Origin of the sequence: Paenibacillus yanchengensis, assembly GCF_042684845.1 — a bacterium.
In the GTDB taxonomy this organism is placed as follows: Bacteria; Bacillota; Bacilli; order Paenibacillales; family Paenibacillaceae; genus Pristimantibacillus; species Pristimantibacillus yanchengensis.
Genome location: NZ_JBHUMH010000020.1, coordinates 1 through 95,513 on the forward strand (window position 1 = coordinate 1; position 95,513 = coordinate 95,513).

The 95,513-nt window shown below is 39.3% G+C and carries 77 protein-coding genes and 1 pseudogene; 18 read left to right on the forward strand and 60 right to left on the reverse strand.

Going from position 1 to position 95,513, the window contains the following annotated elements; genetic code table 11:
• Nucleotides 1–153: 153 nt before the first annotated feature.
• Nucleotides 154–1,692 carry a glutamine-hydrolyzing GMP synthase gene (gene guaA, locus ACFSTH_RS09525; RefSeq protein WP_377770511.1) on the reverse strand — a complete coding sequence of 513 codons (1,539 nt, stop codon included), beginning with the start codon at nt 1,690–1,692 and terminating at the stop codon, nt 154–156.
• A 221-nt stretch (nt 1,693–1,913) separates the two neighbouring features.
• Here guaA and ACFSTH_RS09530 point away from each other — a divergent pair, with 221 nt between their 5' ends.
• Entirely contained in the window at nt 1,914–2,579 is a 666-nt protein-coding gene (locus ACFSTH_RS09530; protein WP_377770509.1) for an SGNH/GDSL hydrolase family protein, read from the forward strand.
• 31 nt (nt 2,580–2,610) lie between these two features.
• Here the strand turns inward: ACFSTH_RS09530 and ACFSTH_RS09535 are convergent, their stop codons facing one another.
• The 4 genes from ACFSTH_RS09535 to bcp all read right to left on the reverse strand — a co-directional run bounded on the left by ACFSTH_RS09535 (nt 2,611) and on the right by bcp (nt 8,314).
• Entirely contained in the window at nt 2,611–5,154 is a 2,544-nt protein-coding gene (locus ACFSTH_RS09535) for a transglutaminase domain-containing protein (protein ID WP_377770507.1), read from the reverse strand.
• Between the two features lie 21 nt (nt 5,155–5,175).
• On the reverse strand, nt 5,176–6,585 hold the full coding sequence (locus ACFSTH_RS09540; RefSeq protein WP_377770505.1) for a DUF58 domain-containing protein: 1,410 nt from the start codon (nt 6,583–6,585) through the stop codon (nt 5,176–5,178).
• Nucleotides 6,582–7,598: an AAA family ATPase gene (locus ACFSTH_RS09545; RefSeq protein ID WP_377770503.1), complete on the reverse strand. Its 1,017-nt coding sequence runs from the start codon at nt 7,596–7,598 to the stop codon at nt 6,582–6,584. The genes ACFSTH_RS09540 and ACFSTH_RS09545 overlap by 4 nt, the downstream gene beginning before the upstream one ends.
• Nucleotides 7,599–7,837: 239 nt before the next feature.
• Entirely contained in the window at nt 7,838–8,314 is a 477-nt protein-coding gene (bcp, locus tag ACFSTH_RS09550) for a thioredoxin-dependent thiol peroxidase (RefSeq protein WP_377770501.1), read from the reverse strand.
• A gap of 240 nt (nt 8,315–8,554) precedes the next feature.
• Here bcp and ACFSTH_RS09555 point away from each other — a divergent pair, with 240 nt between their 5' ends.
• Complete coding sequence (locus ACFSTH_RS09555) at nt 8,555–9,637, forward strand: LCP family protein (protein WP_377770499.1); 1,083 nt, start codon at nt 8,555–8,557, stop codon at nt 9,635–9,637.
• A 24-nt stretch (nt 9,638–9,661) separates the two neighbouring features.
• Nucleotides 9,662–10,978, forward strand: a complete 1,317-nt coding sequence (locus tag ACFSTH_RS09560; RefSeq protein WP_377770497.1) for a glutamate-1-semialdehyde 2,1-aminomutase — start codon at nt 9,662–9,664, stop codon at nt 10,976–10,978.
• Nucleotides 10,979–11,096: 118 nt separating this feature from the next.
• Here ACFSTH_RS09560 and rbsK read toward each other — a convergent pair whose 3' ends face one another.
• The 10 genes from rbsK to ACFSTH_RS09610 all read right to left on the reverse strand — a co-directional run bounded on the left by rbsK (nt 11,097) and on the right by ACFSTH_RS09610 (nt 26,050).
• Nucleotides 11,097–12,026, reverse strand: coding sequence for a ribokinase (gene rbsK, locus ACFSTH_RS09565; protein WP_377770495.1), 930 nt, complete (start codon nt 12,024–12,026; stop codon nt 11,097–11,099).
• A 40-nt stretch (nt 12,027–12,066) separates the two neighbouring features.
• Complete coding sequence (locus tag ACFSTH_RS09570) at nt 12,067–13,218, reverse strand: ROK family transcriptional regulator (protein WP_377770493.1); 1,152 nt, start codon at nt 13,216–13,218, stop codon at nt 12,067–12,069.
• A 166-nt stretch (nt 13,219–13,384) separates the two neighbouring features.
• Nucleotides 13,385–14,164, reverse strand: a complete 780-nt coding sequence (locus ACFSTH_RS09575) for a glucosamine-6-phosphate deaminase (protein ID WP_377770491.1) — start codon at nt 14,162–14,164, stop codon at nt 13,385–13,387.
• Nucleotides 14,165–14,481: 317 nt separating this feature from the next.
• On the reverse strand, nt 14,482–19,755 hold the full coding sequence (locus ACFSTH_RS09580) for an S-layer homology domain-containing protein (protein ID WP_377770489.1): 5,274 nt from the start codon (nt 19,753–19,755) through the stop codon (nt 14,482–14,484).
• 809 nt (nt 19,756–20,564) lie between these two features.
• Complete coding sequence (locus ACFSTH_RS09585; RefSeq protein WP_377770487.1) at nt 20,565–21,299, reverse strand: inositol monophosphatase family protein; 735 nt, start codon at nt 21,297–21,299, stop codon at nt 20,565–20,567.
• Between the two features lie 129 nt (nt 21,300–21,428).
• Nucleotides 21,429–22,277, reverse strand: coding sequence for an inositol monophosphatase family protein (locus ACFSTH_RS09590; protein WP_377770485.1), 849 nt, complete (start codon nt 22,275–22,277; stop codon nt 21,429–21,431).
• A gap of 105 nt (nt 22,278–22,382) precedes the next feature.
• Nucleotides 22,383–23,201, reverse strand: coding sequence for a sulfite exporter TauE/SafE family protein (locus tag ACFSTH_RS09595; RefSeq protein WP_377770483.1), 819 nt, complete (start codon nt 23,199–23,201; stop codon nt 22,383–22,385).
• A gap of 47 nt (nt 23,202–23,248) precedes the next feature.
• Nucleotides 23,249–23,578 carry a hypothetical protein gene (locus ACFSTH_RS09600; protein ID WP_377770481.1) on the reverse strand — a complete coding sequence of 110 codons (330 nt, stop codon included), beginning with the start codon at nt 23,576–23,578 and terminating at the stop codon, nt 23,249–23,251.
• Nucleotides 23,579–23,615: 37 nt separating this feature from the next.
• Nucleotides 23,616–24,761: a D-alanine--D-alanine ligase gene (locus ACFSTH_RS09605; RefSeq protein ID WP_377770479.1), complete on the reverse strand. Its 1,146-nt coding sequence runs from the start codon at nt 24,759–24,761 to the stop codon at nt 23,616–23,618.
• Between the two features lie 26 nt (nt 24,762–24,787).
• Entirely contained in the window at nt 24,788–26,050 is a 1,263-nt protein-coding gene (locus tag ACFSTH_RS09610) for an amidase domain-containing protein (RefSeq protein WP_377770477.1), read from the reverse strand.
• A gap of 343 nt (nt 26,051–26,393) precedes the next feature.
• On the opposite strand from ACFSTH_RS09610, the gene acnA reads away from it, so the two are divergent.
• Nucleotides 26,394–29,108, forward strand: coding sequence for an aconitate hydratase AcnA (acnA, locus tag ACFSTH_RS09615; RefSeq protein WP_377770475.1), 2,715 nt, complete (start codon nt 26,394–26,396; stop codon nt 29,106–29,108).
• A gap of 85 nt (nt 29,109–29,193) precedes the next feature.
• On the opposite strand, the gene ACFSTH_RS09620 is transcribed toward acnA, so the two are convergent.
• The 8 genes from ACFSTH_RS09620 to ACFSTH_RS09655 all read right to left on the reverse strand — a co-directional run bounded on the left by ACFSTH_RS09620 (nt 29,194) and on the right by ACFSTH_RS09655 (nt 34,934).
• Complete coding sequence (locus ACFSTH_RS09620; RefSeq protein WP_377770473.1) at nt 29,194–29,937, reverse strand: IclR family transcriptional regulator; 744 nt, start codon at nt 29,935–29,937, stop codon at nt 29,194–29,196.
• A gap of 262 nt (nt 29,938–30,199) precedes the next feature.
• A complete protein-coding gene (locus tag ACFSTH_RS09625; protein ID WP_377770471.1) occupies nt 30,200–30,691 on the reverse strand; it encodes an Imm26 family immunity protein in 492 nt (163 codons plus the stop codon).
• Between the two features lie 180 nt (nt 30,692–30,871).
• Nucleotides 30,872–31,465 (reverse strand): GTP cyclohydrolase I FolE, encoded by a 594-nt coding sequence (gene folE / locus ACFSTH_RS09630; protein WP_377770469.1) that lies wholly within the window; start codon nt 31,463–31,465, stop codon nt 30,872–30,874.
• A gap of 34 nt (nt 31,466–31,499) precedes the next feature.
• Nucleotides 31,500–31,721 carry a YneF family protein gene (locus tag ACFSTH_RS09635; RefSeq protein WP_377770467.1) on the reverse strand — a complete coding sequence of 74 codons (222 nt, stop codon included), beginning with the start codon at nt 31,719–31,721 and terminating at the stop codon, nt 31,500–31,502.
• 455 nt (nt 31,722–32,176) lie between these two features.
• Nucleotides 32,177–33,370 (reverse strand): tRNA epoxyqueuosine(34) reductase QueG, encoded by a 1,194-nt coding sequence (gene queG, locus ACFSTH_RS09640; RefSeq protein WP_377770465.1) that lies wholly within the window; start codon nt 33,368–33,370, stop codon nt 32,177–32,179.
• Between the two features lie 3 nt (nt 33,371–33,373).
• A complete protein-coding gene (gene rnhA / locus ACFSTH_RS09645) occupies nt 33,374–33,808 on the reverse strand; it encodes a ribonuclease HI (protein WP_377770463.1) in 435 nt (144 codons plus the stop codon).
• Between the two features lie 53 nt (nt 33,809–33,861).
• Nucleotides 33,862–34,407, reverse strand: coding sequence for a signal peptidase I (lepB, locus tag ACFSTH_RS09650; protein WP_377770461.1), 546 nt, complete (start codon nt 34,405–34,407; stop codon nt 33,862–33,864).
• Nucleotides 34,408–34,511: 104 nt separating this feature from the next.
• On the reverse strand, nt 34,512–34,934 hold the full coding sequence (locus ACFSTH_RS09655; protein ID WP_377770459.1) for a GNAT family N-acetyltransferase: 423 nt from the start codon (nt 34,932–34,934) through the stop codon (nt 34,512–34,514).
• Nucleotides 34,935–35,170: 236 nt separating this feature from the next.
• On the opposite strand from ACFSTH_RS09655, the gene ACFSTH_RS09660 reads away from it, so the two are divergent.
• Nucleotides 35,171–35,839, forward strand: coding sequence for a hypothetical protein (locus ACFSTH_RS09660; protein WP_377770457.1), 669 nt, complete (start codon nt 35,171–35,173; stop codon nt 35,837–35,839).
• Between the two features lie 614 nt (nt 35,840–36,453).
• On the opposite strand, the gene ACFSTH_RS09665 is transcribed toward ACFSTH_RS09660, so the two are convergent.
• From ACFSTH_RS09665 to galU, 4 genes are all read right to left on the reverse strand, one after another.
• Nucleotides 36,454–37,575 (reverse strand): S1C family serine protease, encoded by a 1,122-nt coding sequence (locus tag ACFSTH_RS09665; RefSeq protein ID WP_377770455.1) that lies wholly within the window; start codon nt 37,573–37,575, stop codon nt 36,454–36,456.
• A 12-nt stretch (nt 37,576–37,587) separates the two neighbouring features.
• Entirely contained in the window at nt 37,588–38,808 is a 1,221-nt protein-coding gene (locus tag ACFSTH_RS09670; protein ID WP_377770453.1) for an FxLYD domain-containing protein, read from the reverse strand.
• A gap of 303 nt (nt 38,809–39,111) precedes the next feature.
• Complete coding sequence (locus tag ACFSTH_RS09675; protein WP_377770451.1) at nt 39,112–39,618, reverse strand: GNAT family N-acetyltransferase; 507 nt, start codon at nt 39,616–39,618, stop codon at nt 39,112–39,114.
• A gap of 55 nt (nt 39,619–39,673) precedes the next feature.
• Complete coding sequence (gene galU, locus ACFSTH_RS09680; RefSeq protein WP_377770449.1) at nt 39,674–40,546, reverse strand: UTP--glucose-1-phosphate uridylyltransferase GalU; 873 nt, start codon at nt 40,544–40,546, stop codon at nt 39,674–39,676.
• Between the two features lie 156 nt (nt 40,547–40,702).
• Here galU and ACFSTH_RS09685 point away from each other — a divergent pair, with 156 nt between their 5' ends.
• A complete protein-coding gene (locus tag ACFSTH_RS09685; protein ID WP_377770447.1) occupies nt 40,703–42,115 on the forward strand; it encodes an MATE family efflux transporter in 1,413 nt (470 codons plus the stop codon).
• A gap of 57 nt (nt 42,116–42,172) precedes the next feature.
• On the opposite strand, the gene ACFSTH_RS09690 is transcribed toward ACFSTH_RS09685, so the two are convergent.
• Together ACFSTH_RS09690 and ACFSTH_RS09695 are read right to left on the reverse strand one after the other, a co-directional pair.
• Entirely contained in the window at nt 42,173–43,942 is a 1,770-nt protein-coding gene (locus ACFSTH_RS09690) for a stalk domain-containing protein (protein WP_377770445.1), read from the reverse strand.
• A gap of 58 nt (nt 43,943–44,000) precedes the next feature.
• Nucleotides 44,001–45,035 carry an LLM class flavin-dependent oxidoreductase gene (locus ACFSTH_RS09695; RefSeq protein ID WP_377770443.1) on the reverse strand — a complete coding sequence of 345 codons (1,035 nt, stop codon included), beginning with the start codon at nt 45,033–45,035 and terminating at the stop codon, nt 44,001–44,003.
• A 302-nt stretch (nt 45,036–45,337) separates the two neighbouring features.
• Between ACFSTH_RS09695 and ACFSTH_RS09700 the strand changes: the two genes are divergently transcribed.
• Entirely contained in the window at nt 45,338–45,769 is a 432-nt protein-coding gene (locus ACFSTH_RS09700) for a Dps family protein (RefSeq protein WP_377770441.1), read from the forward strand.
• A 127-nt stretch (nt 45,770–45,896) separates the two neighbouring features.
• Here ACFSTH_RS09700 and ACFSTH_RS09705 read toward each other — a convergent pair whose 3' ends face one another.
• From ACFSTH_RS09705 to ACFSTH_RS09715, 3 genes are all read right to left on the reverse strand, one after another.
• The gene (locus ACFSTH_RS09705) at nt 45,897–46,232 is read right to left on the reverse strand and encodes a type II toxin-antitoxin system PemK/MazF family toxin (protein WP_377770439.1); all 336 of its coding nucleotides are present in this window, start codon (nt 46,230–46,232) and stop codon (nt 45,897–45,899) included.
• On the reverse strand, nt 46,229–46,531 hold the full coding sequence (locus tag ACFSTH_RS09710; RefSeq protein ID WP_377770437.1) for an AbrB/MazE/SpoVT family DNA-binding domain-containing protein: 303 nt from the start codon (nt 46,529–46,531) through the stop codon (nt 46,229–46,231). The genes ACFSTH_RS09705 and ACFSTH_RS09710 overlap by 4 nt, the downstream gene beginning before the upstream one ends.
• A gap of 169 nt (nt 46,532–46,700) precedes the next feature.
• Nucleotides 46,701–47,456, reverse strand: coding sequence for a tyrosine-protein phosphatase (locus ACFSTH_RS09715; RefSeq protein ID WP_377770435.1), 756 nt, complete (start codon nt 47,454–47,456; stop codon nt 46,701–46,703).
• 659 nt (nt 47,457–48,115) lie between these two features.
• Between ACFSTH_RS09715 and ACFSTH_RS09720 the strand changes: the two genes are divergently transcribed.
• Nucleotides 48,116–48,781: a suppressor of fused domain protein gene (locus ACFSTH_RS09720; RefSeq protein ID WP_377770433.1), complete on the forward strand. Its 666-nt coding sequence runs from the start codon at nt 48,116–48,118 to the stop codon at nt 48,779–48,781.
• A gap of 143 nt (nt 48,782–48,924) precedes the next feature.
• Here ACFSTH_RS09720 and ACFSTH_RS09725 read toward each other — a convergent pair whose 3' ends face one another.
• Together ACFSTH_RS09725 and ACFSTH_RS09730 are read right to left on the reverse strand one after the other, a co-directional pair.
• Complete coding sequence (locus tag ACFSTH_RS09725) at nt 48,925–49,500, reverse strand: acetylglutamate kinase (RefSeq protein WP_377770431.1); 576 nt, start codon at nt 49,498–49,500, stop codon at nt 48,925–48,927.
• A 146-nt stretch (nt 49,501–49,646) separates the two neighbouring features.
• Nucleotides 49,647–50,636 carry a tRNA dihydrouridine synthase gene (locus ACFSTH_RS09730; RefSeq protein ID WP_377770429.1) on the reverse strand — a complete coding sequence of 330 codons (990 nt, stop codon included), beginning with the start codon at nt 50,634–50,636 and terminating at the stop codon, nt 49,647–49,649.
• A 306-nt stretch (nt 50,637–50,942) separates the two neighbouring features.
• Between ACFSTH_RS09730 and ACFSTH_RS09735 the strand changes: the two genes are divergently transcribed.
• Complete coding sequence (locus tag ACFSTH_RS09735) at nt 50,943–51,302, forward strand: nucleotide excision repair endonuclease (protein ID WP_377770427.1); 360 nt, start codon at nt 50,943–50,945, stop codon at nt 51,300–51,302.
• Nucleotides 51,303–51,373: 71 nt separating this feature from the next.
• Here ACFSTH_RS09735 and ACFSTH_RS09740 read toward each other — a convergent pair whose 3' ends face one another.
• The 6 genes and pseudogenes from ACFSTH_RS09740 to ACFSTH_RS09765 all read right to left on the reverse strand — a co-directional run bounded on the left by ACFSTH_RS09740 (nt 51,374) and on the right by ACFSTH_RS09765 (nt 59,610).
• Nucleotides 51,374–53,671: a helix-turn-helix domain-containing protein gene (locus tag ACFSTH_RS09740; RefSeq protein ID WP_377770425.1), complete on the reverse strand. Its 2,298-nt coding sequence runs from the start codon at nt 53,669–53,671 to the stop codon at nt 51,374–51,376.
• A 25-nt stretch (nt 53,672–53,696) separates the two neighbouring features.
• Nucleotides 53,697–55,265 carry an extracellular solute-binding protein gene (locus ACFSTH_RS09745; protein WP_377770422.1) on the reverse strand — a complete coding sequence of 523 codons (1,569 nt, stop codon included), beginning with the start codon at nt 55,263–55,265 and terminating at the stop codon, nt 53,697–53,699.
• A 306-nt stretch (nt 55,266–55,571) separates the two neighbouring features.
• Nucleotides 55,572–56,621 carry a Cfr family 23S rRNA (adenine(2503)-C(8))-methyltransferase gene (locus ACFSTH_RS09750; RefSeq protein ID WP_377770515.1) on the reverse strand — a complete coding sequence of 350 codons (1,050 nt, stop codon included), beginning with the start codon at nt 56,619–56,621 and terminating at the stop codon, nt 55,572–55,574.
• 441 nt (nt 56,622–57,062) lie between these two features.
• A pseudogene (locus ACFSTH_RS09755) lies at nt 57,063–58,684 on the reverse strand (ABC-F family ATP-binding cassette domain-containing protein); the annotation flags it as partial.
• Between the two features lie 294 nt (nt 58,685–58,978).
• The gene (locus tag ACFSTH_RS09760; protein WP_377770420.1) at nt 58,979–59,131 is read right to left on the reverse strand and encodes a hypothetical protein; all 153 of its coding nucleotides are present in this window, start codon (nt 59,129–59,131) and stop codon (nt 58,979–58,981) included.
• A gap of 311 nt (nt 59,132–59,442) precedes the next feature.
• Nucleotides 59,443–59,610: a hypothetical protein gene (locus ACFSTH_RS09765; RefSeq protein ID WP_377770418.1), complete on the reverse strand. Its 168-nt coding sequence runs from the start codon at nt 59,608–59,610 to the stop codon at nt 59,443–59,445.
• 317 nt (nt 59,611–59,927) lie between these two features.
• Between ACFSTH_RS09765 and ACFSTH_RS09770 the strand changes: the two genes are divergently transcribed.
• Complete coding sequence (locus ACFSTH_RS09770; protein ID WP_377770416.1) at nt 59,928–62,303, forward strand: glycoside hydrolase family 16 protein; 2,376 nt, start codon at nt 59,928–59,930, stop codon at nt 62,301–62,303.
• A gap of 139 nt (nt 62,304–62,442) precedes the next feature.
• Here the strand turns inward: ACFSTH_RS09770 and ACFSTH_RS09775 are convergent, their stop codons facing one another.
• Both ACFSTH_RS09775 and ACFSTH_RS09780 read right to left on the reverse strand, forming a co-directional pair.
• Nucleotides 62,443–64,191 carry a class I mannose-6-phosphate isomerase gene (locus ACFSTH_RS09775; protein WP_377770414.1) on the reverse strand — a complete coding sequence of 583 codons (1,749 nt, stop codon included), beginning with the start codon at nt 64,189–64,191 and terminating at the stop codon, nt 62,443–62,445.
• A gap of 3 nt (nt 64,192–64,194) precedes the next feature.
• Complete coding sequence (locus tag ACFSTH_RS09780; RefSeq protein WP_377770412.1) at nt 64,195–65,133, reverse strand: ROK family protein; 939 nt, start codon at nt 65,131–65,133, stop codon at nt 64,195–64,197.
• A 216-nt stretch (nt 65,134–65,349) separates the two neighbouring features.
• Between ACFSTH_RS09780 and ACFSTH_RS09785 the strand changes: the two genes are divergently transcribed.
• On the forward strand, nt 65,350–66,240 hold the full coding sequence (locus ACFSTH_RS09785) for an AraC family transcriptional regulator (RefSeq protein WP_377770410.1): 891 nt from the start codon (nt 65,350–65,352) through the stop codon (nt 66,238–66,240).
• 19 nt (nt 66,241–66,259) lie between these two features.
• Here the strand turns inward: ACFSTH_RS09785 and ACFSTH_RS09790 are convergent, their stop codons facing one another.
• The 9 genes from ACFSTH_RS09790 to ACFSTH_RS09830 form a co-directional block, all read right to left on the reverse strand.
• Nucleotides 66,260–66,577, reverse strand: a complete 318-nt coding sequence (locus tag ACFSTH_RS09790; protein ID WP_377770408.1) for a hypothetical protein — start codon at nt 66,575–66,577, stop codon at nt 66,260–66,262.
• Nucleotides 66,578–66,601: 24 nt separating this feature from the next.
• Nucleotides 66,602–68,563 (reverse strand): ABC-F family ATP-binding cassette domain-containing protein, encoded by a 1,962-nt coding sequence (locus ACFSTH_RS09795; RefSeq protein WP_377770406.1) that lies wholly within the window; start codon nt 68,561–68,563, stop codon nt 66,602–66,604.
• Nucleotides 68,564–68,680: 117 nt separating this feature from the next.
• On the reverse strand, nt 68,681–70,315 hold the full coding sequence (locus ACFSTH_RS09800) for a histidine kinase N-terminal 7TM domain-containing diguanylate cyclase (RefSeq protein ID WP_377770404.1): 1,635 nt from the start codon (nt 70,313–70,315) through the stop codon (nt 68,681–68,683).
• 44 nt (nt 70,316–70,359) lie between these two features.
• Complete coding sequence (cydC, locus tag ACFSTH_RS09805; protein WP_377770402.1) at nt 70,360–72,126, reverse strand: thiol reductant ABC exporter subunit CydC; 1,767 nt, start codon at nt 72,124–72,126, stop codon at nt 70,360–70,362.
• Entirely contained in the window at nt 72,119–73,924 is a 1,806-nt protein-coding gene (cydD, locus tag ACFSTH_RS09810; protein WP_377770400.1) for a thiol reductant ABC exporter subunit CydD, read from the reverse strand. Before cydD ends, cydC begins: the two co-directional genes overlap by 8 nt.
• 8 nt (nt 73,925–73,932) lie before the next feature.
• Nucleotides 73,933–74,946: a cytochrome d ubiquinol oxidase subunit II gene (cydB, locus tag ACFSTH_RS09815; protein ID WP_377770398.1), complete on the reverse strand. Its 1,014-nt coding sequence runs from the start codon at nt 74,944–74,946 to the stop codon at nt 73,933–73,935.
• Nucleotides 74,933–76,399 (reverse strand): cytochrome ubiquinol oxidase subunit I, encoded by a 1,467-nt coding sequence (locus ACFSTH_RS09820; protein WP_377770396.1) that lies wholly within the window; start codon nt 76,397–76,399, stop codon nt 74,933–74,935. The genes cydB and ACFSTH_RS09820 overlap by 14 nt, the downstream gene beginning before the upstream one ends.
• Nucleotides 76,400–77,283: 884 nt before the next feature.
• Nucleotides 77,284–78,672: a class II fumarate hydratase gene (fumC, locus tag ACFSTH_RS09825; RefSeq protein WP_377770394.1), complete on the reverse strand. Its 1,389-nt coding sequence runs from the start codon at nt 78,670–78,672 to the stop codon at nt 77,284–77,286.
• Between the two features lie 206 nt (nt 78,673–78,878).
• Nucleotides 78,879–79,547, reverse strand: a complete 669-nt coding sequence (locus ACFSTH_RS09830) for a bifunctional 2-keto-4-hydroxyglutarate aldolase/2-keto-3-deoxy-6-phosphogluconate aldolase (protein ID WP_377770392.1) — start codon at nt 79,545–79,547, stop codon at nt 78,879–78,881.
• Nucleotides 79,548–79,722: 175 nt separating this feature from the next.
• Between ACFSTH_RS09830 and ACFSTH_RS09835 the strand changes: the two genes are divergently transcribed.
• From ACFSTH_RS09835 to ACFSTH_RS09845, 3 genes are all read left to right on the forward strand, one after another.
• Nucleotides 79,723–80,667 carry a hypothetical protein gene (locus tag ACFSTH_RS09835; RefSeq protein ID WP_377770390.1) on the forward strand — a complete coding sequence of 315 codons (945 nt, stop codon included), beginning with the start codon at nt 79,723–79,725 and terminating at the stop codon, nt 80,665–80,667.
• 78 nt (nt 80,668–80,745) lie between these two features.
• Nucleotides 80,746–81,516 carry an exonuclease domain-containing protein gene (locus ACFSTH_RS09840; RefSeq protein WP_377770388.1) on the forward strand — a complete coding sequence of 257 codons (771 nt, stop codon included), beginning with the start codon at nt 80,746–80,748 and terminating at the stop codon, nt 81,514–81,516.
• 100 nt (nt 81,517–81,616) lie between these two features.
• A complete protein-coding gene (locus ACFSTH_RS09845; protein ID WP_377770386.1) occupies nt 81,617–82,186 on the forward strand; it encodes a hypothetical protein in 570 nt (189 codons plus the stop codon).
• A gap of 106 nt (nt 82,187–82,292) precedes the next feature.
• On the opposite strand, the gene ACFSTH_RS09850 is transcribed toward ACFSTH_RS09845, so the two are convergent.
• The 4 genes from ACFSTH_RS09850 to ACFSTH_RS09865 all read right to left on the reverse strand — a co-directional run bounded on the left by ACFSTH_RS09850 (nt 82,293) and on the right by ACFSTH_RS09865 (nt 86,269).
• On the reverse strand, nt 82,293–82,760 hold the full coding sequence (locus ACFSTH_RS09850; protein WP_377770384.1) for an OsmC family protein: 468 nt from the start codon (nt 82,758–82,760) through the stop codon (nt 82,293–82,295).
• Nucleotides 82,761–82,964: 204 nt separating this feature from the next.
• Nucleotides 82,965–84,491 (reverse strand): methyl-accepting chemotaxis protein, encoded by a 1,527-nt coding sequence (locus tag ACFSTH_RS09855; protein WP_377770382.1) that lies wholly within the window; start codon nt 84,489–84,491, stop codon nt 82,965–82,967.
• A 156-nt stretch (nt 84,492–84,647) separates the two neighbouring features.
• Nucleotides 84,648–85,733 carry an acyl-CoA dehydrogenase gene (locus ACFSTH_RS09860; protein ID WP_377770380.1) on the reverse strand — a complete coding sequence of 362 codons (1,086 nt, stop codon included), beginning with the start codon at nt 85,731–85,733 and terminating at the stop codon, nt 84,648–84,650.
• Nucleotides 85,734–85,738: 5 nt separating this feature from the next.
• The gene (locus tag ACFSTH_RS09865) at nt 85,739–86,269 is read right to left on the reverse strand and encodes a DUF4242 domain-containing protein (RefSeq protein ID WP_377770378.1); all 531 of its coding nucleotides are present in this window, start codon (nt 86,267–86,269) and stop codon (nt 85,739–85,741) included.
• A 95-nt stretch (nt 86,270–86,364) separates the two neighbouring features.
• On the opposite strand from ACFSTH_RS09865, the gene ACFSTH_RS09870 reads away from it, so the two are divergent.
• The gene (locus tag ACFSTH_RS09870) at nt 86,365–86,802 is read left to right on the forward strand and encodes a winged helix-turn-helix transcriptional regulator (protein ID WP_377770376.1); all 438 of its coding nucleotides are present in this window, start codon (nt 86,365–86,367) and stop codon (nt 86,800–86,802) included.
• Here the strand turns inward: ACFSTH_RS09870 and ACFSTH_RS09875 are convergent.
• The 3 genes from ACFSTH_RS09875 to ACFSTH_RS09885 are packed head-to-tail and all read right to left on the reverse strand — an operon-like array spanning nt 86,799 to nt 89,376.
• Nucleotides 86,799–87,569: an ABC transporter permease gene (locus ACFSTH_RS09875; RefSeq protein WP_377770374.1), complete on the reverse strand. Its 771-nt coding sequence runs from the start codon at nt 87,567–87,569 to the stop codon at nt 86,799–86,801. The two genes, ACFSTH_RS09870 and ACFSTH_RS09875, sit on opposite strands and share 4 nt — an antisense overlap.
• A gap of 3 nt (nt 87,570–87,572) precedes the next feature.
• Nucleotides 87,573–88,559, reverse strand: coding sequence for an ABC transporter substrate-binding protein (locus tag ACFSTH_RS09880; RefSeq protein ID WP_377770372.1), 987 nt, complete (start codon nt 88,557–88,559; stop codon nt 87,573–87,575).
• A 22-nt stretch (nt 88,560–88,581) separates the two neighbouring features.
• Nucleotides 88,582–89,376 carry an ABC transporter ATP-binding protein gene (locus tag ACFSTH_RS09885; RefSeq protein WP_377770370.1) on the reverse strand — a complete coding sequence of 265 codons (795 nt, stop codon included), beginning with the start codon at nt 89,374–89,376 and terminating at the stop codon, nt 88,582–88,584.
• A gap of 274 nt (nt 89,377–89,650) precedes the next feature.
• Here ACFSTH_RS09885 and ACFSTH_RS09890 point away from each other — a divergent pair, with 274 nt between their 5' ends.
• Complete coding sequence (locus ACFSTH_RS09890; RefSeq protein ID WP_377770368.1) at nt 89,651–90,865, forward strand: benzoate/H(+) symporter BenE family transporter; 1,215 nt, start codon at nt 89,651–89,653, stop codon at nt 90,863–90,865.
• A gap of 37 nt (nt 90,866–90,902) precedes the next feature.
• Here ACFSTH_RS09890 and ACFSTH_RS09895 read toward each other — a convergent pair whose 3' ends face one another.
• Nucleotides 90,903–91,448 (reverse strand): superoxide dismutase family protein, encoded by a 546-nt coding sequence (locus ACFSTH_RS09895; protein WP_377770366.1) that lies wholly within the window; start codon nt 91,446–91,448, stop codon nt 90,903–90,905.
• A 213-nt stretch (nt 91,449–91,661) separates the two neighbouring features.
• On the opposite strand from ACFSTH_RS09895, the gene ACFSTH_RS09900 reads away from it, so the two are divergent.
• Nucleotides 91,662–92,567, forward strand: a complete 906-nt coding sequence (locus tag ACFSTH_RS09900) for a DMT family transporter (RefSeq protein ID WP_377770364.1) — start codon at nt 91,662–91,664, stop codon at nt 92,565–92,567.
• Here the strand turns inward: ACFSTH_RS09900 and wsfD are convergent.
• The gene (gene wsfD, locus ACFSTH_RS09905; protein ID WP_377770362.1) at nt 92,509–93,957 is read right to left on the reverse strand and encodes a glycan biosynthesis hexose transferase WsfD; all 1,449 of its coding nucleotides are present in this window, start codon (nt 93,955–93,957) and stop codon (nt 92,509–92,511) included. The genes ACFSTH_RS09900 and wsfD overlap by 59 nt on opposite strands.
• Nucleotides 93,958–94,224: 267 nt before the next feature.
• Between wsfD and ACFSTH_RS09910 the strand changes: the two genes are divergently transcribed.
• Nucleotides 94,225–95,004, forward strand: coding sequence for an alpha/beta fold hydrolase (locus ACFSTH_RS09910; RefSeq protein ID WP_377770513.1), 780 nt, complete (start codon nt 94,225–94,227; stop codon nt 95,002–95,004).
• The last annotated feature ends 509 nt before the right edge of the window (nt 95,005–95,513 follow it).

The following is a 95,513-nucleotide window of genomic DNA, read 5'->3' on the forward strand; positions in this document are numbered from 1 at the left end:
TTCACCTAACGAATACCGAAGAGCTGCGTAACGAAAAGAACCTCAGCTCTGTTAAAACGAGCCGAGGTATCTAACCTAACTATTTTTGTTTTTTACACTGTCCACTTGACAGGGAGCACTTCATAAAACAAGGACTTAGGGTGTTTTTGTTTACTACTCCCACTCAATCGTTGCCGGTGGCTTCGATGTAATATCATAAATAACACGGTTCACGTTGTCCACTTCATTAACGATACGTACAGAGATTTTCTCCAATACGTCCCATGGGATACGTGCCCAATCGGCAGTCATGCCGTCGATGGATGTAACGGCACGGATACCTACGGTGTAGGAATACGTCCGAGTATCGCCCATGACGCCAACAGATTTCATGTTAGGTAATGCCGTGAAGTACTGCCATATTTCACGATCAAGACCGGCTTTTGCAATTTCATCACGCAAGATCGCATCGGATTCACGAACGATAAGTAGCTTGTCCTCTGTTACTTCGCCTAGTACGCGAATTGCAAGTCCTGGACCTGGGAATGGTTGACGCCATACGATTTCTCGTGGCAAACCACATTCTTCCCCTACTCTACGTACTTCATCTTTAAACAATGCTTTAAGTGGCTCGACTAGTTCAAAATTAATATCGTCTGGCAAACCACCGACGTTATGGTGCGATTTGATCGTTTGTGATGTAGCTGTTCCACTTTCCACGATGTCCGTATACAATGTACCTTGTGCCAAATATTGATAATCATCTAATTTGCTTGATTCTTCATCAAACACATAGATAAATTCATTTCCGATAATTTTACGTTTTTGCTCTGGATCGTCCACGCCAGCTAGTTTACCCAAGAAACGCTCTCTAGCATCTATTTTAATGACTTGCATATCGAATTTACCGACAAATGTTTCCATAACACTTTCTGCTTCACCTTTGCGAAGTAATCCGTGATCGATAAACATACAAGTAAGTTGTTCGCCAATTGCTTGGTGTAACAGGATAGCTACAACAGAGGAATCTACCCCGCCAGACAGTGCGCACAATACTTTTTTGTCTCCAACTTGTTGACGGATATCGGCAATTGCATCTTCAATAAAAGATTCTGTCGTCCATGATCCACTAGTTTGACATACTTCATATAAGAAATTACGTAAAATTTCATTTCCATGTACTGTATGCTGCACTTCTGGATGGAACTGTACAGCATAAATGTGACGCTCCACGTTACTCATTGCCGCAATTGGTGCATGCGATGTACTAGCATCAACGTTAAAACCAGCAGGCGCTTCGCTAACCAGATCACTATGACTCATCCAAACTGTTTGCTCTACTTCCAACCCTTTTGCCAATTTATCTGCTGCCGTAAAGGTTACTTGAGCTTTGCCATATTCACGTTTCCCTGCTTGCTCTACTTTACCACCGAGCTGTAAAGCAATCATTTGCATACCATAGCAAATACCTAGAATTGGAATATTAAGATCATATATAGCTGGATCTACTAATGGAGAATTAGCTTCATATGCACTATTAGGTCCACCAGAAAAAATAATTCCTTTAGGTTGCAATTCACGAATCCGCTCCACCGTTGTTGTGTGTGGCAAAAGTTCACTATATACTCCTAAATCACGAATACGACGTGCAATCAATTGATTGTACTGTCCGCCAAAATCTAATACGACGATCATTTCAGTTTGCTTTATCATTACCGAGCCTCCCACGATTAATGTAGTAATTATATAAAACGCCGTTCCATACCGTCAAGGTCAACAGTAAAAATGACACCTTTTCATCGTTCATTTCACATTTTTGCAATTGTAACATCGTTATTATTATGCTTAACTTAGGATGAGTGCACTTCATTAGTTAATATGTTCCATATTTCCGTTTTACATCATAATGAAAAACAGAGAGGGGATTTATTCACATGCTGTTAAGTAAAGGTCAACGATTACTTTTTATTGGTGATTCCATTACAGATTGCGGACGAGCAAGACCGATGGCTGAAGGAAATGATGCACTACTGGGCACAGGATATGTTTCATTGATTCAAGCGTTTCTGCGCAGTACTTATCCAGAGCTAGAGATTCATACTATAAATCAAGGCATCGGTGGTAATACTGTTCGTGATTTAAAAAACCGCTGGCAAGAAGATGTTATCGCTCATCGACCCGATTGGTTAGCAATCAGTATCGGTATAAATGATGTATGGCGTCAATTCGACTCACCAACGATGCCAGAAAAGCACGTATACGAAGAGGAATATGAGCAAACGTTACGACAGCTTATTGTTGACACAAAATCGAAAGTACAAGGGACCATTGTGCTATCTCCTTTTTACTTAGAAGTGAATAAGGAAGATCCGATGCGTGCCAAAATGGATACATATTCCGCTATAGCTCACCGAGTTGCCACTGAACAAAAAGTTCTATTCGTCGATGTACAAGCTGCTTTCGACCAAGTTTTGCAACATCTCTATTCTACTATACTTGCAGCTGATCGTGTTCATCCACATACTACAGGACACATAATTATTGCACGCGCATTTTTGCAAGCAATTGGATATGATTGGAATAAAGGAATAAGCCTATAAACTTGGTAAACGCTATTATCACGAGTAATCGCTACATTCGTTGATGCAGCGATTGCTCATGACTTATTTTGATGCCGGATTGATTGCGCAACAGATGTTGAATGAAAATATGTAACTCTCGCGGTTCAGGAGCCGACTGCCATCGCTTACCCTTTTCAATAGGAGCAAACTTCACTTCATCGTACCACAACATCAGCTGCTGCATTATTTGTTGTTGTTGCATGTCAAGCAATGGGGACAGCATCGTTCGCTTCTGCTGCCATGTTACTACCTCTTCTGCTCGTATCCTTCTACTTTCTTTTATGACATAGGTGTGATCGACTTGCTGCCACATATATTGTATCACTTTCATATAATGACGTTCTATTGTACGATTCAAGTTTGTCAGTTTCTGTTCTATCTTTGCTCGTTTCACCTGGGAATTGTTATTCTGAGAGTCTAACTTATGCCAGCGAGTCTGCCAAAAATTATATTGCTTGTAGCTGCGTGCGTATAACAATAACGCTAACGATACTGTCCATTTCGTTTTTATTTTCCGCCACACAGCTATTCCGACAAACAAAGTAACTAACACGATCATAACAATCAGTGTCATCCATAGCACTTTGTCATGGTTTGACTCTGAAGAAATCGCTGGATCAACTACTGTACTCGCAGCCATAGCTTCAGCTAACGCTAGCTCTTCTCCAGCTCCAAGTAAGGCTCCGTTATAACCAGGTGTAGGTTCAAAAGGCAGCCAGCCGACATTATCAAAATATACTTCTACCCATGCATGTGCATTAGCGTTATTCACTTCATACACCGCTTGTTCCGATAGTGAAGTTAACGTACCGGGAGTAAATCCCTTTACCCAACGAGCAGGAATATCGAGAGTCCGTAACATGACTACCATCGCACTTGAAAAATGCACACAATATCCACTTTGTTGTTCAAACAAAAAATGATCCACAAAATCAACTTCCGCTGGTGGCACTTCCGTTTCATCCCGTGTATAAGTATATTGCTGTTGTAAATAATGCTCAATCGCTTTTACTTGCTTATAACGTTCTTGTTCGCCTTCCTTGTCTACGTTACTTACGATATCAGCTGCAAGAGCTTGTACTCGCTGAGGAATATCTTTAGGCAACTGCACATAAGACGCTATATCAATCACTGGTTCGTTATTATGATGGATTTGCTGCTGCAACGCTGATAAAGGCGTTAGGTAGCTACGCGTTGTATATTGCTGTACTGGCGCATTTCTACTCGCCATATACATGGCACCACTTGTAGCATTAACGTAATAATTAGCACTTGCTAATGTAGTGTCATCTGTGCCAACATTGACTAATTGCGCTTGTTCACTAGCCGAAAACAAAGGCAGCCCTACTTGTGGTTGTACAAAAGTAATCGTCTGCTCGACCCATTGTCCAGTCATTCCATCTGCTTGTTCTGTATGCTCTCTCTGTTCTCCCAGCCCAAACGCTCCAATTTGCACAGCATCACGCTGCAACTCTTCTGGTGAAAACTGCCATCCGCGCCCATCATAGTAACTTTTCGTTTCCCCTCGCCAATACGTTTCTATAGCAGACTGCCCATAAAATAACGTTCGATTATCGTTTTGAAAGGGAGCGCCTAGTTCATTGTCATGAAAACTATAGCCGGAAACTACTTTAGTTGCTTGATTGTTCCCTGCCAAATTCACGGCTGCACTAGCCGGAATAGCTAATGGTTCCGATGGACGAAAACTTTTATCTATCAAAGAAAGCAGTTGTTCGTTCCAATTTTCCACAAACTGTGGTTGTTCCATCTGTTTATCCTGTTGCATCGTAATAAAAAGTGGTAATCCACCAATTACTACGATTATACTAACCACTTGTAGCCACCACTTGCTTCCTTTGGACATTAATACGGTATGCCGTTTTTGCATTGGAGCAGATCGATATGCTGGTGGTTGCGTAGATAGCGGTGCGTGAGCTGCTGAGAGTACGGATATGTTTTCCACATCTAACAGTCGTTGTATTCGTAAAATTGTCGTCATCGCTACTAATAACAATCCGATCACTATCGTTAACCACATGTAATAAAAGACAGATGTCCCAAACCACAATTGAATGACTAACAAATAGAAGCATGTCACCGCAAACAGCGAGTAGCTCCATTGTCTCCACCATATAAACTGCTGCAAAGCTGGTAATAGCATCGTCACACCGATCAATAGTAACAGTGTTTGCAATTCTGAGGAGATAACTAATAAATCTCCAGTAAAAATAGCGAAAATATCTCGTCCCCATGTTTCTACTAATACGTAGATCCAACTCCAAAGCGTTGCTTGATCGTTTTTGAAAAGAAGGGCTAAACAAATTCCAATGAGACTACTATAGACGATAGCTGCTACCATCAGCGGCATGCGCCATAAACTGAGCAACATTACGAGGAGAGGGTAAATAATAACGACTATTATAGTCTCCATCGATTGCCAGTGAGATGCTGTTAACCATGGTAGAGGCCATTGCAAGTACAAACCGTACATAAGCAAGCTAACGCAAATACGGTAACCGATATGATCGTTATTTGCGATCCACTGTTGATTCACTATTTTTTCCCCCTCTCCAAACTAATTCGAAACAAACAGCCATGAAACATCCATATTGCCACATACATCTTGCAACTTCGTCCAATGGTTCTCTACCGCATCTGTCCATTCATCCGATAACATCACGACATGAAGATGTAATTGAATATCGTCTACAGCTAATTGATCAGCAACTATTTTCCAGCGCGCTGTTACTGTTATTTCACTCGTGTATACATGTACGATTTGTACCAATTGATCAAAGTCATGATGTATCCACAAGGAATCATACAGTTTCAACCAACTAGTAGCACTTACTTGCTGACGCTCCAACTTCACTTTCGCCAACTGCTGCTGAATGTATGATGGTTCGTCTGAGCTGTCCAGTTCACCGAATATCTCGTTCGATGGAGATACCATCCATTGTCTTTCTGGCAAAATAACAATCGCTGTCTCTGCTTGCTGTACACTACTTCGAATATGTTGCAGCAACCACGCCATCTTTTGGTTCAGCAAACGGTCTGCGATAAGCAGCGCCTTATCCGACGCATGTTCCTTTTGCCTTTCATCATACAAATCCAGTATGTAACAGCGCTGCGTCTGTTCTAATTGCTCAGATTGCTTCGTATATAACCCTTGCCCTCTAGCGAGCATATGCATATTAATCGAAAATAAACGATCACCAGCGGTATAGGCTCGATACTCCGTTCCCCCACCACTTGACCTAGATGAAGTACTTTGCATGCTTTGCTGTCCTTGTAACGGTACTTTTTGTCGAGTTACTTGCAATGCTCGCTGCCAGCTCACAATCGATAATTGTTCTGACCATTCTGTCAGTGGGGCTGGCATAACGAGGAAGGTAGCGGCTGGATGCAATTGTCGTTTCCATACCGTTAATCCTAACCAATCACCAACATAAACAGTCAGCGGAGCAAACCTGTACTCTCCTCGGCTAAGCGCTGGCCAGTGCTGCGTTAGCTTCCATTGTTTTTCCATCTTTAACGGTAAAAACAACGTCTGCAAATGCTCTCTAAGCATAGGAGAGGTTGCACTTTCATTCGTTAATTTCTCTTCGATCATTAACCATAATCCACCTTGTTTGAACCGCTGTTTCATCGAAATAGTTGCTATACAAATTGCGGAAGAGGCAGTAGCATGATGATCATGTTGCTGCATCCCGTTTAATCCATGATCTGTATAGGTTATTTCAATTTCCCTTGTCGCCCGCAGCTGCATAGCAGCAATTGCTGGAAACAGGCCACTTACAACAACGAGAACGCTACAGGTAACAAATAATAACCAGGCTAACGCTAATTGTTGCTGCTTCACAATAACGTATAAACTTACACTCCAGATAACTATAATACCGCTCCATATTAGGTAGCGTGATCGTAATGGGCGCTTAGATGGGCGCATCTTATGAATGGGTAACCTTCGCTTTGTACGGCTCATCGCGCATTACCTTTTGGCCAATATACAGAAGCAAATTGCTCTTGTAGCAACTGTTTAATATAAGCGATTTTATCTGGTGCTGTAGAAGCTGCTGTCACACTAGCGTTTGATCTAGAAACACCGCTATGCATTTGTAAACGATGAGGCAACACATACGTTGCCGTCTCTACAATATCCTCTGGAATGACGTAAGCTCGTCCAGCAACGTAAGCATTCGCTTGCGCTACCTTCAACCAATCTCTAGAACCACGTGGACTAACGCCAAGTATCGTATCTTTATGATGACGGGTCTGGTGAACGACTTTCACCATTCGTTGGAGCAAACTATGCTCGACATATATTTGACTTACCGCTTGCTGCATGGCGGACCATGTCTCTATATTGGTAATTGACATGTTCTTACCATCGTCTTTAAAACTATACTTTTGATCGCCAGCTACTAGCTTTTGTAGCATCCGCTTTTCATCTTCCTCCGCCGGATAACCAATCGATAGCTTTGCCATAAACCGATCGAGCTGCGCTTCTGGCAAACGATTCGTCCCTTCCATATGAAGGGGATTTTGGGTAGCAATTAGCATAAATGGTTGGGGCAAGGCATACGTCCGCCCATCTACTGTTACTGTCCTTTCCTCCATTGCCTCTAACAAAGCAGATTGCGTTCTACTCATCGCTCGATTAATTTCATCCGCTAAGACGATATTCGCCATAATCGGTCCAGGGCGGAATCCTAGAGCATATCCTTCACCTGTTAGCGTTAATCCACCAGTAACATCCGTTGGCATCGTATCATTCGTAAACTGAATGCGTTTGAACTGTCCGCCAATTGCTTCAGCAAATGTATGGACGAGCATCGTTTTTCCTACACCGGGAATGTCTTCTAGCAGAAGATGTCCGCCAGCTAATAAAACGGTTATAAATTGATGAATCATAGCTTGTTTTCCTAGTAAATGCTCTTCTAATCTCGTAAACAACTGCTGTAATACTATTTGCTCTCCCTGCTTCGAAATACCCATCCCAAATCCCCTTCTTTCTTCCCTCATATATAAACGCACGTCCAACTACAACGAAATGGCTAGCCGAACTCTAGCACTTTTTAATAGTGTGACCATTCTTCTTCTTTTTAGTCATCCATTTGCTATATATGACCGTAAATACAAATAGAAACACAAAAAACCTAGCAATAGCCAATCGGGACTGCCCCATTTGACTTTTGCTAGGTTTTATCGCTAACACTTTGTTGATATAACATTTACTATGTAGTAACTAATGTTTTCGCTGCTTCCACTACTTCTTCCACATGACCATTCAAACGGACTTTTAGCCACTGCTGCGCCAATTTTCCTTCTGTGTCAATTAAAAAAGTAGAACGTACAAGCCCCATATACTCGCGTCCGTACAACTTTTTCAGTTGCCAAACACCATATTGTTCTGCAACCGAATGATCTTCATCTGCCAGTAGTAAAAACGGTAATTCATGCTTCTCAATAAATCGTTGATGCGAAGCAATCGGATCTGTACTTACGCCAAGCACAACGGTATTGTATGTAGCAAATTGACTGTTATAATCACGCATTTGGCATGCTTGTTTCGTACAGGTTGGTGTCATATTACGTGGATAGAAATAAAGTACAACTTGCTGTCCCACATAATCAGATAATTTTACTTGCTTTCCATTAGACGCTGTAAGTTGAAAATCCGGTGCTTTTTCACCAATCGTCAATATCGACATATCGATCAGCTCCCTTCTTTATCATTGCTTTGTTCGACATTTCCTGGGAAATAGTGCTATCTGCTGCGAAATTTGATATTCACTTGCAACAATAAGTAGTTACGACTTATAATTTTATGATACCATACATCTTCCTTGTCAGCTTATGACGATAATTGTAACAACTATAGCTGCTTGGAATATGAAAGTAAACAGTACACGTCGTTGTGCGTTTAGCTTGAAAGGAGAAACACGGAAGCAATGGATGAAAAGGATGGAACAGTCGGATCAAGAACTCGAAAAAAAACAAAGAATACCAAGCGTAAACCTATTTTAATAACCTTGGCTGTTATACTGGCTATTATAATTGGAGGAATTACTGTTTGGGCTGTTGGCATTTATAACGGTATTAATGATTTAAGTAAATCGGAATTCGAACCATTATTTCCTTCGTTAGAACCAGAAGAAGTTGTCGAAGTACCTGTCTGGGAAGGTAAAGAGCGAGTAAATATTTTGCTACTTGGTGTCGATGCACGTGATCAACAACCAGGAGAACTTGCTCGTTCAGATTCGATGCTCGTAGCGTCAATTGATCCTGTTACAAAAAAAGCACATCTATTTTCGATATTACGCGATACGTACTTGCCGATTGAAGGACATGGTAGAGGGCGGATTAATACGGCTATTACACTTGGTAGACCGGAATTAGCTATGAAAACTGCCGGGGATTTACTCGGTCTTGATATTCAATATTATGTTTATACCGATTTCGAAGGATTTAAAGCATTAATCGACACAATCGGCGGCATTTATTTTGAAGTGGAAAAAAATATGCGTTATACCGATAATGCGGATGGTAATCGCTATGATATTAATTTGGACAAAGGTTACCAACTATTAGATGGTGATAAAGCATTACAATATGTTCGCTTCCGTCATGATAAAATGAGTGATTTCACTCGTACAGAACGTCAACGTAATTTTTTGATGGCAGTAGCAAAAGAGCTAAAGTCCACTTGGAATATCGTCAAAATGAAAGAAATTTTAGATAGTATTAAACCATACGTGCATATGAACATTACGCCAGCAGATATATTAAAATTAGGACAACTAGGGCTTGATCTATCTATTGCTGGATCAGCACAAGTTCCGCCAATGCATTTGATAGCGGACGAGAAGATTAATGGTGTTGGCTCTGTTCTAGCTGTTACTAGCATTGAAAGAGTGCAACAATATGTACAGGAAATATTAGCGGCCGACGAATCTGCTCTGGAAGAAACCGACCCGAATTCGAATACAGCAACAGAGGATGCCAATTCGACAGGTACGTCACAAACTAACTAACTAAAAAGGAGATTTCCATACGCAATGAAACATAGACCAATTTCAGAGCAGTTGTACAGCGAAGCGCTTCAGCATATCGTCGGAGGTGTCAATAGTCCCTCTCGTTCTTATCGAGCAGTTGGTGGCGGAGCTCCCGTATTTATGAAACGAGCACAAGGAGCTTACTTCTGGGATGAAGATGGCCACCAGTATATTGACTATTTGGCTGCCTATGGACCGATTATTACTGGACATGCTCATCCACATATTACAGAAGCAATTATACGAGCAGCTCAAAATGGTACATTATACGGTACACCAACGGAGCTAGAAATTACACTTGCCAAAATGTTAAAAGATGCTATTCCTTCCATGGACAAAGTTCGATTTGTCAATTCTGGTACGGAAGCAGTTATGACAACGATTAGAGTAGCACGTGCTTATACGAAACGTAATAAAATTATTAAGTTTGCTGGTTGTTATCATGGTCATTCTGATCTTGTATTAGTAGCAGCAGGTTCTGGACCAGCTACACTTGGCATACCGGATAGTGCCGGTATACCTATCAGCATTGCACAAGAGGTCATTACCGTTCCTTTTAACGACCTACCTGCCCTTCAGACAGCACTGGAGCGGTATGGCGATGATATAGCTGCTGTAATGGTTGAACCCATTGTAGGCAACTTTGGCATGGTTATGCCGCATGAAGGGTATTTAGAAGGTGTCTGTAAGCTAGCCCGAGCTGTAGGAGCTCTCGTCGTCTACGATGAAGTAATTAGCGCCTTTCGTTTTCACTATGGTTCAGCTCAAACATTTAACGTCTTCCCTGACTTTCAAGCAATCGAACCTGATTTGACAGCACTAGGAAAAATCATTGGCGGTGGACTGCCGATCGGTGCATATGGGGGGCGCAAAGAAATAATGGAGCAAGTAGCTCCACTCGGACCAGCCTACCAAGCAGGTACGATGGCAGGTAATCCCGCTTCCATATCAGCAGGTATCGCTTGTCTGGAAGTATTGCAACAACCCGGCTTATATGAGCAAATGGATCGATTAACTAGCAAACTTGCCGTCGGTTTGCGTCAACTTGCGAAACAACATGACATCCCGTTAACCGTAAACCAAATTGTTGGCTCCTTATCGACTTATTTTTGCGATCATCCTGTTACTAACTATGATGAAGCACTTAGCTCAGACGGAGAACAATTTGCTCGCTTTTTCAAGCTGATGCTAGAGCAAGGTATTAATCTAGCTCCATCCAAATACGAAGCTTGGTTTATGACAATTGCTCATACCGATAATGATATTGATGCAACTTTGGAAGCAGCAGACTACGCCTTTGGCAAAATCAACAATAACTAAATAAGCTAGATGAAGAAAGGTAGCAATCATTGCAATTGCCTTTTTCCATCTAGCTTTTTTATTTCCTGCTTATACGTTCTTTAATAATCACGTTGTCATTATCTAGTGGACACTCCGTCTACTTGCGTAATGCTACACGTTGCTGTACTTCTTCCAGTGTTGGCATTCCAGCCTGTGCACCAAACTTCGTTACTGACAGTGATGCAGCTTCTACAGCAAATACTAGACAATCTTGCAATTCCCAATCGTTAGCTATCGCATAGGCAAGTGCACCGTTCAAACAATCTCCAGCCCCTGTCGTGTCCACAACTGCTACATTTTTAGGTGCATGCACCGTTACAATCTCATTATTAGCAACATAAGAAACGCCGTGCTTGCCTCTCGTTACAATTAATAGCTGTTGATCATATTTTTGTTGCCACCGTTTCATATGAAAAAACAATTCTTCCTCTGAAGTAATCGTAGACTGACAATAAAATTCAAACTCTGTTTCATTAGGAGTAAAGACATCAGCTAACGCTAACATTTCATCTGATAACGGTTTGGCTGGCGCTGGATTAACAATCGTTTTAACCTGATGCAAGCGGGCAAGCTCTAATGCTGTTTGCACCGATGATATCGGTATTTCCAATTGAACCAATAAAACATCACTCTGCTTCCAAACTGCATCCTGTGTCGTAATCCAAGTCGAAGTACAATGATCATTAGCTCCCGGCACTGCCACAATACAATTATCTTCCTTCGTATGCAGTATTGTAGCTGTACCGGTTTGTGCCTGCTTAGTTATCGCAATATAATCTGTAGTCATATGGTGATTGTTTAACTGGGTTAATATTTGCTCTCCGAATGCATCATGACCAAGCGCGCCGATCATCGACACATCCGCCCCTAGCTTTGCACAACTAATCGCTTGATTAGCACCTTTGCCACCAGGAATAATTTTCAAGCTTTCACCGGGTAACGTTTCCCCAATCTTAGGCATTCTATCTACCGTCACAACTAAATCCATATTTAAACTACCAACTACCGCTATGTTAGGTTTATTCATATGATTACTCCTATAAGTTTGTTAAATGGCATAATCGCCATCAATGTAATTCATGCGCTTGTTCATAATGATAAATAGCAAAAAGCGCTGCACCTTTTCCTAAGTTGCTCCTTGTCGTGTCGAATAAAACAGTCGCTGCTTTTCTTGTTACGGGTATGGCCTCAGCATGCATCACCGCTTGACAACTAGCCACAAAGGCAGAAGATCGATTATAAGAGCTATCTATGACAATGTAGGCGGGATTAATAAGATGAATAACCGACACCAACGCTTTGCCAACGTTAGTGCCCGCTTGACTCATCACTTGTTGCACACGTTCATTTTCTAATTGTTCTTGAGCAAATATTATCATTTCACTCTGTTCTATTACTGACTCATTAATAGCTAGCAATTGTTGTTTGATCGCCTGATGTTTTACTAACATTTCCAAACAGCCAATTTGTCCACAGCTACATTTTTCTTTCGTCGGATCAATAGCTAGATGACCAATTTCACCTGCGGTAAAGCTAGCCCCTTGAATTAGCTGCCCTTTAAATGTGAACGCCCCTCCTACCCCATGTCCAATTCGAATATAAAAAGCTGCTTCACTTTCCATAAACAATTGGCGATCCATGGCATCAAGTGCACCCATGTTAACACTGTTTTGTAAGTGAATTGGGATTGCAAAGCGCGCTAGTTTTTGAAAGGAAACGGTTGACCATTGCATCGAAATAGACGTAACAACTTGCAAGTTTTGGGCATCAACAATACCGGGAATAGCAATCCCAATTCCGATCAAACGATGATGTTTTTCTATTAATTGCGCAACGATTCGATCAACTTGATCTACGATTTGTTCGGCTTGATTACCTACCGTATCTACTCGCTGGGCCTCTAGTACATCACCATAATAATTAATGATTTGATACTGTATTTCAAAAGGAGTCACGTTAATACCGATTGCTCGGTAACCATCAGGATGCAGTGCTATCCGTATGCGCGGACGTCCTTTTTGCTGTTCTTCTTCGCCACCACGTTCTACGACAATACCATCTTTAATCAATTCTTCTACAATGAGCGATATCGTATTTTTACTAACATTCATCAACTTCACTAATTCTTGCCTACTCGTTTCACGTAATCTACGAATATGAGATATTAACGTACGTTTATTCCGTTCTCGCAGTATGGATGTCCCTTTCACTATTTCCATCAGTAGCTCCCTATCTCCCTTACTTCATCTTCCTTCAGTATACTACGATTTTATTATAATTTCTTTTAATGTACCAATCTAATATAGCACTTGCATGCATAAGCCGCCCGCCCAAAAGAACACCTCCTGAGCTGCTAAGTTTGCATGCCCAGTAAATTCGAACCCATTATTCCCCTGCTTCGAATATACGATTCGCCTCGACAAAAGCAGCTTTATCCACAAACAAATAAGCTTGTTCATGACGACGCATAACAGTCGCTGGGCACGCTACTGTAATCGGATCAAACAACGTATGACGAACAGCCATCGCTTTTGTCGGTCCGGGTACTGAACAGACCATCCGTTTGGCACGCATTAATGCCGGAATCGTCAAACTTAGAGCGTGAGTAGGCACTTCATCCAGCGTAGCAAAGCATCCATCATTAACTTGTTGCTGTCTACTGAACGGGTCTAATGCTACTTTTTTTATAAGATGTGGGTCATCAAAATCAGCAACGGGCGGATCATTAAACGCAATATGACCATTTTCACCTATACCGAGACATACGAGATCGATTGGCTTTTCGCCGAGCAACTTCGTGTAGTTTTCGATCATCGTCTCTGGATCAACCGTTCCATCTATAAAGTGAAATTGTTTCAATTGTACTTTCTGCAACAAATGCTTTTGCAAATAAATGTTGAACCATTGATCCGAATTAAGCGATAATCCGATATATTCATCCATATGAAAACCGACAACTCGCGACCAATCGATTCCTTCTTCCATTGTCAAATAATGCAGCGTTTCATTTTGTGATGGTGCACAAGCAAAAATAACTCTCGCTTCCTCCTGTTTAGCTAACACTGCTTTCAATTGCTGCGCTGCTATTAATGCTGCCTGCTTCCCCATTTCATCTCTAGTTTCATATACGTGACATTTCAGCCGATCCCGCACTACTTGTTTCATGTTCTATTCTCCTCTAATAATTGTTATAGTTTCTATACGACCATAGACCAATTACAAACATGATGACAAAAAACAAAATTACAGATGACCGATCTAAAGGTGCCATATACACACGTCTCTTCTTAATTAGTCATAATCTATGACCAATATGAACTTAGCACACTGGGTTAGTTATGTAAAGGCTTTCAAATAAGTATATTAACTACTGAAAAATTCAGCTAGTAGCGGTACTTTCTATGCCCAAATAGAAATAGGAGGCTGATTTAGTCTTGCTCAGCCTCCTACCATTCCATTATGAAATTATTCCTTTTTTTCTACTACTTCCCTAACAATTGTAACACTCTGTCTAACATTACAACTGCTTGAGCTCTTGTAGCTATTTCTGCTGGAGCAAATTTACCATTTGGATAACCAGTAATGATTTCCAAGTTACTTGCTTTCGTCACAGCGTCTACAGCCCATGCTGAAATAGTTTCCTTATCAACAAAAGTTACATCTTTCTTTTCACCATCTGTTAATTCAAAAGCACGCATAAGCATAACTGCCATTTGCTCTCTTGTCATTTGATCATTCGGTTTGAAACTGTTATTTGGATAACCTGTCACTATACCTAATGATGTGGCTTGAGCTATTGCATTTTCTGCATAATGACCTGCTAGATCTTTGTACGTATGTGATATTTTTTCTGTCAAATCTGGAGCAACTAATCTTACTAGCAATGCAGTAAACTCTGCACGAGTAATGGCACGTTCAGGCTTAAACGTCTGATCAGGATATCCCGTAACTGCGCCTAATTCTACTAAACGAGCAATCGATGCTTCTGCCCAGTGCTGAGTAGTATCTGTAAAGTTTGCCTTTGGTTCTGGTTTCGTGCTACCTTCCTCACCATCTGTCCCGCCATTACCATCAGGTTTTTCTTCTGGTACAAACGGTGGATACACAGCGCCACCACCAGGTGTAACCTCATCATCTTTCTTCCACTGCGCAAATAACGTCAGCGTACTATTTACTTTATTTACAGCAAAATCCCACTTATCTCCTCCTGTAGCTGCTGTATACCAACCTAGGAATGTGTGACCTGCTTTCTCTGGTTTTGCTGGCGCTGCAATAGTGGAACCTTTTTTTACATCTTTGATTGGTGCTACATCACTTCCACCATTACTATCAAAAGTAACTGTAAATATATCTTTTTCTACATCTGTTATACCAAATTCTTTTTTCAAATTCCAATTTTGTTTCCATTCCATGGCGATTTCTTTGTTGGCACTATCTAGATGCAATGGGAACCAAATATAACGTGAATCTGTCAATTTATCTGGATTCCAACGATCAGCCATAAAAATAAATTTATTAGGAATGATCTTCCCGGCATTATCTCTTACCGGTAACACAAATGTACTTTGACTATCGTGAGTTGTTCCTTTCTTATCATCTTTGAATGGGTTACCCTTTAACTCCCATGGACCAAATATATTTGGTGCAATATGATACTCTGCTGGATTAGGATTCCAACCTGTTAATCCTGACGTAATCGAATAATAAGTGCCGTCTTGCTTAAACATAGTTGGAGCTTCACGCCAAGCTGTATGCGCTTTTACCCAGTGCGTACCTTGAATGGATTTTTTATTCTCATCAGTAGCTGGTTTCGTATACGTCTTATCTAATTTCATAATAATGGTAGTAGCATTACCTTCGGAAGAATAAATCAAATATGCAGTCTTGTCTGTATCAACATATACTGTCATATCTCGCAGCATTCCATCATTCCGTGTTTCCCAATCATCATTAGGTAGACGTTTAATATCTAATACTTCAAAAGGGCCTGTAGGCGAGTCACTAATAGCTACTCCTCCTGCTGCTGTCCAATATTCACCAGCAATTGGACCGTCATGATGCCACCACATAATATATTTTCCGGTGTCTTCATTGTAAACTACTTTCGGTCGCTCCACTACTTTATCCCAATTGAACAAACGATAAAGGTTTTGCTTCTCCTCTAATGAATGATTTTTATACAATTCATTCAATGCTTTAATTCTATCTTTTGTATTATGCTTCTTTAATGTTTCTACAGGAGAACGCATATTGCCCGTCAAGTTTTCGAAATATGCTTCTGAATTATTAGGACGCTCACGTTCCCAATTATCTACATATTTTTTCTTTTCTTTCTGTCGTTCCGCATTAAACGGTACACCGGATGTTTTGTATAACTCATCATCTTCATGAATATACATAGGGATATCCGCTTCGTTTACTTTCTCACCATCATAACTCTCATCACCTAAGTTTGGGTTATTAAAGACTGGCAGAACAATACCTTCATTCTCCCAATTGTATAAGTCTGTAGACGAGTAAGCGTGAACTCCCGTCATTGGTACGTACCCAGCACCTAGATTAGATTCTGTTTTATCTTCCCCATACCAATAGTAACGTTTTTTATTCTCATCATAAATAATATTAGCACCGTGCGCTTGGATTGGTTCACCTTCTGTGTCATACCAAGTCTCGCCATTTTTAAATTCAGTTACATTGTATTTCTTTTCTTTATACTTTTCATACAATGATTCTAACTTATAGCCATAATGCTCAATAGCCTCTTTCGTTAACAATGATCTGTCGTTTTCTAGTTTAGCTTCATCAACATACTCATTAATTTTATGTTGTACATAAGCAGTTCTCTCATTATAAATCTTATCTAAATTTTCGATCGCTTGATCAACACGTGCTGTATTAAACTCATTCTCTGTACTCTTACTTACAGCAAGTTCACCTATCGATAACGTTGATCCGTCACCACCTGTTTTTAACACTTGAATAGCTACATATCTAGCTTTTTTTGGCGCAAATGTAATCGTTTGAGTAGATCCTTTGGTTACATCCATGCCCCCAAATCCGGCTATTTTAAAATGCTCAGCAAGTTGCTCTGAAGAACCATTCCACTCAATGGAGTTTAAGTCTTGATCACTAGTGAAAATTCTGTATTGTTTCATACGACCATTTTCCACTTCATGAGCTTCACCATTAAGGCGCGGTGAATACATAATTTGTCCCACATCTTCGTATGCTTTACCTAGATCTAGAACAATATAGTCTCCTGCTTCAAAGCTTTTATCTGACGATTCCCAATTACTTTCGTACATTGTCCATACGTTACCATCGACCATATGTTCAATTGGTGTGGAGTAATGCGCCTGCGGTGCATAGGCAATTTCCACTTTTATTTCATTAACTTTACTTAATACTAGTCGTATATCTGCTACCATTTGATCAATTGCTTCTTGTGTTGCAGTCGAAGATTGTCGTAACGCTTCTGCTATTGAAACAACTTCTCTCAAATTAGCATAATCTGTTTCACTCTCTGCTTGCTCTATTATCTTATTAGCTTCTTCTATAGCAGCTTGCAATTCACTTGTATTCACTACAAATGATGGGCTTCTATACACATTTATTTCGGCAGCGGAAGCATAGCTACCATCCTGCGAACCAGTGATTACCAATTTTAATTTAGTTGCATTTACAGCATTAAAAGTGACTATCTTTACATCTTTATTAGCTGCCCATTCTCCTTTTGCAACAAGTTTGTACTCGCCTGTGTCATCTGCCACATGAACTTCATAAGCAGTTGCTACACCATTGGATGAATTATCTTGTCTAGGTACATACTCTAGCTTATAGATACCGTCACGGTTCCAGTCGAAATCAAACTCCATCGTTGCAGGTAAGCTATCTTTTCCCCATGCAGTATGCCAGATGGAACTCGTCTTACCATCAATAGCATTCGCTGCTCCTTCATTGCTACCAGCAATTTCTTCACTACTTGCCAACACATTCATCGTAGATTGAGGTATTTTACCAGCCTTTAGCTCAAAAAATGCCTTCGAAACATTTTCTAACGTAGCGTATTGCTGTACTTCATCATTTGATTCTAATGCAGCAGTAATTTGTGCTGTAAAAAATGCAACATCTTCCCTTCCAGCACCTTCATAACCGGCTAGATCTGCTTGTAAAGCTTCTAACATTCCAGCACTAGTAGAAGTCTCACCCTCTTTGTATGCAGCACCTTCGATAACAAATGTCGTAATCGATTTACCTTCTACTTCTGCAAACAGTTGATTACCAATAACTGCTGTTTGTCCTTCTGCTAAGTTTTTATCCTCTGATGTTACGTAAGTTTTAACTGCTTTTCCTGGAGTAGCGAATTCAGACAGATCAAACGTCACTTGTGTTGCTTCGTCATCTGGATTTCTATAGACAATGACTGTTTCATTATCTTTCTCATTGTACGCAGTTAAAGTATATTGCTCATCCCAATCGTTATTTTGAAAAAACTTTGATCCTTGCGGAATGAATTTACTGAACTGCCCCATAGCGTAGTATTTTTTCGTATACCACCATTCTTCTGTATCAAAGTCGGCATGAATTAAGCCCCAGTTCATATTTTCTTTATCTTCACGCATGTTATGTTCTTCTTCCACTGCTTGCCACAACACCCAAGCTTCTGGCTCAAACCATCTGACGTCCGTCATAATTTGCCAAGCAAGGGAAAGACCTGGTTCCATATCTTCGTGATTATGCGGAACACCACCTGGTCCCAAATCTACTTCCGACATCCATAGTTTTTTATTTTCTCGTTTAGCTAGATCTCTTACTTCTTGTCGTTTACTTCCACCATAAGCATGAACATTAAACTGAGAGACGATATCTTTTGTATCTTGCCCATACTCCGCCCAATTCGTTAAAAATGTATCAATAATGGATTCATCCATGGCAGCTATCTTCACTTCGTCTTCGTCGGCTACTCCCTCGCCTGCTAATCCTTTAGCTACTAAAGCTTGATAAGCCTCATAGATAACCCAAGATTGTTGCCAAGGATCCCAGTGAGAACCTTCTTGTCTATTGTTAGCTGACCAATAGTCAGTATTTGGCTCGTTTACTACAGACAATGTATCGAATGTAATGCCATGCTCTTCTTTGTAGTGCTCTACTACGGTAGCTAAATATTCAGCAAAATCTGGGTAATGCTTCGGATCTAAATTACTTGTTCCTCCATCCCAATGACCTGCTGTACATCCACTAATTGTCATAAAGTACGGGGGAGAGTTAGAGAACGCTTCTGTTATAAAAGTCTCATCTCTCTGCTCCCAACGCTTTTTTGCCTCTTGCAGCCACCAACGCTGATTAGCATCTGCAGTAAAATCGAATGCTATTTTTCCGTCTTCACCAAAACCAGTGGCAAAACCCGGTACATCGCCACCTTTACGCATATGGGTATGTGTAGGATCATCCCCACCACCGATATTATAACGAGCGATATTATAGTTTAGTCCTTCTTCACTATATAAAGCATCTACTAGTTTATCTCTTTGTTCTGTTTTCCAACCACCTGTCGCATGACCAAACCAGACTAATGCTGTTCCCCAACCATCCCATGTTCTGTCCATAGTGCTCGGTTCCAGCTTTACCGTTTTCGTTTTCGTATAAGCAGCTACTTCGCTATTCGGCAGTCCGACAAACATAGATGTAATTAACGATAACATGATCGTAAATAGCATTGCCTTTTTAACTATGGGTTTTTTTGTAAGCGAATTCATTTTTTGAATAAACCTCCATACCGTTTCAATTGTAGTTTTAACTTTGATGCACATTTTCCTTCATTAAAACGTAGTAGACTATCCATCCCTCCCTCAATCATAATAAAGGTCTCTATTCAGCAACTTCCCTCCTATAAAATAGACATACCCAAATTTAGGTATATCATCTAATAATTCAACAAAATCCGACAAATTACTTAGTAACGCTTCCATATTAACACTGTTCATTTCAATTTTTTATTAATATCTTTATATCTTTTGGTAAATTTATCACATGATAGCATCAACTTTAAAATAAAGTTTAATATATTAGTAATTTTTTTTGAATTTAGTATTTTTAAAAGAAGTAAAGTTGGATGACTTTTATCGCATGAGGTCTTAAAATCTACTGTAAAAATTGTAATAGGGGACTATAATAAGAGTTTATACGAAAAAACATACAAACATTTAAATAAGTACTGGAGTAGAACAAGTTTATACGAAATATCATATAAAGAGACCCCGCTACTAGGTTGATTGTCCGGCGTTTATACGAAAAAACAAACAAACAACCACAATTTCGTTGATCGGAATACCACTTTGTAAGAAAAAACGTACAAGTTTACCACTCCACTAATTGCACTTGAACATGACATTAGTTACGACATGAAATAACCATTAATAATATAGTGCGCAGGCGAAGCAAAACCCGGCATTCCTTTCCATAAGGAAGCTAGTTTGTCGTAACGAGTGGCTACGTGTGAAAGTGCTTTTACTCCACTTAATTTTATCAATTCATAGCATACAATTATTTAGTCTTCAGACATGTTCTAGTATGTTCTAGAATGAGTAATGTGTAATTTATGCTTGCGAGTTGGATCAAGCCATTGGCCATTATATAGACTATCATCTACAAAAACATGACAGCCATGTTCTAGTGCCAGCATCATTCCCGGTAGTATATCCCAAATATACGCCCCTTTCGGGTGTATAAACTGCGCAAAGCTGCCTTTAATGACATAATACAAATTATAAACAGAGCAGCCACTCATCCGATATTGCCCTGGCTCCGCTAAGAGCTGAAGTAAACGTTCGTTTACTGCTACCGAAAGTGCCGTCATGCGAGACGAAACAGCTGCTTGTTGTAGCTTATCCCCTGTCATTAACCGCTCGCCTAGTTCCGGCATATACAGACAACTCCCTACATGCTGTCCGTTCTGCCATATACTAATTGCCATGCCCCACTCTTTTAACCCCATACAAAAGTTTTCCGTACCATCAATCGGATCAAATATAACAGCAATTCCCGTCTGCTCCGTCATCGCATGAAAGGTATACGTTTCCTCGCCTACAAACACTACCTCTCCTAGCTTTTGCCGTAAAAATTGATGTACTTGCTGTTCCAGCATAACATCCGCTGCCGTTACTAAACTACCGTCATCTTTGACTGTAATTTCATTCCTTTGTTGCTCGATTGCGGGCATCAATTGATCAATTAATTGACATACATCCAACAATAATTGCCGACAAGTGTCGTAGGTTAGTACAATATTTTGATTTGCCATAACGCATCCTCACTTTTCATCTATAGACTAACAACATAAAATAACAAAAAAAGGATACCTGTTGTTCATACTCCTGCAGGTTATCCTTTTATCTTCACTGATGCAATAATTCATCGCTTCTTATTTCTACTATTTATCTGCACTTTGCAGCTGCTGTTGTAATGCTACGTGAATGTTCCCATTGCTCGCTAATACATTACGAACACCCAAATGATAAGGCTCTCCAGAAACGTCAGTAACTGTTCCTCCAGATTCTTTCACTAGCAATACCCCTGCTGCCATATCCCAACTATTAAGCCCGATTTCCCAAAATCCACTCAAGCGACCAGCCGCAACGTAAGCCAAATGTAATGCTGCCGACCCAGCTACCCGAACATTGCGAACTTGTGGAATAAGATGCTGCAAACCTTTCATATTGCGTGGCAAAGCATGTGTTGTATCTGCTGGAAAACCAGTTGCTATTAAACTATTGTTCAAATCAGCTTCTTTAGACACCTGCATTAATTTGCCGTGCACATATGCGCCTTTACCTTTTTCCGCAACAAATAATTCATCTTTTATCGGATCGTAAACAACACCTACAATAACTTCCCCGTGATGTGCTAATGCAATAGATACACAGAAAAATGGAAATCCGTGGACAAAGTTAGTCGTTCCATCAATCGGATCTACAATCCAGACATATTCCTGATCCTTCACCGCATCTAACGCTTCAATTGCCGCAGCAGCACCCGCCGTTACTCCTTCTTCACCTAAAAAAGCATGTGTGGGAAAATGAGTTGCTATTAATTTACGAATTAAACGTTCCGAGCCTTTGTCCACTTCTGTTACCAAATCTTGCGAAGAAGACTTCTGTTCTAATTGTGCATAGTTACCGAGTTTAGTAGCAATCCACTCGCCCGCTTTAGCAGCACAGTTAATCGCCACCGCAGTAAAGCTTTTACTGCCGATAATAGAACTGCTATTTTGCTCTATCAAGTTGCCACACCTTCTCTCTTCTACTAATGCTAATATATCCATTTTATATGAAGTTCGATCTTTCGACAATCATTGACTGTCATTTATCCGAAACATAATGTTTGATTACAGCAAATTCATCCCATCAGCGATCATAACAAGTGCTAAGACAAGGATGGTTATTCGCAATAGCCACAAAAGACTTTTCCCACTCATTTTGGCAGCAATAGTTGCTCCTAGCTTTCCACCTATCCATGCCCCCGGTGCAAGTATTAGTACTAATAACCAGTTTACTTCCCCTAATACAATGTGCATACCACTACCTAACAGAGCAGATAGAAAGATGACAGACATCGATGTGGCGGTAGCGACATGCGGAGGAAAGCGGAACAACAACACCATTAAAGGTACGAACAATGAGCCACCGCCAATTCCAAATAAACCGGATATCGCTCCAACAGCAAATCCCATTCCTAGCAAGATTGGTACACTATAACTATAAGTATGTACTTGTCCCGTCCCATCTGTAATCGTCCGACTATGTTTGAATGAAACAGTTGTCGGCTTCATATACTCTCTAGAAATTAATAAAATCGCCATTGCTAGCATAAATATTCCAAAGCTCAACTGAAAATTATTCGACTCAAACTTTCCAGTTAATGCTGATCCTAACATCGATGCTGGACCACTAGTAACAAATAAAATAAGGGCACTTTTATAATCAATTAGCTTTCGCCGCCTATAGGTCATCGTAGACGCTAATGCGGTAAATACGAGCACACATAAAGAAACGCCAACTGCTACTGGATGCTCAATAGGAGCGCCAGTTAGCGCTCCCCCAAATAATAACAGCATAGGTACGATAATAATGCCGCCACCTAATCCGACGATACTGCCGAATGTGGCTGCTGCAATACCTAAAAAAACAAACAATACCCATTCCATAGGATGAAACCTCTATATTCTTATGATGTTATTTCACATGTTCGTTGTTATTTGCTATTGCTATTGTCTCGTCCAAAATACATTTCATCAGCAAGAGCCGTTTGGACGCGTGCTTCTTCTTCTGTTAATTTACGCACCAGCTCTAATTCCACACCTGTTACTTCGTCTCCTTGAAAATTAATTTCAGGTGTATAGGCTGATATACGAACGATTGCAACCGCATCATTATTTGGTGCATAGGCGATTACGTGCTGACCTGTCGGATAAACACGAAATCCACTTTTCACCATTTTACCACGACCATATTCCAATAGCTCATATAGTTCTTGTTCGGATTTAAATTTACATACTGAATTAAACTCTGTTTGAAATCCCATTGTAATCCCATCCTTTGTATCGATGTTATCGTGCGTCTTATTCTGTATACACTAGTCGTTGTTTTTCGGCATGTCTTTCTAATGCCAAATCTATCAATTTTTGCAACAACTCGCCGTACGAAAGGCCGCTTTCTTTCCACAATAGTGGATACATGCTGAATGGTGTAAATCCTGGCATCGTATTAATTTCATTAATATATATACGATTGTCTTCTTTCCCGACAAAGAAGTCAACTCGTGACAATCCCGATCCATCAATCGACTGGAACGCTCGTACAGCCATCTCTCGTATTTGTTCTGTAGTAGCTTCGTCTAATTCCGCTGGAATAATCATGGCAGATTTTCCATCAATATATTTTGCTTTATAGTCATAAAATTCATTATTGGGCACTATTTCACCTGGCACGGAAGCTTGTACCTCATCATTACCAAGTACACTTACTTCAATTTCACGAGCATCAACAAATTCTTCCACAATCACTTTGCGATCATAACGAAAAGCAAAATTAACAGCTTCGATTAGTTCTTCCCTATTATTCGCTTTCGATATACCGACGCTTGACCCCAAATTAGCTGGTTTTATAAAACAAGGATAGCCGAGCGACACTTCACATTCCATAATAAAAAATGGCGCATCTTTATCCCATTGGGTACGATTAAAATAACGAAATACACACTGTGGTAAGTCTTCTATTGCAAACACTTTTTTCATCATTACTTTGTCCATACCAACAGCCGAAGCAAGAACTCCTGCACCAACATAAGGTACGCCAGCCATCTCTAACATCCCTTGAACAGTACCATCTTCCCCATACGTTCCATGCAGCAATGGAAATATTACATCCAGCACTTTACGATCATCGGTAGTTTGAACACTCGATACGTAAGCTCTTTCCGTTGATGATTGTAATTCATTATTATTGCAACTTGCATCAGACTGAAATAACATAGCAATGCTACTGCTATCATTGTTAGCTGCCAATTTAATTTGCTCGATTGTGGCAGGTGGTTGATGAAGCGTAGCTCCACTGCGCCACTGCCCTTCCTTCGTAATATAGAACGGTATAATTTCATATTTGTCATAATTAAATTGTCCCATTACTGCTAGAGCTGTCTGCAAGGATACTTCATGTTCGCCAGACTTTCCCCCGTACAGTAAACCTACTCTTACCTTACTCCCCATATTGCAGTCCTCCGACGTATATATTGTCAATCTGAAACAATGTGAAAAAAGCGATACTTCGTATTTCGTGTCCACGCATAAGAATCGCTATAATCCCAGTAACGATGTCTACTAGCAACAGTATTAGCATTTACTAGCGGTTGACCAAAGGCATCAAATGCAGTAACAATGGTACTATGTTGGAATCTGCCATCGCCTGACCAATCATACGTAATAACATCACCAAGCATCAATTGATCCGCTCGATCCATCATAATAGCTCGTAATCCGGTATGACGTTTGCTACTCAAATAAATAGTGAGTGCATGTGATACTGCCCAGCTATAGCTCCATTTTTCCTGCTTGTTTACTCTTCCTGTGTACCACCAGCCATTTGATCTCTTACCAGTATAATTCATCGGAGCACCACCTGCAAAGAGACACTGCGAAACATAATGAGTACAATTCACATCAAACAATTCATATTTCGGATTTCCTTCGTTCCACCACCGATCCGCATAAGCTACCGCATGATCTCGCAAATATGCTGCACGGTGATAAAGAGGTAACGTTGCTGTAAATATAGCACCATTCAAATAAGGTACAGAACGAGCGAGAGGCTCTTCTATTTCTCCTACTTCTTCTAACCCATATTGCTGTACGTAATCTCCATATTTAGGTCTTCGTTCATATATAAGTGGTTCAACACGTAACAATTGAAAAACACCTTCTTGTTCTCCAAACCACAAACGTTCGAACTCATATCGTTCTTCTACATAATGCATATCTCTTTGGACTATTTTTTTCTTGATGTGTAATTTAAGAAGTACCGTCACTTCTTGATTTGCTTGGTGCACGCGTATTATTTCACCCTTTGTTTCACAGCCTTGTGACAACGCACCACGCAGTAATTCTCGTTCTTTTATACGATCAAGCCGTACAATCATCCGCTCCACATGCTGCTCATCATGCACTACATCATATAAATCGAATCGTTGCTCTGCTTCTGCTGCATTATAGACTTCTATATATCGCTGTAATGATTTACGCCAACTCGCTTGTTCTTTCGTTTTAGTTTCTTCCTTTTGTTGTTGATTATTAACAGATGAATTAGCTAGTAATGAAGATAATTTCACCTTATGTTCGTTTGCTTTTTTTATAACTTGCTTGTGACGATTACTTATCGTTTCTGTACTACTACTTATCATGCGTGGAGTCAGCGTATAAGACTCCGATACTCGTTTGCGAGTAATCGTTTGCTTCGCATCATTCTTCGTATAGACACTGTGCTTACGATTCGACTTCGACATGTTCGTTCCTCCTTCTAAAATTAACTAACATCATGAACAATATCGTTTATTATATTTAATTAGAATATTTTCAATTACGAATATAACTATTCGTCTAAACGGAACATAGGTATAACATTTCGATTTAATTACAGAACTGCTTAAGTATATGCACCGGTCTTGCAAATCATGAACAATACAGCCGAAACTACTACAACGAACACTTTTAATTTACAGGGCAAATACCCTTTACGTACCCCCCTATTTAAAGCTATACTATAGGTAGAGGTTTTTTTGAAATCGTGTTTCATGTTATGAAACACCATCTATACGTTTGTTGATTATGATGTAAAGGAGATTGAATATGTCTAAACAAAATCACTATTCTGTTCGTTCCACATTGCTGTCTGGTGACAAAACATATGCTTACTATCGTTTGGATGGTTTGCAGGAGCAAGGTATTGGCGATATTTCGAAATTGCCTTTTTCCATTAAAGTATTGCTAGAGGCTGCGGTTCGTCAATATGACGGTCGTGCAATTACAACAGAACACGTAAAACAATTGGCAAACTGGGCAAATGGCCGTGAAGACAAAGAAGTGCCTTTCATTCCTGCTCGTATCGTACTGCAAGACTTTACTGGGGTACCAGTAGTTGTCGATCTAGCTGCCATGCGTGATACAGTAAAAAAAGCTGGTGGAGATCCAAAACAGATTAATCCACTTGTACCTGTCGATCTCGTTATTGACCACTCGGTAATGGTTGATTCCTTCGGCAACAAAGATGCACTAGAATACAATACTCGAGTAGAATTCGAGCGTAATGAAGAGCGTTATCGTTTCTTACGTTGGGCACAAACAGCATTCGATAATTTCCGTGCAGTTCCTCCAGGAACAGGAATCGTTCACCAAGTTAACTTGGAGTACTTGGCTTCTGTAGCAGCTACTAGAAATATAGATGGGGAAGATGTCGTTTTCCCTGATTCACTTGTAGGTACGGACTCTCATACAACGATGATTAACGGGCTTGGCGTTGTTGGTTGGGGTGTTGGTGGTATTGAAGCAGAAGCTGGTATGCTTGGACAACCACTTTACTTTGTTATGCCAGAAGTAATTGGCTTCAAATTGACAGGTAGTTTAGCGGAAGGTTCTACAGCAACTGACCTTGCACTTACTGTTACACAAATGTTGCGTAAAAAAGGAGTCGTTGGCAAGTTCGTAGAATTCTATGGTCCTGGTCTATCCAACATCAGTCTAGCTGACCGTGCAACTGTTGCTAACATGGCGCCAGAGTACGGTGCTACAGTCGGCTTTTTCCCAGTAGATGATGAAACGCTTGATTTCATGCGTCAAACTGGTCGTGCAGATGAGCAAATTAAATTAACGGAAGATTACTATAAAGCACAAGGAATGTTCCGTACAAATGAGACAAGCGATCCTGTGTTCAGTGACGTTATTGAACTAGATCTATCTACTGTCGTACCATCATTGGCGGGACCAAAACGTCCACAAGATCGTGTGGAACTTACTGCTATGCAAAAAGCTTTCAATGAAATCATTCGTACGCCGATCGACAAAGGCGGATATGGATTAAGCGATGAAAAAATTGCTGAAGTAGTAACAGTGAACCATAAAAATGGTGAAACTACTAAAATGAGTACAGGCGCAGTTGTTATTGCAGCAATTACGAGCTGTACGAATACTTCCAACCCAAGTGTTATGCTCGGTGCTGGATTAGTAGCAAAAAAAGCAGTAGAGCGTGGTTTAGTAAAACCAGCCTACGTAAAAAGCTCACTTACACCAGGTTCGCTAGTTGTTACAGAATACTTGAAAAAAGCTAACCTAATGGAGCCGCTTGAAGCACTTGGTTTCCACCTTGCTGGTTACGGCTGTGCGACTTGTATCGGTAACTCTGGTCCACTTCCAGAAGAAGTTAGCGATGCTATTAACGAAAATGATATGACGGTAGCAGCTGTTTTATCTGGTAACCGTAACTTCGAAGGACGTATTCACGCTCAGGTAAAAGCAAACTATCTTGCTTCTCCACCACTAGTAGTTGCTTATGCACTTGCTGGTACAGTGAATATTGACCTAGTTAATGATCCAATCGGCTATGACCAACAGCAACAACCGGTTTACTTGAAAGATATTTGGCCAACTAACCAAGAAATCAAAGAAGCAATTGCTACAGCACTTAACCCAGAAATGTTCCGCAGCAAATACGAAAATGTATTTACGCAAAACGAACGTTGGAATACAATCAATATTCCGGAAGGTGAAAGCTACGAATGGGATGCGAATTCAACTTATATTCAAAATCCACCATTCTTCGAAAACCTTAGTCCTGACCTAAATGATATTCAAGATATTCATGCAGCTAACGTACTTGCACTAATGGGCGATTCTGTAACAACAGATCATATTTCTCCAGCAGGTAACATTACATTGCAAAGTCCAGCAGGTCAATATCTCGTTAATCATGGTGTAGAGCGTAAAGATTTCAACTCTTACGGATCTCGTCGTGGTAATCATGAAGTTATGATGCGTGGAACGTTTGCAAATATCCGTATTCGTAACCAGGTTGCTCCTGGTACAGAAGGTGGCGTAACGAAATACTTGCCAACCGATGAAGTAATGTCTATCTACGATGCTTCTATGAAATATCAAGCGGAGAACCGAAACTTGGTTGTTATCGCTGGTAAAGAATACGGTACGGGAAGCTCCCGTGACTGGGCAGCCAAAGGAACATTCCTACTTGGCGTCAAAGCAGTAATTGCCGAAAGCTTCGAGCGTATTCACCGCTCCAACCTAGTTGGAATGGGCGTTCTTCCGCTACAATTCCTAGAAGGACAAAGCTGGTCAACACTAAATATTACTGGTCGTGAAACATTCGACATTAAAGGCTTGTCTAATGAAATCGGACCAGGTGCTACAGTAACAGTAACAGGTACACGTGAAGATGGAACGACTTTTGACTTCAAAGCAATTGTTCGTCTTGACTCATTAGTAGATGTAGATTACTACCGTAACGGAGGAATACTGCAAACGGTACTTCGTCATATGATCGCTAATATGAAGTAAGTAACAGCCTGCATGTTCTCCCGTTTAAACAAATAGCCGTCTATACTGATAATTGGATCATTTCCATTTCAGTTAGACGGCTATTTTATTTCATCATCATACCCATTTGGCGAGTACTCTCTATCATGATAGCAGCGTATTGCTTCATTCGTGCCATCGTCAGTCGGCTTGCTGGGCCCGATACAGATAAGGCAGCTGCCAATTGTCCATAGCGATCGAATATAGGGGCAGAAATAGCAGCAACGCCGGATTCACGTTCTTCGACGCTTGTCGCATACCCTAATGCCAATAACTCTGACATCTGCTCTTGGTACAATGTAATATCTACATTTTGACGAAATGACTCATCATTTAATATCATATCCTGTATAGCCGGCTCCGCATAAGCAATTAATACTTTACTAGATGCTCCTGCATAGAGTGGTAGACGCGCTCCCACCGGAGCCACACGTCTAATCGGTTCATTGCTTTGTACTGCCTGAATGCGTACCCGCTCCATCCCATCACGTACATAAATACTGACGGTTTCTCCTAATTCATCGCGTAATCGAACAAGCTCTGGTAACCATATCGTTGCTTGATCTTCTGAGCGAGATAAATTAGCAGATAGTTCCCACACTTTAAGACCTAGATGGTAGCGCTCCGTCTGACGATCTCGTTCAATAAATCCTTTTTCTTCTAGTGTTGCTAGCATACGATGTACCGTACTTTTGTGTAAACCAACATGTTCCGCAATTTCCGTCATCGCCCAATCTGTGCGAATCGTAAAACAAAGCAATATATCGAGTGCCCGGTCTACTGCTCGCACCGTCATTTTACCTTCTTCCATACTTCCACCCCTTCGCACTTATTATTTATTTTATCTATATGAAATATAATGCTATTATAAACTTTCATCCGTTACATATATTATAACATGCCAGTTTCACCTTTTGAAACCCCATTTCAAAATCATTGATAATAATTATCAATTATAAACCGATAATTTTTCAGCGACAAGTACAAAAAAACACTATGCCGAGTAGAACCTCATCAGCTCTCTATATTAGAACAAATGAGTCTATACTACAGATATAGTGTTTTATTATTCTTTAATAATATTTTTTTCCATATAATAACTTGTGCATTTCGCGCCCAATCGAACGATAGCTTGATAAACCATTAAAATCAGCATATCGCGGTACGTGAGTAAGCCTTTCACCTTGCAAATTATAGTATACATTCCGTTTTTCAAAATCATCAAAAAAGCCAAAGTCAACACTTTTCTCAAGTGGAGTTACAGGAATATTGCCGATCGTCTCAAAGTAACCATTTTTCCATCCTGTTTCACTAACAACTGTCGGAGGTAGCAGTAATTTATTCGGATCAAGACTGTCTGGCATTTCTTTATGGTCTTGTGAATAATTATAAATATAAACCAAATTTTTTCCAGCGAAATTCAAATTTCGACTTTTAATATCCACTTGAATAACTTTTCCAACATAATTTACTCCTCGTTTTGGTTGGGTAACAAACACGTCACCACTCAGCAAAGGCTTCGTTGACTTCTTCAACTCTATTAACTCCGTAAATTCAGAAAACATAAAAACGCCTCCCCTACTCTTTATACTAGTTTACCGTTAGGAGCTACTTTAGGCTGTAGCAAATCTCATCTATTTAGTATAGATAGCGCTATCATCATTTAGAACTATGATGTAAAAAGCTATCCATCTCCTGTACTGCAACCATGATTTCATTAGCAGTAATGGATGAATAGCTTTATATTATGATCTAATTAACGATAGAAACTCCGTACGTAATGCAGCATCATTACGGAAATATCCACGTACACCTGAAGTAACGGTCACACTACCGGACTTCTTAATCCCTCGAGCACACATACACATATGCTCTCCTTCCACAACGACCATCACACCATGTGGATTTAATTCTTCATCTAAAATATCAGCAATTTGCGATGTTACCCGTTCTTGTACTTGTAATCGTCTTGTCACAGCATCCACCAGTCGTGCAAGCTTGCTCAATCCGACAATTTTCCCACTAGGAATGTAGCCGATGTGCACTTTTCCGTAGAATGGAGCCATATGATGTTCGCAATGACTATGGAATACAATATCTTTGACAATAACAAGCTCTTCATGCTGCTCATCAAAGGTAACGCCGAGAACTTCACGTGGATCTACAGAATAACCAGCGAATACTTCTTCATACATACGCGTTACTCGTGCAGGTGTCTCTAGCAGTCCTTCACGCTCAATATCTTCTCCCATTAAACGCAATATTTCTTTCACATGATGTTCGATTCGTTCTCGGTTTTCTGCTACATTGGAATTGACGTAGTCTTTCTTACCCGCCATTTTAAAAACCACTCCTTCTGGCTATAAGCCAAACCTATTTACGAGGGAACTTTTGATTTTTCATCATGTTTTGTGCTTTAGCCATTTGCTGTTTATTTAGATTATAGCCCATTTGTTTCGCCATTTTTTGCAGCATATCGGGATTTTTTTGCATATTTTCTAGTTGGCGACGCAAATAAAACACGCCGATAAAGAAGCCACCGACAAGTCCCACAATTAATGTAACAATAGGTATTACTATTTCATACCAAGCCATCCATGCTCACCTATACCTTTCAAAATAACTTCACATCCATGTATGATAGCATGTTCCCTCGTCTCCTGCAATTGACAAAACAATAAAAAAGTCACATACATTTCTCATTTCATATTTATACTACCATATTAATCAATATAGCAGTAAAAAACAACTAATAATCTCTTTTAATAGATTATAAATACTAAAATACGATTATTTTCCACATTTTTTATAGATTATCAAGTTGACATATTGTTACATAGTTTATGAGTATATTCATATCTTTTTTTGTTATACTTATTCCGCTTCTTTCATGCAGTAAATACTGATGCTGAGGTAACTAATAAAAATGAGGTAGAACTTTTAATTACTCAATTTTAATTAATTAGATTTATCTTCCTTTTTATGGAGTTTGTGATTAATAGAATAAAAAAAAGCAGAGTAGAAAATTTCATTTCCACTCTGCACTTCGTTTATAATTTATCATCTAATCTACGTTCTTCTGCTGTGTAATCTACTTTCTTTAATGATGATGCTATCGCTTGTAAAACTTCCTCATGCTCTTCCGTTTCTGCTGCTTGTCCCAGTGCATTTTTTGCTGCTTCGCCGCCAATTCTCCCCAGTGACCACGCTGCTGTTGCTCGTAGAACATGACGGGGATCTTCTAATAGAATCGTAATGAGATCTGGCACCGCCCCGGCTTCTTTAAAATTACCTAACCCAATAACGGCGTTACGCTGAATCGGATTTTTGCCACGCCATGCTGCTGCGGTATGACCAAACTGTTCTTTGAACTGACGATTACTCAGCTTTAGCAAAGGTAGTAATAGTGGTTTCGCCAACTCGGGGTCCGGTTCGAACTCTGGTTGATGCGTCCAATTTTTATGGCGATTTACAGGGCAAACGAGTTGACACGTGTCGCACCCATATAATCGATTACCCATTTTTCGCAAATACTGCTCAGGTACGACCCTTTTCGTTTGGGTCAAAAAGGAAATGCATTTCTGCGCATCTAGCTCCCCAGGACCAACCAATGCTCCTGTCGGACAAGCATCTAAACATTTCGTACATGTGCCACATTGATCGGTTAACGGTGTATCTGGAGGCAGAGGTAAATTCGTAATCATCTCTCCCAAAAAAATCCACGAACCAAGCTCTGGTGAAATAATCATACAATTTTTAGCGCTCCAACCTAGCCCCGCTCTTTCTGCAACGGCACGATCAGATAGCGCTCCGGTATCAACCATACTTTCTATTCGTAAAGCCGGCACCTTTTCTCGCAGCCAATCTTCTAGCTTTTGCAATCTATCTTTTAGCACATGATGATAATCCATCCCCCAAGCAGAACGAGCAATAAATCCGCGTCTTGCTCCTTCCACAGACCGTGGGGCATCCTCTAGCTTGGAAGTATAAGTAATAGCGATGGCAATAATCGACTGGGGCGCATCAAATAAAAGTGCTGGATTCGTTCGCTTATCCAAATCCGGTTCTTCAAACCCAGATTCACGTCCTAATTCACGATGACGAATAAGTTGTTGCTTTAACTCTGTGAACGGATCTGCCGAAGCCACACCAATTTGGTCAATGCCCAGCTCCTTCGCTTGTTGCTTCATCTCTTCTTTTAGTGCTGCCCAATTGTAATTGTTTAACTGCTCTATTTCCATCATACATCAAGCCCCTTTAATGCCTGCTCGGGCCAACTCATCACAACGATTATTCCACTTATTATCGCTATGACCTTTCACTTTGATATAGGTAACTTCGTGCATTTGCATAAGCTCCCATAGTTCCTTCCATAAGTCTTGATTTTCTACAGGAGCTTTTTTACTATTACGCCAACCATTTTTGAGCCAATTATGAATCCAGCCATTTTTAAAACAGTTAACGACATAAGCAGAATCACTATATATATTTACTTTGCATGGTTCTTTTAATGTAGACAACCCAGCGATGACCGCTTGAATTTCCATCCGATTATTAGTCGTCATCTTTTCTCCACCAGATATTTCTTTCTGATGATCACCGTAAAATAATATTGCACCATATCCACCAGGCCCAGGATTACCAGAGCACGCACCATCTGTATATAACTCCACTTCTTTCACAACATAACCCCCATCTAATCGTCACTATATCTATACTTTTACCTATTCTCCTATTATAACCCTTTGATTTGATTAAATGGCCACAATATAAACTGGGCTTTGCCAATAATCTTCTTCTTATCTACTCCGCCAAATGAACGACTATCTGAACTAGCAGCTAACGCGCGATTATCACCTAATACAAAATATTCATTTTGCTGTACTGTATATGATCCATAGTCGCTTCCCTCAATAAAGGAAGCTTCCTCAGGTAAGTATGTTTCCTCTACTTGCACACCGTTCCGATATAAATAATGATTAACAACTTGAATCGTATCACCTGGTAATCCAACCACTCGCTTAACTAGCAAGCGATTATCACCAATTCCATCATAATTATCTTCTTTCAAAATAACAATATCTCCTAATTTAGGATTTCCAATCAAATAATTCCATTTACCAACAAATAAAATTTGTTTTGCCGCTAATGTCGGCTCCATTGACTGCCCTTTAACAATCGTTAATTGAAAAACGAACAAGTTTAACAATATAGCGATGATTAAAGCAACACCAACCAGTTTGAGCCAGCTAAATATTTCTTTCCACCAATCCATTGTCATATAATCACTCCCATATAATAAGAAAAGCATATCTGGTTGCCAAATGCAATGGCAAATAGATACGCTTTTCTTCCATTTTGTAGATTGTAAGACAGTTATCGCTATTAACCAGCGATAATACTCAACTTTTGGAATGAGCGAAAAAGATCTCCAGCTACATATCCAAGTGATTCATAGAGTGGCAAAACAGGCTCATTGTGCTCATCAGCAGAAATCATAATTTTAGCAACTTTACGTGACTCGAACCGCTTTTTCAAACCTAATACCAACGACTTTCCGACACCTTGACGACGATAGCTACGCGAAATAGCAACACGGTAATAATACCCTTTGTTATTATCAATCGTACCAATAATAACGCCTGCCACTTCATTGTTAATTGTAGCTACTAATACAAGATCACTATCCCATGATAATTGGCGAGCAAAAGCTTCTATCGTCTGCTCATAGCATTCTGCGGATAATACTTCTTCCAGCAATGCCGTAATCGCCCGATAGTCGGACAATTGAAAAGAACGTACGTCCATCACTCTACACCTTCTATACCCTGTCATATATGCTTCAACTATATATAATACGACAAAAACTTCGATAATCCTCTTTTTATTTACAATTTATTTATTTATTTTGTCTGCTAAATGTTTCCTAATAGTTTTTAGCCTACTTTTACACCACCTTAGGCTCATGCGCATATATTGTGTAATAACTAACGATAGGCATTTACTTTGAAAAATTGATTTGATAAATAAAGGAGTTTTTTAGTATGACTGATTTTTATACATCTTCTTATGAAACATTTGACCGCGTTGGAGATAACTATTACTGCCAATATTGCGGCTGTCAGCATGATGCATCATTTGCGTTCGATCGAGCGCCAAGTCACGGAAGTCATCCCGGTGGCGGCGGACACGGCGGTGGTGGACAGCATGGCGGTGGACATGGTGGACACGGCGGTGGTGGACACGGCGGTGGTGGACAGCATGGCGGTGGACATGGTGGACACGGCGGAGGCGGGCAGCATGGTGGCGGACACGGTGGACATGGCGGTGGAGGACAGCATGGAGGCGGACATGGTGGACACGGTGGAGGCGGTATATTCGGTCCTTGGGGATTTCCGTTGCCATTACCCATCCCAATCCCTATTCCTGTTCCACAACCTTATCCTCAACAACAACCATATGTCACTGTCATTATAAATGGCAACAGGTACACTGTTCCTTATCGCCAAGGCATGTCTATTTATGACGCACTTGCTAGTACAGGAATAGTAGCTTTTACAAATAATTATCAAATTGCTGCTATTGCCGGAATTCCAATCGGTGGTACAATTACTTATCAGCTTTCATTAAATGGTCGCGTTATTCCAACCACAATGCTAAATTATCCGGTTAATGCCTACGATACTATTGAACTTAGACTTGTTAATTTATAACTAAACGTGTGCCTTCATTCAAAATTATATTAAGTATCACTTTATCGATTACGATTAACCCTGTAAAGAAAAATCGCTATCTAATAAAAAACTTGCTCCCGTACAACAACAGATATTTTTATTTCATCTGCCTATTTGTAGGGGAGCATATCAACACGGCGGACCAGTTTCGAGTCCGATTATACGATTTTTAAGTCAAAGTGCCGCACAGGGAATAGCTTTTGACCTCATTTATACGATTTTTAGGACAAACCACAGCATATCCTATCACTTTTGAACTCATTTATACGATATTTAGGACAAACCACCACACATCCTATCACTTTTGAACTCATTTATACGATATTTAGGACAAACCACCACACATCCTATCACTTTGAGACCGTTTATACGATTTTTAGGACAAACCACAGCACATTCAATCACTTTGATCACATTTAAGCCTGTTTTAGAAATAATAGTTGCATCAATTTCTTTTCCGTTTAAACAATAAACGTGCTTCCTTGCACAACAGCTGCTACACTTATTTATCACGATTATTTAGCTTAAAATAGGTTTAGTGTATAATTTTACCAAGTTCATCCAGTCATAAATAGATTCGATGCAAAAAAAATTTAATCAGCACCTGTAATTAACTTCCCTTTGCCAGTCAAAATTTTTAACTGATCATTTTCGTAACCAACTTTGTAGGTAACCTGGTATTTACTGAGTACATAGTCTCCGCTCTTGCGTTCATCTACTGACAAGACGGCGGTAACTACCGCTTCATCGCTTTCTTCCACCGACACATGAATATCATCGATCACAACATTACGGGTATCCAAATATCCACTGCGAAACTTATCATAGTTCGTACCTTCCCGCCATGTTCCGCCAAGAAGTGAATAAGCATATACATAATCGCTATTATTTAAACTGTCGTAAAAGTGCGTAACCAAATATTCCGCTAACGACGCGAGTGATGTCGCTTCTTGTTGTAATTCATCATCGGAGGCAATACTCAAATCTGGCAACATCTCCATCGGTGTTTCTGACCACTCTTCGACCATACTAATAACATTTGTAATCGGAATGCTGAATCCGAACGTTCCTTCTTCCGTTCCAGCAGAATTAATACCAATGACTTCCCCTGTTTTTTGATCAACCAGTGGTCCTCCGCTGTTCCCTTGCGCAATAGGAGCTGAAATTTGATACAAATCTGTATACTGATAGCGACCAATTTCAAAATTCCGACCAATCCCACTAATCATGCCCGTCGTTATCGTATTCTGAAAGCCAAGCGGGCTACCAACAGCCAGTACATTGTCGCCTACTTCCGCTTTAATATGCCGTACTAAAGAAAGTGGCTCCATTCCGACTAGTTCCGGTACACGGACAACCGCAATATCAGTCGTCGTACTGATTCCAATTACTTCACCTACTAATTCACGGGCATCTGCTGTTTTGACTGACACATTACGAGCACCACTAACAACGTGAGCATTTGTAATCAAATCTCCTTTGGAATTGTACAAAAAACCAGATCCTTGATTACCAGCTGCTGTTTCAATCATTACCACTTGCTTTTGCGTTTCAAAAATAATGTCTTTGAGCGACCTTGAATAATCTTTTAGAGCAAGCAACGGTTTTCCAGCTAATTGCGCCGGAACCTCAGCTCGAACGTAGAAAAAGGCTACACTACTTACACTCAAAATAATAACTAGTCCCATGATGGCGATCCACATATAATTTCTCAATTTTATCGTCTCCTATTCCAAGTACCATGTGGCATGATCGACGACAACTTTACATTCTTGCCAAAAAGCACCATATATAGTCGAAGTGAATACCATCTGTTCACCCGCTTCTACAAAGTCAGGCGTAACTTTAGCACTACCACTATCAAGTTCATTACCTTCCAAATCATATACGGTAAATTGTACTTCGATGGTATGAATAGGACGTGTCGCTTGATTGCGTAACAATCCTTCGATCGTCATATTGCCGAATTCATCAAACGTATGTTCAATATGAATCACTTCCACAGCCGCTGTTTGATTAATTAAATCTTCTTCAGCCGCTTTTTGCATCGCTTGCTCAATCCGTTGTTGTTCTGCTTGTTCATATTGACGCTGCGCGTCTACTACTTGTTTGCGTAGTAAATCTAACGCTTTATTTCCTTGAGTAAATTGTAAAGCAACATCAATCGTCTCCAACGCTTTGGAGTAGTTCTTTTTCTTCAATAAATTCGCTGCTTCAGATGATGAAAGTTCTACTAACTTCTCCAGCATACTTTCTTTCAAAACTGCTGCTTCATCACCACCAAGCGTACTTACAGTATGTAGTTGCTCGGTAATCCGCCCTATCGAATTAGTAAATTGCAATTCTCTACTTAGTTTCTGTACTTTTAGCCCAACAGTTAATTCGTCCAATTTGCTTCGCAGTTTAAAATAAAGCGGTTCTTTCCGCCCTGTTAATCTACTGCGCGCTTGGTCCAATTGCTGTTCTGCTTCTACTGTCGACCCCTCTTCAATACTCTGCTCTGCCCCTTGCAGTAATTCTTCTAGTTCGATGGCATGATAAAGTACTTCCTCATCTGCAAGCAAAGCAGCAAATTGAGGACGATGGTTAGATGCTTGATGTAATAAGATCAGTGCCTCATCATATTCGCCAGCTAACGCCTTCGTTCTTGCATCTTGTTGCAACTTTAGTACTCTATTGTTAACTTCAACTTCATGCTGATAATAATAAAATAATGCTGCTACCGCGACAAGCGTTACGGTTAGTAATAAGGATAGTATAATTCCAATTGCTAATTTATTTTTTCTCGGTGTAGTGGACGTTGTTTGTTCCACAATACGACGTTCTGCCGACTCACCACTTATCCATTGTGCTTGGCTAGCTGCATGTTCTTGCATGGAAAATTGCATTTCTGCAAGTGCATGCTGTTCGATGATAGCCGCTGCCTCTTGCTCATTTAATGGCTCCAACGGCTGTCCACAATGGCTGCAGTAGTTTGCATCAGCTGCGTAATATCTTTCGCAATGACGACAATGCACGAATTTCTAGCCTCCAGCCATAATAATCTCTCTTTTTTCCCTCTTCTTCTATTCTATTCTATAACATTGTACACAGAAGCGCCATTTCAATTTCGAAGGTACGTTTTACCTATCACTTATTTACAGTACAAAAAAAATGATCTCATCGTATGCACAGCATCCATTGATATAGAAGCGATCTATCTGTGCATTATGAGATCATAGCAATCATTTATAGTAGGTATCTATTGTTATTTATGTCTGTAGCGTATATGTAGGAAGCATCCCCCGATATACACCAGGCACTGAATCATCAATCACGATTGCGCCTAGTTGTTTCGCATAAAAATCTACTGGACCCGCTCCACCAATAATGGCGTAGCCATAACCTACATCGCGCATCGCGTGCATGCAAGCAATTAGCAAAGCTTTGCCAACACCTTGCCCTCTCGTTTCCTCAGCTACGCCAGTAGGTCCAAAAAAACCACGTAATGTACTGTCATAGCAAGCAAAACCAAGCAATTTACTACGCTCTGTATCCGTAGGTTCTGTCGTAGCGATAATACAAGAAACAGGAAGACGTGCGAATGCTACTTCTACTTCACTTTCCCAGTATTCACTGAAATGTTCTTTGGCCCAGCCGCACACTGCTTTCATCTCTGGACCTAATGCTGTACGAATAACAATGCCCTTCTGCTTCATTTCTTCTAACACTGGTGCAAGTGGAGGCAATTCATATAACTTGACTAACATATCTGGCATACTCATTTTCTCCTTAGCACATGTTTTTGTAAGCGTTTTATTCATATTACTTCCATCAGTGTAGCATATTTAATTTTTCTAGCATGTATCGTTTCACATCATCAGCCAAATCAGCACGCTCTAATGCAAAATCAATCGTTGCTTGTACAAAGCCCAGTTTATCTCCAACATCATGTCTTACACCGTCAAATCGATACGCTAATAGTCGATTAAGTTCATATAAACTATCCGTTAATTGAATTTCCCCTGCCTTACCCGGTGTTGCCTTTTCTAATATGTCAAAAATAGATGGATCGAGTACATACCGCCCGACTACCGCATAATTCGATGGTGCAGTTCCATGAGCTGGTTTTTCGATAATAGAATGTACGGTTTCTACTTGCTGATTACCTCTAATATCTACGATGCCATACCGATAAGCATGTTCAGGTGGTACCTCCATAACGGCTACGATTGATGTTTGTTGCTCCTTATATACTTCCATCATACTTTGTAAACAAGGCTGTTTTGCCGTTAATATATCGTCCCCTAATAGAACAGCAAATGGCTCATTACCAATAAAACGACGACCACATAATACAGCATGTCCAAGACCTAAAGGTTCTTTTTGCCTAACATAATAAATATCTGCCAAGTGCGAAATACTTTGAACTAGCTCTAACATTTCTTCATTACCACGCTGTTCAAGCTCCATTTCTAACTCTACCGATTTATCAAAATGATCTTCGATTGCTCGCTTATGGCGACCACTAATTATAACGATGCTTTCTATCCCTGAATTTACGGCTTCCTCCACAATATATTGAATTGCCGGCTTATCTATAATAGGTAGCATTTCTTTCGGTTGTGCTTTTGTAGCTGGCAAAAAACGCGTCCCTAAACCTCCAGCTGGAATAATCGCTTTGCGAATAATTGATTTTGACTGCATGTCCGTTCACCTCATCACTTAAATTCAATCCATTATATACCAAGATGTCGCATTTTTAAAACAAAAGATCTAAAATCACCCTATATATCGTCAATTGGTTATGTTACTATTGTTTATTGACTCCACTGCAAAGCATGATATTAAGGAAGTGAATATATGAGCATAGCTAAAAAAATTATACCTGCGCAGCAATCTTTAGGCCCACAGTTTAACTTATTTTTATTAACGTGGCCTATTTTTATTGAACTCTTTTTATTTATGTTTATGGGAATTGCGGATACGCTAATGATTAGCGCTATATCGGATAATGCCGTGTCTGGCATTGGTGCTGCCAATCAATTTATGGTCATCGCTATACTTATATTAGAAGTAGTCGGTAATGGAGCCTCGATTGTCGTTGCTCAATATATCGGTGCCCGTAACTACAAAAGTGCGAGCAAAATTGCAGCACTAGCCATTACTTTGAATCTGGTCATCGGCTTAATCATTAGTATAGCATTTGTTTTCTTTCATTCTTTTATGCTACAGGCTCTTAATTTACAAGGAGAAGTGCTAGCCTATGCCGAAAGCTACCTAGCTATCGTTGGTGGGATGATTTTTCTACAAGCCATTATCAATGCTTTATCTGCTATTATTCGAGTCTTTGGCTTTACAAAACAAGCGATGCTCGTTTCCCTTGGTATGAATATCGTTCATATTATCGGGAATTATGTGTTGATCTTTGGAAAATTCGGTTTCCCAGCATTAGCAGTCGAAGGAGCAGCCATCTCTTCCGTAGTTAGCCGCTTGCTTGCGGTTATCTTCTTCGTATGGTTACTATTTAAAATATTGCCTGTCAAAATAAAGTGGAAATACTTTTGGTCACTATCTGGAGAGTATGTCCGCAAAATATTAAAAATCGGCATACCGTCTGCCTTTGAACAAGTGATGTATAACGGCTGTCAGCTCATCTTTTTATACTTTATTACCTTTTTAGGAGATCAGGCACTAGCTGCCAAAAACTATGTAAGTAACATTGCAAGTATATCGATTAACGTCTCTATTGCCATTGGAATGGGAACATCGATTATCGTTGGACGATTAATTGGAGCAGGAGAGAAAACAGCTGCTTACTATCGTGTGTGGAAAAGTACTATTTTGTCCTTCGGTATCTCACTGCTAACGATTAGTTTATTAGCGATCTTCCGTTATCCGCTTATGGGCATATTTACCGATGATCCGGAGATTATTGCGCTTGGAGCACAAGTTATTTTACTAAGCTTCGTATTAGATACAGGGCGTGCGCTCAACATTGTATTAGTAAACAGTTTACGAGCTAGTGGCGATGCCAAATTCCCACTCTATATCGGATTTTTCACGATGGTTTGTATGAGCTTACCTTTAGGTTGGTATTTAGCCATTACGTTAGATTTAGGCTTAGCTGGTATATGGCTCGCTATAGCCGCTGATGAATGGTTACGAGCATTCATTATGTTTCTCCGCTGGCGTAGTCGAAAGTGGGAAAAACATGCCCTTGTGACTGCCCAAGATAAGCGTCCTAATTATACGTATGAAGAAGCAACTATGTAACAAAACGAGCCGCTTGCAGCTATCTAATATGATGCTACTGGCGGCACGTTTTTCAGCTTATTCTACTAAAAATGTTTGATACGTCTTCATCAAAGACTGATACTTATCATCTTCTTGTAATTTTCTCACGAATTTATCCCAATCTGTAAGTGACAATGCACCCATAATGACTTTAATTTTCGTCTGATTAATTTGTTCATCTAAGTCTAGTTTATCTTTTAGTTGCTCAACGTCCAAACGTTTTTCTAGTGCAAGGTCCAGTCTATTCTCTACTACTAATGATTGTCGTTGTTTCTCGACTGTGGCATAACGCTTTGCTGTACTTTGTTCGTAATGAGACATATTTACCTTTGTAGAGCCAACAATAGTTGTAGCCAACTCCCGCTTCTGCTTCGCTACCTTCTCATCTTTGGTCACTTGATGCAAATAGTCTAAAACTTGCAAACTAGCATTTGTTTCTCTAAAACCTGACCAATATGGTACAAAATATATTCCTTCATAAGAAAGTGAGCTAGCCGTTACTTCTTGTGCAAGTGGCTCTCGTTTTAACGAAACAAGGGGCAGTAGCTCATCAGTTTTTTTCTTTTCTCCTAACTCTTGCTCCAGCTGCGCAGCCTCATCAAAAGTAAGAGCAGCGACCGTCGCCGTACCATCAGCAAACCGCTGATGACTTGCTTCTGGCGTCAATACAGCGAACTCTGGATCGAGTAATCCTTCCTGATACAATGTTTGTAACCACTCCAACGCAGCTCGATTACTTGATGCCAACGTTAGGTCAGTCAACTTACCATTTTCCCACTTATACCGTGACGGTGTTTCGTTGAATATATGTTCTACAAACGACAACGATCCTAACTCATAAGGCGTAACAAATCCAGTTAATCCCACCTTATCTTTGGCACTATTATTTTTAAGAACGATGTATAATTCCTCCATTGTAGTAGGGACAGCAAAGTTATATGTATCTAACAATGTTTGTCGTAATACCGGAAACGGTCCATCCACTGCCGATGTTAATTTAGGCACTCCTAACAAATCGCCATAACTTAATTTCACATGCTCCATCACCTGTTTTGGTAATGTGCGTAACTGTTTATAATTGTTAATATACGGTGTTAACGTAGTAGTAAATACGTCTAAAGAAACGCCACTTATCGAGGATGTAAACAACTGGAGTGTGGACATATCTCCTGCCGCCATTTTAATAAACAACTTGTCCTTATAAGATTGTTGTGGCACTTCCTCTATCGTAGTGACGGTATTCGTCTGCATATTCATATCTTTTACTAGATCATTTAACACAGAGACATATTTGTGATCCTCACTTAATGTGCTAGTCGGAATCATTATTCTCAATGCAACAGCTTCCATAGTTATCAATTCAATTGTCTGTTGTTTAGACTGCCATATTACTTTGTTTCCATCTAACTTGGCAATATAGCGAAGCGGAATATACATTTTCCCTTGTTTAGTTGTTATTTTTGTTGGCATACTCATCGTTTTTCCATTAAAAATAATGTCACTACTATTTTCAGTAAATACAATCGTTTTATTCGTTTTTCTGGCCGTTATCCGTTGTTGAACATCATCTACTATTATCTGATAATCAAGTGCGCTGAGAAAACTGGACAGCTCCACCATAGTTACATTGCGCTGTATGTACATATCAGCTACTTTTTGTAATTTAGCTCCATTTAATGTTACAGTTAGCTGCTTACTCAAACTTGCTGCATCGACTTGTTGCGATGGTATAGAAGCTATACTAGCTGGAAATAACAATGCAATAATGACACTTAGCGTTATGATGATCCTATACTTTCCTTTCATATTACTCCCCCTCGACTTCTTCCTATTCATGACATCCATTGCTCAAACAAATCGTTCATTAACTATCTCGTTGCGGCAATTCAAACGCTTCTGCGAGCAATCGAAAAGAACGATGTCTACTATATTTATCTGTAATCATATTCAAAATCATAATTTCATCTACCATCGCTTGACTAGCAAGCTCCGTTAATTTCTTTTTGACCGTTTCTACACTACCAATAACAAATCGTTCTAAATTTTCAGCACGCACCATCTTTTCTTGTTGTGTATACACATGTGCATTCGCCTCATCTAACGTTGGTGGAGATGGCTTAAAGTTACCCGTTCCCCATCTTGTCCACTGCAATATGCCTGGTTCTGCAAGATAAGCAGCTTGTTCATCTGTATCGGCAGCAATGACAATAATCGCCAATATACTTTTAGGCTGTGGAAATGCAGCGGAAGGCTGGAATTGTTCTCGATATTGTCGCAGCATAGGTACAGCTAAATGTGGACTTATATGAGCAGCAAAAGCAAAACCTAAACCATATTCTGCTGCAAACTGCATACCACCATTACTCGAACCAAGCATATACATATCCGGTACAAGTGATGAATCTGGCGAAGCACTAATCGCTTGAAAAGGATGTTCTTGAGGAAAATTGCGATGAAAATAACCTAATAATTCCGCAAACTGCTCTGGAAAATCATATGTAGTCACTGCTTCTCTCGAACGTCGTAACGCTAAAGCAGTAACACCATCCGTACCAGGTGCTCGACCTATACCAAGATCAATTCGTCCTGGGTGTAACGCTTCCAACAATGAAAAATTTTCGGCAACTTTGAGTGGACTATGATTCGGTAACATAATCCCGCCAGAACCAATCCGAATATGTTTCGTCAATGCAGCGACATGCGCGCCTAACAAATCTGGAGATGTACTCATCTGATATTTGGCATTATGATGCTCAGCAAACCAATACCTCGTATATCCTAACCGATCCGCTAACTGCGCTAATTCCGTACTATTTTGCAACGTTTCTGTTGCCGACTCTTCATTAAACATCGTTGCCAAATCAAGAATGGATAATTGTAATGGTGCTACATTTGTCACTTACTTCGCCTCCTATTTAAAACAACATCTAAAATTGTAATGAATGATTATGTAATAGCTTACCATAATAAGGTTAGATAAAAAAACTTAACCAATATCCATGCTCATGACATCCAAAAATATTAAACAATATGTACAATAAAGTGAACATTTTGTAACATGGATTGACAAAACCCTTTTTATTTGTAATAATTATAAACAAGTAATAAATACAAATTGTTTGTTTTTCAGTAAACAACCTCATAGTTTTGTAACATCAGGTTATACTATTCAATAACAAGCATATAGGAAGGAAGATTGTAATGACACTACACAATGAACTGAACAAACAAATCGCAAATTGGAGCTTATTGTACATTAAACTACACAACTACCACTGGTACGTAAAAGGTTCTCAGTTCTTTACATTGCATGAAAAATTCCAACAACTATACGAAGAAGCTGCACTACATGTAGACGAAATCGCAGAACGATTGCTAGCTATTAATGGACAACCACTTGGCAGAATGAGTGATTACTTAGCACAATCCAGCATCAAAGAAGCGAGCAACGAAGAAAATGCATCTGAAATGGTTGATCAATTGATTGCCGACTTCACAACAGTGATCGGGGAACTAAAAGCTGCGATGGCTACTGCTAATGAAGCAGATGACGAAATAACAGCGGACATGTTACTAGCTATTCATACGTCACTTGAAAAACATGTATGGATGTTGCGTGCATTCAATTCATAAATAATTAAAATAAAGTTTAGAAGTGAGTTACTATAAAAACCATCCATTCCCAAATAATAGTTTGGAGATGGATGGTTTTTGTTTCATCTATAAGTGCGTGCGAATCATATTGTCTTTTATCTTTGAATCAAGCTAATATCGAGCGTACATTGTGAAGTATAGTAAACATAAACTCACTTTCTTCCATAACGTGCCCTACGATTTTAAGTTTCCTAGTTTTCACATCCAAACTTTTAAATTGATTTGTAAGGACAACACCCGTAAATGGCAGACCATCTGGAAGTGGAACTTCGAATGGATAGTCTTTCACTTGTTTGGTAATCGGACAAACAACTGCAAAGCCAGTTATACTATTAAAGTTAAAATCAGACAAAACAATAGCAGGACGATGCCCCATCTGCTCATTACCAGCTTGTGGATCAAAATCTAGCCAAACTAAACTTCCGCGACTTGGAATGCTCAAATGAGTTCGTCTCCTTCTATCCCCAAATCTACTTCCTCATGTCTTATATCTGGTTTTACTTGAGATAACAAGTGGTTTAAATGAGCTCGCAACTCTTTTTGAGTATCTGTTGATGGTGATAATGGTCGAAGTAACAGTTCATTTTCTGTTGTTACTATAATTTCAATTTCTGATCCCTCAGATAAATTGAGACGTTTAAGAATCTGATTGGGAATACGTATCGCATTGCTATTTCCCCATTTACTAAGCGTAGCTGTCGTCATCAACATCACTTCCTTATCGTTGTTCTGATGACTCAATTATACCTCATCCCTTCTAGTATGTATATCCTTAGTATATACATACCTACAAAATAATACTTACTAAATTTTTATTCTCATTCAAAAGAGTAATACTGACGATGCTTGACGCTTAAAGCTTTAGCACATTCACTTAAATATCACTTTTAATATACCTTTATACAATTAATTATTCCAAATAAAACTGTCGTATTTGTTCTAATTTTGCTTGTGTCAAACCAAACTCTTCTTCCAGAAATGCTGCCGTACTACAATACACTTCATCAATAACATTAAATATAGCGTTTAAATACATTGGTCTTAATCTGAGTACGTCCAGCAAATTTTCTATTTTTTCCTCTGGAAGTATCCCTTCTAATTGTTCTCTCCATTGTTCAAACATCGGTTCTAACGTGATATTCGAAATAAGATAATCTTCTATTATTGTTTCTCTACATACACCCAATGCTAGATAAATAAAAGCGGAACCAATTCCCGTTCTATCCCTACCAGCAGTGCAATGATGAAGAAGACCAGCATTATTGCCATCTGCAAATAACTCCATTAACTTTTTAAAAGATGGATTATTAAATGCCATCTCTACATACATTTCTGCAAATATTTCGGGAGTAATATTTTCAAATTCCCCTGATAAAATAAGTTCACCTAAATCCATGGATACTCCAGTCATAGCAGGTATGCGAATATTAGTTACCCCTGAAAAGCATGGATCAGGCTTGGAAGCTGCTTCATCATCACTCCGATAATCAAATATAGTTTTAATACCCAGCGTTTTAAATAATCGCCGATCTGCTATCGTCATACCCGTTAATTCAGCCGAACGATATAAACGTCCATACTTTACGGTGCGACAATCTTTTGTCTTATAACCACCCATGTCCCGAAAATTATACACGCCTTCAAAAGGTAAAATATTAACCGTCATCTCAACCCACACCTTTACTCTCTTTTTCTCAGAAACTGCCAACGCTCTTGTGAGCTTATTTCAAAAAACTAGCTAGTCCTATAAAAAATAATTAAAGCTATTAATCTCACAAAAACATCGAACATATGCTAATCTATGAAAAAATAAGAGATTTGGTTAACGTTTTATTGGAATTAATGCAAACGCCTCTCAAAAATATCTTTTAATTCTTGATCATATTTTAAACATTTCTGTGCAACATTAAAGTTCTGAATTTCATTATTTAGATAAGTAAGGAGTAGAGAGAGCTTGCTATACTCAAATATTACAGTATATAGAAACATTTCGTAGTTCATTTGAAAACTCCATTTATATTGTACTAATTTGTGTTGGCTTGTACCCTATCGTTCTTGCAGTTGAAAAAAAGTTGACTACTAAAAAATCTCAGAAATTAGATTCTCGTACGTCATTTATATAATATTTTCTTCAAAGTCTATTACATATTATGCAAAAATTTGTGTTACTTTAACTCATGAATCGTAATTATTAATTATTTAACGGCATCATGAAGGACACAACCATCAAGATCAAACGTATCAACAGACGTGATTTGAATGAACCATATTATTTAAAAAAGAAACCTTTGATTTTTCAATTTAGCAGTGAAGGAGAATAACCAAATGACTCAAATGAGTTTAGAAGAATTCAAACAAAGAATGCAAGATGAACAATTTAGCCCAGGCTGGGAAGCAATCGAAACAGAGTTTGTACGTATATACGGAGAGATACAACCAGCACATTACGGCACTAATATGCTATCACGTGCTATGTTTGGCGGCGATCAATATTTGGATGGTTATTCCATCTACACTTCCGAAAAGGGCTATAAGCATATCGTTACTTTTGGTATGACAGAATTATATGCGGACGAAAAAGCATTTGGTGGCGAGTGGAATCGCTGGGGATATGAAATGACTTTCAAATTAAAAGAAGAAGATAATGAAAACTGCATGTGGGTGCTAGATATGTTATCTAATCTTGCAAGATATACAAATACACAAGAAAGATATCTAGAACCTTTCCAGTATATTTCTGGCAACGGCACATCCATTCATACTGGCACAGAATCGAGCATTACAGCACTCTTTTGTATACGGGATACAGAAGCGAACACGCTAGACACCGTTTATGGAAGAACTGATTTCGTTCAACTCGTCGGCATTACGGAGCAAGAACTAAACGTGTTGATAGCAGATTCTAGCAAGGGAGCAGCACTTTTTGAATTAATAAAGCAAGATAATCCAGACTTAGTGACAGATATGAAGCGAACTAAATCTTATTTTTAATCTGTTTACAGGCAATTAGCTTGGTGTAAGAGGGTGGGGTTTTCTAACTACCCTCTCAAAGCTAAACACCATTACTAAACAGCGTATATATGCTATATGTACGCTGTTTTTACATACGTTTGCATCCCATTTACCATTAACAATCAAAATTGCATCGGGAACTGTTGTACGATTCCACTTGTCATAACATCTGCCATCCCCAACGCCTGCGCTTGAATTGGATCGGCTAACGCAACATTTCGTGTATAATCCTGTGCAATGCGACTGGTAACTTCCTCAGTAAGAAGTCCCAGATGCTCATATAACATATGTCGCCACTGTTCTACAGACCAATATGGATTTATTTTACTAAGAAAAACGGCAATCTGGTCAGCATTTGCATACCAACGTTTTGTAGCATTTTGAGCAGCTTGAGTGTTTCCAGCTTTTAAGTTAGTAACTAGCTCTGCGGCAATAGTAAGATGTTCTGTTAGCAATTTCGCAAATTCCGATGCTATAACCGGTCCATAAATAGGTGCTAGAGCAGCAGCAAAATCATCAGGATTGCGCAACAGTCGTTCTGTTGTTGGCTTTACATCTGCGAGACCGTCGACAATACTGTTTACTGTAAGCCTCGTCCAAAACACATGCTGTTCCCACAACGCTCTTAAGTTTCTATTTAGCTCGACACTCGCTGTAGTCCAATTTCTGTAATAATGATTTAGGGCAAAATTATACATACACACAACACTCCATTACAGTTTTAACCAGTATATTAATAAAGCTTCTTCTGTGTGCATTCGTCTACTTCGCTCGTCTAAAATTATATTTATTGTTGAACTAACTGCAAAAAACTTCTGATCTCAAATCCTCACACATTTTCTATTTAAGCATCTTTCTGCTCCATACTCATTGCTTCATTTAAGTCAAAGTGATTGAGCAATGCCCGCACTTCATTCGTTGACTTGGTGCTCATCAATTGATGTCGAAGCTCAGCTGCCCCGCGAAATCCTTTAACATATATTTTGAAAAAACGATGAAGCCCTGACATAGCACGTGGCAACTCTTCGATATATTGATCATGAAGATCAAGGTGTAATTTTAATAGCTCCATATATTCAATAGGACTGTGTTCTTTGGGTTCATTTTCAAAAGCAAACACATTATTAAATACGCCACGTCCAATCATAATACCATCTATACCGTATTGCTCTGCTAGTTTTAGACCTGTTGCTCGGTCAGGAATATCGCCATTAATAGTGAGTAGTGTGTCGGGTGCTATTTGATCACGCAATTGTTTAATTTCTGGAATTAACTCCCAATGTGCATCCACTCGACTCATTTCTTCTCTAGTACGTAAATGAATGGATAGGTTCGCAATATCCTGTTTCAATAGATGTGTTAGCCATTCTCGCCACTCATTAATTGCTGTATAACCCAGCCTTGTTTTTACACTTACCGGCAATCCGCCCGCTTTTGCTGCTTGAATAATTTCTGCTGCCACAGCAGGGTAAAGAATCAATCCACTCCCCTTCCCTCTCGATGCCACATTAGGAACAGGACAGCCCATATTAATATCTATACCTTTGAATCCCATCTCTTTCATACCTAAACTCGTTTGTCTAAAATATTCCGGTTTATCTCCCCATATATGTGCCACCATTGGCTGCTCATCTTCTGTAAACAGCAATCGTCCACGCACGCTTTTCAGCCCATCTGGATGACAATAGCTCTCCGTATTTGTAAACTCTGTAAAATAAACATCCGGCCTACCTGCTTGACTCACCACATGACGAAAAACAACATCCGTCACACCTTCCATCGGTGCCAGCACAAAAAATGGTTTGGGCAAATCACGCCAAAAATTATCTGTCAACTTTCACTCATACCCTCTCGTTATAAAATCTTACCTTCATTTTACCAATATTCTGTTTATCTATGTTCCCACAAAAAAATCCTTCATTTTGGTTGGCGGTACTAACCTATCCAAATTCATTACAAAGGATTATAGCATAAATAATATTACATGAAAAAAATTTCATAAGAGTACTTTTATAATAACTTATTAAAAAAGCAATAACTATGTCTGCATCATCTACGATCATTTCCGACTTTGTCCTTAACATTACAGCATAGTTATGATAAGCTTTAATCTTATATGAAAAGAGGACGTGAATAATCGATGATAAACATAACGATACCAGAACCTAATGTGACAATTACAAAAGAAAGTAATCCCGAAGAAAGCCATATTTATGGCTTTACAGCATTTCATTTGATTACAAGAGAAAAAGGCGGTTTCTTTGCTTTTTACAATGACAAAGATGAACTGCTTTTTGTAGGAAAAGCTCGTAAGCTTAGACCTCGAATAAAAAAACATTTTGAGGACTCCGTTTCTGTCATGAAAAACCATCGAAATGAAGTAAAAAAAATTGAAGTTTATGAAATTGAAGACCCTGTAGATCGTGAAATTTATGAAACGTATATGATTAATAAGTTCAAAGCGAAATATAATATTGAAAAAGTATTTTATAAATCTTAATCCAAAATAGAGAGCATGGCGATGGAGTTAACATCATCATGCTCTCTATACTTGCTACGATTAAAATTTGGTTATCCTTCGCTTCCCGAGGCTCCAGTTATAAACCGATTACGATATTCTGTAGGCGTGATGCCGACTTGTGCTTTGAATACCCGGATGAATGTAGACCGATTACCATAGCCTGTCGCCTCCGCTACCTCATGAATTTTTAGATGATGGTTGTCTAGCAATTCTTTCGCCTTTGTAATCCGTACGTTACTCAAATATTGCAAAAACGTTTTATTCGTTTCTTTTTTAATCATTTGCCCAAAGTAAGATGGATTCATATTAAACTGCTCTGCTACACTTTCCAAGCTTAAATGTTGTGCTGCATATTCAGTTTCCATATACGTAATAATGGCTTCCATAAATGCTGACTTCGTTTTTTGTTTTTGCGATGATAATGATTGAATGAGTTCTGCTGCACTAGTAAGTAGTAATTGTTCTAACTCCATCATCGTTAATGATTGGTTGGTCATACTTGTTGCATAAAACTCTTGAGCAATAATCGTTTCTCTGTTTAAATTCAAATCAAATATAATCGCCTCTAACTCCATAAAAACCGAGTAGTAATAATAGTAAATGCGATTCAAACACTCATCCAGATAGGCATGTTTACTAATCCATTCTCCAAAAAGGCGGATAGCAGCAGCTGCTTTTTGTTCATCATGCGCTCGAATATGTTGCACAATCGAATCCTTTAGACCAATCCATTCATCTTCCAACAAAGATAATTCGTTAAATAATTGCAATTCACTAAAACGGATTAAACTGCCATTACCACTCACGATGCGGTAATGTAACGCTGTCTGAGATTCCCGATAAGACGTTGCAATTTGCTGAAAGGTAGCATAACGATTACCGACACCAATGGTCCAATTATATTTCAAATATAGCTTCAACTGTTGCCGTAAAACGTCCATTAATTCATAAAAGCGGTTGGGCTCTGGATAGCCATAACTGCCACTAAATACGAGGGCGAACGATATTTCATTCACAAAAACCGATTCAAATTGATAGCCTTCATAAGCTACCGTCTCTTCTGCAATATTAACTGCTGCAAATACGAGTAGCCCCTTGTCATGCTCCGTTAACTCGTTTAGTTCATCACAGTGACAACTCACCACTTGAAATATTTCTGCTGTGAGATCAAGTCGAAGTTTTATATATTCTTGACTGACATACTTATTTCCTTTCACAATATCGAGCAAGCCTTTATTTTTAATAACAGCATAGTTTTCTTGCATAATTTTTCCGTACTGCTCCGTATATTCCATCATCCAACTAAACGCGTATTGCAATTGATCCCCTTGTGTATCTTGTTGTTGCTCTGTAGGCAGCTTTTCATTCAAACGTGCTAGCATAACATCGAATGGTCGATAAAAACGTTTCGTCAAATACATAGAAACAAAGATACCAAATAAAATCACAACAATCGTTAATAGCAACGTTACATTCGTAATAAACTGCATTGGTGCAAACAGCCATTTCCGCGGTACGATCACTCCATATTCCCACAGATTATAACGCGACTGTACTTTGGAAATAAAATAGTGCCGTTCTGGATGATCCTGTTCCAAATAAGTGTTAATATCCATGTCCTTCGCTTGTGTATAAATTAGTTGTTTTTGCTCATCAGCTATCGTAATAGCAAGCGGATATTCACTCTCCAAATTGTTAAACAAACTGCTCAATCGATCCAATCTAATATTAATAAGTAGCATCGCATCGTTCACATTTCCATCGTTGGTCAAATGGCGATAAAAACTAAACACTTCTTGTTCTGTCGGATAACCACTTATATAATGGGATTCTGTTAATCGTTTTCCTAGCCAACCACTACTCGGCAAATCACTTGCCATTATTTCCTCCACTAATTGTCTATCTTCATAATCGGCAAGTAATTTTGTAAATTTACTCATTACTACTTGCTGTGCATCTGGAATATATAACGACATCGTAATCAAATTACCGTGTATTTTTTCTTCACTAGCTAACTTGTCATACATTTTTTTCAGTGCCGTTTGATATTCTTCTTCGGATGCATAGAGATCGTTTTTCAGCAAAAATATAAATTGTTTTACTTCTTTATCTTCTAAAATTTTAATAGAAGAACGATCCATCTCTTTGAACATCGTATCCAATTGATTTTCAATTTGTGAAAGTAATGAAGCATTAATACCAACGAGCTGCATTCGCAAATTGTTAGAAAACGTAAAGTAAAGCGGTACGATAAGCAAAACAATAACAAGTAGAACGACAATAGCAAAATAAATTGGTAGTCTACTACGGATGAATCGTTGATAAAACCATTGTTGAAGAGTACCCATTTGTCTATTCCACCTTTGCACGACATTATTGATTAGCTCCAATCGCATCGCTCATCTCTTGCATGGCTTGTTCACCACCAGAACTTTTCCACTTTTCCAAAAATTCCGCAAATCCACTGTCTACCCCCAATTGCCCACGAATAATTTTGTTGAAATACTCATCGTATAACTGCTCCGAATTCGTTTTGAAAGCGATCCACTCTGGAGTAGTAATATGATAGGCAGCCGAATAGACTAAATGTTTTGTTAGCTGCTCCAAGTTTTCATTTACTTTTGCTGAAAAGTGGGGGATCGACTGATCTCTTAGTTGCAAATATGGCTCCTCCGTCATTCGTGACCAACTGACAATGCCCCAATTTAGTTCATGCGGAGCGCCTGCTGTAGCAGAATGAAACCCAATATCTTTGCCTCTTTCTTCTAAAATTAATTGTTTTTTCCCATCCACCTCTTTATAATGGACATCCGGAACACCGTACAACGTTAACTGCTCCCCTTCTTCTGACAACAAATAATTAAGTAATTCGGCAGCGGCACGAGGGTTCTTTGCTCGATCTGTAATAACGGTATATCCCCAATATCCGGAACCAACACTATAGCCACGCTTACCAGTCGGTCCGGCGGGAGCCGCCAAAATCGCCAGTTCCGCTTGTCGAATGCTGCGCTGTAACTGCTCCTCTTTTTTAATTAACTCTTCAAAATTAGGATTATCTATCATTACTCCCGTACGCCCTTCAATAAAGCGAGGTCTAATCTGTACATTAGAACTTGCCGACAACGTATCTGGATGAATTAACTTTTGATCGTATAACTTTTTCACATAAGCTAACGCTTCCTTCACTTCCGGTTGAATGGCCCAATATTCATAGTGATCGCCAACTTGCAAAAACCCCGTACTACGAGCATCTACCGGAATTCCCCACGCCCCCATTAGTTGTTTAACGATCGAGGTGAGTCCATTAGCAATAATCCCATACGAATCATGAAGCTGATTACCATCGGGATCGCCTTTTTTGAAAGCAATTAAAACCTGCTCTAGCTCCGCTAATGTTTCTGGATTATCTAAGTGAAGCGCTTTCAACCAATCTTGACGAATGATCAGCACATGTTGCCCTGGACTGTTCATTGGTAGTTCATCTTGTATCGGTAAACCATAAAAATTTCCGTTAATCTTCAAATCAGATAGTCTCTTATCCGCTAATACTTGCTGTAAATAAGGCAACCCTTTCGTCAGTTCTTCTGTAAGTGGGACAAGCTTTCCATCACGAATCCATTTGTTCATTCTACCATAATTATCACTATCTACAATGGTAATAACATCAGGATAATCGCCAGCTGCAATAAGCACATCTATTTGTGAATCATCCCAAACACCAGTATTAATTTCAATATCTAACTTAATTTGTTGCTCCATATATTGAAGCACTCGATCATCATGCAATTGATAATCTTGTCGGTCAAAGCTATATATACTTATCTTTTCTAGTTGTTCCTGATTGCTATACGTTTCTACAGAAGTACAAGCGGTTAGTGCTAATATTGCTAAACAATATAGTGCTAGTCTACGTGTAAATTCACTCATCCGTTTTCTAGTCATCAGCTATCCCCTTTAATTAGCACCTTCTCTTTTCTATATAGTACCACCAGAAATAGGAAAGTGCGATCAAGAAAATATTATTTTCTCAATCGCCACATTTCCAAATTCTATTTTTTCTTATAAAAAATAGCTTTTATTACTCACTTTAATCGTTTCAATACAAAGTTCACTAATCATCGGCGACTAGCGGACAATACCCCAGTTCAACTATTTTCATAAAAAGTTTAATCATTTTCTCAATGATGTTCCTCAATTTCATTAGGAATCCTTTGAAATTGAGAATCGCAACGTACTTCCTGTTTAATTTTACAAGTTCTTCTTCGTTTGATATTGACCGTACAATTGACCACAAGCCGCATCTATATCTATACCAAATTGACTTCTAATCGTGACATGAATGCCTGCCGATTGAAGTTCTTTATAAAACATTTGAACTTTTTCTTCATCCGTTTCCTCATAGTGCTCAGGAGCATCAACGGTTGGATTGTACCGTATAAGGTTTACATGATACAAGTGTCCCCATTGACCTCGATTTTGAAGTAATTTAGCTACGGCCATCGCATGATCAATAGAATCATTTACTCCACGTAACATAATATAAGCGATGTACACTTTTCTGCCTGTTACTTGAATATGCTCATCTAGCGTTGTCAATACTTCATCAAGAGGAAACTTATCATTTATAGGCATCAAGTTACTCCGTTGCTCATTAAACGGCGAATGTAAAGAGAAAGTGAGATTGACCTGTGGAAAATCGCTTGTCATTTTTTTGATATTAGGTATAATACCGACTGTAGAGACTGTGATTCTTCGGGGGCTTAAGCCGAACAAGCTAGAATCAGTGAGTATTTTTAATGCACCGAATACCTGTTGATTTGCAAGTGCTTCGCCCATCCCCATAAAAGCAATACTATCAAGTGAATGACCATTCAAGTAAAAATATAAAAGTTGGTCTGTTATCTCGTCAGCAGTAAGGTTTCGTTTTAGTCCAATTGCTCCAGTAGCACAAAACTGACAACCAAGTCCACATCCACATTGCGAGGAAATACAAAATGATTCCCATCCTGCTCGATATTTCATTCCTACTGATTCCACCCGATTATTACCAGATATTTCAAAAAGAACTTTTCTAACTTGTTGGGATGATTGTTCAAATACCGGCTTGATACTCAGGACATTTTCTCCAAATTCCTTTTTCAATTCGTCCCGTACATTTTTTGGTAATGCAGTCATTTGCTCAAATGCATTAATACGCTGCTTAAATATAGCATTTGTAATTTGTTTGAACCTATAGTTTGGTTGTCCTATATCTGTTAAAAATTGTTGTATCCTTTCGTATTTGGTCTTCTTATTCATAAACTTCATTTTTATTTTCCTCCAATTATTGGTCTACTAAGATCCCATGATTTCTAATTTTAGTAGCCTGATTTCAATGATGTTCTGGTCAAAAGTCTCACTTCAGAAAAGACATTTCCTTTTAAAAAAACAAAAAGGCACCGGATAAAACCGGTGCCTAGTACTTACAGAGTATTTGATTAAAATTCATATAACCATTTAGCGATTTATAAATTCTAAAAGGAGAATACCCAAAGCTTCCGGTAGCTATTTTCGATATGAAATTTACTTAAAAAAGGGCAGACTGGTCCCGTTACAAGCAAATCTCCAAGTAGCATATATGACTTTGTATCTTTTTCTAATTCTACGTTTACGAAAATAGCCTCCATCACTTTACCTCCGTTCTTACTTAATAGTTCATTACTTTACTCTCTACAAACTGCTTACTGTTTTTCTGCCTTTTTGTGACTTAGCCTCAATATAATCATCATAGTTACCGTTATATAAATTAGCTCCTGTTGGAGTGAGTTCTAACATTTTGTTAGCTAACTTATTAAGAAAATAACGGTCGTGAGAAATAAATAACAATGTACCCTCGTAATTCATGAGTGCTGATTCCAACATCTCTTTACTGAACAAATCTAAATGATTTGTCGGCTCATCTATAATGAGGACATTGGCTTCTTGTAACATGAGTTTGGATAGTGCAACACGTGCTTTTTCACCACCACTAAGGGAAGATATTTTCTTAAACACATCTTCGCCAGTAAACAAAAAGTTTCCTAGTATAGTACGAATTCTAGCCTCTTCAATATGAGGAAACATACTCCATACCTCATCTAATATTATGTTATTTGGATGTAAAGTAGATTGCTCTTGATCGTAGTAACCAATAGTAACCCCATTCCCCCAAGTTATTACGCCACTATCTGGTTTATAATCATCGATTAACGTCTTAAATAGTGTTGACTTTCCAACACCATTGGAACCAATTAATGCTACTTTCTCACCTCGTAGTAGTTGGAAACTAATATTCTTTAATAGAGGCTTTCGTTCAGATCTACTTCGACATAGATATCAATATCTCGAACTTGTAACACCTCTTTATGAGACATTTCTTCTATTGAAAACGACATCTTTTCACGTTTTAAGTCTTTGAGAGGTTTATCTATACGTTCGATTCTTTCAAGCTGCTTTCGTTTGTTTTTTGCACTTTTAGACGACGTTGCCATGGTAATGTTCCGTTGAATGTAATCTTCCATCTTAGCAATTTGTTCTTGCTGTATGGAATATTTCTTAGATAAAATTTCACGGTTTTTCTCTTTGTTCTCAACATATTTCGAATAGTTGCCTACATATCGTTGTGCTTCTGTTCGCTCAATTTCATAAATAATGGTTACAAGCGAGTCCAAAAAGTAACGATCATGTGAAACGACAAGGATAGTACCAGGATATGAGCGTAAATAACTTTCTAACCAAGCTAAAGTAGCAAGATCCAAATGATTTGTCGGCTCATCCAAGATAAGCAAATCTGGCTGTTGCAATAGTATTTTAGCTAAAGCAAGTCTTGTTTTTTGACCTCCACTTAACTTATGAATGGGTATATTATGGGAAATATTACCGAATCCAATCCCTTGAAGAACACCACGAATTTTTGCTTCAATTTCGTAACCGCCGTGTTCCATAAACCAGTCAGATTTTGTTGCGTAACGATTCATCGTTTTTACATATGTCTCGTTATCAGTCATTAAAGAAGGTTCACCCATTATCTTTTCTAACGCTCGAAGTTCTTTTTCTACCTGGAGAAGATCAACAAAGACACTCAACATTTCATTCCAAATTGTATTATCCATTTGTAGTCCACTGTTTTGACGCAAATAACCAATTTTTGATTCTTTTCCAATATAAATCTCGCCATTATCGTAAGGGATATCCCCAGCAATAATCTTTAATAAGGTTGATTTTCCAGCGCCGTTCACTCCAATAAGACCAATCCGGTCACCTGATTCAATTTTCATTGATATATTTGAAAGTACAAGTTCTCCTGCATAGCTTTTACTAATATCATTTAATTGCAATAACATGTCTGTCACCCTTTCTTAATAATTTTTTTATTCTCAATTTCTTAATATTTTTTTATTTCTAGCGTATTCCGTTAACCAGGAATCCACAAATAAATGTTCATCTCAACTTTCTCCTTTAAAACACAAAAAGACGCCGATTACATCGGCGCCTAAAGGTTACATAATAATCTATAAATATCTGAGATTATACTATACATTTTGTGTTAGAAAACAAAATGACGCCAAACAGAGCCGGCGCCTAGTAGTTACATAGTTCCTTAATCAAAGTTTATAAAATCATCTCAGTATACTTTGCTAAAATAAGGATGCAAAAAGCTTCCGATCACTGTTTCCCATATGAAGTTTTCCTGTAAAAGGACAGACTAGTCCCGTTACAAGCAACCCCCCAAGTAGCAAATATGATTTCACTTCTTGTTGTAACACTACATTTGAAAATACAGTTTCCATTACTTTTTGCCTCCTTTCATACTTCATAATAATACTAAGCAGTCTACTACATGTTTATAAAAAAAGCAACTTAGATCATATAATTGCCTGCGGGGGATATAGCTTCGCAACTTTTTTACAAACATCACGATTTTATTTTAAATATCGTATCTTTTCTATAAACATCGTGACTTTATTTTATGACTAATATGTATCACCCTTTATTTTTTTGACTTTTTACGTTTTAAGTCTTGATAACCCTAAGGAATCGATTCTATGAATCTACTGCTTTAGCAATACCATCATCGGATATTTATCTAACACCTTTACTTCTAGATTCCTTTGACAATCGAAAAATGTTTAAATGCAATAATGATGCCGTACATTGGCGCGTATATAAATACGAGATAAAACAAAATCATCGGAAAAATTAGCATATACAACTGATAATGCCGCTTCGAATCCCGAATAAGCTGTGTCCCTAATCGTTTGTTTCTCATCGTTAAATTCCGCTCCTTTCTCAGAATGACTTGAGCAATTAGTCGAAGCATAAACGAAAAAGGGGGACTAACGAAAGAAGCGTTACCCCGAAGTTGTCGCATATCTGTTGTTTTGAGTTATCATTTATATCGTTCTGTAGCAATTCTCTACATTGCCGTAAATTGTGTTGACTAGCTTCACAAGAGGGCTAGATAATGAGTTCAGAAAGTGCAAGTAGGCTACAAAAAATAACAAAAGAAAGGCTGGGATGCGCCACCATCTAAAATGTTCAAATGGAGACAGCTACGTAGAATCCAAACGAAAGAGGAGAATTGCTATGTCAATGAAAAAGTATGTTTACAAATTGCTATGTATCGTACTCATCTTTCCCTTCTTCCTTATACCTGGAACATTCCAAGCTGACGCAATTGAAACAACTGTATTTTTTGACGATTTTGATGGTAATAAACTCGACACTACGAAGTGGCTCACTGCTTTCAAGCAGTGGGGTGGGGATAATGCCAATGGCGGTGTACTTCCACAAAACGTATCGGTACAAGATGGAAAATTAATTATTGAAGCCTATGGTGATCAATATGACGGTGATATCAAGGGGATTAACCGCGACTACTCCCTCCGTGCAGATGGAAAACGAGTCGGTGGCGCTATTGCAACGATAAATGATTATGCTTCCGGAAAATATGAAGTTCGCATGAAAGTAGCACCAAAACTAGGCGTAGCCTCAGCTATTTGGACTTTCCATTATGAAGAATACAATTCTGATGATCCGCTGTACAAAAACAAACCGGTAGGCGGCGAAGATTACTATGCCGTTAACCACGAAATTGATATGGAATTTCCAGGCCGTCCTGGACCAGCTCATCAAGATTTTTCCTATAATAAAGGTTTGTTCAACACATGGGTAGGTGAAAATGAAGATGAATATACGACGGAATATGCTAGCTTAGGACAAGCCGTCAATGACGGGCAGTTCCATACGTATCGGTTTGATTGGCATACGGGAGACTCTGGTGAACAGAAACGAGTAGATTTTTATATCGATGATGTACTCCTTCATACAACGACAGAGCATATTCCGACGATTGGCAGTCGACTGTGGATTGGTGCATGGTTTCCGAATAATTGGGCAGGAACACCTGACTTCCATACCGAAACGTTAGAAGTCGATTGGGTGAAAATTACACCATTTGAACAAGTTGGTGATGATTGGTCGCCAGAAACATATCCGAATGACGGCTGGTCTTATTTGGACCCGACTATACCCGAAGATGGCTTTTTTGACGACTTTTCCACTCCGTCGCTAGATCCTGGTAATTGGATGATTGCTAAGAAAAACTGGGGTGGGCAGCTCAGCAAAACAACGAGCTTTAATGGCGGTGTCGTCCCACAAAATGTGAAATTGCGTAACAATAACCTTGTTCTCGAAGCGCATGGTAATTACTACAACGGACCTGTCATGGGAATGAACAAAAACGGTTCGCTTCGAACAGATGGCAAACGAGTCGGTGCAGCAATTGCAACAACCAATTATTACGCATCAGGCAAATACGAAGTACGCATGAAAATAGCACCTGATCCTGGAGTCGCTTCCGCCCTATGGACGTTCCATTATGAAGAATTGTATCCCGCTGACCCGGGCTTTATATGTAAGGAGGTCGGTTGTGAAGGTGACGATGGCTACTATGCCATTAATCATGAAATTGACATTGAATTTCCAGGACGACCAGGACCTGCCCATGAAGACTTCTCCTTTAGCAAAGCACTACTCAACACCTGGGTTGGAGAAAATGAAGACGAATACACAACCAACTATACATCTCTAGCTGCTCCACAAAATGACGGGCAATTCCATACGTACCGGTTTGACTGGCATACAGGCGACGCAGATGAAACTGCGCGCGTTGAATTTTATATCGATGATGAATTAGTGAATACGACCTATACGCACATTCCTACGCGAGCTAGCCGTTTCTGGATCGGAGCATGGTTTCCACGTAGCTGGGCTGGTAAAGCTAACTTTAATACTTCTCAACTAGAAGTGGACTGGGTAAAAATTACGCCATTCCATGAAGCAGGCGATGAATCTGTGATGGAAAGTATTTTCCCTGGCAGCTATGATTTTGCCGAGTATGCCGAATATCCAAAAGCTTTATCTACCGATCCAAATGTGCCAACACCGACACCAACGGTTGCGCCGACTTCTACACCGACAACCACACCAACAGCAACGCCGTCGGTTGAGCCAACAACGACACCGTCGCCTACACCGACAGCTACACCGTCACCAACCGAGTCTCCGCAGCTCAACTTGATACGAAACGGCAACTTTGTAAATGCACTACATTGGACAGATATTTCTACTGCTCCGGCACAAGCCCAAATCATTGCGGGTCAAATGAAGTTACAACCTGCTTCTACCTATAGCGCTGAAGCAGAACAACGTGTCACCGTTGTCCCTGCGAATACCTACACCATTCAAGCAAATATGAACAGCTCCGATGGACAAACTTTTGGGTATTTACGAGTCTACGATGGAGCCACTGTTTATGAAGTCGGTAACGCTAGCAGTAACGTGCAACAAAAACAGTTAATTTTTACCCCTTCCAGCAATGAAGTACGTGTCGTCTTGCATGCCTATAAAGGACAGACTGGCAGCTTCTATTTCGATAATATCGAACTGGTGAAGGATTAAGCGACGAGGGTAATGGTGAGGGCTGTTTATAACATTTGAATCATAAATAGCTAGGAGTCTGATGAACTCCTAGCTGTTTTTTCTTTATTTTCAACTTTATCATGCAAGTATTTAGTTATTAAAACTTTTCGCCAATGAATTATGTTCTTACATATGCTTTAATTGTTCCAATTTCTTTACCTATACTGTTTCCATGAGGTCGAATGGTATAACTGCCAATATGTGCAGGTATAATAAATGTCTCAGCATAATGAACAATGAATGGCTCAAAGGTATTAGTTGGACTTTCTACGATTGCTTCTTCACCCTCGATTAAGTTAAATACATGAACTGTATCATTCGTATGATGAAGAACAGGTTTCGAGAACCAATGTCTTCTCGTTTCTATAAACTGTCTGTCATGCAAACCTGTTTTCTCTTCGATCCAGCCGTCACCTTCGTCTACTTGTTCGACCTGATTAACGATATTATCACTGATCCATGTTTCATCTCTTTCCCACTGAATAGAATTGAAACCATGTTCAAGATGGACAGGTCTTGGCATTCCATCCATTCCAAGCCGTCCCCAATCCCATAATTTAAACGTGAAATAGTTAGGCGTTGCACTTATTTCTAGTACCAATGAATTAATTCCTTGCGAATGAATCGTACCTGATGGGATTAAAAAGTGATCATGCTTTTTCGCTTCATATTGATTAATATACTTTTCATCGTCAAAATGAATGCCTTCATCGTAGGAACGTTGTAGATCTTCCTTCATCGCTTCGCGGTCAATATCGTTTTTGACTCCCAAATAAACGTTAGCATTTTCTCCAGCATCCATAACATAGTAACTTTCCTCTTGCGTATAATGCACACCAAACGTTTGCTGCACATAGCTAACTGGCGGATGTACTTGCAAACTAAGGTTGCCACCTTCAAACGTATCTAGAAAGTTAAATCTAATTGGAAACTCTGCTCCAAATCGTCCATACACTTTGTCTCCCAAAAGTTCAAGCGGATGTCTTAACACCGCATTAAGAGCTGGAATTTCAACTCTTACATCGCCAAATCTTAAATACAAACTATTTTCTTCTGGTACTCCGTTAAAGCTCCAAGCATAGTTTTCTACGGATGGATCTAAACCTAATTTTTCTTTCATCCATTGCCCACCCCATACACCAGGTGCAAAATAAGGAACTACTCGGAATGGTTGGTTAACGGTTTGCTCTAAACCAGATAAGTAAGCACTGTTGGTTACCATTTTAGGATCATTGTTACTATTCGTATCTAATAAATAATCTACTTTATCGAATAACTTCCGTTTATGTCTATCCGCTACACGCCATTCAAAGAAATAGCCTCGTTTAATCTTCCTAACCGCATCTTCGTCACGATTGTCTGCTTTCCAGTTCGGAATGTCGTTGTTGTTAAATCTTGTTGTAATTTCCCATCTAGCCAAATCAGCATAAATAAGTAAATCTGGCTCGCAAACCAAGTTCGCACCAACACCATAAATAACAACAAGTCCATTATCGATACGATCGATTGCATTTCTAGCTTCTTCCAAACGGGCATTATCCAAAAAATCGCTAAAATTGTGGACCGACATTCTTCCGAATACTCGATCTGATGTCATATGAAATTGAATCATCTCGGTTACTTGCTCACTAGAGTAGTAAAGGTCGTCGACAAACAATGTATGGACAGACTGCAATTTCGAAACTAAACTAGTTTCTAGCTCTTCCATTCTTACACCAGGATAACAATCGATCATTACAATCGTTTTGTCCTTTCCTATACCAGTGATTGCTTTATTAAGCTCACCAACAATGTTGTCATAGTTTTGCCAAGCGAATTCGTCATATCCCTTTACGTTCGTCTCAGGATACATATTAAAATTAGACACGATTTATCCCATCCTTTTATTCGATTGTTGTAATAACCTTGCCACGCCTTTAAACGTACTTACAGAAGTTTCCGCGGAACATACGATACTTATCGTTTTGTTCTCAAGCGTTTCATATACTCCAGCAATAAACAAATCTTTACTCTTTGTAATTTGGCCGCCAAGTATGATAGCGTCTGGTTTAAATGTTGCAATGAACGGATTTAAAGCTGCACCAATGTTATTTCCAAACATTTGGAATAGCATTTTCGCTTTAACATCTTCATTTCTCGCCATAACAGCTAACGTCGCTACTTCTTGATCTGTCGTATGGAGATCTATTTCATCGGCCAGTTTCAATACACCTCGTTTAGAAATGTAATCGTCAATGATCGATTGTTTAAACGGTTGATTATAAATCCAGCCACTTTCCGGCACATCTTGTCGTTCTTTAATGAGCATACCATTTTCCATAAATGCCGATCCTGCTCCAGTACCAATCGTTAAAAATATTGCTTTGTTATATCCTTTAGCCTCGCCATAGGCATACTCGCCTAATGCAAATAAACTAGCGTCGTTATCAAAAACAATTTGAAATTCACTGCTCATTTTGGAATAGAAGGAGCTCTCTTGTTTCAACCGATTCATTACTAATTCTCGAAGATTCAAACCATATATCTCTTCAAATTTATCGATTCCTTTTATATAACTTATCCCTTCTTCATAATCAAATGGACCTGGAAATGCATAACCAACACCAGTTATTTCAAAATTCCTATCCAAAATACCATTGGTTTGCTGCTTAATAATGAACACCAAATGCTCGATAATGCCTTCCTTCGTTTCTTTTGATTTCGAGGGAAAGATCGCATACGAGTCAGGAACTATTTCACCTTCGCTATCCAAAACAGCCGACTTAATAAACAAACCTCCAACGTCAAAAGCAATTGAATACTTATTCATTGCAATTTTCCACTTCCTATTTCGGCCAATGCCGTTAAATTGAGAACCTGCTACACATACATTAAGTATAAGACACAAGCATAGTTTAATCTTTTTGAAAACCAGACCTTTTTTTATAAAATTCAGCCATACATTTCATGTATACATCGTTATATGCTACTATAAACACAGTATCATTCTTACCATTCAATATTATTCGAGAAGGAGATTACAGCCATGGAGTGGAGAAATTCGTTGCTAGAAGGGGCCATTATACTAAATCGGAAATCATTACAAGTGAATGGGGCGGATGCTTCCATCCTTATTCACTATTGGGGCGCACAACCGGAACATTATAATAATCAGCCTCATCAACATTCCTTTTTTGAGCTCTGTTATATTATTAACGGGGAAGGCGAATATATCGATGACGGTCGTACATCCCATTTAACCAAAGGATCACTGTTTCTTTCTCGTCCGTTTATTGAACATCAAATATTAAGTACAACCGGACTAGAAATTATATACGTTGCATTTGAACTCCATAAAAAAAGATCTACAACGGCGATAATAGACCTGTTTGCTCAGTTAGAAAAAACCAGTACGTTCATCTTTCATGACGCTGACGAATCCACTGTTGTAAAGTTGTGGTCTTCGATCCTTTTAATGTCTTGTGATTTGTCGCAATTTTTCAATGATAGTTTTTCAGGATTATGTTCTTCTTTTTATGCCAGTGTTGTTACATTATTTAATAATCAACATATCAAACATTCACAACATGATGATCAGCATGTTTATTCATCGTTAGTGTATCAAGCGAAGCTATTTATTCATGACAATCTATCTCACACTTTAAAAATAAACGATGTAGCCAATTACATTCATATTTCCGAGCGACATTTATCGCGTATATTTCAAAAAGAGCTCGGACAATCATTTTCGCAATATATTAAAAAAGAGCGCTTGCGAAAAGCAAGCACCCTGTTATCCAACACCGATCTTAGTCTAAAAGAAATTTCAGAAGCATCTGGTTTCAAAACTGTGCACTACTTCACTACTGTTTTTTCAGCAGAAATGGGGATGGCTCCCGGAGAGTTTAGAAACATGCTCAAGCAACAAACACTATAAATAAAACCAAAGGACGTTATTAGTTCCACGGGCTATTGACGATGCCCAATTTTTGACCAATAATTTTCATGATACTTTGCTTCTGTGGCTGCAAATATTCCGTAGTACACGCTGATTCTGGTTTGTATTTTTTCCCTTCTAACCACTCCAGCGTTACCTCCGAAATATTGTTCGTTTTTTCTGCTTGTTCGAAGCAGGCTGGTGCAATATACGTTTCATGCGTATACTCTACAATCATCCGCGTATCTTTCGGTGGCTTACTTGTAATTGGAATATAAACCATGGCGATAAGGACAAGTAATACAATGGTAATGCCAATCAAATAGGATCTTCTCACTGTTCGCACCTCCACTTTTTTCATTCAATCATTAGCTTCACTATTTTGCGTTGCGATTTGTTCCGCTAGTTCGTTAAGTTCTGTCCAGCGTTCCATCAATTGCTCTAGTTTTTCTTCTTGTTGTTGTTTTTCTGCCAACAATTGTTGCAGCAACATCGCATCGCTGCTCGCCGCTGCCATCTGCTCATCAAGAGCAGTTAAACCTGCTTCCGCATCAGCAATCCACTCATCGATCTGCTCAAAATCTCGCTGTTCATTATACGACATTTTCAGCTTTTTCTTCGATGCTATTGTTTCAGCTTTTGGAGTGGTAGTAGAAGACTTATTGTTGGTTAGTGATTGTCCTTGTTGCTGCTGCCCTCGCAGCCCTTGCTGTTGCGTTGCTACTCTTTTTTCTCTCGCTCCTACAAAATCCGTATAGTTCCCTTCATACTGTTCAATTACGCCATTTTCTTCGAAGGAAAATATGGTATCGACTGTACGATCAAGAAAATAACGATCATGTGATACGATAAATACAACACCCGCAAACTCATCCAAATATTGTTCCAAAATCGTCAGTGTCGTAATGTCCAAATCATTCGTCGGTTCATCCAACAGTAGGACGTTCGGAGCTGCTATAAGTACACGCAGTAGTTGTAATCTCCGCCTTTCACCACCAGATAGTTTGCCAATTGGCGTCCACTGCATCGTAGGGGAAAATAAAAACCGCTCTAGCATTTGTCCAGCTGATATTGTCGAGCCATCGTTTGTCTTAATTTGCTCTGCATCTTGTCGGATATAATCGATCACTCGCATCGTTTCATCCATCTCGGTTTTTTCTTGCGAGAACACACCTAGTTTTACTGTTTGTCCAAGCTCGATCTGTCCGCTATCAGGTGTAATTTTGCCCGCTATTATTTTTAGCAACGTTGATTTCCCTGCTCCATTGCGACCGACAATTCCAACTCGATCTTCCGGAACGGCAATAAAATCAAACGGTTGAATAATTTGCTTTTCACCATAGGACTTCGTCACTTGCTCTAGTTCGACGATTTTCCGACCCAAACGAGAAGAAGCTACGGTCAACTCCAATTTGCCGTCACCCGCTTTGGGCGTATTATCTTGTAGTGTATGAAACCGGTCAATTCGTGCCTTTTGCTTCGTAGTTCTTGCCTTCGCTCCGCGCTTCATCCACTCTAATTCACGGCGCAGCAAGTTTTGTCGTTTTGCTTCACTAGCAGATTCTCTTAGTTCCCGCTCCAGCTTTAGCTCCAAAAATCGACTGTAGTTCGCTTCGTAATAATGTACTTCACCACGATCTAATTCGATCATATGATTGCTTACTCTATCTAAAAAGTAACGATCATGCGTAATCATAAGCAATGCGCCACGTCGTCTAGCAAGCATCGCTTCTAGCCAAGCTACCGATTCATTATCGATATGGTTCGTTGGCTCATCCAATATTAAAATATCTGCTGGCAATAACAAAGCCGCTGCCAGTGCTACCCGCTTTTTCTGACCACCTGATAATGTTTCAATAGTTGCATGAAAGGTCGTAATTCCTAATTTGGAAAGAGCCGCCTTCGCTTCACTTTCGATTGACCAACCATCCCATTCATCCATCTGTTGACTTGCTTGAGCGAATGCTGTTTGCAATTGTTCATCTTCTGGATCAAGCTGCAATCGTTCCATAATATTCATATATGCTAATATCGCACGCTGCTGTGGGGAATCGCCACCTAGCACATGCTCTAATACCGTTTCACCTGCTTGAAACACCGGCTCTTGTTCTAATAAGCGAATACGTACATCTTTGCCAACTATTCTTTTTCCTGTATCTGCTTGTTCTAATCCAGCAATCACCTTCAGAAACGTTGACTTTCCTGTCCCGTTCACACCAATGATCCCGATTTTATCTCCCTCGGCAACACCTAACGTCACATCTTGAAACAACACTTTTTCTCCGTAGCTTTTACTAAGTTGTTCCACTGATAACAAATGCATATAAAAAACCTACTTTATAATGAATTGTCTGTAAGTGGCAGACAAACGTATCATATCAAAAAAAAAGCAGAATGACTATTCGTCGCCGAATATTTCACGCTACTTTCACTTTTTTTACTACAGTAACTGTTCATAATCTTGCTTTTCTGCAATAATAACTCGATTTCTACCCTTTTGTTTCGCTCGATATAACGCCCGATCTGCCACTCTAATAAGTTCTGTTAATGTGAATGAATTATGACGGTTTACACTAGCCACTCCAAAGCTAGCAGCAATAAACAACGCTTGTTTGCCAACTGCTAACGGACGAGCAGCTAGCTCATGACGCAATCGTTCTGCTATCGCCGCTCCTTCTGACGCTCCTATACTTGGTAATGCAATAATAAATTCTTCACCACCATATCTAGCGAACAAATCATTTGTTCTTAGCACCATTTGACAACACTTTACGAAGTGTCGTAATGCTTCATCACCAACTTGATGACCGTACGTATCATTAATCCGTTTGAAACGATCAACATCCATTAATATAATCGTATATGATTGAGCTGACCGATAAGCTTCTTCCAGCATTAACTGCCCTTTTTCCAAAAATTGTTCTCGTTTATAAATGCCTGTCATGCCATCAAAATAAGCTAATTGCTTTAATTGTTGTTGTAACTTCGTACGTTCTGTCACATCAATCATTACAATTAACTTGCCAGTAGGCAATCCGGTACTTTTGCGAATAATAGAAGAACGTATATGCATATATCGAATATCTTGGGCTAGTCTCCACTCTAGTTCTTGAGAATGATACAAATTCATCTCATCACGTCGTCGTTTTTTTCGTACCTCGGAAGCTTTCCTATTCAGCGTTAAATGATCGTTCCAAAGTGGTATATCGGTATGCTGCCTAAAGTAAGGTTGTATTGCTCTTCCAATCGTCTCCACGGATAACCCGGGAATTACTTTCGCAGCAGCTTTGTTATAATCAACTAAACGATTATTGCTATCTAAAACAAGTACAGCATCTCCCATACTTTGAAACAATTGATCGCGAGCGATAGGCGCTACATGAAACATTCCTCGACAAACAAAAGCACACATATAGAGAATAGAAGTGAAAGTTAGCAATATCGGAATAACCGACATTCCCACTCTACTGAAATGAAACCAAAATATATATTCACTAACAAGTAGCGGAAAAAAACTAGAGATAAGTAGAAAAAATGGCAGACGATACGTATCATTCATTTGTTTCTGTTGATGCAGCAAACATATGAAGCTAATTGTAATAGCGCCTATAGTATAGATGCCTTGGACAAAAAACCATACTTTCGCAAATGGATCAACCGTTGACGCTATACTATTTCCAGTCCATATGGCAAAAAAATCGGGCAAATAATGTACGTCATTAACAAAGAGTAATATAACAGATACACACGGAACGACAAGCAATAATATAGCATGGATGCGGCGAATATTTTTTTCCTGATTAAAATAATAACAGACTGATATAAGCCCTATATAAGGTAAAAAAGATTTAGCACCGTACTGTACTTTCATCCATAGCTGTTGATCAACCATCACATCTGTCGATAGTTGTAGCACTGAACTACCAGCATATATGACTACTAGCAAAGAATACGCAGCAAGTAGTTGCGGAATCGTTTGACTAGAACGTTGGGACAACATATAGATAGCCATTAGAAAATTAATGACAGCTGCCGTTATTACGATCATTGTTATCGCGGAATAGGTCGCACCCATCGATTCGCTCCACTCAAGGCTAATGAATAGCTCTTTTTTGCTTATTATAAATGATCTAATTCATAAAGGCGACGATATTTTTCCTCATGCTGTATTAGTTGTTTGTGACTACCTCGCATCGCCATTTTTCCATGCTGCAAAAAGATAATTTCATCCATTTGCTCCATTGCGGCAAGATGGTGTGTAAACCAGACCATCGTCTTCTCTTGTAAAACAGTAAATATCGTATCCAATAGTTTTTTTTCTGTAATCGGATCAAGTCCTACCGTTGGTTCATCTAATAAAATAATCGGCTTATCTTGCAGTAAGATACGAGCCAATGCAATTCGCTGTCGTTCTCCACCAGAAAAGCGTGCTCCGGTTTCTTCCATTCGCGTATGCAGACCGTTCGGTAAAGATTGAATAAGCGGTGCTAATTCGACCATTTCAATGACTCGCCACACCTGCTCATCTGTTGCTTCCGGCTTAGCTAAGCGTACGTTATTAGCAACTGTCGTATCAAACAAGTAAGGTTTTTGATTTAATACAGCGAATGGTAGGTCACTATACTCTTTTACATTCCGATCGTTTATCGTTACTGTACCAGTAATCGGTTGTAATTCTCCTAGCATAATGTTGAGCATGGTTGATTTCCCTGCCCCACTTTTTCCAAGTACAGCCACCTTTGATCCAGCCGCTACCGTTAGATTTATATTATCCAAGACAGAAGGTACGTGTTGCTCATAATAAAAACTAACTTGCTGCAAAGAAAGCTTAGCTGCTTTCGCTTGGCTTGATTGTACCAGCACATCGGCATGAGCCGCTTCTGACTGCGTCGGATGACTATTCGTTGTATTGTTGTTACTTTCCACCTTTTTCAGCCGCTCTATTGCATCCATATAATCTGGTATTTCGTATACAGCATCGCCAACTTTCACAAATACATCCATCAGCGGCATCGTCACCAATGCCATTGCTGCAATCAATGTCGGCTGCATTTGCCCATCGAAGACCATTCCTGCCGCCCAAATAGCAAGCATTATGACAGCAAGAGCAGTGCTGCTGCGCGATACAAGTTGCCAGATCCACTCCGCACGTCGCAAACGATTGTCCAAGGAAGCCATTTGAGCAAACTTTTGATTATATCGCTGCAAAAAAGCTTGACTACGTCCACTAAGTGTCCAATCCGTCATCCCATATATAGCATCTGTCAGTTCCGCATATAACATACTACGTTGTTGTTTGTACGCTCGTCGGCGTTTCAACGATAAGAAGAAAAGAAACAAAGGAGCAATCCCAATCCATAATGCACCATACAACGCCATCAGCAAAGCAAAGGTAACATCGAATCTACCGAGCATAAAAATAGCTACCCCGTAAGCAATCAGTGAAGTTAATGCTGGTAAGATGACTTTCAAAAAAATATTTTGCAATCGTTCAATATCTTCCGCCAGTAGCCCTAGCAAATCGCCAGATGTAAACCGGCTGCGCATCGTCAGCGCAATCGGCTCTACCATTCGATATAGTCGTGCGCGCATCGTCGATAATATTTTCAATGCTCCATTATGTCCGGCAAGCTTCTCTAAATATTGAAAAACCGCTTTACTAAAACCAAATGTTCGTACAAGGACAATCGGCACATAGACCATCAATATATTTTCAGGGCGAAGGGAAGAACGAGAGATCAAATAGCCAGACGTGAACAGCAATGCCGCCGCAGCTAATACTGCAATCGACCCCAAACAAGCAGCGAGCAGAAACTGCCAGCGAAATTTCCATATATAGGGCAAAACAAATCCTTTTTGTCGCTCCTGCGTTGATTGTTTATTCAATGTCTTCCTTCTCTCCCCTCCACCCACCGCTTGCTTGCAGCAGTTGATAGTACGTTCCTTTGTTAACCATCAGTTCTTGATGTGTTCCTTGTTCTACTAAAACCCCTTGCTCTAACACCCAAATATCATCCATCTCTTTCATCCAATGTAAACGGTGCGTAGCAAGGATAACATTTTTATCGGCAAATAATCGTAGCATCGTCTGCTTTAATTCCCACTCCGTCTCTACGTCCAAATGAGCAGTTGGCTCATCGAGCAATAATAGCGGTCGTTTACTAATCCACGCTCTAGCTAGCGCAATCCGTTGTGCTTGCCCGCCGCTTATCGCCCTACCACCTTCACCAATTCGCTCTTCTAATCCATTTGGCAATTGTTCTACGAAAGAACGCAGCTCCGCTTGATCGATAGCTTGTTCTATTTGTTCGATAGTTGCCTCTGGCTCATAAAAAGTAATATTATCACGAAGTGACATACTGAATATATACGGGTGCTGCGGAATGTAAGCCATCTGTTGCTGCCACTTTTGCAGCGAATCTGCCGTTCGGATCGAACCGTTAACTGTATTCACTGCTCCAGATGTCGGTGTCAAAAAACCACCTAATACATGTAGCAGAGTAGATTTACCCGCTCCACTAGCACCAACAATTCCAATTTTCCGCACGCCCGGTCGACTTACTGTCGTCACATTATGCAACAATGTATTTCCTTCGTCACTTTGAACAGTAACAGCTTGTAATTGCAAATCAGTTAACGTCGATACCCGAATAGCATCACTTTGCTTTGCTACTTGCATATCGTCCGCTTTATTTTTCCTTGCCGAAACGTTGTCATCTGACGCATGTTGCTCCGCCACTTCCACTGGTAACTCGGTAATTGCTCGAACCGATGCCCAAGCTTCTTTTCCATCTAAAGTCGCATGATAATCTGTTCCCAAATTACGAATCGGCAGAAAATATTCTGGCGCTAACAATAACACCATTAATGCCGGAGCAAGTGTCATATTGCCATCAATAAGCCGAATTCCTAAACCGACAGCAACAAATGCTACCGATAGCATACTAAAAAAGTCGAGTGAAAAAGAAGAGAGAAATGCTACTCGTAGCGTTTTCATCGTTGCCGTGCGATATTGCTCCGCAACACGCTCTACCGTTTCACCATGTGCTTTGCTACGACCCAAAAAACGTAAAGTTTCTAATCCACGCAGCGTATCCGAAAAGTGTTGTGATAAAATACGGTACGTTTTCCACTGTTTATCCGCAAGCGCACGAGCCGCCATACCAAGAATGATAAAAAATAAAACAAGTACAGGCTGAGCTACTAGCAATATAATACCGGATATCCAATCCGCTCTTACAACAGCAATCCACACAGCTCCGGTAATCATCAGCATATCAAATATCCGTGGTATCGACAGCTCCAAATACGTGCGTACTCTAGTTATTCCTTCTAATGCTAAGTTAACTAACTTTCCACTTCCTTCACTGGAAGCAAACCGTGGACCTAGCTCAAATAACTTTTGTAACAATTGTTCCGACATCGACTGTGTACTAGTTTCAGCAAATCGCCCTGCAATAATGCGCTGTAGCCAACTAATCAAATGGCGTAATACAAAAAACAATGCAAACATCGCAAAGGTTTGTAGTGTACTACTTATACTATTTCCGATGAAAAGCGCTGTTAACGCCTCTGCCAGAAACCATGACTGTACGACAATCGTTACTCCCTGTAGTAAGGAAAACACCGATAACAGCAACATTATCGGTGTAATTCCAGGCAATCGAAGCCAATTTTTATCCATATTAACTCCTAATATTCCAAATCTTTTTTAGAGGTTACTCGTTTATGAAATACAAAATAACTCCAAGTTTGATACGCAAGTACGAATGGTAATATTATTGCTGTTACAATCGTCATTGCTTTCAACGTATAGCTGCCAGATGCAGCATTATACACTGTCAAATCAAATGCGCTGTCGAGAGAGCTTACCATTAACGTTGGGAACAAGCCAGCGAACAAAGCAATAAAAGTAACAGCGATTAATAATCCACTCATCCCAAAGGCTAGCCCTTCTCTTTGTTTGCGAATAAATTGATATGCGAGCACAGCAACTACCGCTGCTATGGCAACTGCACTGTACATGACAATGGCTCTTTTTTCAAATAGATTCGTTTCCACGATTGTTTGAACCGCTAGTAAACCTAGTAGTACTATCGCTATAGGCCAGACGAAAAGTGCCGTCTTACGTGCCTTTTCTCGCAAAGCGCCTTCCGTTCTTAAAGAAATAAACGTAAGTCCATGCAGCAAGCATAGTGCAACTACTGCTACTCCACCAGTAATAGAATAGAGATTAACAATATCTGCAAATCCTGCACTCATATTCATCGTAGCATCAATTGGCATACCACGAATCATACTAGCAAAAAGCATTCCAAAAAATAATGGTGGGAAGAAGCTGCCGATAAAAATAGCCGTATCCCATGTTTTGCGCCACTTCTGATTCTCTAACTTTCCCCGAAATTCAAACGCTACTCCACGACAAATCAAAGCAAGTAATATGAATGTTAAAAGTATATAATAGCCACTGAACATCGTCGAATACCAATGTGGAAAAGCAGCAAACATTGCCCCAGCCGCAGTAATTAACCACACTTCATTCGCATCCCAAAACGGACCAATCGTATTAATTAAAATCCGTCTATCATGATCAGTTTTCCCTAAAAACGGTGAAGACATTCCTACACCAAAATCGAATCCTTCCAAAAAGAAAAATCCAACAAACAACACTGCGATCAATATAAACCACAACTCATTTAGTGACAAGATCGCCGCCTCCTTTCTCCACCAACGGATCTTCGCCTATCGTATCTGGTTTTTGATCCTCTGGCGATACTTTCTGTGCAAACGGATCTACGTCTATTGTATCCAGTTCCTTGTCTTCTGGCGGTCCTTTTTTCGCCACGCGAGCAAACAAGAAGATAGTAAGTCCTAATAAAATCAAGTAAATTGTCGTAAATGAAATAAAGGAGAACAATACTTGGTTATATGGCACGGTTGGTGAGACAGAATCTTCTGTACGTAAAATTCCAAATACGGTCCACGGTTGACGACCAATCTCTGTCATAATCCAGCCCGCTGTATTTCCGATAAACGGTAATGCGATAGCATAAGGCATAACCTTATAGAAGAACTTGTTCGGTTTCTCCAATTTTTTGCGCCAGGATAAATAAACACCGTAAAGAGATAATAATATCATTAACATACCAGCACCAACCATAACTCTAAAGCTCCAAAATGTTGTCTTTACTGGCGGTATATAATTACCCGGTCCATACGTCTGCTCATACTCTGCTTGTAGCTCAAGCATGCCTGGTACAGAACCTTCAAACTGACTATAGTATAAAAAGCTCAGTAGGTAAGGAATTTTTATTTCAAAACCATTCTCTTGCTTTTTCGTATCAATAAAAGAGACGACTGTCCACGCTGCCGGATCTCCACTTCGCTCCCACATTCCTTCACTTGCAGCCATTTTCATCGGCTGTGTTTTCACCAAATATTGTGCTTGACCATGACCAAACTGAGCAATAGCAAAGGAAGATATTAATGCAACAATAATGCTAATCTGAAATGATTTTTTAAAGAAAAGCATGTTTTGTTTCCGCAACATTTTATAAGCACTAATACCAGCTACCAAAAACGCACCTGTGGCAAAAGCGGCAAATACAGTATGAGGGAATTCCCACAATAGCTGACCATTCGTTAATAAAGCGAAAATATCTGTTAATTCTGCTCTCCCATCAACGACTTCAAATCCTACCGGGCGCTGCATGAAGGAGTTGGCTGCCAATATCCATAGCGCAGATAACACTGTCCCTATGGCAACTAACCAAATACTTGCCAAGTGAACTTTCTTGGATAATCGATCCCAGCCAAATACCCAAATTCCTATAAACGTTGATTCTAAGAAAAACGCAAGTAACGCTTCGATTGCAAGTGGTGTTCCAAATATATCACCAACAAAGCGGGAAAAATCAGACCAGTTCATCCCGAATTGAAATTCTTGCAAAATACCAGTTACAATACCAACGGCAAAGTTAATAAGTAAAAACGTTCCCCAGAACTTCGCCATTTTTTTGTAAAGCTCATCTTTCTTGACTACATAGATTGTTTCCATTATCGCAATAATGAGCGACAACCCGATTGAAATAGGCACAAAAAAGTAGTGAAAAATCGTTGTTGATGCAAACTGCAATCGTGCCAAATCTAAAACATCCATAAATGCACTCCACCTTCTTTATAATATAATCAGCAATTGTATTGCGTTTTTTCACTAATTGACCTTCTTGATTAAACCACATGTACAACAAAATTGAATGTAAAAAAAATCACACACCCGCTTAAGATTCATTTTCTACGCCAAAAAATATGATGGTTACAGCGTGGATACAGTGTTTATATTGTGAAATATTTCACAAATATTTAGTATAACAGAATGTGCTGAAAATAACTGTGCGTTTTCCCTCACTGCTACTATTATTATACAAAATATTTTGCGCATAGCTAGCTGCGAACAGCTTCTGTTCGTGACTGTTTCGTGGCATACGATTGACAACTATGTGAATAACCTCATCATCTTCCAGCACTATACAAACAACAGGCTACTTTCCGCACAAAAATCACAACGAGTAATCTCTCCATATCAATTGCAATATTAATTTGCAGATTTTTATACGATATTCCGTACAAAGCTTACGCTACACCAGGCTACGCATAACCTTTTATATGTTTTTTCTTATAAAGCTTACACTTCACCCCTTCTTCACAGGACCATTTATACGATTTTTCCTACAAAGCTTATGCTACAGCTTCTCCACGTGCCCTTTTATATGAATTTTCGTATAAAGTTTTCGCTGCAAGCGGTTTCCCACTGCTCGTTGTACATCTAAAGAGGTTGCATAAAGGGGCGTCCAGTAGTCAGTTTTCTCTGAGCTTCTGAACACCCCTCTCTTATGACGTACACAGTGACGTATAATGCTATCAATCAATATCAGGTCTCAAATCAACATAGTAAAATCAGTATTAGCACCAAGACTCGATTAAACATAGCTAGCGACTAATGCCATCACGACATGGCTAGAATCGCAAACAGCAAGCACGCTGCTATTTATTACTACCGATCATTGCTTCTGGGCGAACGTACTCGTCGAATTGCTCTGCTGTCAAATGACCGCTAGCGACTGCTGCTTCTTTCAGTGTGGAGCCGCTTTTGTGTGCATTCTTCGCAATCGCCGCAGCGTTCTCATAGCCAATGTATGGATTGAGTGCTGTTACAAGCATCAAGGACTGTTCCAAATTCCGCTGAATAACAGGGAGATTCGCTTCGATGCCAACTGCACAATTGTCGTTAAATGAAACCATTGCATCGCTCATCAGTACAAGCGACTGCAAGAAGTTATAAATAATAACCGGCTTAAACACGTTTAATTCAAAGTTCCCTTGACTTGCTGCCATCGCAATTGCCGCGTCGTTACCGATCACTTGGCATACTGCCATCGTGAGCGCTTCGCTTTGCGTTGGATTTACTTTGCCGGGCATGATGGAGCTACCTGGTTCATTTTCTGGAATAATGATTTCACCGATACCACAGCGCGGACCGCTCGCCAACCAGCGTACATCGTTCGCAATTTTCATCAGATCAGCTGCCAACGCTTTAATTGCTCCATGTGTATACACGATTTGGTCATGACTCGTTAGCGCATGAAACTTATTAGGCGCTGTAATGAAGGACGTCCCTGTTAGTTCTGACATTTGCTCCGCTACTAATTCCGCAAATTGTGGATGTGCGTTAAGCCCCGTCCCGACTGCCGTTCCTCCGAGAGCCAGTTCACGCATCGATTCTACACTTTGTCTAATCATCGCTTCACATTTGTCCAGCATCATACTCCAGCCGCTAATTTCTTGCCCCAGTGTAAGCGGTGTCGCATCCTGAAGATGTGTCCGTCCAATTTTGACAATATTTCTAAATTGTTCTTGCTTCGATTTAAGCGTTCCATTCAATAGTTGAATAGCAGGCAATAGCTTCTGCTCTACCGCTAATACCCCTGCAATATGCATCGCTGCTGGAAATGTATCATTCGAGCTTTGAGACCGGTTCACATCATCGTTCGGATGAATTTTAAACGTACTGCCTCGTTCAGCCAGCAATTGATTCGCTCGATTAGCAACGACTTCGTTCACGTTCATATTCGTTTGCGTTCCACTACCCGTTTGCCATACAACAAGCGGGAAATGTTCATCCCATTGTCCAGCTATAATTTCATCGACTACTTCACTAATAATAGCCGCTTTCTCTTCTTCCAACTTGCCTAGTTTAGCATTCGTAAGTGCTGCTGCTTTTTTAATATATGCCATACCATATACGACAGTTAGCGGCATTTTTTCATTGCTTATTTTAAAGTTTTGCAAACTACGCTGCGTCTGCGCTCCCCATAGTCTATCAGCTGGTACTTTTACTTCTCCCATTGTATCTTTTTCAATTCTATAGTTCATTGATTGGCACTCCTTTATACGATTAATATTTACTGGATGAACCATTGATTACGCTTGCAATTTTATTGAAACTATATCACTATAGAATTACCTATATCATTACAAAATCAAGTATAACACAAGTATAAGAAGCGCTCCGATACAACTGCTAGAAGCGCTAACCAGTTCGCTACAAGTGCACTTGATATTATGTAAATAAACTAGAATCATAGTGCTTTAGCTTCACGATAAGCCGCCATATAAGCTGCTGCTTTTTGTTCAATTAAACTAAAATCGCCAGTTTTCACAGCGTCCTTCGTCAAATCTGAACCAATACCTACAGCTACTGCTCCAGCTTTAACCCAATCTTTCAGATTATCTAGCGAAACACCGCCCGTTGGCATAATGTTTGCTTGTGGAAGCGGTCCTTTAATAGAAGGAATAACGCTTGGGGAAAATAAGTTACCAGGAAATAGCTTCACAATATCTACTCCTAGTTCCAACGCCGCTTGAATTTCATTGATTGTCATCGTTCCTGGCAATACCGGCATAGCATAACGGTGGCATAATTTCACAGTTTCTGGATTAAGCGAAGGTGATACTACGAATTCTGCACCTGCCATAATAGCTATTCGTGCAGTTTCTGGATCAAGCACTGTACCTACACCTATGATTGCATAGTTATCCGAATCTACTGCTGCATCGCTAGAATAATGTTTACGCAATTCTTCTATTGCCCGTTCTGCGAATGGAACAGTCATCGTAATCTCAATGGCTTTAATCCCGCCTTTAATAGCACGGTGTGACATTTCCACTACTTCTTCAGGTGAATCAGCACGCAATACGGCTACGACACCAGCTTCTGCTAGACGCTGTAATACTTTTAGTTTCTTCATGGTCCGCTCCTTCTTCCTGTCTATATTTATGAATAGTTTCTCTATGTTTATATCCACTCACAATTATAGACCTTTTAACATAGCAGTACAATGCTGATTTCGAACAGTGCAACTATTAGAACACTCCGAACGTAGTAGATATTATCTATTTTGGAGGATTAAGGAGGAATGACTAATGTCAAATCATATTCAGCAGCAGTTACTGGAAGCTAAGCAACGAGTAGAACGAATGGAAAAATTGGAGCAACGCCAACAAGCTATGCAGAAAAACATCCAACAGCTACAGCGAGAAACGACCCAGCTAGAGGTCAAACTAGATATGGAACAAGAAGATGTGAACAAATTAATGCGGTTATCATTAACGAATCTATTTCATACTATTTTGCGAAGTAAACAAGAACAATTAGAAATGGAACAACAACAAGTGCTACAAGCAACGCTACAATTACAACGAAACAAACAACTACAAGCCGATGCCGAAACATCCCTTGCAGAATTAAGGGCAGAATTAGCAGCGTTACGTCATGCTCCATATGAATATGAAAAACTATTTAAAGAACAAGAAAAACAGTTCCTAAAGTCGTCCCACAACAGCGAAGCATGGCATAAACTAAAAGAACAACTAAGTGATACAACATCTTCCATAAAAGAAATGAAAGAAGCCGTGCAAGCCGCCAAAAAAGTCGTATCTGCACTAGAAGAAGCACAAACTAATTTAACCAAAGCGAAAAATTGGGGCAATTGGGATGTGTGGGCCAATGGTGGTATCATGTCGTCGATGATTAAACATGGTCATATCGATGATGCCAATCTTTCCATTACGTCCGCACAACATTATTTGAAATTATTACGTACAGAGCTAAACGATTTGAAGCAGCAACCAGTACTAGAAGCCGATATTCAGCAACTGCTCAAAGGGATGGACATATGGTTCGATAATATTATTAGCGACTGGATTGTTCAGGAGCGAATCGTAGAAGCGAAAGCCAATGTCGAGCGATTATTAAACAGAATAAAGCGGCTCGTAGAGCAACTATTGCAACAGCAACAGGCGGCAGAACGAGATTTGCAATCATACAAAAATCAACAAACAGCACTAATCGAAAACGATATCCTCTAATTTTATTTGCAAATCAACGGGTGGTCATGCTCTAATAGAAGATAAGATGTTAATGCACTAATCGGAGGGTACAATATTTTGGATTATATCATATTAGACATAGAGTTTAATGGACGAAAATTTGCTAGTGATTTACCGATGGAAGTGATTGAAATTGGCGCCGTACGTCTAAATGAACAATTGCAATTAATCGATCAGTTTAGCGCACTCATCAAACCAGTCTACTTCGCTAAGCTTAATAAATTTATTCAAAAGAAAACAGGCATTCTACAAACTGAAATTGATGAAGCCGAACGTTTTCCAAAAGTTATTAATGATTTTCAGCAATGGTTAGCACAGAGTGAATCCTGCCTCTTTATTACTTGGGGTGGCGAAGATATGAAGCGAATTGTATTAGATACTAGAATGCATCGATTAGATGACCAGTACTTTCTACATGCTGATTATTTTGATTTGCTCAAAGGATTTATTAAACATAAAGGGCTAGTCAATGATATTAGCGTTGAAAATGCGTTGGTTGAATTGCAAATAGAAGCCGATGGTCATGCGCATCGAGCGCTAGATGATGCTCGTATGACTAGTGAAATTTTTAAAGCAACATTCGAACATCTCGATTTCTCTCAAATACAACAATACAAAGATTCCTTCACAAACGCTAAAGAGCGAAGACTTATTAAAAATGCCATTCGCTTGCTGCTTAGTCAAAAGCTTGAGCCAACATGGCCAATGTTTGAAGAACATTTTTTGCAAAAAACAATTAAGACAGACAACCCCAAAAAAACAGCAGAAATTAAACAATATTTTTTGGAGCAAATGACCAAGCAAAAAAACGATAAGACGACCGATTAATTCGGATCGCTTATCGTTTTTTATTCACTAGCTTATTTGTGTTTAAAAACAGACTACTCTATACTAATAGGAAGATACAACTAGCAAGGAGGGTTCCTATTTGGCGACATTCATCTTGGAAAAAGAAACGGCCATCACTAATGGCTTACAAGGGCTACAATCTGTAGGTGCGAACAATATCTGCGAAGTTTGTATCGCCAGCGGTGGCTCTTGTTGTAATGAGTGTCCATTTCTTAAAGATAAAGTCGGATGTCAACAACGTAATATTAGTTGTACCGCATGGCTATGTGGGTATTTAAAATACTTGTTATATGAATTAGATCTACTTACTCATTGGAACGTCTTTTGGGAGCAAGTACCGGGACAATCTTATCGAATGGATTTTACACCAGATCAATTTCCTGTTGAACTACAACTTCAAATTCCGGAATTACCACAATATGCAGCATATATTGCCAAAGATCTGCAACAACTCGTACGTCAAAGAGGCGGTGCGTTGATCGCCTTCGAACTACGTGAAAGACTAGATCGCCAAATTGATCGACTAGATTTGTATGAGCCTGGATCACGTTCCTACAAACGAGTGCAGAAAAACATCCAGAAACTGGCAGAACCGTTTTCACAGTTTCAACAATTTGTAGCGGCGGAACGACTAGCCAAACGTCTGTAACTATTGTCTCCGAGCGGAACTTTACTTAATAAAATACCAAAAACGTGAACTTACGTTGATCGACTCAACAACAAGTTCACGTATTTTTAACGTCGATCGTTTTCTACTACTCCGTAGTAGAATGTGTCGGACGAATAACTTCAATACGATCTAATTTTAAATTAACGTTATTTGCTAATGAATCTCCTACTGGGCATTTGCTTTCCAGGTGAGCAACAAATTGTTCCACTTGTTCTTGTGGAGAATCAGTTTTTATACGGAAAACGTAGCGAATATCAGAGTAACCAGGACGAACATCACTTTTTCCGAAAAATCCGTCGAAGTCTACTTCCCCTTCAACATCCACTTGAAAATCTTCCAATTCAACACCAAACTTCGGTGCATATACACGAGCCACGATAGCTTGGCAAGCGCCTAGTGCTACTAGTACTGCTTCCACCGGATTCATACCTGTATCTTTACCACCCAAAGCTGGCGGCTCATCCAGTGTCATGGTGAACTGTCTTGCTTTAGCTACTACTTGAACCCCTTCTTGTAAATGGGCTGTTGCTTTAAATGTTTGAACATTTGCCACCTTAATCTCTCCTCATTCATCGTGATCGTTGTCTATAAGGTACACATGTATAATTCATAGTAAACCAGTGTGTTTAGTTGTATTATAGCTCACGCCTTATACCATGTCAACTATTTAATCATCGCTTTACTATTCACTTGGATTATGAATTATAAAACAACATCACTCAGACCTTGGAATACCGCAAAACACATCAGCTAAAAATCATTCCTTCGTTTGTTTCGTTTGTGCTGTTTGTTGTAAGTAATGAGCAATTTCGTTTAATTGTTCGATCAAACCAGCTAATTGCTGTACTGCATTATATTGTTCCGCTGCGTTGGTAACAGCACTACCCGCTTCCTCCTGAGCCTCCGCAGCAGCTTGGCTTAATTGAGCAACAGATTGAGCTGCAAGTACTACTCCATCCGCCAATTGATGCGTTGATTGTGATATATGTTGAAAATGATTACTTAGTTCCGTAATATTACTAATCATTTGTTCTAATGTATATAGTAACTCATCCATCGTTCTTCTGCCTACCATTACTTCCTCATGCAAACTGCTCATAGAAGTTTCTGTCGCTGTCATTTGCATTTCTACTGTAGTAATCAACTGTTCGATGTCTTGCGCCGATACTAATGATTGATCGGCCAGCTTCCTTACTTCCTCAGCAACAACCGAAAAACCGCGTCCACTCTCACCGGAACGAGCAGCTTCAATTGAGGCATTAAGAGATAATACTTTCGTTTGATTAGCAATCCGATGAATAAATTGAGCTGCTTTAATGATAGATTGGAACTGTTCATGAAGCTGTTTATTGTCTTCGTTCATATGAATAGTTGCCGTTTTGATAATATCCATTTGTCCACTTGTCTGTTGTAATGTTTCATAACTATCTACCGCTTGTAACGACAACTGCTCTGCCTGTGTGGACACAACATGAGCTGTTTCCGATATTTGCTTAATTTCCCCTGTCATTTTCTCTAGTATCGTATCATTATTTGATGCTTGCTTACTTTGCTGTGCTGACTGCTCCGCAATGACATGCATTTGGTTCACTAATTGCTCTACACCAACTAAACTATGTTCGTAATTATGCCGTAAATGATCTGATACAGCTGCTAACTCTGTAGCACTGACATTCATTTGTTCAAGATAGTTAAGTAAGAGCTGCTGCTGTTCTACCGTTTCAACAAACCGAGATTGTAGCATTTGTTTATGCCATATTTGCCACAGGATAACACCTGTAGTAGCTAGTACAAACACTGCGTGCACCATTACCATCACAAATGCATAATCACCAATAGCTACACCAAACACATAAGGTGTAAAATAAACGTACCCTAGCAAATGCTGCACCACAAATAGTGCAGTTGTCAGTATTACTAGTGAACGTGAATCATAATACGACAAAATCGTTAATACGAGAAATATAGCAAAATGATATTCTAGCATACCGTTACCGCCTGCAATCATACTAATACACGCTAACGTTAATGCCAATGTTAGTAGAAGCGATATATATTTTTCTCCCACTTGGCGGCGTAACATTACCGTTGCGATAACATATAGTATAATAGGAACAAGAAACAAGACAATTAGTACAAACCTATTAAGTTCCAGCGGTTCATGCGACATACTAGCTGCCCAAATCCCTCCTAAGGAAGTAAATTGATGAACGACATTAACAATTGCGGTTGAGACTATAAAAAATAGCGTCATCCAAGCTACTATTTTGTTTTTCTCAATCATTATTGCTTTGCACCCCCAACTTGTCGATTTCTATTATCATATACAAGCATTATTCATTCGGTGCATGACAAATAGCGCCAATAAAAAATGAGGCACTTACATGACTCATTCTTTATTAACGCCATTATTGATTTTATCGCTCGTCTTCATCCCCCACTACTCTCTACATAACATTTTTTCCAGATGACGAACTGTTGGTGTCAAATTAGCAAAAAAGTAAGCTTCTCTTAACCTGCGAGATGGTGGGCTTGTTAATCCATACCCGCCACTTCCTTGATGGAGCATTGCCGCTTCTACCGCTTCCAATGTAATATACACCGTATCAAGCCGCAGTTGAAGAAGAGAGTGCCATACTTGGCTAAGATCGTACGAGCTTGCTAGTAACTGTTCCATTCGAGCTTGTAACTGCTCTAGTTTAATGGCTATTGCTTCTGCTTGTATAGGCAAATATCGATTACTTCCCGCTTGTTTTTGCTTCGCTTGCTCAATCGAACGAATCGATGCCTCGATAACACCTAACCCTAACGGGATTTGATATAATACAAAAACCGGTCGAACTAGCTTAATAAATTCATCTGCATCAGGTGCAATAACTAGCTCATCGGCAATAAACACTTTTTCGAATTTACAAGCGTACGTGGCACTGCCATTCAAGCCGAGAAACCCCACTTGTTCCTTTGTTTTCAAACCAACACTATCAAATGGGACGAGCAGCATAATACGTGAACTGGCTTCGTCTCGTTCTCCCTCTACTTCGGCAATGACTGCAAATAAATGATTTTCTCCTAAATTAGACACCATCGGCAAGTTACCATTAATAACATAACCGCCATTGACACGCGTTGCCTTTAATAAGATAGCATTCATTCCAGCGTAATATTTCATAGGATTGGACAAACCCGTTCCTCCACGCAAGCGACCATCCTCTAATGGCTGCAAAAATCGTGCTTTCAACTGTTCATTACTACTTAGACGCAAATAAGTTAACAGTGCTAACTGACACCACAAATTAAATCCTGTCGTCATACAAGTTTTTGACGTTTGTTGTAATAAATACAACGATTTACGATGAACTTGTTCGTCACATTTACCTGCGGAATATAAACAACCTTCTTTGCCGACAGCTTGCATATATTCCAGTGGATAATAAGCATCAGCATCTATACTACGCACATAAGGCTTCAAATCCGAACCGATAATATGCTCTAACTGAAACAATGATTCTGCTTCTGCATCAACCATTGCAGTTATTCCTTTGCCCATATTTCCGTAATAGCATCAATCGGTGCTTGAACTGCTGCCCGAGCCCGTTTCACCGCTGCCTCATCAGGTGCTTTATAAAAACATAAACATTTCGTCATATCTTCGCACACATATGTCCTTGAAAAATCAACCTCCGGCACCTCCGAATAATGTACGGAATTATTTTTCTTTCTTTCCAAATAAGCATCCATCGTCAAATGCTCTGGCAAGTTCCACTCTACTAAATAGTTGAGCCCTTCTTCACTATTCGTTACTTCTTCTTGCGCTTTGCCAATTAGTCTTACTTGTTTAATCAGCTCTACAGTAATAGCTTCATGGTTTAAGCCTGCTTCAATTGTCGCCAATTCTCCTTCAAAAATATAAAATGCTCGTTCAAATCCTTTGGAAACCTGTACTTCTAACAGCTTAACTTCCTTTTCTAGCAATTGCTCTTGTAATGCTGCTGTTATATGACTAAACTGCTCCGTTGTTGTTACGTTACCTGCAAATGTAGCTTCTACTAAATATAAGGACATATTAATCCAACTCCTCTTTCATTTTTTGATTTTTAATTGTTTCTTTTTTATACTTAGTGTAATATTTATACATTGTGGCTATAAGGAGGCTCACCATGAAAACAAGATACGATTTACCTTGTAACATTGCGCAAACATTAAACATTATTGGCGATCGTTGGACACTGCTCATTATTCATGAGCTTATGATTGGTCATACTACATTTAGTGTAATTAAAGAAAACTTAACTGGCTTATCCTCCAAACTATTGTCTGAACGACTCAAACATTTGGAAGAGGCTGGATTAGTTCACTCGATCCTTTATTCTGACCACCCACCACGTTATGCGTATCAACTAACAGCAAGTGGTATGGCGCTAGAGCCTGTATTTCAATCCTTTATTATATGGGGACAGCAACATCTACCACATTGCTACAAACAATTAGTACACACCACCTGTGGTCACGCTGTAACGCAAGTATGCTATTGTCCAAATTGTAAAACAGAAACGGATAACGTCAAAGCAGTAGCGGTTGCGACAAATTTGGCTTAAGCTCCCCACCGTTTTTGCATCATTCGTTCGAATAACCGAACTGCTTGATCTAGTAATAATCCACACAAACCGATACTAATAATACCTGCTAACACTAAGTCCAATCGAATCATGTTGCGAGCATCAATAATGAGAAAGCCAAGACCTGATTGTGCACCAACCATTTCACCTGATACGAGAAAAATCCATGCGGTGCCGACTGCCATATGCAGTCCGCTCGCAATATGAGGAAATGCTGCTGGAAATACAATTTTACGAAGCATCGCCAGCGGGCTTAACTGCAAATTTTGACTAAGTTTCAAATAGATCTCTGGTACTTGTCTTACACCAGCAACAGCAGATAATAATATCGGAAAGAAAGCAGCTAGAAAAATAATAACAATCGCGGGTATATTCCCTATACCAAACCACAATACAATGAACGGCGACCAGGCAATCGGTGAAACGGGACGTAATAGCTGGACAATGGGATCAATCACTCGGTATAACCGAGGTAACCGACCAAGCATAATACCAAGCGGTATAGCTACCATAGTTGCCAGCAAATATCCTATTAAAAATCGAAATAGACTAATACGTAAATGCTGCCATAATTCACCCGATATAATCAGTTGTTGCAGCGCAATCGCCACATCCATTGGCGCTGGCAACAACGTTCGTTCATAATGACCAAGAACAACAATCAGTTGCCAAATGACCAACAATAAACTTAACCCTAACAAAACAGGAAATGTCTTTTTCCCTATACGCCATATTGTTTGCATCATCAGTTACGACACCTTATCAAATAATGTATTATCAACAAACTGCTCATAAGTAGGCGGTTGCTCCGACAACCCCATCTCCATCATGTATTGTCGTAATATTTTATAATCAGCTTCCTCTATTTTTAATTCATCATAAGAGATCCATTGCAAAGATACATCTAACACTGCTTGATCAATATTCATGTATTGCATTAGTATCTCTTTTACGTGATCGTCATTCTTTTCCGCCAATTTCCCTGCTTCTTTGTACCAATGGACGAACTCTTCAGCGACTACCCGTTGTTCCTCAATAAACTGCTCACGCAATACTAATGCGCAATCTACAGAATTCGGCCATAGTTCATCCGATTGATAGAGCACTTTCCCTTTACTCATCACTACTGCCTTTGCCCCAAAGGGTTCGGCGACTACATAACCAGATATTCTACCTTCCGCCAAAGCGACAGGCATCTCTGCTGGTGGCAATTGGATCGCTTGCACATCTTCGTAAGCCATTCCCGCCTCTTTTAACATTTGATAAAGTAATATGTTGTGTGTCGAATACGGATGAGGAATCGCAAACGGCTTCCCTTGCAAGTCTTGAACTGATTCAATATCAGGGGCAGTAATAACGACATTGCCATCTTTATGACCAAGTGCGACCGCCTTCAACGCAATCCCTTGCTCTTTCGCTTTCATTGCCAGTTCAATTAACACCGATGCTCCATCTATTCGCCCGCTATTCAATGCATCCATCAAATCAGGCCAAGAACCAAACTTCACTAATTCCAATTCGAAGCCACTATACCCTGCCGTGCTTGCTTCGATATATAGCGGTGCAGCATGTGTAATCGGCAAGTAACCAATCTTCACCTTTGGCTGAGCCGGTAATGTGGAGACAGGTGCATTGGTCGTCGCTGTACCGCCACAAGCGGCTAACAAACCAATTAAAATCGTCCATACTATTATGCTTCTTACCACTTTCGTCTGAATGGAATACTTTATTTTCACAACCTATCTCCTCTCCACTTCATTAAATAACAAATTCCTCCACTTGCTTCGTACCAGATAAACGAAATAGAGATAAAATCCGCTTACGATAATGTTGAAAATCAGCATCACCACGATCAAACGGCTTTGGAGCTACAATAGGAATTGTCGCAGTAATCGTACCAGGAGTAGCTTGCATAATAAGTACGCGATGAGATAACGTAATTGCTTCGTCAATATCGTGCGTTACTAATATAATCGTTACTTTTTCTTGTTGCTGTATTCGGAGTAATTCATCCTGCAAAGCATACTTCGTAAACGTATCTAAAGCTGCAAATGGTTCATCCATTAACAATAATTTCGGCTGCATAACAAGCGCTCGTGCTAATGCGGTTCGCTGCTGCATACCGCCGGATAATTGTGCTGGAAAAGCGGTCATACGATCTTGTAATCCAACTAATGAAATATAATGTGCTGCCCTATCGCTTATTTCCTGCTTCGTAAGTGACATCCCATGCAGTGCTAACTCTACATTAGATCGAACGGAGCGCCATGGTAACAACCCATACGATTGAAACAGCATTACACAATGCCGCCCGGGTTTCGTAACTAATTGTCCACCAATCCGTACAACACCACTATCCCCTTGTTCGAATCCGCCGATAATACTTAACAACGTACTCTTTCCACAGCCGCTCTGTCCTAATAAAGAAACTATTTCTCCTTCTTTAATTTCTACATTCACACCATGTAATACTTGCTGTGAATATCCATCTTGCGAATAACTTTTGCACAATTGCTGGACAGAAACGGCAGGAACAGTAGCAGTATCTTCCATCTCACACCTCCTATCCATCCTTTCCGACTTTAATACAACATATCCAATGAGTTTAGTATGAATTAAAGTAATATTAATATACTCTGTTAAAAAAAGCAACCCTCTAGCATACTTTTTTACAAAAAACTTCCGCAAATATACTTTGGACTACTCGTTTTCGCAAAAACTCTTTAAAATTTGTCATTGAATTGTGACTTTTTTTATTTTAAGAACGAGTTGTTTTCGTTATACTCTAGAAGACAGCGAAGACATATAGAGAACAGAAGGTCAGTTGATGATGAAAAAAACAATAATACAAGCACCACAAATTGCTAGTGGCATACTTTCAGCTTTAATGGTATGGACAGGCGGCGCGATGATGATTTTGACAGCTGCTGCTCGATTGGGATTAGATCAGTCATCCATCGTTTCATGGATTTTTACCGTCTATGTTGCTGGTGGCATCTTAAATATATGGTTAGCAGTAAAATATAAAATTCCATTCGCCGGAGCACATTCCTTGACTGCTGCTGCTTTTTTAAGTATGAGTGCGATGGAAGTAAGTGTGCCTTACTTGGTCGGGAGCTTTATTATGGCGGGAGCGATCATTGTTATTCTCGGAATAACTGGTCTATTCCAAAAATTGTTACATGCCATTCCCAAAACTATTATAGACGCCATGCTAGCAGGGTTAATTTTGCATTATGTCGTAGATATCGTTCCTGTATTTCAACATGCGCCAATAGTTGCTATTCTATCATTGCTGGGCTATTTTATTATTCCCAAAATTTCCAAAGCACTGCCACCACTACTCGGAGTACTTATATTCGGTATTGTCGGTTTACTACTGGTCTACGATTTCCCGGCAATGACTCAACTACCTTTTAGTTTGCCACAATTCACTATACCGAAATTTTCAGCTACTTATTTGTTATCGTTATCGCTTCCGATTGCCATTCTTATCATTAGTAACGACTTAGCGGTAGCACTAGCTGCTCTCAAAAATAACGGCTATGATGTACCAACCAATAAAGCAATAATGATGTCAGGAATAGCAACCGTAGCTGGCGGTTTTTTCGCCGGACATGCAATTACTGTCGGTGGTATGATGACAACGGTTTGTAGTAGTGAGCAAACTGGAGAAAAAGATGTTCGTTACAAAGCAGGCGTAGTATCTAGTATTTTCGTCATTTTGTTCGGCTTATTTGCCTGGAAATTAGTATCGCTGATTCAGCTATTACCTAGTTACTTTATTGCGATTATTACAGGCTTCTCCTTACTAAATATATTAATGAATAGTTTAAAATCGGCATTTCAACATCACTCCTATCGAATATCTGCCTTTTTAGCGTTTATTATTGCGATTGCTAATGTATCCTTTTTCGGTATATCAGCGGCACTTTGGTCATTGTTAATCGGAACGATAGCTGCCAAATGGTACAAAGAATCGGATACTATCTCAATAAACATAACGAATCAAAACAAACAGCAGTTAAAAGAAGAACCGTAGTTGCTTCCTCTAACTGCTGTTTATTTATAACGATTACTTACTTAATGACACCACATGCCACGCGATCACCACTATCACCGGCTGGATCTGTTTTATAATCGTCCGCCTTCGCATGGATAACCAGTGATGTACCATCCGGTTTAATAATAGAATTCATTTTTCCTTGTTGTAAAGTTACAGCGGCAGTCATGATAGTAGCATCAACTTTACCATCTTGATCCACTGTTATATTAGGTAAGTCTCCCCCATGAAATCCATCTGGATTTTCAAAACCATGTTTTTTCTTGGTCGGATTAAAGTGAGAACCTGCTGATTGAAAGGTCGGCGCTTCACAAAGACCTACTTCATGAATATGAATACCATGAACTCCAGGAGATAGTGAGTGCGCTTGAATGTGAATACTCACTTTGCCATCTTGCTCCGTCAATGTTGCTTCACCAATTGATTTACCTAGCGCATTGCTAATTGCTACTTTAACAGCATGATCACTCTGTTTCTCTTCTGCTTGAGTTGGTAAATATATTGCAAACACAGCTACTACTACTAATGAAACTATTGAAGCAAATGCTACATATTTTTTCATTGCAACCTCCAAAGTGTCTAATATCTATAGTCTCATGCGGAGTTATACTGCTAAATATAACCGCAACTGTTATCAGTGTTAACAATTTATTGGAAAGTATGCACTAATTCGACAAGCTTTATGTTTACTTTGTTTTGGATGTCAGTTCTTTGCCATTGCTCTCCGCTAATATTGCGGTATAATCGAGTTACAATAGGAACTGATGGAGAGAAAATGATGAATAAAATGTGGGTTAATTATGTGGGACTCATTGCCATTGCTATCATATGGGGCGTTAACTTTGGAGTTTCACGACTAGCGATGGAATCCTTCCATCCCATTGTTTTTACTATGCTGCGCTTTGGATTAGCTATTCCGTTCTTTTTTATTATTTTAAAGTGGAAAGAAGGCAATATTAGCATTCCTTGGCGATTAGTTCCGTACATTGCGGTAATTAGTTTATTAGGGGTTACGGCGCTAGAAATTATGTCGATGTACGCGATCAAATATACGACGCTTGCTAATGCTTCTTTACTTAGCGTAGCTCCTTGGCCTATTTTTGCTGCATTATTATCCCCATTATTTATGAAGGAAGCAATTACTCCACGGTTAATTCTTGGAGGTGCTATTTGTTTCATCGGCGTTAGTTTTGTTATTCTGGGTGGTGATGAAGGTTTCAATATGTCTAGCAATCTTATGTTAGGTAACGCTTTAGCTTTATTAATTAGTATCGTTGGTCCATTGTTCAATTTAAGCTCCATGTCGCTGATGCGACAATTTTCGGCATTACGAATAAGTACGTGGACGATCGTTTTCGGCGCTATCTTTATGCTGCCACTTACGATTGGCAAATGGCAAGCAACCAACTGGGCAGCACTACAATTCGAGCAATATGCCGCTATTGTATACAATGTTATATTGTGCACTGTCGTTGCTTTCGTCGTTTGGAATGCCTGTATGTTTAGAGTCGGAGCCACTCGAGCTAACTTTTTTCGGTATGCCGTTCCAGCAGCGGCTATGATAACTGGGTTTATTATGTTTGGAGAAAGCATCACACTGTTTCAAGTACTCGGAGCACTGGTTATGGCCGCCGGGCTTGTTTGGATAACGAGAGGCGATCGAAAAGCCAACCTACAATAACAACTAGCATCACATCAAATACAACATTAAACATAAACATATGTTTACTAAGATCGGCATGTCCATCTCCAATAACCGGAATAAGAAAGCTAAAACAGCCGGTTAGACCGATGATAGCGAACAATTCCCAAACCATTTTGGTATCATACTGTCGGTTTTTCCACCATTGGTAAGCAACGATCAAAAAATATACAGCAAATATACTTAGTACAAAAAGTAACTGGCGCGGCATATACTGATGTTTGAACTCACTCCATCCACTATAGCGATAAGCTACTGCTCCGGGCGCTTTGCCCACTTGTTGTTCGTAGCTGCCTAAGTAATAAGGTCTAATCGTCATACTATGTTCAGCCGCTACTTGCGCTTTTTCCAGCAGACGCATCGGATGGGTAATATAATATTTAATAACAGAACCATGCGAAATATGATCATAAAAATCAGCCTGTAAACTCGGATCAGTTTGCTTAATGACAGTATTCGCTTCGAAGTAATTTGTACCTGCTAAAACGTGCAAATGTTCCGGCAATCCCAGTGTTTGCAAATCTGTTTTCACATCAGTAGAGCCATTTAAAATGCCAAAAAAAACCGTTTGATACAAATTGATCTGCTTGAACTCTTTTGGAGCAAAACTATAGATCGCCATCGATCCGAGCAAAGTAATCGCTGACAGCATATACGCTAAGCGACGCCAGTTTCCGTCACGATGCAGCGTAGCATAACGAAGAGCAAGAATCGAAAATGCAATCCCAATCGGAGCATTTTGTGTTTTGGAGCCAACGAAAAACAAAATAGAAACAAACAATAAAATAAGTACTGTTTTTTTCCTGTTTAGCTGTGTAACTTGTGTAACTAACAAGCCGAAACCAATCGTTAATAGAAAGAACAATAGCGACACCGGTTCACCAAAAAGCGAGTTAAAATAAGCAGTATAGGCACTATCAAAAAATACAAATAGCAATAAAATCGCTACACTTATCCGTACCAACCGATGCACCGATTGCAGCGCAAATAAAATCAGCCAGCCAGCTGCTAACAATAATAACGAATATAGTACAGCCAGTACCCGAATATCGAACAGACTACTACTAACAACGTAACCAATCAAACGAGCGACTGCCACGATAATAATATGCGAGGAAAAATAAAACCCTCGAAAAAAATGGTCATAGGCAAAATAGCGATGGGCATATTGAAAAAATTGCGCTTCATAGCTCTGTTGCAAGTCACTATAATTTAAACCAATCGTACCCATTATTCTTAAAAAGTCCCCATTATCGGCAACCCCAACGAATAGCTTTGTAAACAAAATACTTCCCAAAACAATAGTTCCAACTATAACAAATAGCCATTCCAAACGAACGCGAAACAGTTGTAAATACCACTTACTCATTTTTTCTCTCCTGTCATCCTACCTCAAAATTCACCTCTTGCTCTATTAGCAGTATGTACAACATTTTTTTCTTTCACACCATTTAATAAAAAAAGGTATAACTCTACTAATTGAATATTACGCCGAAATATAGTAAAAGGAAATTTCAGTGTTTTATAGATTACATAATATTTTATCCATGGATTAAACACTATTTTCATATTAATTACCCTATTTTTTGGTATAATCATATTGAAAACAAAAAAAGCAGACAAAGAGGTGAATCGTTTGAGCTTGGCTTATCAAGAATATGGAAGTAATAATGCTCCTTTAATGGTGTTTTTGCACGGCGGTGGAGTTAGTGGTTGGATGTGGGATAAACAAATACAATATTTTAACGATTACCATTGTCTGACGATAGATTTGCCTGAGCAAGGGGCAAGTAAACATACAAAAAATTTTACAATGGCATACAGTGCAGAAAAAGTAATAGAGTTAATAGAAAAAAAGGCTAACGGTCAGCTAGTAATTGTCGTTGGATTCTCATTAGGTGCGCAAGTAACTATTCAAATGTTAAGTATTAACTCCAATTTAATTGATTATGCGATCATTAATAGTGCACTAGTTCGTCCCAATTTGTTGCTAAAAATACTAATACGACCGTTTATAAAATTATTTTTTCCTTTAGTCAAAAACAAAACTTTTTCTAAACTACAAGCAAAAACACTTTACATTGATGAACAAAAATTTGATACCTATTATAAGGAAAGCCTTCAAATGAAATCAGATACTTTGATTAGAATATTAGAAGAAAATATGTCTTTTGAAATACCCAGTAGTTTTAAAAAAGCAGAGAGCAAAATATTAGTTACAATTGGTGAAAAAGAAAAAGCAATGATGATAAAATCAGCCAAAGATATCGTTGCAGCTAATACCAATTGTACTGGAATAATGATACCCAATGCTGGACATGGAATATCATTATCGCATCCTATTTTCTTTAATCAAATGGTAGAAAAGTGGCTACAAGAAGGTACGTTACCTCCAGACGTAGTACCAATCAAATAAATAGTTGATATTTATTTGTTGCTACATTATTCGAAGAAAACAAACAAGTGCTCCAATTGTCACCTACTATGATAAATAAAACTGCTATCGTTGCAAACACAAATTTAGCTAACCATATGTCTGATTTGTGGGAGCAATAGCAAAATTAAACTTCGTTATCGCCGTAAGCACCGATAGCATTGTTCTTATCTTTTATTTTTGTATAATATTAATATTCATACGCGCTAAGTGATATACGGCTCCATTTATACGAAATTTCATACAAAACCTTGATACACAGAAAAATATACCAATGTTTGTACGTTTTTTAGCATAAAATCCATCCACGACATTTGATATACAGCTCCTTTTATACGAAATTTCGCACAAAACCTTTATAAAAAAGTAAAGTCCATATAATTGTGTAAAATGCATCTGGAAGAAAATAAGAAGAGCCATGATGAATTATTTCCTTTAGAATGAAGTTGTCGAGACGACATTCAATGGAGGGATTCATCATGACTCAATAT

Excerpts from the sequence above, each read along its gene's own strand:
- ACFSTH_RS09635 (WP_377770467.1), bottom strand. The coding sequence starts at position 31,721 with ATGGCTTGGTATGAAATAGTAATACCTATTGTTACATTAATTGTGGGA.
- ACFSTH_RS09610 (WP_377770477.1), bottom strand. The coding sequence starts at position 26,050 with ATGTCGAAGTCGAATCGTAAGCACAGTGTCTATACGAAGAATGATGCG.
- ACFSTH_RS09745 (WP_377770422.1), bottom strand. The coding sequence starts at position 55,265 with ATGACTAGAAAACGGATGAGTGAATTTACACGTAGACTAGCACTATAT.
- ACFSTH_RS09820 (WP_377770396.1), bottom strand. The coding sequence starts at position 76,399 with ATGGATGTTTTAGATTTGGCACGATTGCAGTTTGCATCAACAACGATT.
- ACFSTH_RS09675 (WP_377770451.1), bottom strand. The coding sequence starts at position 39,618 with ATGCCAGATATGTTAGTCAAGTTATATGAATTGCCTCCACTTGCACCA.
- folE (WP_377770469.1), bottom strand. The coding sequence starts at position 31,465 with ATGGCGGGTAAGAAAGACTACGTCAATTCCAATGTAGCAGAAAACCGA.
- ACFSTH_RS09795 (WP_377770406.1), bottom strand. The coding sequence starts at position 68,563 with ATGCATTTGTTATCAGTGGAACAACTTAGTAAAAGCTACGGAGAAAAA.
- ACFSTH_RS09555 (WP_377770499.1), top strand. The coding sequence starts at position 8,555 with ATGGATGAAAAGGATGGAACAGTCGGATCAAGAACTCGAAAAAAAACA.
- ACFSTH_RS09870 (WP_377770376.1), top strand. The coding sequence starts at position 86,365 with ATGAAAACAAGATACGATTTACCTTGTAACATTGCGCAAACATTAAAC.
- ACFSTH_RS09720 (WP_377770433.1), top strand. The coding sequence starts at position 48,116 with ATGACTCAAATGAGTTTAGAAGAATTCAAACAAAGAATGCAAGATGAA.
- ACFSTH_RS09660 (WP_377770457.1), top strand. The coding sequence starts at position 35,171 with ATGACTGATTTTTATACATCTTCTTATGAAACATTTGACCGCGTTGGA.
- ACFSTH_RS09785 (WP_377770410.1), top strand. The coding sequence starts at position 65,350 with ATGGAGTGGAGAAATTCGTTGCTAGAAGGGGCCATTATACTAAATCGG.
- ACFSTH_RS09885 (WP_377770370.1), bottom strand. The coding sequence starts at position 89,376 with ATGGAAGATACTGCTACTGTTCCTGCCGTTTCTGTCCAGCAATTGTGC.
- ACFSTH_RS09735 (WP_377770427.1), top strand. The coding sequence starts at position 50,943 with ATGATAAACATAACGATACCAGAACCTAATGTGACAATTACAAAAGAA.
- ACFSTH_RS09780 (WP_377770412.1), bottom strand. The coding sequence starts at position 65,133 with ATGAATAAGTATTCAATTGCTTTTGACGTTGGAGGTTTGTTTATTAAG.
- ACFSTH_RS09530 (WP_377770509.1), top strand. The coding sequence starts at position 1,914 with ATGCTGTTAAGTAAAGGTCAACGATTACTTTTTATTGGTGATTCCATT.
- ACFSTH_RS09890 (WP_377770368.1), top strand. The coding sequence starts at position 89,651 with ATGATGAAAAAAACAATAATACAAGCACCACAAATTGCTAGTGGCATA.
- ACFSTH_RS09765 (WP_377770418.1), bottom strand. The coding sequence starts at position 59,610 with ATGAGAAACAAACGATTAGGGACACAGCTTATTCGGGATTCGAAGCGG.
- acnA (WP_377770475.1), top strand. The coding sequence starts at position 26,394 with ATGTCTAAACAAAATCACTATTCTGTTCGTTCCACATTGCTGTCTGGT.
- wsfD (WP_377770362.1), bottom strand. The coding sequence starts at position 93,957 with ATGAGTAAGTGGTATTTACAACTGTTTCGCGTTCGTTTGGAATGGCTA.
- lepB (WP_377770461.1), bottom strand. The coding sequence starts at position 34,407 with ATGACAATGGATTGGTGGAAAGAAATATTTAGCTGGCTCAAACTGGTT.
- cydD (WP_377770400.1), bottom strand. The coding sequence starts at position 73,924 with ATGGATAAAAATTGGCTTCGATTGCCTGGAATTACACCGATAATGTTG.
- ACFSTH_RS09580 (WP_377770489.1), bottom strand. The coding sequence starts at position 19,755 with ATGAATTCGCTTACAAAAAAACCCATAGTTAAAAAGGCAATGCTATTT.
- ACFSTH_RS09700 (WP_377770441.1), top strand. The coding sequence starts at position 45,338 with ATGACACTACACAATGAACTGAACAAACAAATCGCAAATTGGAGCTTA.
- galU (WP_377770449.1), bottom strand. The coding sequence starts at position 40,546 with ATGCAGTCAAAATCAATTATTCGCAAAGCGATTATTCCAGCTGGAGGT.
- ACFSTH_RS09715 (WP_377770435.1), bottom strand. The coding sequence starts at position 47,456 with ATGACGGTTAATATTTTACCTTTTGAAGGCGTGTATAATTTTCGGGAC.
- ACFSTH_RS09800 (WP_377770404.1), bottom strand. The coding sequence starts at position 70,315 with ATGGGTGCGACCTATTCCGCGATAACAATGATCGTAATAACGGCAGCT.
- ACFSTH_RS09690 (WP_377770445.1), bottom strand. The coding sequence starts at position 43,942 with ATGAAAGGAAAGTATAGGATCATCATAACGCTAAGTGTCATTATTGCA.
- ACFSTH_RS09865 (WP_377770378.1), bottom strand. The coding sequence starts at position 86,269 with ATGTCCTTATATTTAGTAGAAGCTACATTTGCAGGTAACGTAACAACA.
- ACFSTH_RS09570 (WP_377770493.1), bottom strand. The coding sequence starts at position 13,218 with ATGGAAATAGTGAAAGGGACATCCATACTGCGAGAACGGAATAAACGT.
- ACFSTH_RS09740 (WP_377770425.1), bottom strand. The coding sequence starts at position 53,671 with ATGGGTACTCTTCAACAATGGTTTTATCAACGATTCATCCGTAGTAGA.
- fumC (WP_377770394.1), bottom strand. The coding sequence starts at position 78,672 with ATGAACTATAGAATTGAAAAAGATACAATGGGAGAAGTAAAAGTACCA.
- guaA (WP_377770511.1), bottom strand. The coding sequence starts at position 1,692 with ATGATAAAGCAAACTGAAATGATCGTCGTATTAGATTTTGGCGGACAG.
- ACFSTH_RS09625 (WP_377770471.1), bottom strand. The coding sequence starts at position 30,691 with ATGTTTTCTGAATTTACGGAGTTAATAGAGTTGAAGAAGTCAACGAAG.
- ACFSTH_RS09585 (WP_377770487.1), bottom strand. The coding sequence starts at position 21,299 with ATGGCAAATCAAAATATTGTACTAACCTACGACACTTGTCGGCAATTA.
- ACFSTH_RS09835 (WP_377770390.1), top strand. The coding sequence starts at position 79,723 with ATGTCAAATCATATTCAGCAGCAGTTACTGGAAGCTAAGCAACGAGTA.
- ACFSTH_RS09750 (WP_377770515.1), bottom strand. The coding sequence starts at position 56,621 with ATGAATAAGAAGACCAAATACGAAAGGATACAACAATTTTTAACAGAT.
- ACFSTH_RS09600 (WP_377770481.1), bottom strand. The coding sequence starts at position 23,578 with ATGGGATTTCAAACAGAGTTTAATTCAGTATGTAAATTTAAATCCGAA.
- ACFSTH_RS09725 (WP_377770431.1), bottom strand. The coding sequence starts at position 49,500 with ATGTATAATTTTGCCCTAAATCATTATTACAGAAATTGGACTACAGCG.
- ACFSTH_RS09545 (WP_377770503.1), bottom strand. The coding sequence starts at position 7,598 with ATGGGTATTTCGAAGCAGGGAGAGCAAATAGTATTACAGCAGTTGTTT.
- ACFSTH_RS09560 (WP_377770497.1), top strand. The coding sequence starts at position 9,662 with ATGAAACATAGACCAATTTCAGAGCAGTTGTACAGCGAAGCGCTTCAG.
- ACFSTH_RS09655 (WP_377770459.1), bottom strand. The coding sequence starts at position 34,934 with ATGGACGTACGTTCTTTTCAATTGTCCGACTATCGGGCGATTACGGCA.
- ACFSTH_RS09895 (WP_377770366.1), bottom strand. The coding sequence starts at position 91,448 with ATGAAAAAATATGTAGCATTTGCTTCAATAGTTTCATTAGTAGTAGTA.
- ACFSTH_RS09595 (WP_377770483.1), bottom strand. The coding sequence starts at position 23,201 with ATGGAATGGGTATTGTTTGTTTTTTTAGGTATTGCAGCAGCCACATTC.
- ACFSTH_RS09875 (WP_377770374.1), bottom strand. The coding sequence starts at position 87,569 with ATGATGCAAACAATATGGCGTATAGGGAAAAAGACATTTCCTGTTTTG.
- ACFSTH_RS09620 (WP_377770473.1), bottom strand. The coding sequence starts at position 29,937 with ATGGAAGAAGGTAAAATGACGGTGCGAGCAGTAGACCGGGCACTCGAT.
- ACFSTH_RS09900 (WP_377770364.1), top strand. The coding sequence starts at position 91,662 with ATGATGAATAAAATGTGGGTTAATTATGTGGGACTCATTGCCATTGCT.
- queG (WP_377770465.1), bottom strand. The coding sequence starts at position 33,370 with ATGATGGAAATAGAGCAGTTAAACAATTACAATTGGGCAGCACTAAAA.
- ACFSTH_RS09540 (WP_377770505.1), bottom strand. The coding sequence starts at position 6,585 with ATGAGCCGTACAAAGCGAAGGTTACCCATTCATAAGATGCGCCCATCT.
- ACFSTH_RS09575 (WP_377770491.1), bottom strand. The coding sequence starts at position 14,164 with ATGAAACAAGTAGTGCGGGATCGGCTGAAATGTCACGTATATGAAACT.
- rbsK (WP_377770495.1), bottom strand. The coding sequence starts at position 12,026 with ATGAATAAACCTAACATAGCGGTAGTTGGTAGTTTAAATATGGATTTA.
- ACFSTH_RS09855 (WP_377770382.1), bottom strand. The coding sequence starts at position 84,491 with ATGATTGAGAAAAACAAAATAGTAGCTTGGATGACGCTATTTTTTATA.
- ACFSTH_RS09860 (WP_377770380.1), bottom strand. The coding sequence starts at position 85,733 with ATGGTTGATGCAGAAGCAGAATCATTGTTTCAGTTAGAGCATATTATC.
- ACFSTH_RS09605 (WP_377770479.1), bottom strand. The coding sequence starts at position 24,761 with ATGGGGAGTAAGGTAAGAGTAGGTTTACTGTACGGGGGAAAGTCTGGC.
- ACFSTH_RS09830 (WP_377770392.1), bottom strand. The coding sequence starts at position 79,547 with ATGAAGAAACTAAAAGTATTACAGCGTCTAGCAGAAGCTGGTGTCGTA.
- ACFSTH_RS09760 (WP_377770420.1), bottom strand. The coding sequence starts at position 59,131 with ATGGAAACTGTATTTTCAAATGTAGTGTTACAACAAGAAGTGAAATCA.
- ACFSTH_RS09770 (WP_377770416.1), top strand. The coding sequence starts at position 59,928 with ATGTCAATGAAAAAGTATGTTTACAAATTGCTATGTATCGTACTCATC.
- ACFSTH_RS09685 (WP_377770447.1), top strand. The coding sequence starts at position 40,703 with ATGAGCATAGCTAAAAAAATTATACCTGCGCAGCAATCTTTAGGCCCA.
- bcp (WP_377770501.1), bottom strand. The coding sequence starts at position 8,314 with ATGTCGATATTGACGATTGGTGAAAAAGCACCGGATTTTCAACTTACA.